The following is a 115,343-nucleotide window of genomic DNA, read 5'->3' as shown; positions in this document are numbered from 1 at the left end:
ACGCTGCACTTCCTGCTGGGGAAAGACAAGGAAAGGTGTTGTATACCTAAAAAAGACAGATTCATCCGCCGTCCTGTGTTCCGGCTCATCCAGTCGCCTGATCACTTGCTCCAGCTGGCGCTCGTCCTTGGCATCCAGTAATGGAGAGACGAGAATGTGCGGAACTTTCAGCTCTGGAAGAGCTACAGTAGTAATGACAAGATCCACCTCTTGGGCTGCCAGATAGTCCTGAACTTCCGCTTTGGAAAGGGTTGTCTCTACATGCACAGACGGAAATTTCCGTTCAACCTTTGTGCGCAGCAGTTGGGACATGCCGATACCCATGTGACACACGATGATGGCCCTTTGAGGATGACTCTCCTTCTGATGAAGCCGCTCCACAGAGGCCTGAAAGTGCAGGGTTAAATACGCTGCTTCCTCTTCGGGGAATGATAACTGGACCATTCTCCCCACCTCTTCCAGCGCAATAATGACCCGGTCGAGCATGTAGGGATACATTTTCTTGATCTCGGCCAGCATTGGATTGGACACGGTCAGACCGTAATGGAGACGGTTCAGGGTCGTATATAAATGGACTTTTAACCCGTTCAGCAACATCTGGTCCTTGTAAAAGTCAATCATATTCAGCTCCGACATCCGCCGGATCAGCTGCTCAACCAATTCAGGCAAAAGCGGGTGGCTGTCTGCCAGATTGCTCTGTTTTCCCCTTCCTTCCTCCTCCTGGTAACGGAACTTCCCACCTAGCAGATGCAGGGTTAAATAGGCCGTTTCCTCTTTGGAAAAAGGTACAGCAAACAACTTTTGCAACTGCTGTAAAAAAGACGTAGCCCATGTGAATTCGGCTTTTTTCTGCAAAAAAGCAATGTCCTGCTCGGAAAGTGAGATGGGCTGTCCAAGCTTGGTTCTTTTGACCATTAAGAGGATGTGCAACATTAGGCCCTCGAAAGCTTCATCAGTGAAACTGAGCTCATGACGTTTTTGAAACACTTTTAACTCATGGTATATAGTTGCAGTCTCATGCGGCTCAAACTGTTTGCGCATCATCTGCCCCGTTAACTCAGGGCGATCTATCAGCTGGTTCAACCGCGCCAAAGCTATCCGCTTGTTTTTCTCGGAGCCTTGAACCGTCAAGCCCACGCGCTGCTTGGTAATCAGGGCAAGATCAAAGCTGTGCAGCCAGCCCTCAATCTTCTCCATATCCTTACGGATCACCGTTTTATTCACATAATATTGTGAAGCCAGATCCTGTATAGTCACAGGCTTGGCATTCATTAAGAGACGATAGGCGAGATGCAGTATCCTTTCCTCATCCGACTCATGTTGGGCTGTACTCTCATCCGCATACAGTCGATGGAACAAATCTGTCCGATCCGGTTCGTCCATTTCCAGAAAAATGCCGCGTCCCGGCCTTCTCACCAAATTGCCATTGGAATGTTTTGTTATATATCCTTCAATTACCTTCAGATCGTTGCGAATCGTCTTTTCAGAGCAGTCCGTCTGATCGGCTAGATCCTGCACTAGCCACAATCGGTCCGGTTCAGTCAATAATTTACGAAAAATCTCTGTTTGCCTTTTGTTCATTCCATTCTCCCATCTTCCAAAATAAAAGGATGTTCAGGGCACCTCAGTCTATATTTTATTGGTTTTAGTTGACTTTAAGTATACTCCAAGTAGTACATTTTAAGCATGGTGGCCGCCAAATTCAAATGATGGAAAGAGGAATCGCTCATGAACAGTGAGAAAACAGCTCTTATTACTGGGGCCAACAAAGGCATCGGGTATGAAGCAGCCAGACAATTGGGGAGCTTGGGTTTTACAATCCTGCTTGGCTCACGGAATGAACAGAGCGGCCGGGAAGCAGTAGCTAAATTGGCTAATGAGGGAATAGAAGCCCGATTGACTTTGTTGGACGTGACGAATCAAGCTACGATTGGGTCTGCAGCGCATCAGATCAAACAAGAATTCGGTTCTCTCGATGTACTAATCAACAATGCCGGCATATCTTTGGGAGGAGCCACTCCTCCAAGTCAGTTCCCTTTGAACGATTTAAGAGAAACGTATGAAACGAACTTTTTCGGTTTGGTCGCAGTGACGCAAGCCTTGCTGCCTTTACTGCAAAAGTCTCCTTCTGGTAGAATCGTTAACCTGTCGAGCGGTCTTGGTTCATTAACCTATAATAGCGATCCTGAGCATGAGCATGCCCAATTTAATTTGCTTGCCTACAATAGCAGCAAAGCAGCGGTTAACATGTTAACCGTCACACTTGCCAAAGAATTCAAAGGCTCACCTCTCAAAATTAATGCGGCTGACCCTGGTTTTACCGCCACCGACTTAAATGGCTTTACAGGACCGGGTTCAGTACAGCAAGCTGCTGCTGTCGTTGTTCATTTAGCCACTTTAAGTGATGATGGACCGACAGGAGGGTTTTTCGCCGCCAACGGAGAAGTACCTTGGTAACTGTCAGAACTAAGGAGTTGAATACTTTGCAGGAAATTCCGGAGACGATTACCTCGATTAGCCAAGCCGCAGAACTAACAGGTTTAACAGAAGATACCATACGTTATTATGAGCGAATTGGCTTGCTGCCTTATGCAGACCGAAAGGCCAACGGACACAGGTTCTACAGTAGAGAACAGATTCAAGGCATTATCTTTTTAACTCGCTTAAAAGCCACGGGGATGACCATAGAGGAAATGAAGCATTATCGAGAACTTTCGGAGCAAGGTAACAGTACCATTCCTGACAGATATTCCTTACTTGAAAAACATAACCAAAAGATTCAACAAGAAATTTCCAGACTCATGGAAACTCAAAAAATTATTGATTATAAGCTCAGCCATTATCATGAGCTTTCTACAAATCCCGATCTTAGCGACACTAGTTGTGACCCTGTAACAAAGGAAGATCTAACGTAAGAAGTCCCTTACGATAAGGTACGACACGTTCTAAACCAACAAGAGGGTTGGCCATGTTATGCCATGGTCAGCCCTCTTTCAATTCGGAATGCTTATTCTTTTAATTTCGCCATAAGGGATATTTATAACTTTTTCTTTGTTTATAGAATGTTTTCCTAAACATGGAATGTAAAATGACCGTTAATATAAGGGGCGTGTTTTAAATGATTGAATATTAAAAAGAGGTGTATTTTTTGGAGAACCAGCACATGTCACAGAATCCGCAGGAAACATCAAGACAGATGTACATTCGCCATGGTCAAAACTATGGGGAAACAAACAGGATGGCCGAAATATCAAAAACCTACGGTTCGTCTATTTTATTTAGACGATGGGGAGCAACGGTATTTGATTTCGTATTCTTTGTGATCGGTTATATTTGCTTGTTTATCTCTGTCATTCAAATAACGGATAGATGGTTTTTGCCTTTGGCGATTGCAACCCGTTGTATCCTGCTTATAGCTTTTTTCTGCTATTATTTGCTTTTGGAAGGTTATACAGGCTATACGCTGGGGAAGTTCGTTTTTCGTATCAAGGTGGTTAACGGGGAAGAAAGGCCTCCTGGTTTTCTTAAATCGCTAATTCGCACTTTGCTTAGATTGATTGAAACCAACCCTTTTCTAATGGGTTCGTTACCTGCTGTTATCAGCGTGTTAGTAACTTCATCAGGACAACGAATTGGTGATTTAGCCGCAGGTACATATGTTGTGAAGGTACGTGATTTAGAGCCGATTAGCAAAAAGACAATGAAACGTTCGTTGTTGATATTTTTCACCATTATAATGTTCCTGGTGGGTTCAATGGTTGATGTCGCTTTCTTATCAATAAAGCATTATCAATCTGCTGAAGCTCCAGTGTCCAGGAAAGAGCAGACCTTTATAAGTAAGGATGGACAGTTCCAGATTTCGGCCCCGCTAGATTGGTCAACAGACCCGGACCGAGAAAAAATAACGGATATTGCGATATTCAATCCGTACATTCAAAAGTCCGTTGCGGTACTGTCCAATTCGAAAAAGGAATTGGGCAATGTAACGCTCCAGCACTACACAAAGAAAATTCAAAACAACATGACCAAAGAGTTTAATCTCTCTACTGTAGGACCTTCATCTAACACAACGATTCATGGATATCCTGCCATTGAGTTTACGATTAAAGGACAGAAAGATGAGAACCATTATGTCACCCATGTAGCGATTATTGAGACCGAAAATGATTATCACCAGGTGCTCGGATATACGCCCGCATCTAAATATAGTCGTTTTAAGAAAGAACTGCACGACATTACCTACAGCTTTCGCGAGGTTCGTCATTAAGACAGCTTGGCTAGCAATGAACACGATAGACTCAAAAAGCAGGTACCTCTTAAGAGCAGCCTGCTTTTTGGTATAGTCTATAATTCCCTAGCTATATAAGCAAACGGTTTCATTTCTATGATAAAATAGGCTGACATGTAGGGCAACAAGCCTTATTATGTTGTTCAGATGCACAATAACCTGAAAACTCTTTCACAAGCGCACACCATTACATCAGTATGTATAGGGAGGAATCGTGAACTGCTCCAGATCTCTGAAAAACAAGCCCAAGACATCGTAGATAAAATGATGAAGGACATTCCATACAATATCAATATTATGAATGAACGAGGCATTATCATTGGCAGCGGTGAGAAAGAGCGAGTCGGAACTGTTCATCAAGGAGCCGTTCAGGCACTCGCAACCGGAAAAATGATTGAAGTATGGCAGGATGGTCATTACGAGAAACAAGGGACCAATGAGCCGATCGTCATTCATCATGAGCGGGTTGGTGTCATTGGCATCACGGGCAATCCAGATGAAGTGCGCCCTTTTTGCAACATCGTTAAAACTACAGTATCCCTCCTGATCGAGCAAAGATTATCCCTGGAGCATCTGGCCCACGAAGCCAACCGCAAAAAATCCATGCTGGAAATGCTGTTAAATCATCAGGGGGCCTACACTCAAAAAATAAAAAAAGAAGCGGCTCAATATCACATTGATCTGCTTCTAAAAACTTCGGCGGTATATGTAAAATATCTCCCTGCTGACCCGGCTCACGTCGCCGAGCTATCCAAAATATTCATGCAGCATCCATCCTTTCGTATGGAGGAAGACAGCTATCTTATCCTAATCCAAAATCAGGAGTCCATAGACAAGCTGCTGGAGCCACTTGTGCGCAGCTATCCTGCTGTGCTGATCGCCATCAGCAGACAAGAGCATAACATTGCGGATTGTTATTTACAGGCCAAGTCAGCTATGAGTGTTCTACTGGCTCTGCGCCCGCCTGTGCAGATGATTTCTTTTGTAGAAGTCGAATTTCTGGTCAAACTGAGCCAATCTAATCTGACGAACACGGTCCATCTGGTTACTAAACTGGAAGACACCGTGGATTTGCTGGATACGCTGCGGAGCTTTATTAACCATAACGGCAGTGTTTCCTTCACCGCAGACGAATTAAATATCCACCGGAACACACTGCAATACCGTCTGAAGCGCATCCATACCTTAACGGGTAAGGATCCCCGGAATCTCCTTCAGCTGTTTGAGCTTACACACGGCTTATTGGCGCTGTACCAATGAACTGCTGGATTCTCTCTCGGCGCTGCTCCCGGATTTTATTCAGCAGTCTCCTTTTACTTAATGAAAAATCCGGGAGTATAGGCGTGTGAACTATTCGTTAAATTGAAGCACCCTTGCGATATTCTCGCACGTACGCTCTACATTTTGCGGCCCTTCGACCAGCAGCTTACCCAGCTCCGAAGCTCCCGGCACGATGCCAAACACCGCATCTATTCCTTCCTGATATAACGTGTCGATCCCCTTTCCAATGTAGCCAGCGATTGCAATGACCTTTTTGCCGGATTGCTTGGCCGCCTGAGCGACCCCATACGGAGTTTTCCCGAATTTGGTCTGAAAATCAATACCGCCTTCCCCCGTAAAAACGATGTCCGCATTCGCCAGCTTCTGCTTTAACCCGGTGTATTCGATCACAATTTCAATGCCTTTTTGTAGTGATGCCTGAGTAAAAGTCAACAAGCCCGCACCCAATCCGCCAGCTGCGCCTGCGCCTGGAAGATCGCGTACATCCTTGCCCAGCTGTCGCTTCACCACATCTGCATAGTGGGCGAGATTGGTATCTAATTGCAGCACCATCTCTGGGGTTGCCCCTTTTTGCGGGCCGAATACATGAGATGCCCCGTACTCTCCGCACAACGGATTCGTCACATCACAGGCTACAATCAATTGCACCTGCTGCAAGCGAGCATCCAGTGATGAAATATCAATACTGGCCAGCTCTCCCAGACTGCCGCCACCGCGAGGGAGAATGTTCCCTTGAGCATCAAGGAATCTGGCGCCGAGTGCTTCCGCCATCCCTGTCCCGCCGTCATTCGTCGCGCTTCCGCCAATACCGATAATAATCTTTCGGATCCCCTGATTTAGACATTCTCGGATTAATTCACCCGTACCGTAAGTTGTTGTCTTTAGCGGGTTTTTGTTATCCTTATTAACCAGATGGATTCCGCTGGCGGATGCCATCTCGATTGCCGCAGTGGTGCCGTCTCCGAGCAAGCCGTATGCAGCAGTTACAGGTTCTCCAAGCGGTCCGGTCACCTCGATATAACGAAGCTGCCCGCCTGTCGCATCCACCAGTGACTGTACCGTTCCTTCACCGCCGTCCGCCATCGGAATGTGGACATAAGTTGCCGTTGGATAGACCTTGCGCAGTCCTTTCTCCATCGCGATACACACTTCTTTTGCTGTCATACTTTCTTTAAAGGAATCCGGCGCTAGCACAAATGTCTTCTCACTCATCTTCTCACCCCATCATAAATATTAAAGTAAAAATCCATACATCAATGTGGCTACAATAGTCATCGTCCCACCCACAATGGCTTCGTAAGGGATAAGTCCCATCCGTTGCCTAATGCTCATTTTCATGCTATCTGCCGTGACGTGAAAATAGTTGCCTTGTGGCAAGGAATCGATAACAGTAGCCCCTGTATGCACCATCACCGCTGCGGCCAACGGGGCCGTTCCCATGTTTAGAATCGCTTCTCCAAATGAGCCTGTCGCCAAAATAACTCCCGTCGAGGTCGACGCTGTCGCAGCCGCCATCAGAATACCTGCAAGCGGTGCCAAAAATGTACCCGAGACTCCCGAGGCTTCAATCAAGCCTACCACCTGTGCAGACAAATTAGACGCTGAGATCAGACCTGCAATCCCGCCTGCACCGATCAAAATCAGCACGGTCGCCGTCATTTTATTTAAGCCGGAGGCCGAATATTTTAAAATGTTGCGTCCTTGCCCCATTGCCAGCATACCCACAATCCCGGCAATCGGTAAAATGTACATTGCGTCGACCTTGAAACTCGACAGCGCTTCAATGCCGGAAATGGACCCAATCGGGTTAATCATCAGCAAAATAACAGCCACCAACGGAGCTACAATCGCCCGTCCCAGCGGCGGGTACTTCGAAGTATCGACATCATTGCCCAGGGTATCCTGGTCGGATACCTTTACACCTTTGGTTTTCAAGAGAGACGCTACCAAAACAGTCACGATTAAACCACATATCGCAGGGACCACACCTGCCAGCATCACGTGGCTTAAATCGAGATTGAATCCGCGCGCCGCTGCAATCGTATTGGGATTCGGAGAGATGATGTTCCCTGCCTTTCCGCCTCCAGATAAGGCCAGTAGGAGCGCCAGCTTGGAAATCCCCATTTTGTTCCCGACCGACAACGCAATAGGAGCCACGATCAGCACTGCGACCGGAATAAATACGCCTACCGCCGTAATAATCATCGTCGCCAAGGCTAAGGCGAGAATCGCCTTACTACCGCCAAACTTCTTCACAATAGCCTGCGCAATTGTTTCCGCCGCCCCGGACTCCATCATCACGCCCGCCAATACACCTGCGGCAAGCACACGAATGACCGTCCCCATCACACTTTGCGTTCCGCTAATCAACACACTGATGGTCTGCTCCAAATTGGCTCCGCCCAATAAAGCACCTACAATGGCTCCCAAAAACAAAGCATAAACCGGATTCAGCTTTCTTAATATCAGAATAATTGCAATAGCCAGCCCTGCCAGAGCTCCTATCCAACTGATCGTTAATCCTTCCATCTGCCTAACCCCCCGGGCAATTTTTGATTACGCTTTCATTATATCGATTGCGGGACGTGAAAAATATTGAAGAACAGACGAAATTGATTGTGCATCTGCACATAAAAAAAGTCCGAATTCCCCTTCAAGAATCTGGACTTACGAACAATTTATATCCTTATTTTTTAATTTGCATGACCAGACACCAATTTAATGAATACGCTTGCAAAATTAAAAAATTAGATTATAATACTTGTATACAAGTATACTTAACTAATTAAGAAGGTGAATTTATGGTCGACTCAAAGGAATTCCTATATCCCTCCAAATGGCTTTTAAAAGCCTCTGCTGGTGATCGTGTAACATGCGAGCTTAGAATGCGTATTATTTCTGGCGTAATTGAAAGCGGTACCATATTATCAGAAAATAAATTAGCTGCAGATTTTGTTGTAAGTCGCTCACCCATTCGTGAAGCGTTAAAAATACTGGCATCCGAAAATATCATCCGATTAGAAAGAATGGGTGCAGTTGTTATTGGTTTATCAGAAAAAGAAATAGAAGAAATTTATGATGTCCGTCTACTCATAGAATCGTTTGTATTTGAACGGCTTGTAAAGATGGACACTAATGATTTGGCAAAGGAACTTAGTAAAATACTGGAAATGATGAAAGTCGCAATCAAATATAGTGATGCTGATGAGTTTTCATATCAAGATGTCTTGTTCCATGAAACGATAATTCGTGCAGTTAATCATTCATACATCCTGATGATCTGGAATAATTTAAGGCCCGTTATGGAAAGCCTCATTCTTTTGTCGATGCGTATGCGTTTTAAGGAAAAGTATGAAGACTTTACACGGATTGTAAAAAATCACGAGCTTTATATTGAAGCGATCAAGGCAAAAGATAGGGACCTCATGATTAAGTCTTTTCATGAAAACTTTGATGATGTTCAAGGTAAAGTAGAAGACCTATGGTTGTCACAACAATTGCTGTCTAAAGGAGTAGTGCAACAAAATGACTAACTATATGTTAGGTATAGATATCGGGACCACAAGTACGAAAGCAGTTTTATTTAGTGAAAAAGGCGAAGTCATCCAACAAGAAAATATTGGGTACCCGCTTTATACACCGGATATAGCGACAGCTGAACAAAACCCAGAAGAGATTTTTCAAGCAGTGCTACAGGCCATTTCGAATATGATGAAACATCACTCACAAAAAAAGCTGTCGTTTGTTTCATTTAGCAGTGCCATGCATAGTGTCATTGCGATGGATGAAAATGACCTGCCACTTACGTCTTGTATCACTTGGGCAGATAATCGAAGTGAAGCATGGGCACATAAAATAAAAGATGAGTTGAATGGCCAAGAAGTCTACAGACGAACAGGAACACCAATTCACCCCATGTCACCATTAACTAAAATAGCTTGGATTGTAAATGATCTTCCTGAAATCGCTGTCAAGGTTAAAAAATATATTGGAATTAAAGAATATATTTTTAAAAAGTTCTTCGATCAATATGTTGTTGATTATTCCCTGGCTTCAGCCATGGGCATGATGAATCTCGAAAACCTAGATTGGGATGAAGAAGCATTAAAAATTGCTGGCATAACACCTTCTCAATTATCTGAGCTCGTACCAACAACCAAGATATTTACCAATTGTAATTCAGATTTAGCAAAAGAGATCGGTATCGATCCACAAACATCATTTGTCATTGGAGCCAGCGATGGAGTCCTTTCTAATCTAGGTGTAAATGCGATACGAAAAGGCGAAGTTGCCGTCACCATTGGGACAAGCGGTGCCATTCGAACCATTATTGACAAGCCGCAAACAGACGAAAAGGGAAGAATATTTTGTTATGCCTTAACAGAAAAGCACTGGGTCATTGGCGGGCCAGTAAACAATGGCGGGATGGTCCTTCGCTGGATCCGTGACGAACTTGCCTCATCAGAAGTAGAAACAGCAAAAAGGCTAGGAATTGATCCATATGATGTATTAACCAAGATTGCTGAACGTGTAAGACCAGGATCTGATGGATTGTTATTCCACCCATATCTCGCTGGTGAACGTGCGCCATTATGGAATCCAGACGTACGTGGCTCATTCTTCGGTTTAACAATGTCACATAAGAAAGAACATATGATTCGCGCAGCCCTAGAAGGAGTCATTTACAATTTGTACACCGTATTTTTAGCATTAACCGAATGCATGGACGGTCCTGTGACCCGGATTCAAGCTACAGGGGGCTTCGCAAGGTCAGATGTTTGGCGGCAAATGATGTCTGATATATTTGCATCTGAAGTCGTCGTTCCAGAAAGCTACGAAAGTTCTTGTCTGGGAGCTTGTATTTTAGGCTTGTATGCCACCGGAGAAATCCAATCATTTGAAGTCGTTTCTGAAATGATTGGCAGTACCAACAAACATGCACCAAAAGAAGAAGCAACAAAAGAATATAGGAAATTGCTTCCCATTTTCATTAACCTATCCAGAGTATTAGAAGACGATTATACACGGATTGCCAATTATCAAAGAGGCTTAATCAAACACTAAAAAGATAAATGCAGGGGGTAATCACAATGCCATTAGTCGTGGTAGCGATTGGAATTTTAGCACTATTAGTTTTAATCATGGGCTTTAAATTAAACACCTTTATTTCATTAATCATTGTATCGTTCGGTGTGGCTTTAGCACTTGGAATGCCATTAGAGGAAATTGTCAAAACCATTGAAGCCGGATTAGGCGGAACACTGGGTCACCTAGCGTTAATCTTTGGACTTGGAGCCATGTTAGGTAAGTTGATCGCTGATTCTGGTGGTGCTCAACGGATTGCCATGACCCTCGTAGACAAATTTGGTGAAAAAAATATCCAATGGGCGGTCGTAGCTGCTTCATTCATTATCGGTATAGCGTTATTTTTTGAAGTAGGATTAGTATTGTTAATTCCAATCGTATTTGCCATTTCAAAAGAATTAAAGGTTTCTATCTTATATCTCGGTATTCCGATGGTTGCAGCTTTATCCGTAACACACGGTTTCTTGCCTCCACATCCAGGACCGACAGTTATTGCTGGTGAATATGGCGCGAACCTTGGTGAGGTTTTACTTTACGGTTTCATTATTGCCATTCCAACAGTTATTTTAGCTGGACCTGTATTTACTAAGCTTGCCAAAAAACTCGTACCTGCATCATTTACAAAAACCGGTAATATCGCCTCTTTAGGTGAACAAAAAGTATTTAAGTCCGAGGAAACTCCTGGATTTGGTATCAGTGTATTTACTGCAATGCTTCCTGTCATTTTAATGTCTATTGCTACGATTATTACTTTGCTTCAAAAAACAATAGGATTTGAAGATAATAGTTTACTAGCAGCGATCCGTTTTATTGGTGATGCATCAACTTCCATGTTGATTTCCTTACTGGTAGCTGTCTATACCATGGGAATAGCAAGAAAAATTCCAATCAAAAATGTAATGGCATCTTGTACAACGGCTATTACTCATATTGGGATGATGCTCTTAATCATTGGAGGAGGCGGAGCCTTCAAACAAGTACTGATTAATGGCGGCGTAGGTGACTATGTAGCGGAATTATTTAATGGAACTACATTATCACCCATCCTGCTTGCATGGATCATCGCTGCAATTTTACGCATTTCCTTAGGTTCTGCAACTGTTGCAGCTTTAACAACCGCTGGTTTAGTTATTCCGATGTTAGGACAATCCGACGTTAATCTTGCTTTAGTTGTGCTTGCCACAGGAGCGGGTAGCTTAATAGCTTCACATGTTAACGATGCTGGTTTCTGGATGTTTAAAGAATATTTTGGTTTAAGTATGAAAGAAACATTTGCAACATGGACATTGCTTGAAACAATCATTTCTGTAGCCGGATTAGGATTTATTTTAGTACTAAGTTTATTCGTATAAACCATGATTTCCGGGCGGTGGATCCCCCACTTATCTTTTCTTAGAATCTTCTAAGTCTATAAGTGAGGATCTACTGCCTATTCATTTCAAATAAAAGGAGCAGGAAGAAATGTTCAATACAATTGGTGTCATTGGTTTAGGGGTAATGGGCAGTAATATCGCTTTAAACATGGCTGATAAAGGTGAGCAAGTGGCTGTCTATAATTATACGAGGGATTTAACCGATAATCTTATTGGAAAAAATGAAGGTCAATCCATCCGTCCCTACTACGAAATTCAAGATTTTGTATACTCCTTAGAAACTCCAAGAAAAATCTTCCTTATGGTAACAGCGGGCAAACCGGTCGATTCGGTGATAGATACATTACTACCCTTTCTTGAAGCAGGCGATGTGATCATGGACGGTGGTAACTCCCATTACAAAGATACGGAACGTAGATATGATGAATTGAAGTCAAAAGGAATCGGTTATTTAGGAATCGGTATTTCCGGCGGTGAAGTTGGGGCTTTAAAAGGACCTTCGATCATGCCTGGTGGAGATAAAGACGTATATGAAAAAGCAGCTCCTATTCTAACAAGAATAGCAGCCCAAGTGGACGAAGACCCTTGCTGTGCTTATCTGGGTCCAAAAGGATCCGGTCACTTTGTAAAAATGGTACATAACGGAATCGAGTATGCAGATATGCAATTAATCGCGGAAACCTATACATTTTTAAGAAAAAAGTTATGTTTATCTGTAAATGAAATTGCTGACATCTTTGAAACATGGAATCAAGGTGAACTAAAAAGTTATTTAATCGAAATCACCGCAGAGATTTTACGGAAAAAGGATGACATAACAGGCTTACCACTGATCGATGTGATTCTTGATAAAACAGGACAAAAAGGCACAGGTAAATGGACAAGCATTCAAGCAATTGATCATGGGATTCCATCATCCATTATTACAGAGTCATTGTTTGCCCGTTACATCTCCTCTTTAAAAGAGGAACGGGTTTATGCAGAAAATATCCTAACAGGCCCAGAGATTGATCAGGGGATTTTAGATAAAGATTTGTGGCTTGAGTACATTAGACAAGCTTTTTATATGGGTAAAATTTGTGCCTACGCACAAGGTTTTATACAATATAAAATGACTTCTGAACTTTACGGATGGGAGTTACCTTTAAAGGATATTGCCCTTATTTTCCGTGGTGGCTGCATCATTCGCGCAGAATTTTTAAATGTAATTAGCGAAACATATCAAGAGCAGCCGAATCTGGCTAATCTATTAATCGGCCCATATTTTGCTGAAAAGGTTAAAGAATATCAAATAGGATTGCGAAAAGTTGTCTGTGAGGGCATTAATTCTGGTACTTCGTTTCCATGTTTAAGTGCTTCACTTACTTATTATGATAGTTACCGGACAGGCATTTCAAATGCTAATCTTTTGCAAGCACAAAGAGATTATTTTGGTGCCCATACTTATGAACGAAGTGATTTAGCAGGATTCTTTCACACAAACTGGCAGTGATCGATAGTCGTAGTAAATCTCCAGAGCCCTAATGCAGTGGTTCTTCCCTTCATTAGGGCTCTCCTTTGGAATACATTTTCTCCACAATGTTCTTGTGTCTATACTATTTCATCTCATTTTTGAACGATTGAACTCGTTGCTTCTGTTGTTCCTTTTGCCTCACCATGTCCTGCACCAAATAGGTTCAGTACCACCACGCCAATAACAATTAAAGCAATGCCTGTGATACTTCCTGTATTGATTTTTTCTTTCCAAATCAATACTGAAATAAGCGTTGTAGCAACAGCTCCTGCACCTGACCAGATGGCATAAGTCATATTTAAAGGAAGCGTCTTAAGGGATAGAGAGATAAAGAAGAAAGAAATCACGAACGCCACAATTGTGAATAGAGTCGGATACAGTCTGGTGAAACCTTCTGAAGCTTTAAGCATTGAAGTTCCAACAAGTTCACCAACAATAGAGATTGCCAAGAAAAGATAAGCCATTATTCATTCTCCTTTATATATGTTTTCAATTCTTCCATCATTTTTTGCCTCATTTCTTCATTGGGAGGAGCAAGCCCAAACATTTCAGCAAACCATAAGCCGTCTATAGCTAATCGGACTATCGTGGAACGAACGGGATCCAATTCGTCGTTTTCAATTTTATTTTGGATATTCTCATACTCGTCCTGAAGTAACTTTAGCATGTGAGGGTTCGTAAACTGTGCTGCTGAGAGAGCGGTATACAGGTCACTTGCATTCCGATCGCCAGAAAATGATGTATTCATATACGCGCGAGTCCATCTTCCTTTGGAATGCATATCGTTTTCCGCTCTCTCATTAAATTCGGAGACAAAGCTGGTCGATAGTTGCTCAACCATTCCCAGAATCAATTCATCCTTATTCGGAAAATGGTAAAGCAATCCTCCCTTGCTTACTCCCGCTTTCTTAGCCACCGCTTCTAACGTTAATTTCTCTACTCCTTCTTCGTGCACAATCATCGAGGCCGCTTTAAGAATTAATTCTCTTTTTAATGCTTTTTTAGTTGTATTCATATTGATCACCCCTCTTTACTATACCGTCCAGACGGTTTTATTTCAAGTGGGTTAAAGTGATGGATTGGGTATGTAAGCCTAATTGAGTTGGATTAGGTTTTGATACGTTAGGTTTAAGCTAAATAAAAAGAAGCCTTGGGCATATAATATTTCAGCCAAGACTTCGTCAAATAAACATCTACCCAGCCCAGACATTTGGCAAAAGTTCGCATCTGTTGGGTTTTAAGTGCCACCTATAGTTTAACTCTGCACATATTGTTTCAGCCATTGGAGCGCGGGACGTTCCGTGCCGTTAGAATTCAGCAGATGTGTGTTCGGCTTCCAAGTTTGTCCCTGGATATACCCCCAGAGCGTAACTCCCTTCACCGCAGAATGCTTCCATAATACCGGAAATTTCTCCTTGTATCTGGCAAGCTGGGTGTTGTCGTCTCCAGTTATATCCAGTTCCGACACATAGATTGGCAATCCTGTTGCCGCCAGCTTGTTCAGTACAGTGTTCATCGTGTTAACTGAAACAGTGTCCATGCTAAACTGGTGGCATTGAATACCAATTCCGTCAATCAGGCCTCTGCTCTTGAGCTGATTAATAATATTGACATATTGGTCGGTTAACGAGGGATCGTTGATAATTCCATATTCATTAATCATCAGCTTGGCATTTGGAAAAGCTTGTCTTGCCTGTTGGAACGACCATATGACCCAATCCCATCCGGTCGACCCGTCACCGCCTATGGCATTGCGGAAGGATGGCTTCTGATGCAGTGGCTCATTCACCACATCTATAAACTCCGCATTCGGATAGCGTTGACCTGCTGCTTTAATCCACTGGGTCACTTCCGCCTTCTGATCAGCAGCTGACAGTCCGCTAATCCAACCTGGCTCCTGAGCACCCCATACCAATGTATGGAACTTGAACGGGAAGCCGTTGTTACGGGCATAATTGTAGGCGGTATCCGCCTGCGACCAGTTCATGTTGTTACGGCTGCCTTCAACTGACCCCCATTTGGTCGAATTCTCTGGCGTCACCTGGTTCCAGTACGTTCCGAAACTTGCAGGGACACTTCCAGCAATGATATTCCCGAGGAATTTGCCACCGTTCGCCATACTGGCACTAGCCGGGTTTATCAGAACTGATGATAACAACACACCCGCCAACGCCAAGCTGCTTACCAACTTGCCCACTTTAAATTTCGACATACAATCTCCTCCTCACAAGTATAGTTTTTAATATTCTCACCCCAAAATAAAACACTTACATTTCCAATTATAAGGATGAGGGATTATTATCCGCTACATGTGAAAGTAAAGATTCTACCCAAAAAACTTTACATCATTGCGGGACAGTTAAAACATCCGGTGCTCCTTTAACACATCGTTTCGATTAAAATCTAGCCTCGTATCATGTGTTTTCCTATATTTATCAGCCCATCCGCGACAAATCCCAAACAACTCTGAAACGACAAAAAAGATTACTGCAAAAAGTGATATGCTCCCCTTACAGTAGCAAGTTTTATTATTTAACCTGTCTACTTTTTTGGAAGCATATCACTTTGGAGACTGCCCATTTAATAGTTTAAGGATTAAGGGCTCTTGCAATTGCGTCTACATAACTTTGGCTAGCACGTTGGCTTACTTCTGCTTGCGGAACCATCCCCTCAAAGTTGTGAAAAGTGCCGGGATACAGATGGAATTCGACGTCCACCCCCGCTTGGGCAAGGCGTGCTACATATTCGATCGTCTCATCTCGGAACAGATCGAGCTGGCCTATGCACGTATAGGTCGGCGGTAGCCCAGCCAAGCATCCCGCTCTCGACGGCACCGCATATGAAGACACCTCGGTGTCTTCAGTACGATCCCCCAAGTACATGTTCCAGGCCGCCAAGTTGTTCTTCCGGTTCCATGGTGCGTTATCGGCCGTAATTTCATGACTTGACGCCGTAATACTGCGGTCATCGATCATCGGATACAGCGGCATTTGGAAAATGAGGGCTGGCCCGCCTTTGTCACGGGCCATTAAAGCAAGTGCTGCGGTCAGACCGCCGCCCCCACTTGCTCCGGCAATTGCAACCCGATCTAAGTCGATGCCCAGCAGTTCAGCTTCGTCGGTCATCCACGTCAAAGCGGCATAACAGTCATCGATGGCAGCTGGGTAGGGATGCTCGGGAGCAAGTCGGTAATCGACCGATACGACGACGCATTTAGCAGCCTGCACGAAGCGTTCGCACAAAGCATCGTCCATATCAGGATGCCCCATCACATAGCCTCCCCCGTGAATCCACAGCATGGCCGGAAGCTTAACGTCAGTTCGCTGGGCAGGTTCGTAGATCTTGACTAATATCTCGCCTGCTACGCTCGGAATCATCCGGCTTGTCGTGCGTACGTGCTTCGACTGCTCAATGGGAGAACTCGACAAATAGCTTCTGCTCAGTTCTAAATTTTCTTCCAGTTGAAAGCCAGGAAATTGTGCGATTACCGACCTTAATTCTGGTAACAAACGATTTTCAAAATCCATGCGAATCACTCCTATGTTGGTTTTTATAATCTTTTATCCGTCTCCGCTTCCCACTGAGCTATTTCCTTCCGAACTCGGGGTGCTACCTCTGTTCCCAGCAGCTCAATGGCTCTCATCACCTCGGCATGCGGCATTGTACTTAACGGAACATACAGCATAAAGCGTGTAACACCTACATGTTTGCGAAGGTGAATGATCTTCTGGGCAACAGTCTCAGGATCGCCAACATACAGCGCACCTTCAAAGCTGCGCGCGGCATCGTAGCTAGAACGATCATAATGCGCCCAGCCCCGCTCCCTGCCTAATCTATTCATACCTGCCATCGTAGAAGGGAAATATGTATCTGCAGCTCGTTCATTATTCTCTCCGACAAATCCTATCGAGTGCGATCCAACCTTAAGCTGCGATTCGTCATGACCAGCGTGCGCTGCTGCTTTCTTATAAAGCTGCACAAGCGGTGCAAAATTCATCGGATTTCCACCAATGATCGCCAGCATCAAGGGCAGTCCTAACAGACCTGCACGGATAGCAGAATCCTGCCTGCCCCCGCTGCCAACCCATATCGGTAAAGGATTCTGAACCGGCCGTGGGTACACACCCAAATTGTTGATCGTTGGCCGATGCCCTCCCTTCCAGGTTACTTTTTCGGACTCCCGTATTTTAAGGAGCAATTCCAAATGTTGTTCAAACAGCTCATCATAGTCTTCCAAGTCATAGCCGAACAGTGGAAAAGATTCAATAAAGGAACCTCGGCCCGCCATAATCTCCGCACGTCCATTCGAAATACCATCCAGCGTAGCAAAATCCTGAAAAACGCGAACGGGATCAGCTGAAGAAAGCACTGTCACTGCACTGGTCAGCCGAATCCGTTTCGTCTGCGCTGCAGCCGCTGACAGCACAACTGCTGGTGAAGATGCCGAATAATCCTGCCGATGATGCTCACCTACCCCAAACACATCAAGTCCCACTTGATCAGCAAGGATAATTTCCTCGACAACTTCGCGTAATCGCTGTGCGTGACTTATCACTTCACCTGTCTGAACGTCAGGCTTTGTTTCTACAAACGAAGTAATACCTATCTCCATGGTCCATCTCTCCTATTCTAATAGCTTTCTTTGTATGCCAATCAAATACCGATAAAATATCATACTGATCGGTAAAATATTTTTCCCAGTAAATATAACTCATCAAAAAGAATAATGTCAATAAATATAGTAAAATCACTTTAATTTATCCTCATACTGATATCTCCTTGGTGCGATAAACCAATCTGCATTTGACAATATAACGGGCTAATTATAAGATAATAACATACTAATTGGTACGCAAATAAAGACCCCTGACAATTATGATCAGAGTCATTGAATTAAGAATAAAATTAAGAGCAATGAGAGGTATTGATTATGGGACGAATCCGCGAATTTGATGAAGATAAAGTATTAGATGCAGCAATGCAAATATTTTGGGAAAAGGGATATGAAGCTACCTCATTGAGTGATTTAACTTCCAGAATGGAAATTCAACGACCTAGTATATATTCCACTTTTGGAGGCAAAAAAGAATTGTTCGAAGCTGCGCTGCGCAAATACATGATGTCCCGTGCTTCTCTGATCCGAGCCAAGCTTCAAAGCAACCCATCTGTAAAAGAAGCATTTCGAACTTTTTTTGAAGGTGTGGTCGATGAGGAATATACAGAAAACCCTAGAAAAGGATGCTTTTGCATCAATACAATGGTTGAACTTGCACCTCATGATGAGAAATTTGAAATTCTTACAAGGGAACATCAAATGTACCTATCGGTTATATTTCAAGAAACCATTGAACGAGGTATACAATCAGGTGAGCTTGAGATCGGGCTCAATGCGAAGGCTGTATCACAGGCGCTAGTCGTATCGTTAATTGGACTGACCGTAATGATAAAGTCTCGTCCAGAACGATCATTTATTGATAACACGATAGAGGTGACACTTACACTGCTTAAGTAATCCGGAGTGAATTCAATTTTAACAAATGGGTGTATTCTCAACGCACATGTCCCTCAGCGCAACAAAGGCTGCCGGATACATTTTCTCTGCAGCCTTTGTTGCGCTCATATTACATACTTCTTCGCATTTGCATGAGTTCAAACGATTCCTTCACTGATCTTAGTTTTGCATATATACACTTAATGATGTATATTAATTCAAAACTAATGAAAAGGGAGTACATCTAATGTCATATTTAATAAGAAACGCTAAGCCTGATGATTTAAGCAGTTTGACCGAGTTAATGTATGAATACATCGTTGGTTTTTATCAAAACCCTAGGCCACCTATCGAAAAAATTCATAATTTGATTCATACCCTTTTTGAGCAGCAAAACGGTATACAATTTGTGGCGGAACAAAATGGACAATTAATCGGCTTTGCTACATTATTCTTTACCTTTAGCACGATGAAAGCAGACAAAATCACAGTTATGAACGACCTATTTGTATTGGAACCCTTTAGAGATACAGAAGTAGAATCACAGCTTTTTTTAGAATGTCAAAAGTACTCACAAAATCATGGGTATGCTCATATGACCTGGATAACTTCTACTGAGAATAAACGCGCACAAATTTTCTTTAAAAAGATGGGTGCTGTCCAAGGGAGAGACTGGGTTCACTTTTCATCGTAACAATACTTTTGATACGGTTCTCCGCGCTAACGGCAATTCAAAGGGCACCCGATTGGGTGCCCTTTGTTCGTAACACATGTTTTCACGCATGCGGATATGGAAACATGCCGATACCCGTGCCTTCATGGCCTCCCTTTGGTGCTTAGAGTAGGCTCGTTTCTACGTCCATTCGGTAAATGCTCCAAGGATGCGTTTAGACAAACGGTTAATTCATTGATATGTAATAGAGCGAACCTGGATATAGAGTATACTATATGAGTATAAGTTCGATACACGATGACATTATATATGTAATGGTATTCAAATACAGCGCAGAAGAGGTTAAAAATGAGTCAGAAGCATTTTACAGATTACGCATTAAGTGAAGAAATTGTGAGAGCGCTGAGTAGCTTGGGCTATGAGACGCCAACAGAGATTCAGACGGAAGTCATTCCAGTTGCGCTTGAGAAGAGGGATCTTGTCGCCAAATCGCAAACAGGTAGCGGCAAAACAGCGGCATATGGTATTCCACTCTGTGAGCTAGTAGATTGGAATGAGAATAAGCCCCAGGCTTTAATCCTGACGCCAACCCGTGAACTCGCGTTACAGGTCACCGAAGATATCACGAATATCGGACGCTTTAAGCGGATAAAAGCAACGCCCCTTTATGGGAAACATCCTTTTCATATACAAAAGGCTGAGTTAAAACAAAGAACGCATGTGGCTGTAGGTACACCAGGACGTGTACTGGATCATATTGAGCGAGGCACGCTATCCTTAAATCGGATTGCCTATCTCGTGATTGATGAAGCTGATGAGATGCTGAATATGGGCTTTATCGAGCAGGTTCAGTCGATTATTCAGGCGCTGCCTAGTGACCGGGTTACGATGTTATTCTCCGCTACTTTTCCTGAGGATGTAGCCAAACTGTCACGTAAGTATATGAACAATCCTGTTGAAATTGAAATTAAAGCGACCGGTATAACGACCGCCACAATTGATCACTCTCTTATTCAGGTAAAGGAGTCAGACAAGCTGGCACTGCTGCAGGATCTGCTCATTGTTGAGAATCCTGACAGCTGCATTATTTTCTGCCGTACGCAGGAGAACGTAGATACATTATTCAGAGCATTGGCCGATCTCGAATATCCATGTGATCGCATACATGGCGGCATGGAGCAAGATGAGCGATTTGAGGTAATGAATGCATTCAGAAGGGGACAGTTCCGTTACTTGATCGCGACAGATGTAGCCGCCCGGGGTATCGATATCACGAATATCACCCATGTCATTAACTACGATGTTCCACTTGAGAAGGAAAGCTATGTTCACCGCACAGGACGTACGGGACGTGCAGGCAAGACGGGTAAGGCGATTACCCTAGTCACTCCTAAGGATAGCAATCGATTAGCCGATATTGAAGCATATATTGGATTTGCGATTCCGCGAGTAAAAGCTCCATCAGAAGAGGCAGTTGATCGCCGTAGAGAAGATTTTGAACAGAAACTACATGCCAGAACTGAACTGAAAAAAGACAAGCGCCAGGAATTAAACCATCAAATTATGAAGCTTAACTTCAATGGCGGCAAGAAAAAGAAACTTAGAGCCGTAGACTTTGTTGGAACAATCGCTAAGATTGACGGGGTGACAGCAGACGATATAGGGATTATTACGATTTTCGATCATGTAACAGACGTTGAAATTCTGAATGGCAAGGGACCGCTTGTGCTTGAAATTATGAAAAATACGACCATAAAAGGCAAGCTGTTAAAGGTGCGCAAGGGGAATAAATAGAAGCTGCACGACACAAAAAGGGCTAGAGGAGGGGAGCAATGATGTACCTTTCCTCTAGCCCTTTATCTATAGGGATTAATACATGTGCTGATCCTTTATGCAGACCAAAACTTTACCGAAGCGTCCCCCTTGTTGAACAGGAATTCTCTTCCCTGCGTACGTCTTTCTTAAATAGGCTTCTGCTTTCTGTAGCGACTGCTCATCTGTTGGCATCCTCTCTTATGAAATTCTGCTACAAAGTTACTCGACAGTTGCTCGACCATACCCAGAATCAATTCATCTTTAGTAGGAAAATGGTACAACAGTCCTCCTTTACTTATTCCTGCCTTCTTAGCAACGGCTTCTAAAGTTAATTTCTCTACTCCTTCTTCGTGTACAATCATGGAAGCCGCTTTAATTTGTGAAACGCTGTGCTTAATAAAAAAGAGCAGCTTAGCCGCTCTTTTCGGTCATCAGTATGCTTTACCCAAACTATGATCGGATTCTTGTCAATTAAAAACCTGTAGTATATTGTTTTGGTGTTGTCGTTTCTTTTTTTAGCTTAGCTGCGGCTTCCAGGGCCCAGTATGGATTCCTTAGCATTCCTCTCCCTACAGCTATGAGATCCGCATCTTCATTTCCAATAACAGCATTGGCCAGTATAGGATCATCCAATCTTCCAACTGCAATGACCGGAATATCAAGCGCCTGTTTGATTTCTTGGGCTAATGGTACTTGATAAGCAGCATGAGTACCGGGTCTTCCCCAAGCAGCAATAGGACCTTCACCACCTGAAGAGATATCAAAAATGTCCACTCCTGCTTTTTGATATTCTCTAGCAAAAGTGATGCTTTCCTTAATTCCGTATCCACCTTCTACATATTCTTTAGCAGATATGCGCATAATCAATGGCATATCTTCCGGTATCTCGGCTTTGGCAGCCTGAATAATTTCTCTGCCAAACTTAGTCAAATCTTTTCCATACTCATCCTCTCTTTTATTCGTGAGAGGAGAGTGAAATTGATGTATCAAGTAACCATGAGCTCCATGAATTTCAACTGTATCTACCCCTGCTTTTACGGCACGCTGTACAGCGCTGCGGAACTTCTCAACCATTTCTTTAACCTCGTTGGTCGAAAGGGCTCTAGGTATTTTGGAATTCTCATCGAATGGAATAGCGGAAGGAGCAACCGGCACTTCAGCATCTTCTGCTTTTCGTCCGGCATGGGCTATTTGAATCCCCACTTTTGCACCATAACTGTGGCAGGCATCAACAATTCTTTTCAAAGCAGGGATCTGCTCATCAGACCACAATCCCAAGTCAAAGTCTGAAATACGTCCATCCGGTTCTACGTCGGTCATTTCAATTATAATCAACCCTGCACCACCAACAGCTCGGCTTACATAATGCAGATAGTGCCAGTCGGTAGCTATTCCATCTTTTTTGTCAACCGAATACTGACACATGGGAGGCATGATAACACGGTTTTTTAACTCCATTCCTTTTAACTTATAGGGGTTAAATAAATCCTTCATCGAAAAACTCCTTTTAGATTGTAAAATATTTTGTGAATGCTCTAACACAAACAGTTTTCCCACCAGTTATTAGCGTATTCGTCTCGGCCTCATAGATGCATGCGCACGCATTTATATTAGCATGGTTATTTTCCTTATGTCAACTTATAGGCATGTAAGATGATTCTCATTTATCCTATTACTTAATACAAAATAGCCCAGAAGGGTATCTCTTCTGGGCAGAAATAACATTATACTTGCACGATAAGTAATTGCGTCCTATAACTTTTTGATTAAGGATTGTAACTCATGCTGGAGATCGTCCTTTAAAAGAGCAGACTGAAAAATTTCATTAAAAGTGATCAGAGCTCTTTGTAATTTGTCCTCACCAAGCTCAGTCAAACGGGTATAAATTCCTCTGCGATCATCTTCACATACATGCCGCTGCAAAGCACCACAGCTTTTAGCCTCCATCCTACCTACCAGCCTTGATATGGCACTTTGGCTCAAGCCGACCATTTCTTGTAATTGCTGCAATCTCAATTCTTTATCGCTTGTTTGAGACAGGAAATAAAGAACATAGAACTCCTTTAAGGATAAACTGTACTTCTCCTGCAAAGCACTTTCTAATTCATTATTGATACTTGTCTGTATGTTGGTAAGAGATAACCAATTATCTAAAGGCTCATTTTTCGTGTTGTTATCCATACAAGTTTCACCTGTTTCTATTCCAAAAATATAATGCCCGGGTAAAAATAAGACATGTAAAGCAATATCTATTTTGTTAAATAAATTGTTAGCAATTTAATTTTAATTTTACCAAGTTAAAATGAATTGGTCAAAAATTTTGGAGTCTAACAGTAGATATATTTAGGGCTTCTATTCGCGATCATTGAAGGATGATATCGAGGCTATGAGAGGGGACAAGAACTACTACTGTTTATCAGTAATTTCCATTACCAATGAAATTTATAAGTAAATATTTAATCTTCTTATGTAGAGAGTATTATAGCGTTAATCCTTGTAGCTCGACCAGTACAATTTATAAACAAAAAATGCTCAGACCACAATGCTTGATCTTGTAGTCTGAGTATCTTTCTATTTGTTATATCTGGAGCTTCCATTAGTAAAGCTTATTTCAACAAACCTACTCAGTGTTGATGGAATAATTTTGCTATTACTTTCCATTCACCATCTACTTTTAGCAGTTGATGATAGTCCGTATACGTAGCACCGTGAGCATTCTCTAAAATTACGCGAGCCATCGCAATGGTATCTGCAACATCAAGGATATCAATTCTAAACTGAAGATTTTGTGCAGGACCTGACTGATCTACAACCTCATATAGGTTTTGGATGGATCCTTCGCTAAGATTACCATCCTTTGTATAGCCATACATAATAGCGTCTTTGTGAAAACTGGATTTCATTAGCTCACTTTTACCTGAAATGTTCCCTTCGATATAACCATTAAGCACATTAACGATTTCTTCGTAATCTTCTAAAGTTGTTCTACTCATATGATCTCTCCTTAAATTAAATTATTAATGCATGCGCATGCATTTAAATTAGCATGTTCATTTGAACCTGTCAAGGTGCTGATTATAGCTATGCCCCTATATTTGACAAAAATATTTTCACATGAAACAATGCATGTGCCATTGCACTCAATAAATTAACCACGAAATTTTTGGTTCTACCATTTACATTCTGCCTATTTCTTTTAACGGCAGGCAAAGGCCGACTGCTGCAAGGTTGGTCTTCTCTTTTTTTCTTATGCATAATTTTTTGCTTGAAGGTGACGTTACGTCACCTGCTATACTTACTGAGAACGACATGCTAGAGCATTCGATTGGATGTGAGTAAAGGATGCACAAAGAGAACAATCTGACGACAGGGCAGCTTGCCAAGCGTACAGGGATAACGGTCAGGACATTGCGATATTACGATCAGATTGGGCTTCTAATTCCAGAAAAGCATCACACCGGATCCATAAGATCCTACAACATGAAAGACCTGGAAAGATTGCAGCAAATTCAGACGTTGAAGTACCTAGGGTTATCGCTTCAAGAAATAAGGGACATCTTAGATGCAGAGTCGCTATCCATAGGGGAGATCAGACATTCGTTGCAAGCACAGCTCGATGTTCTACAAAGGAAAATTGCTCATACAGAGCACGTCGTCCATGCAATACGAGATGCTATGAAAATGTCAGTCAATGGGTCTGATTGGAACCACTTGGCGGATGTTATTCAAACCGTGCAGAGTGAGCAAAATTGGGGGGAGCAGTATCGAACGGCGAACCGCCTGCAAACGCGGATACATCTTTATGACAAGTTCAGCACGAATCCGCAAGGCTGGCATAGTTGGGTTTTTGAACAACTGGAGGTTCATCCAGGAGCCCACATTCTAGAGTTGGGCTGCGGCGACGGAACCTTTTGGATAAGAAATGCTGAACGAATTCCAAGCAGCTGGCGCATCACGCTTACCGATATGTCAAGCGGGATGGTGGAAGAAGCACGTTGTCGTTTAGGAAGCAACAATTCGCAGTTTAAGCTTTTATCTGTTGACGCGCAACAGATCCCATTTCATGATGAACAATTCGATATGGTTATCGCTAACAACATGCTGTATCACGTGCCGGACATCCCCAGAGCGATCCGCGAGATGCACCGTGTCTTAAAGCGAGGAGGTATAGTGTGCACCTCTACGATGAGTATTCAACACTTACAAGAGGTCGAGCACTTGGCGGTTTCGTTCGACCCCGACCTTCATGTGTTGGATCAAGCTATTAAACGGTTCCACCTGGGTAACGGAGGGGACTTGCTGTCTTCTTGCTTCTCCGATCTTCGGTTGCTTCGTTACGACGACCGTCTGTTGGTCAACGAAGCAGAACCCCTGATTGAATATATGATTTCGACTCCGATGAACGCAAGAGAGCGACTTGTCGGAGCGGCTATTGATAAGTTTCGGGACCACGTCAATTGGCTTCTGCAGCAGAACGGGACCCTCAAAATGACTAAAGAGAACGGGATCTTTCTAGGGAGGAAATGAGATGAAGGCACAGCAGCACCACCCAAAAGTACGGATCGTAAAAGAGGAGCTTCTATCGGATAACTGGTACATCTTAAAGAAGGTCACATTCGAGTATGAAAAAGAAAATGGACAATGGGAGACACAATCCCGTGAAGTGTACGACCGTGGCAACGGTGCGACGATCCTGCTCTATAATCGGCACAAACAAACTATTGTACTAACCAGACAGTTCCGAATGCCTACTTATCGGAACGGCAATGAGACTGGAATGCTTATCGAAACCTGTGCAGGACTGCTCGATAAAGAAACACCGGAGGAAAGTATTCTGCGGGAGACGAAGGAGGAGACGGGGTACCGTATCGACCGTGTGCAGAAAATAGGCGAGGCCTATATGTCACCGGGATCGGTTACCGAAATCCTGCACTTCTTTGTAGCGGAGTATAATGAAGATATGACAACGGGTCGGGGTGGAGGCCTTGAGGAAGAACAGGAAAACATTGAAGTGGTGGAACTTCCGTTTGCTCAGGCGCTCGACATGGTCCAAAGCGGCGAGATTCGTGACGCCAAGACGATCATGTTGCTCCAATACGCTCAGATCCAAGGTCTCTTGAAAGTGAAATCGAAACCGCTGCATATCCTTATCGCAGGCCCGTATCGCTCTGGAACGAATGATGATCCTGTATTAATTGAGAAAAATGTCAGCTACATGAATGAAATCGCTCTTCAGGTTTACGAGGCTGGGCACATGCCGGTGCTGGGGGAGTGGTATGCTTTGCCCCTTATCGCAACAGCCGGCTCTACTAATCCGGGAGACGAGATTTTCAACCGAATTTTTCATCCATCTTCCATTCGCTTGCTTGATTACTGTAACGCCGTGCTTCGAATCGGAGGATCATCTCAGGGTGCCGATGAAATGGTAAGGGTTGCGAAAGAGAAAGGATTGTTGATTTACGAAAAGCTGGACGATCTTCCGTTGATAACCACACGTCCGTGATTGGCCGTGTTGATCCTAAACAGTTCCCCATTCGGTACAGCCATCTTGGCCAAGTTTGAAGTTGGCATTTTCCCAGTAACCGCAGTCCAAGCCTTATTTTGAGCAATGTCGATCACTCGCTAGCCAGGCACTATCCATCCGATGACACGCGAGAAGATTCCCTACTTATGTGCTCTTGGCCATCCGACTGGAATCCGCACCAGCATCCAAGCCGAGCATTTTATCCGTAACGAATCTTTCGCGGTTAAATGGAGGATAGCCTGGATCTATTATTAATTAGATTGACGAATCAGACTCCTCATTTATTCTTTTACCAGCCCGCGAATAAAGGCCTCGAAATTGGGCGCAAGCCGAGTAATCTTGTAGTTATTCTCCTTATCCACATAGACAACCTCCGGTTCGCCGTCATTGCCGGATTCCCGGTAATCCAGCATGACCACCTCGGACTCCGAAGGACAATCACAAATGACCACACCAATTTCAGGATATCCTCCATGCTCAATTCTGAAACGGCTGCCTGATTCACCGCACAGCGAATGTCTCTTCTCCCGTCCGATTCCCAGAATGCCTGCAATTCTGATATGCTCTTTCGCCCCGGAGACCGATTCACCTATAGGGAAGCATCTGCTATGAGGAACTCCCCCGTTATGCAGCTTCATCATATGAATATAGAAGGCCGGCAGCCTGAATACCAATTCTTCTTCTAAGGAGGCGATTAGCTCATCAGTGGGCGGATCATCCATAACATATTGTTCTAACGCATGTTCACTGTCATCCCAAAAGTCCGTGAAATCGAAATCCACAACGGTATCAACCTCGGCACTGGACACTTCCACGATCTTCTGAACTTGGCTCCGAGTCAAATCCAGGAACTCCAAGGTATCCTCATCCCCAGGGTCTAACTGATCTGCAGTTTCAAATGCGCGCAAGGTCTCCTCATATTGATCCAGGTAGTAATAGGCAAAACCTATGCGGTAATGCCACAGCGGATCGCCTTTCCCGTCCTCTTCAATGGATAGGAACTGTTCAACCGCCTCTTCGTAACGCTCGAGATTGTTCAGTGCTCTGCCCAAATGACTGATCAACACATAATCCCTGTCCTCCGCAGGAATCTCCATAATGGCATTTACGATTTCTTCGAATTCATCTTCTTCATGCCACGCTTCCAGCTGTGGCAACAGATTGTCCCGCATCAGCTCTGCCTCCTACTTTTCGCCCTTTTTTTAATTCTAACATTCCCGGCATCGCTCTATCCAGCTTGCCAGACACGTACAATGAGTTACTATCATCCATTCCGACTTTGTTCTTGATCGGGCTGGCCTATGCTTCTAATTCATGAGGCTGAACGTTTACGCTTGACACGCTTTATGTACAAGAGTAAATTTAAGGCATTATTTACGGATGTAAACAAAGTATATGGAAAAAGGTTTCATAATTTTCCCCAAGGCTCTCCCTCCCCGATCAATCTTTCGCATTTTTTCAAAACAATAATGAAATGAAACGGAGAATCACGATGATCGCAAAATTCAGAAAAGGTTCGTATAGACTAGCTGCCGCCGCAATAATTCTGGTTCTTGTCTTAAGTGGCGTAATCCTCACTATTACATTAAAGAGCGGTAAGAATACTGAATCAGCTGTAGATCCAAACGTAAGTTCCATGAAGGGAACTTTTTCTTCATGGAAGGTAGAACGTCTTAATGATTGGGCAAAATGGTTTCCTAGTCTGGCAAGGGCAAACGACTTTTCCGGTTTTCGGTTCAAAGTACCCGATTATCTACCTCCTGGTTATCAACTTCAAAATGTCGAGGTTCTTAAGAAATATGTCAATCGTATCGATAATCAAGTTACTATTACTTTTGTATCAAACTTTGGAAAATCGGATGAAAAAAAATTCACGTTGCTCGTCTCCAAGGGGAATTTACTCCAAACATACAGTCGATCGGTGGCGGGGGATGTCAGAAGTAATGCTCCGGCATCTTGGGGGAATGCACAAGTCCGTGCCTACAAACAAGATGAGGTTACGTATGCCGGCATCAAAGGCACATTAGTAACCCAAATTCAAAATTATGAATACCATCAACCGGAAAGGGAAAAAAGCTTCGTTTGGCAGGATGAGGGAGTCTGGTATGCAATGAATTACTATAGCGAAAATCATTCCAGAGAAGGACACCCTGAGTTTTGGACGAATATCTCGCAAGGCGAGCTGGAGAAATTCTTGCTATCCTTTACATTCCCCCAACAAATCCAAAATGTCAGCTACGATGGAAAAGGAAATTCGTTTCCTCTATATGACGAAAAGGATTTGCTGGAAGCAAAAAAAATTCTGGGTTTTAAGGTGAAGTTCCCAATTGGCCTGTCGAATAACCAACTTAAGCTTATTGACTCGATACTGCTCCAGGCAGGAGATCAAAACACGGGTTACGATTTTAGACCAGGCGCAGATTCAATTGAAAATATATACCATGCAGAATACAATTCTAAAATATATGAAATAAATGATGAACTCGCCCTCTATCAGAGCAAAGTTCCCATTGTTAATGCTGCAAAACTATCCGTAATTCGCAAATTAAATATTAACGGCATCGACATTTCCGTTGGTGAGGATAACAATAACGTCTACAATGAATATGGACGAGGCACAACAAACAAGAAGGACACCAGAAGTCAAACCTATTACTTATGGAAGCAGAACGATATTTACTATACCGCCATCTTTTTAGGTTTGGACAAAAATCAGGAAGAAATCGTTAAGACATTGGTGCTTGCGCCCATCCAATAAATTAGGATTATCCAAAAAGATCGATATAACCTCTTTTCAGAGAATTCAAACTGGACTATTCTGCATGTACGGATTCTCTTGTTGCAACAGGCCAGGTCTTTTGGGGAATCACCGACCGAATGCGATCCGTACATGCAGCAGTAAATGCAGATAAGCTTCGCTTATCGATGTATCCTAGCGAATCCGGGTTGTCGCTGCAACAATGTCCCGGTAAGCCCAATGTTCGACTGGGACATCTGACTACTTGGACGAGTTAGTGAAGGATTTCGGATCTCTCTTCCATACACGATTGAACAGAGTGACCGCCTCTGCCCGACTCAGAGTCTGGTCCGGCTGGAAGCTGCCGTTCGGCATGCCATGCATATAGCCTGCTTGCTGCTCCCGTGCAATATCACCTTCCGCCCAGTGTCCGGCCGTATCTGAGAAGGTAGCCGAAGCTGGGCCTGAGTCATTGAATATTTCATGGTTCCTATATCCAAAAACTAACGATGGAGCAGTTCTTTTTCGCCCAGACCAAGCGTCTGCGTTGTGGAAGCATGGATTTCTTGGAAAAGCTCTGGGTTTTCCGATAGTGCCACACCGTAAGAAGGAATCATTTCTTTTATTTTCGGTTCCCAATCTTTCATATGTTGTGGGAAACATCTTTCTAATACTTCCAGCATAACGTTAACAGCAGTAGAAGCACCCGGAGAAGCGCCGAGTAATGCAGCTACTGAGCCGTCAGCGGCACTAACCACTTCCGTACCGAATTGAAGTGTTCCTTTACCGGCCTCCGTATCTTTGATCACCTGCACACGTTGGCCCGCTACCACGATCTCCCAGTCCTCGATTTGGGCGTTTGGAATAAATTCGCGCAATTCTTCCAGGCGCTTTTCATTGGATAACATCACCTGCTGGATCAGGTATTTGGTCAATGCCATCTCTTTTGCGCCTGCCGCCAACATCGTCAAGAGGTTGTTGGGTTTTACAGAACAGATCAAATCGAAATTTGAACCCGTTTTCAAAAACTTTGGTGAAAAGCCGGCAAACGGCCCAAACAGCAGTGCTTTTTCGTTGCCGATATATCTTGTATCCAGATGCGGGACAGACATGGGAGGAGCACCAAGCTTAGCTTTACCGTATACTTTTGCATGATGCTGCGTGACAACTTTTGGGTTATTACATACCATAAATAGTCCACTTACCGGAAATCCTCCGATATGCTTGGACTCAGGAATACCCGTTTTTTGTAGTAAAGGCAGACTGCCGCCCCCACCACCGATAAAGACGAATTTGGTCGTATGGTATTCGATTTTACCGTTTTCAAGATTATGCACTTTGACTTCCCACGAGCCGTCGCTCGTACGTTTAATATTCTTAATATTATGCTTGTATTTGATCTCAACGTCTTTACTTTGTAAATGCTCAAACAACATGCGTGTTAAAGCACCAAAGTTCACATCTGTTCCGGAGTCGACTTTGGTTGCCGCCATCGGTTCATTCGAGGTACGGCCTTCCATGATCAGCGGAATCCATTCCTTCAGCTTTTCAGGGTCGTCAGAAAATTCCATTCCTTGGAACAGAGGAACCTTTGATAGCGCTTTAAATCGCTTTTTCAAAAAAGATACGTCTTTCTCCCCTATGACCAGACTCATATGAGGTATTGGCCTGATGAAGTCCTGCGGATTACGAATCAGATTGCTGGTTACAAGAAAAGACCAAAACTGTCTTGAGAGCTGAAACTGCTCATTAACGTTTACAGCCTTGCTAATATCTATAGATCCGTCAGGCTTCTCGGATGTATAGTTCAGCTCGCACAGTGCAGCATGGCCCGTACCCGCATTATTCCATTCGTTAGAGCTTTCTTCTCCTGCGTTTGCGAGTTTCTCAAACACTTTAATTTCCCATTCCGGTGCTAACTCTTTCAGCAATGATCCCAGAGTCGCACTCATGACTCCGGCACCAATTAAGATAACGTCTGTTTTTTTCTGAATGCTGCTCATAAAAACCTTCCTTATCTCTTATTTTTGCAAAAAAGAGCAGGCCCTCCTGCTTAGGTGATACAAGAAGCAAGGCTCCACTCAGGAACATACCTTTTCTGTCTCCATTATAACTAAATTATAGTCTATTAAAAATAAAACTAACTACCATATAATAATTATAGACTATTTATGTTAAAAAGTGAGAATTCTTTCCGCAAAAATAAGGATTGAACTCAGCTTTTTACAAGATTTACGGCTTGATTTTGTTTATTTTCTGCGTTAGCACTATTTTAACCGAAAATGAGGCCTTCGCATAATCTAAGAAAATAGATATATCCATGATATACAAATAATCAATGGATTATGATCTACATACATCCATATTATGCGAGCAGGCTTATCGGGTGATCCATAGTCGCTCTTATCCTACGTATATTAATCGACAAAGAAGTATCTTCTATGCAGAGCTCGTCAGAAAAAAAGCAGCACATGGCTGCTTCTCATTGATAACGATCTCCATTAGTATCTACACTCAAACCACATATTCAGCCATAATTAGCTCGATATCAAATGGAGTAATCCCTCTTTCCAATGAAAATATTGCATCGGCCTGATTGGCTGTATCTACTAACTCCCCTCTTGCCTTGGCATGGAGGTTGAATAAATCGTACAGATCCGGTTTACGTAAATCTGTCATGGCTTTGCCCATCAAGACCATGCCTTTTTGGTTCCCCTCCACATTATTGTAGTAATGAGGATGTCTGGTCAGAGATAGATCTGTCCAGATGACCGTGCGTTCTACCAGATCCAGAATGACGGGAATCGCAATCTCCGTTTCAGCGGTGACATCGATTTTATTGACAACCGTCGAAGGCTCGAATATTTCGCCGGAACCGGGTTTCTTGCGCATCATCCAGCCCACAAAGCACTCCGGCAAGTTACAGTACGGTTGATTGGTGTAGGAATGAAGGGTTGCCACAATATAACGCCCGCCATAATGGACGATCGAGGGAATGTGCAGATCAATGAATTCGCACGCGCCTTGAGGGGCTGATACGATATCTCCGCTGTGGACGGCTTTATATTTGGAGGAGCGCAAATTCGTATACGAGATATGCTCAATGTACTGCCAGTTATGATCATACAAGACAGCCGACAGATCAATATCTACACGGCCTGTGGGCGTGCCATGAACGGTCCCCTCTTTCCACCAACTGAAGAAACGAATGGTGTCCCCTTCCATCATCGGTACATGGCTTCCGCGAACAATCGTATGCAGGGCTTTGCTAGCCGATCTTTGGGAGAACGGCACATAATAGTCCTGCAATCGTTCATCGACATAAGCCTTTCCCAGAGGCGGGAGCACGGAGAATCGCTCGATAAGCACTCGTTCACACAATTGCACAAGGTCTTGGCATACCGCTTCATCGATCTCCGGGAGCGTATGGGGAACAGCAAAGGCCTTGGCAACGTTTCCTTTTGGGAAAAAGACACGCAGATCACGCGGCTCATGGCGGCGAGCAAAATGATTCTTCACTTGGAGCAATACAGGCGTCGATACATGATTCGCGACTTCACCAAATGCCAGCACGACATACTCCGTGTATTCGGTTGACCGCAATAATTGATCCAATCTTCTGGCAAATTCACCTGGACGCTGCATCAACAGATCGATCAAAGTCCAGACCTGACGATAATGGAATGCAAGCTCCACGCTTCCGTTAAAGGTTGTAAAGGGCTTGTTATTACGTAAAATATCAAAAGCTTCCTCACAACGCATAAACCGATGCTTATATTCAGATGGATGCAGAATTTCGCCTAATCGAATCCAGCGCTCTTTGTATCTCAGCATATCCTCTGTAATGGGCTGGCAACGTTCCAGCAATCCAAGCAGCAACCGTCTCTCACGCCGCTTAAATTTGCGAAAACGCACAGATTCAAAAAGACTGACATCGCCATCCGACCAAGCCACAGCCAAACGAAGCACATCGGTTGCGGTTTTAAAATATCGTCCGATCAGCTCTACATTGGCCTTGTCATGCTTCAATAATGAAGCGATCACGAATCCTGCATTCTCCTTGAACGGAATCTCGGACGGGAGAATCTCATCCATTGCATCCGGATCTGCGAACTCCAAAATCGTATCAATATCTTTTTTGTCTGTCTCGGAGATCGATACCTTGGCCTGTATAAGCCGGCGTATCATGGTATGAAGCTCCGCCTTGCTCCCAAGATCAATCACTCTCAGGTTTACCTCATCCAGCAATGCAGGTCTGTCTGTAGTCCCATACTCAGGCAAATCCAAAGTAAGATAATAATAAATGGCATTCAGATAAAGCTCTGCATCATCCGTCTCCATCACCTGCATCGGGAAAGCGGGATACATCGGATGATATTCCACATGTGCACCTACCAGTACCCTTAAATCAGCAACCAGTTGATCATATAATGCTTCAAACTGCTCTTTCGATAAGGTACGCACGGCGCGCATCAATGGATGTGAGAATGTAAATCCAAGATATTCGATATTTTTCATGGCTGTTGCCAAATAAGTTTTTGGGAGCCTAGCGGGCCCTTTTCCTTCGTCTACAATCAGTTTGATCGCTCTTCGCAGATAGATGGTATTTATCATCATAAAAAGAGTCCAGGAAAGCCATATCCCTAATATCATTGGAAGATTCAGTAGAAGGAAGGAATATGATAGCCTGAACGCCCCCTCGTGATAGAAATACATCAGGAAAGCTGCGACCCTAATTCGCCAAATGAATAGAAGGAAGGATCGCAATAGCCTGAAGATCAAGGTTCAGAATCCGTGACTCCGAACCATTGATGTACCCATCATCCCATACCTGATGAAATACAAACAGGGCATAAGTATTACGACAAATCGCAAAATGAATCAACAACGAGATTGGGGGGCTTACCTGACATAAAGCGATCTATCACCATAAGAGGAATTGAAGCGATACCCTTATTTGATGCTCTTTTGTTGTATTATTGTTCGTTTAATAGTTTCTGTATGGATGCTGTATCCAAAAGCGCAGTAAGCGCCACTAACGGATTCCAATAATCTTTGTAATGTACGATTTTATGGTCCCTTGTTTCGATCACGGAGACATACTTCTGAAGATAGGGCTTGTCGGTAGTCAGGACTTGCGCTTCCTCAATACCGAATTCAACGATCATGATGTTGGGGTTCAACGTGAAGTGAAATGTGGGTTCACTGAACTGTGAGATATCAAACCTTTGAGGAAAGTCTTTAATATACTCATAAATGGCAGCCTTCCCTTCAAGTTTTTGAGTAAAGCCTTTAGGAGCGTAAGGAAACTCGAACAGCGCATTGTCATCAAAAAGTTCAATAAATTGGTTCATGTCTTTCTCTAATAAAGACTTGCAAAACTTACTGAAAATCTCCCGTGAAGCTTCCCGCACCTTTTCGTTATCTGCCGGATTGAATGTCATATTTATCACTCCTTATTCGTTTGTTCGCTATTGAATAAAAATGAATAGTTTTACCCGCTTTCATTTCTGTTTCCAGTAAGAGGCGTGAGCGATTGCGAAGTCATTCAGAGATCTGGGTGGACGTCCGGTTACACGTTCAACGGTGCTCGTAACCTGATCTTCGGTACCGTGAAGCCTGATCGCTTCATCCAGACCTGCGAGAAAATAAGCATAGTCTTCCGTCATGCCCAGTTTCACCATCCCAGCCGCCAGTTCCTCCGTGCTAATATTCACATGCTTGATGGTTCGCCCTGCAATGGCCCCGATGATTTCCCCAGCTTCCGCGTAACTAAGGGACTGAGGACCCGTGATGACATGATCTGTATTATGAGGTTGTTCATCAATCAGCGCTCTCACACCGACCTCAGCAATATCGTCGGCATCAACGAATCCAACCCGCCCCGATCCTGTAGCAGTAATCATCACCCCATCACCATTAATTTGAGCCCCGTGATGACCCTCGGTGAAATTTTGCATAAAATAAGAAGGACGTAGTACCGCCCACTCCGGCACAAGCTGACGAATTGCCTTATGCACGTTGCCAAACACCGGCCCTTCTTCGGGCACGGATGCGCTGCTAAGCAAGACGACCCGGCGCACGCCTACCTTTAAAGCCTTCTCCAGAAACGACACCATGATCTTGGATGGGTCCATGACTGCAAGGGGACCTACCAAATAGATTTTATCCACGTTTTTTAGAGCCGGTTCAAACGTCGTCTCATCGAACCAATCAAAGGTCACATGCTCATTTGTGCTGCCTGGAGCGGGAGTGCCGCGGTAGGCCGTACGAACGGCATATCCTAAATCTGTAAGTCGCTTAGCTATACGGCTTCCCGTTTTACCTCTTCCACCTGTTACTAGAATTTTACCGTTTTTAGGCATATCAATTACTCCCTTTCTTTTTCTAGACTAATAAGTCCAAAATGGTTGTGAACGGTCAGTCATATTGACTCAGTAACCGGAAACAGACCGCGTCAATTCGCCGCTTGCGATGTGTCGCAACACTACGTTTGTTACCACTTCATTTTTCGGATCAAATGGTCCAATAAGATTAAAATTTAATGGAGCATCCATACCGCTCCATTAATGGTCAAGCGCAGTAAGAGTAACAGCTGCAATATCGTCCAAAACTTCCGGATCCGAGGTTAATTTAGCAGCTTGGGTTAACGAATATCTCGCCTGATTCAAATATCGGGCAAGGGCAAGGGGGGTTAGACGTTCACTAAGCTCACCCTGCTTTTGTGCGCGCACTAATGCTTTATAAAAAGCTTGCTCCAAACGTGCCGTATCTTGTTTGAAGAACTCTGCGATGTCCGGATCGTGAGGGACTTGGTCGATGGCACTGTGCATAATGAAGCATTCCTTGCGGCGCTGTTCATCCTTTAGAACGGCTACAACCTCATAAATGATATCGGTAATAGCTTTCTTCGCCGAACCGGGGCGTTCCAAATAGGAAATGACAGCAGCGCTTTTATCATTCATATAATGCTTTACTGCCGAGATAAAAAGATCCCTCTTTGTTCCATACGTGTCATATAGACTTTGGCGAGCTATACCTAACCCATCGAGTAAATTTTGCAGCGAGGTGCCCTCATAACCATAGTGGCCAAATACCTCCATAGCCTTGTGCAGCACAAGCGTCGTATCGAATTCCTTGCTTCTCCCCATGTATTGAACACCTCCTTTCTGACACCTATCTTATCTTTTCCAGATCGTTCAGTCAAGAAAAAAATAAGTCCATTGAAAATCAAAAAAAGAGACTTGTTTCAGTTAAAGAACAAATCTCTTTTTGTTTTGTTTAAACAAATCAGCCGTTTCCACCTTGGAGAATACGTCTTGCTACATTTCTCGCTGCATGAGGTCGGTGTTATAGATTAAGATTATGTCCAAAGACATCACGGATGACGAAAAAAGATAGTAACGGCCGCTTTCGCTTTGCTATTATTTGTGATACGGTTTCACCGCGCTGTCTGTAAAACAAAGCTACACCTCAATGCCTGTATCATGAATCGTTTGTAGGGTCGAATTCCAACGCCATCGTGGAAAGTATCCTTGCAGGTGAACCCCACCATACCATTCATCTATCCCTTTCTTTGCGACCCAGTCCTCTTTTCCATCCATTACGCAATTTCCAAAATCAGTTAAAACAACGTCACAGTTGCGAAATGATACTGATGCACTATTATAAGCGGGGAATACCTTTAACCCGCGGATTTGCAGTAACGGATACGGATCTTGTGACATCTCTTTTAAAATATGCCAGTACTGCAGATCACCCATACCTAAATTATTGAGCTTATTTCCAACATGTTCAAATAATTCATACGGAGAATGTATCCCCGCACATACCATCTCCAGCGTTGTCTGCTCCACGATGCCAAGCCCGTTGTGTGTGGAAGGAAACCGAGATAGATGACATTGGAATGCGTCATGCGCATACGGCAGCACAGACGTGTCTTTATTTAATAATTGCTGAAGCAGCTGCGGATCCTGTGATGCATAGGCTTTCCAAAATGCTCTGCCTAAGTCCAGTTCTTTTGTTCCAATAGATTTCCATGTTCCCGATAAAGTTTCCATTTGCTCCAGAGAGAGTTGTCCCAATCCTCGAAACAGCTCGATCCCCGGATACTCTCCGATGGACAATAAATTCAGTTTCGTTTTCAACAACGGCTGCTCTGAGAACCAATGGAGCAAATAACACAACATCGTCTGATCGAATAAATCATGCTCAAACCATAAAACGACTTCCTCATATTTATTAAAATCTGCCAAGGTTTTCTCTTGCATTTTACTGCTCTGTATATATTCTAAGCGAGGGATTCCCAGCGTTTGCTCTAAGAATTGTGCTCGTACAGAACGATTGTCCAATACAGCAGGATCTAAAAATACAGGACCATGAGGATATACTTCCCTCCACACTAAAATATCACCTTGTACAATGCCTTGTCGTAGCTTCGCAGCCACCGAATCTCCGTTTACAATGTGAAGCACACCTTTTCCTCCTTCATACAGATGGTTACATACAGAGATCAAGTCGGCTACAGGCAGGGCACCCTTCAATTTACGGCGAGCATCAAAGAGGCGCTTCTTCAATACCGGAACCGAAGTCTCCAGAAAATTGGAAATCTCTTGAAGAGAGTACCCCTGAATATAAAATAATTGAACCACAATTCTCATATTGGGCGTTAAGCGTGCTATAGAATCTTGAACCAACTGCTGTAGTTCTCTTTTCTCAATAACATCCGTTAGACTAACTTGAATCTCTGTCGATTGTGTAACATCCCCATAGGGTACAACACGATGATGCTTTCTACGCATAATACGATAACATTGCCGTATCACAATAGCTTTGAACCATCCTGGGAATGCTTCTACTGCTCGTAATTTACTTAAATGCAGGAATGCTTCTGTAAATGATTCCTGAACTGCATCTTCCGCTAATTGAAAATCGTGTAGCTTTTCGTACGCAACCGCATTCGCCATCGCTGTATAGTGTCGAACAATATATTCGAAAGCTTGCCGATCCCCTTGTTTTGCGTTTTCGATAACATGAAGCATGCTCCCGCTCCTTTCTTCTGTATTGTATAGAAGTGCCACCTTAATACTCAAAGGTTACGGAAACAAGTCAAAACAAAGAAATTCACGAATATCATTTTCGCCTCAAGCAATTGCTTTGTCTTCGATCTTCATTAATAAATTCCTTCAAACTCACCAATAACTCCATTCTCTGCTTTACCACTATTTGTGATACGGTTCTCAGCGCTGTCTGTATCGACAAGTTTTAAGGCCATCCTTTGCGGGATGGCCTTAAAATTATAGAACATGCATTGTATATTCTCTTTACTTCTTGTAGCTGTGGCCTTGTACCCACCGCCTGGCTTGTTACTCAACTTGCCTTTAACTTTCCTCCCCTTGTATCGTTCGATTTTCATCAAGCCGCATTTTATAAGACTCCCCCCATGCTTTCATAGACATAATGACCGGTTCCAAAGTCCTTCCGAAATCAGTAAGGGAGTATTCCACTTTTGGCGGAATCTCTTTATATATTTCTCGGTGAATGATGCCATCCCGTTCAAGCTCTCTTAACTGTAATGTGAGCATAAACTGCGTAATTCCCGGATTGAGGCGCCTAAATTCATTGAATCTTTTCGTTCCGTCCAGGAGCTGATAGAGAATGATTCCCTTCCACTTCCCACCAATAACATCCAGCGTTGTTTCAACCGGACATGCTTGCATATCCGGACTCGCTCCATATTTGTTTCTTCGGTCTCCCATCAGCTTATCTCCCTAAAGGTTTGATTTTTAATACTATATCATAAAAATATGCGTACTTACTTAAAGTAATCGAATTGATTTACAATGCAACTGTACAACATTTCCTATTTGAGAGGATGGATACCCATGAATACCAACCAAAAGATGAAAGCAGTCGGTGCTTACCGATACCTCCCAATATCCAATCCGGAAAGCCTTATTGATCTGCATTTGGATAAACCGGAACCTACGGGCCGTGATTTGCTTGTAAATGTAAAGGCAATCTCTGTCAACCCTGCAGACGTAGGTGTTCGCGAAAACCATAACTACGAAGCCGAATCACCGAAAATTCTTGGTTGGGATGCTGCTGGAATCGTAGAACAAGTTGGTCCTGACTGTCAATTGTTTAAACCTGGGGACAAGATCTATTATGCGGGCAGTGTATCTCGACCAGGCAGTAATAGTGAATTTCACTTGGTTGATGAACGAATTGTAGGAAATATGCCGAAAAGTTTGGATTTCGCAGCCGCAGCCGCATTACCGCTTACCTCGATAACTGCATGGGAGGGCCTATTTGATCGTTTAGGAATTAGCCTAAACGCAAATGAAAACAAAAATATACTTATTATCGGTGCAGCAGGAGGGGTAGGATCGATTGCCATTCAACTTGCCAAATTAGCAGGTTTGACTGTCATCGGTACTGCTTCGCGTCCAGAGTCAACTCAATGGGTTAAAAGTCTAGGTGCGGATTTTATAATAAACCACAACAACCCTTTTCAACCTCAGCTCAAAGAATTTGGTATAGACACCGTAGATTATATCTTTTGCTTGAATGATACTGTACAACATCTAGCCAATATGGCGGAGGTCATTACCCCTCAAGGTATAATTTGCTGTATCGTACCTGCAGATAAGGCTACCTGGGCAGGAAGCCTGAAAATGGACTTGCTGTTTTCTAAAAGTGTAACGTTTGTATGGGAGTTCATGTTTACACGGTCCATGTTTCATACCAAAGACATGATTAAACAACACGAATTGCTGAATGACCTGGCGGACTTAATCGATGATGGAAAATTAAAAACTACACTAAACGAACGACTAGAACCCATTAATGCAGCAAACCTACGTTTAGCGCATGAGAAGTTGGAAACTGGACGGTCCATTGGAAAAATTGTTTTAGAAAACTTCTGATACTACGAAAAAGGCACGTTTGGTTCCAAAAAGCGGTAATGTGTATAGGCAAGACTAAGGCCCCTTGCCAATATGGGGCCTTTTTGTGTACAACGATATGGTGCAGGCGAGACCAAATCTCCCCAAACTTTGTAAAAACTTGCCGTCACTTATGGTACGCTTCACCGCGCTAGCTGTAACGGCAAGGTTTAGGGCCATTCCTTTTGAGACCTTACGTAAATCGGGTTGACCATGTGACCTGTCGGGCTTACTGAGTATCTCTTGTCCGTGTCCAAACACCGGATTCGTTCCATTTCCTCCTCGTTCAGCTCAAAGTCGAACGCTGTGGACTCTATACGGAAAACAGCACCGTACTCTTCACTAATGAAGAATATGGTGCTGTTTATATTTCGCAGTTATGCGACTGAAGAGACATTGGTAGTTAACTTCTATTAGATTGCGCAGCAGACAGACGCCTGCGTTTCCAGAACCGTACCCATCCACTTGGCGACTTCCTGATGGGCCGGGTGGATAAGGTATTCATCCATGTCTTCTAAGGAAGCAAACTTGGTGATCAGGATCAAATCGTATGCTGAAGGACCAGGGCGAACATTAACTTCAGCCTGAACATCGAGAAGAACTTGTATTTCCCCTCTCAAGCCTAGCAGAACGGTTTGAACTTGCTCGATATGCTCCAGGCTCCGGTCCTTCAGCTTCAATAACACATGATTTAGTATCATCTTTAGGTCCCCCTCGTTCCTTATCTGATTAGCCTTTGTCTACTTATTCCGATCCTTTAGACAGCAGGATCGCAAGCTGCTTAATCTTATCGTTGCGAATCTGAAAATAAAAATCCAAATAGAGAGGGTCCGGGAGGCCGGTTTTGTCGAAATCCCCGTTAACCTTAAAAACTACCACAGCTTCTTCCTCATGCTGTTTATCCTGTATGGGTTCAAGCGTTATGTTAGCTCCAAAGTGATATTCGGCACTCCATTGTTTTATAGCAGCTTTGCCTGCCCACTCTTTGCCTTCATCGAGAACAAGTGCATCTTGCGAAAAGCAGTCGACATAAGTATCCGGATCGGGTTTATTAGTAGCGGCTATAAAATCTTGTACGACTTGTGGAAGCAGATTAAGATCAGGCTTCATATGATCAACCCCTTTGTAATTTCGTTAAACGGTGCGGATGGTTCCGCCGTCAATGACATACTCACAGCCCGTAATATAAGAGGCTCTACTTGACGCAAGGAAGGCGGCAAGCTCGGCAACCTCCTCAGGTTTGGCCGGCCGGCCGAGAGGAATGCCACCAAGCTCGTCCATTAACTGCTGCCGGGCAGCTGTATAGTCCGTTCCGGCTTGTTCAGCCATTCTCTCGATTAAGCGTTCTGCTGCTTCCGTTTCGGTAAATCCCGGCGCCAATGCATTGATTCTTATCCCCTTTGGGCCGTACTGGGTCGCCAGGTTTTTACTGTAGTTAACGAGCGCAGCTTTGGCAGCCGAATAAGGCATGGTTATGTTGCCGGGAAGCCTACTTTGAATAGAGGATATATGGACAATCACTCCGCTTTGCTGTTTGACCATGTAAGGCAAAAATCCGCGATCAAGGCGGACGGAAGAAAACAGGTTGGCATTAAACGTCGTTTGCCAATCTTCATCTGTTTGAGCTAAAGCCCCTGCTGTACTTGTTGAGGATCCTCCCACATTGTTAATCAAAATATCCAGACCGCCGAATTTTCGAGTCGTTTCCTGAACAATATGATCCACACCTTCCGGAAGGCCCACATCGGCCTGAATGAATCCTATCTCCTTCGGTAATGCTTCAGGCATGGATCTTGCCGCAGCTATAACTTCAGCTCCCGCTGCATGCAAACGCTGGACGATCGCCCAGCCGATTCCCCGGGTTCCGCCAGTCACCAGTGCTCGTTTACCTGCAAATTCTTTGCTCATATCCAATAAGTACGGGCTGTTATCCATTGTTCTGCTGAATCCTCCTTAGTATGTTTTGAATACAAGGCTAGTTTAATCAACAGAACCTGACAGCAGCGTGTCCAGTTATGTTAAATATTTTCCGGACATTTTCGCCGTACGGTTTTTTATCTCCAGCCTGACAGACGCCGGCTCAACAACTTCCAGTAAATCTCCATAGGAAAGAAGATATTGAACAAGCCATTCTCCGGAAGGCATATCTGAAGTGACCCGGAAAGACCCATCTTCCTGTTTCAAAATGTCCTCTTCCTTAAACTCATCTACGATACGATAGGCTCCCGCCGGTTCTATTTGTAATACCAGACGGATTCTCGGCATTTCTTTAACCCTAGATTCTTCACGAGAAGTCACTGTAGACTCCATGCGCTCTTGCTGAAGCTCTAAGAGCTGAGCCCCGTCCCCGTCTGAAAGCTGTACATTCGACATCCTAGTAATCTTAAAGTTTCTTAAAGCATCTTTGTCAAAACTGTAAGCCTCAACGTACCAGGCTCTATCCTTAAATAGCAGTTTCACTGGTGCGGCTCTCCGGCTTTTTTGTTCCCCGGCCGCGCTCAGGTATGTAAACGAAATCACTTTATGCTCCAAAATGGCCTGTTTCAGCAATGTATACAGCTCTTTTTGTTTTTGCCCGCTTCCCCATGGGGAGAAATCGACTTCAATCCAGTTGGTACTATTTTTCCTGAACAAGCTGCTCAGCTTCGAGAAGACTTCGTCGGAATCAGGCAATCGGGCTACGGACAAGCTTTGCAGGGCAAAAAGTATCTCATCCTGCTCCTTGTCGGTAAGCAAAGATTTGTTCAGGACAAACCTGTCGGAAAGGGAAATGCCACCTCCTTTTCCTTGGCTGGTATAGACCGGAATTCCAGCCTGGCTCAAGGTTTCAACGTCTCTATAGATCGTTCTGGTAGAAACCTCAAACCGCTCAGCCAGCTCTGGTGCCGTAACCGTCCCCTTTTCCAGTAAAATATAAATCATTTGAAATAATCTGCTGATTTGCATCCGCTCACCTCTTGGTTTCAGTATAACTAAAAAAACTTGACAAATTTATGTCAAGTTAAAATTTTCCGTATAAATAAAGCCCCTACTTATGATAAGGTTCTTCGCGCTGTCTGTAACGGCAAGTTTGAAGGCCATCCTTTACTGTCTGTCAATGTCTACCTCTAAACCGTTTAATCGCATCCTCGGTCACCGGCTCGAAGAGGTTAAGAAGGTTGCCGTCGGGATCGCGGAACAGCATAGAACGGTTCCCCCACGGCATCGTGGTCGGTTCCTTTACCCAATTATCGACAAATGGCTTCAAGCGCACATATTCGGCCTCGACATCGTCGACGCGGAACTCAATAATGACAGTGCGATTATTGGCCCCCACTACGGAACCGGCGCCGAATAGCTGCGCCGTCTGGGAGTGGCCGATTGCAAGGGTGCATGATGGCGCAACGAGTTCGGCAAATACGGGGGCGGGTCGCTCCGCCGCAACCCCCATGACTTTCTCATAGAACGCGACGAGACGATCCACGTCGTCAGTAATGATGCGTACAGAAGCGAAATTCACAAGATATCATCCTTCCTAATAATAGGTTTGACTGTGTCCCTCAGCCGTTGCAAAACATACTCTTACTCATCTATCTCCTTTACATTTACATGTCCAATTATAAAAAACTGCTACTGACAACGTTATGTCAGTAGCGGTTTAGAATTTTTTGGGCTTCCTGGCGAATCCGATTTCGGAATGATTTGGGTTCCAACACGATTACGCCCGCTCCCCAGCCAAGCACCCATTGCAGCAATTCATCCAGCTGACGAACGCGTAAGACCACATCCAATCCATCTTGATGCTCTTTCATATCCTCTATGTAATGATAGTTCGATTCCTTCACCTTATCTGCAATGTCATGATTAAATCGAAGGAAGACTCGCAATTGGCGATCATCTAAAGGGGTATACTTCCCTTAAGTCAAAATGCGCAGGGAGTTCGAATCGTTCGTCCAGTTCGATAAGTTCAGCTATTCGGGACAACCGGAAATGGCGGATGTCTTGGCGTAGATCACACCGGGCCACAAGCATCCAAGACCCTTCAACGAGTACAAGGCCATAGGTAGCGGCGGTACGTTCGCTATGGCGGCTCCCCGTGGAATTTGTAATTCTTTTCGAATAATGAAATCTGATCTTTCGCCCATCTAGTAGAGCTCGGCGGATCTTATCGAGATTTCCCCTTTCGTTTGACAGAGCTGTCTGTTTGCCAGGAGCGAGCAATCGCAGCGACTTGCGTATACGGGAGGTCTCACTGCGGACACTGTCTGATAGAGTCACCTCGATTTTCCTCCTAGCAACATTAGCTCTATCACGATAATCATCATCAAATCGTTGCTCGATAAATTCTGTTCCTATAAGCAAGGTTACGGCTTCCTCTATTGTAAAACTGATCGGAGGTAGAAAATATCCCTCCATTAAAGAATACCCTGTGCCTGTAGTGCCTATAATCGGCACGCCTGCTTCGCTGAGCGCCTGAATGTCGCGTTAGATGGTCCTCACGCTGGTTTCAAATCGTGCCGCCAAATCCTCGGCACGTACCACTTGTCTGCCTTGCAGCTCCAGTACGATGGCCAACAAACGATCTGTTTTGTTCATTGACTCCCCCCTTGAAACGTAATACTGTACAACAGAAACTTGCCGTTATTTATGATACGGTTCCCCGCGATTAATCTTCACCGCCCGATAAATTTGCTCTACAAGCACCAACCTCATCAGCTGATGAGGCAAGGTCATTCTTCCGAAGCTCAGCTTCTGCTGGGCGCGGCGGAGGACCTCGTCAGAGAGACCGTGGCTGCCGCCGATGACGAAGACGACATGACTTGTACCGTAGGTGCCGAGCTTGTCCAATTCCTCAGCAAGCTCTTCTGAGCTCCACAGCTTGCCGTCGATGGCAAGCACAATGACATGTGCTTCACTTTTCACATGAGCAAGGATACGCTCACCCTCCCGCTCCTTGACCTGTCGCACCTCAGCCTCACTTAGTGTGTCGGGTGCCTTTTCGTCCGCTACCTCGATCATTTGGAACTTGATGTACGGGCCCAGCCGTTTAGCGTATTCCTGAATCCCCATGACCAAATACTTCTCTTTTAGCTTGCCTACACCTATAAGTTGAATAAACAAATTCCATACCCCTATCTATGTCGAATGATAATGTAAAATTGTATTTACCGTGCCTAACATAAAAAGATACCTTTAACATAACTATTGTAGCACCCGATTCACCTCTTACCTATCTATTTCCTCTCCGTTACGAGCCTATTCCCTGTTCAGATCATAGCGAATCATTCATTTATGCTCTTCACAATGAAATGCTTATCAGTTTCGTATTCATCAAGACACTGCATTAGCATCTGTCGATATTCGTTGATTTGTTCAGCTGTCGCCCACTCACGCAGCGATTCGAACAAAGCTGTACATTTCTTGAAATTACGATCATTACCCGACTGATTGGCTAAGTGCATCGCCTGCATAGTAAGCCCCACCGCATCCTGTAATCTATCGTACTTCCGATAGCACAAAGCCAAATGATAGCAGTAGCTATAATAGTAAGATACGTTCTCTGCGTCTTCATAACTCCCGAATTCATCAATCTGCTCTGCAAACGTATGTAAAATATTTTCCACATCTAAATGATACATAAGCGCTGCCTGTAATATGGTATTCAGCCCCGGTAATATTTCCTCTAGATTATCCTGCAAAAAGGCTACGTATTCCTCGACAAGCTCTATACTTCCAGACAAAATATCTACTGCATATAAATTAGTTTTGGCTAAAAACCTGAATTCCTCGACAACCTGATTGTCTTCTTCCTTTAAATCCTCCATCCAACCCAGCTCAGCATACTTATAGATACACTCCCTTGCCTGCTCATACGCGCCCTGGTTCTGGTGAGCCATCCCACCCATCAGATGACTGAGCCCAAAATAATATACCAACGGACGTTCTAAATTGACATGCGGAATGGGTAATTTCATTGCTTTATGATACTGCCATTCTTCATAGATACTCTGTACACATTGGTACAAAATATCCGCCGTCTCAATCACCTTTTTCCAATTTTCAAAAGCCACAGCCATCTCTAACATTTCAACAATGATGTCCGGTTTGAGTGATTTCAGGATAGAAGTTCGCAAAGAGGGTTCCTCCTTTAAAATGACTAGGATAAAAAGCACTCACTCTTAATATATTCCTTTGTGAAACTCCAAATAAGTAGTACAATAAATTAAATATAGTACTTAATCGCAGTTTTTTCAATATATTTTACCGCCTTTATGTCTCTGCTAATTACATCGATACTCTCCTAACCTTTAGGAGAGGTGGTTAATATGACAAAATTACGGAATTCGGTTGGAGAAAGAATTAGAACGATTCGGAAGGCTAAGGGATTAACACAGCAACAACTTGCGGAACTTTCAGGATTAGATGATGCATATATCGGATCGGTAGAGCGTGGCGAAAGAAACTTTTCGATTGATACCTTGGAGAAAGTGCTGACTGCCTTAAACGTGTCTATCAGTGAGTTAATGTTTTCCAAAGAACAAATGACTAAAGACGAAACTATTCGCCAAGAGGCAATAGATGAGTTTGTTGCGTTGACCAGCAGATTGAATGAAGAGCAAATCGGGATTCTCAGACGAGTTAGTAAAGAAGTTTCACGCGCGTTCGAGTAAGCCATTCCACCCTAAAAAAGCTTTGAATAAAATCAAAAAAGAGCACCTCACAGGTGCCCTCCAAACCTTTTATAAAAAATACTCAAGCGTACAACATAAAAAAGCTCACTTCATGCCCCAATTGCTTCAAATAATTGTAGATCTGCGAACGGTGATGGAACACATGGGTCACGGTCTCAATCTGCCATTGAACCTGTAAATGTCCGTGCTCCATATAGAAAGCCTTCGTCGAACGATTCAGATAATCGTCTTCGCTAAGCGAAAGAATGTAAGCCTTGTAGGCCTCAAAGTTTTCCCTGAAAGTCGTAGCCAAGCGCTCGGGATCTTCCACCCCGGACAGGCTGTTTTCAATGTTGCCCACTTCTTCCTCGGTCTTCTCCTGCATAATCGCAAGATCCGAAGCCGGAATGAGCACAAAATGGTGCACTAACTCCAGCAGCGAGCGGAAATTGTCCTGCGGCCGAAAGCTCCAATCCTCTGGACGTATTTTGCGGATCAGTGCTTCCCCCGTCCGTACTCCGGTCTCCAGCTCATTCAGCAGATGATCACGAACTTGCAGCGTTCCACTCATATTCTCATCTCTCCTTTGCCATTCTTCTTCATGCTTTGAGTATAGCGGAAGCCTCAGGGCGTGTATTGTAAAAATCGGACAATCTCCGAAAATCCTTTGCCGCAGTAAGCGGGGAATCGCCATAAAACCTGCGAAAATCACGGATCAGATGCGCTTGATCGAAAAAGTTGTGCTTCAACGCAAGCTCCATCCAATCCAGAGAGCCACCGCTTTGTATACTGTGCAGAACGCTCTGGAAGCGGACGACCTCACTGAACTTTTTGGGGCTGATCCCGATCCATTGCCCAAATTTGCGGTTGAGCTGTCTTTCACTGATCGCTTCGCGCTCTGCAAGCTCCTTCACACTCATACCCCCACTGCTTACAAAAATCCGATGCAGCAGATTTTTCATCAGGTCACAATCGTTCGTCCTACGGCGCAGTAGAAGCTGGATGAGATACTCATCCATTACGCGCACCCGTTCATTAAAGTCTCGTGCCTCAAAAATACGTTCACTTATGATCTCGATATTCTCGGGCCATATATCTTCCAAGCGATAATTACCGCCTGTAAACAAGTGAGTCGGCATGCCGTGAAAATAGTGTGCACCACCCGGAAAAAATCGCACCGCAAAAATACGTGTCTCGGACCCTGCTTGTCTGGTAGACACGAACGGATGCGTAAATGTCCCGCAGTACGAGATATCCTGACGCTTACTCACCAGGTCGTATTCTAATAGAATATCCGTACAACCGTCAGGTAATACCCGATCCACTGCCTCTTCTTTCTCCAGCCAGCTTAATGAAGCTGCATCTCTACCTGATACTGTAACATCCCTTTCAAAAGCTTCTCCAGTAACCGGACCAGACTCCCAATAGCAAGCTACGTAAGCTCTCAGCGCAGCAGACGGCTTTTGTTCGATATAATACGTGGAGGGATCACTTCCATTGACTTGAAGCGGACGAAATAGTGAATGCAGCAAAGGGTCCATCCATCGTTCACTCCTGTCTCAGTACGTGGTGAGAATAAATATAGCTCTATGTATGAGGTATTTTTGCAATAAATTCTGATATACAAAAAGGACGTTTCTGCCCGAAACGCCCGTGCTTGTTTTTTAGACGACCAAAAACTCTGCTTTCTTCTCACATTCCTTGCACTTCACTGGAGGGTCCCAATCCGAAAATTTCGTTTCCTTGAGATCGACGACATCCGGTGCATCCTCGTATTCATCGACGAACATATCAATTGCCAGTTCCACATGCTCTTTACATACCACGTACATTCAGTTGCATCCCTTTCCGTTTGAAGCTCTTCCTGTTGTAGGTGTGTCAAAACCGCCTACTTTTGTTCTACCACACTTGACGCGGAAAGGAAAGAGCCGGTCTTCTATCTCTGACGTTTGGTTTTAAAAATGAGAAAATTACTGACGTTCAGGTCTTCACGAAAATGGGGATATTTCTCTAGCATCTCTGCCGATGGCTTCGGTTCGATCATTCCTTCCAACAACAAGCCTGCCTCAATAATGGTCTGTACGTAACTATTCAGCGTGCGGTGAAAATACAAAAACTTTTCTTCCTGATCATAAGGCATATCCTGCTCCAATGGACCTTCGTTGAAATATTGATCCACTTTCCAATACAGCTTTTTCCCAGTCTCATCCTTCACCCATCCACTATCCGGCGTCTGAAAGCACGGGTGTAATATAGAGAAAATAAAGCTGCCCCCTGGAACCAGCAACCGCCGCATTTCGGCAATCGCCTGCTCATAATCCTCCAAGTCCTGTATGACCATATTGGATACGATCAGATCAAAACTCTGGTCTCCGAACATCTCCAGCTTCTCCAGATTGCCGTGATGGTATGTAATGCCCAACGCTGAAGGCGTTCGCTCTTTGGCTAGCCTCAGCATCTCTGTCGAGTAATCGACAGCCTCTACCAAAGCACCCGCTCTGGCCATTTTACGGCTTAGATAGCCTTCGCCACAGCCGGCATCTAGCACTTTTTTGCCCACGAGGGGTCCCATACAGGCTTGCAATGCCGGATTCAGCAGTACTTCGCGAGATCGATCCCCTTCCTCAGTGTACTTGGCAGTAAAGTTTTCTGCATGCATATTCCAGCGTCGAATGGCCTCTTCCGTGTCCCACTTATTCATATTCATACCCATCTCCCCTCCGTACTCAATAGCCCTTGCGAATCTACTTTCCATGTAGGGCCATAGATTCTACACTCATTTCTGTATTTTTTCAATAATAACGCTTACAATTTTAAAATATCTAATTAACACATGATTTTTACATTAATTATACAGGTATTCCATATTCAAATAGTATGGTAGTGTTTATTAGAAAGCGCTTTCAAAAATAACTTTGTAAAGGGGCCTGCCTGTTATGTTAAAACGAAGACCCGTTTCATTGCTGTCGTTGACGCTTGCCATCACCCTATTGTTATCTACGTTCGCGTCCGTTGCCGCCGCTGCCGAATCTGACGGACAAGCACCACAAGCCACCGCTGCAAGCAATATGCAATCGTATGTTGAAGCCATGCAGCCGGGATGGAATTTAGGAAATTCTCTGGATGCTGTCGGAGCAGATGAGACAGCTTGGGGCAATCCACGCATTACCCAGGCGTTGATCCAGCAAATTGCTGCCCAAGGGTACAAAAGTATCCGTATTCCCGTTACCTGGGATAAACACATAGGAGCCGCACCGAATTATACCGTCGAGTCTGCCTACATGAACCGTGTAGAAGAGGTTGTGCGCTGGGCGCTGGATGCCAATCTGTACGTCATGATCAATGTTCATCATGATTCATGGCTGTGGGCAAGCAGTATGGAGCCCAAACATGATGAAGTGTTAGCTCGCTATAACTCATTATGGACACAAATTGCCAAGCGCTTTAAAGATAAACCGGACAAGCTGATGTTCGAAAGCATTAATGAACCCCGTTTCACCGAGGGCGGAACAACCAATGAAGCGAAAGCGAACCAGATGCTCCAAGAATTGAATGTATCCTTCCACAAAATTGTCCGTGCCTCCGGCGGCAAAAATGCCACTCGCCCCCTTGTTCTGCCCGGATTGGATACGTCACCTGCCCAGAACAAAATCAACGAGCTGTACAACACGATAACCAAGCTCAACGACCCTAACCTGATTGCGACCGTTCACTATTATGGTTATTGGCCTTTCAGTGTAAATATTGCGGGCCATACTACTTTTGATACAGATACCAAAAACGATATTATCCAAACCTTTGATAACGTCTATAACACCTTTGTAGCCAAAGGTATTCCGGTCATTGTCGGTGAATTCGGTCTGCTCGGCTTTGATAAAAATACAGGCGTTATTGAACAAGGCGAAAAGCTGAAATTTTTTGAGTTCCTAACCTATTACATGAAAGAGAAAAAAATAACAGGCATACTCTGGGATAACGGCCAGCATTTCAACCGTACAACGTACAAGTGGTCCGATCCTGAACTCTTTAATGTCATCCGGGCCGGTCTGAAAGGACGTTCCTCCAATGCTGTCAGTGACCTCATTCACTTGAAGAAAGGTGCTGCCGTTCAGGATGCCAAGGTCACTTTGAACCTGAATGGCAATCAGCTGACCACACTCAGTGCCAACAGCAAGCAACTGAAGCAAGGCACCGACTACACGTTGAGCGGTGATACATTAACTTTCAAGGCCAGCTTGCTTACCAGCCTGACCACTTCCGGTAAGTATGGCGAGAATGCAGTAATTAACGCCAAATTTAATAAAGGAGCAGACTGGAACTTCAAAGTGGTGGTATATGACACACCAAAATTAAGCGCTACCGAGGGGACTACGCAAGCCTTTACCATTCCAACCGACTTCCGTGGCAGCCAGCTTGCTACAATGGAAGCTGTGTATACCAATGGGGGCAATGCCGGTCCGCAGGACTGGACACCCTATAAGGAGTTTGGCAATACCTTCGCTCCTGCCTATGATAGCAATGGCATCAAGCTACTGCCTGAATTTTTTAACAGCGTGAAGGATGGTGAAGTCACGCTGAAATTCCATTTCTGGAGCGGCGATGTGGTGACATACAAGATCACCAAGAGCGGAACGCGTGTGACGGGAACGACCTCTTAAGCTAACACGCAACCGATAAACTGAAAAGGCGTTCCCGGAAAATGAGCCGGAGAACGCCTTTTTTTATAGTTATGCCTATAAGTTAAACCCTAGCCTTCCGGCTTATCCGTTAATTTTAACGTTACCGTTTCTTCCTTGCCTGCCCGGTAAAAGGTAACTTTCAGCTCGTCGCCAATCTTCTTGGTATCATATAAGTAGCGGCGCAGATCAAGTGTAGAGTTGATCGGCTCACCATCAAAGGCTGTGATGACATCGTTCAGCTTCAAGCCTGCCTCTTTGGCAGGACCGTGGGCTTCCAAAACCACTGCCCCATCCTTTACGCTATCGGGTAGCTTGAGTTCCTTGCGCTGTGTTTCGTCCAGCGGTGCATACTCATTATTGAGGTCGACCGTGTAGACCCCCAGATAAGGGCGGGTAATTTTGCCGTCCTCAACCAGCTCATTCACCGTTTTCATGACCTCATTGGCGGGAATGGCGAACCCAAGTCCTTCAACGCCGGTATCGGCGATTTTCATCGTATTGATGCCAATCACACGTCCGTCCAGATCGACCAGCGCACCGCCGCTATTCCCCTCATTAATCGCCGCATCGGTCTGGATGACATGCTGCTCCCAGTCGTATACGCCGTCCTGATTAATGGAAATAGGAATGATCCGATTCGTATAGCTCACAATGCCGGAGGTCAGCGTGTCCCCCAAGCCGAGCGGATTGCCAATAGCAATGACGGTCTCGCCTAGACGAAGTTTGCTGGAGTCACCGATATCGGCTACCGTGTTAATACCTTTATCATCAACCGCCAGCACGGCAATATCGCTAATGCGATCCTTTCCAATCAGCTTTGCCTCTTTTCTAACACCATCCACTGTTACAATATCCAGATCATCCGAACCTTCGATGACATGGTTGTTCGTCATAATGAAGGCTTTGCCGGAACTCACCCGGAAAATAACACCCGATCCAAGTGCCGATTGCTCCGTGCTGCTACCATCTTCCCCTTTCAGGTTCACGATGCTGACAACAGCCGGGCGCACCTTGGCTGCCGCCTGCACAATCCGGTCATACGGATCACCCGCTGCTTGCCGCAAGGAATAATGGCTTGCTCCGGTTACCGCTGTAGCGGAGGGCAACCCTGTAATAAAGCTGAACAGCAGTACAGCAAACACGGCACTGACTACACCGCTAATGACAGCAGCCTGCATCGGACTTACTCCGCGGCTTCGGTGCGGCCAACGCCCCCGTCCTCCACGGCGTGCCTTGAATGCCGTTTTTTTCGCCGCACGTGTAGATACCTTTGTTGAATAAAAATCGTCTTCGAACAAGCCCATACTAATCCTCTCCCCTTCGTTGTCATGCACCGACACTCACTAAAAAATTAGGGCTATTCGGGCTTGCGCCAACCTATGCTACAGAGAACCTGCTCCGTTGAACATCTCAAGTGGATTGAATATCCCCCATCATCGGAATCCAGCAACCTATCGTTCCAGCCTACTTATCTATCACCACAAATGGCGCCTACCTAAGCAACCGGATCTCATAAATTAGCATACACGCCGAATCTGACTCCGAATAGAGGAAAAAGGAGGAATGATTTCCAAACCAATGGACTACAATAGTAACAAGTCTTCTATTCTATTACAAAATGATCGTCTCATAGAGACGTTCTGGCCTGTTCCCGTCCGCTTAAAGCAGCCTATACTTTTGGATGAGAGCCTTCCTTCAGAAAGCTATCTGTTGTTAGCTTTATTGTATCACAGCACCCAACAAAACCACAGGCAGAATCAAGCTTATGACACGCCATTTTCAAAATATTTTTCAGGGGGAATATATGATGAATTCACATCGTTCAGCTATGGATGAAGTTCGTATGGCTGCCAAGCTTGCGGATTTAAAAGACGAGCATTACCGCAACACACTGGCGCTAAGTACATTGATTGAACTACTGGTGGATAAAGGCGTTGTGACCCGTGAAGAGGTAGAACGCAAAGCCGCCGAGCTGGACAGCTTTATGACTCACTTACCTTATCCCAAGGTGTAGGACGATCATAATACGTATCGCACAATCGGAACTCACTGTCCTTGTAAAAGCAGCCGCGGTCTTCCATCGCTCCGCGTACGGTCAGCTTCGCAAGCTCCATCATATTGTGGTCGCGGCTCAAATGTGCCAAATACGTTCGCTTTGTCCGCCCTGTCAGCAGCTCGCTAAGAATCGCACCCGCCATCTCATTGGATAAGTGACCGATATCGCTGAGAATACGGCGTTTGATGTTCCACGGATAACGCCCCATACGCAGCATCTCCACATCATGATTAGCCTCCAGCACTAATACGTCAGCGTCTGATATCGCCTGCTTCACTTTGTCGCTGACATAGCCGAGGTCGGTCGCTACACTGAGCTTCTCTGCCCCATCGTAAAAGCTGTACCCTACGGGCTCAGCTGCATCATGGGATATGCCAAAAGACTCCACACGCAATGATTCAAATTCACGCGTCGCGCCTGTCTCCAATATTCTGCGGTTATCGTCCGGAATTTGCCCGACAGCATTGCTGATGGCAAACCACGTCTTCTCATTGGCATACACAGGTAAATTATATTTACGCGCCATGGCGCCTAGTCCTTTAACATGATCGGAATGCTCATGCGTGACCAAAATACCATCCAACTCTTCTCCGCTCAGATCGCGCTCTTTCAGCAATTCATCAATACGCTTCGCGCTGAGACCTGCGTCGATGAGTAATGTCGTGTCTTCATTCCGCACAACGGTAGCGTTGCCGGTCGAACCGCTCGACAGCACGGTAAATGAAATCCCCATATCTGTTCAAGACCCTTCTGTATGTTCTGTCTTTGGACTAATGACATCTCCGTTCATCTGTACATAATAGACGCCTTTCCCGTTATCCAGCATAAACCGCCACACGGGGGCGGCCACCTGGCTATCTGAGTTAAAGGTCTGTCCGTAGTAACCGAGCCGAATATCCTTCACAATCGAGTCACGCGGCAAATAGCTGTCGATCAAGCGTGCCAGCGCCTTGGATGCAGGCAGCATTTTTTTCGCCTCGTCCGAGGGCTGGAGAATCACCTGAATTTTGCGATATCCTGTAATCTTCTGATTGCTGTAAAACAGAGCCAGCTTCACATTAAACAGCGGCCATTTGTCCTGTACCAATGGATGCAGCACAAAAGCGTCCGCTTGTCCGGATACCGGCTCCTCCTGAACATCCAGTGGATCATACTGGTAGTTGTCAATATCCTTGATTTGCGGCTCCAATGCCTCAACCAGCGCATCATGGGTGAATACAAGCTTGCTGTCGACCGGCTTTACCAGCTGCACGCGATCATCCTTTTCCCCACCATGAACATACGTGTAGGAAAGCTTGGGCAGCTGCGGGGTATCTCCTGGAATCGGAGCCAGCACCTGAATGCTCTTTTCTTCCATTAAACGCTGCGTATTTTCATCCAATGAAGTAAAATCCAAATTCGGCCCTGCCGTTTCCTGTGCATCATTCCACAACTGGCGCCCCAGCACTACATTGAGCAGCAAAAATGTACAGATCAGTACGTTTTTGGCACGGCTCCAATCCATTCCCGTTCCCCCTTCCTGTCACCGCTTTGTCTCCTGAGGTGGCTGCGCTTGTGGTGGATTCGATGCTGTCGTTACTGGAACAGCATGAATCTCTACAATAGAACCGTCGCCCAGCGTAACGCGCCACTCGGGAACAAGCTTCAACCCATCATTGGTCAGCTCCGGCTGATATACAGGAGTTAGATCTCTAATGGTTTTTCCTTTGCCTACCGTCTTCAATTGCTTTTTCAAGACGTCGCCGCCTGGAAGCATGACCTTCTTCGAGGACTGCTCCCCACCCTTGAGGTACAGCAGCGAACGATCATAGACCGATGCCGTTTCCTGCTGGATTTGCAGCGAAATCGTACCAAAGCGGAATGATGGTGTATCCAGCACCGGATAAGCCCCGTAATACTGCTGAAACAGCACACTCGTACGATTTTCATCGCTGCCTCTCATTTTCAGCTGATAGGAAGCATCCCAGCCGCCATGTTGATTTACAAAATCAACTGCGGCCAACACATCCCTAATCGGACTGCTTCCGCTCGCTCCTGGAGCACTGGGATCGGTATAGCTCATCCATCGCTGATCCTGCTTGATTTGCAGACTTCGCTTGCTGTCGGTATAAATTTGGGAGCCGTCCTTCTCCTGAATATTACGTGTAATTCCTGGATCAAAAAACAAGTTCCGCTGCATCTGCTCTGTCGTAAACAATCCGACATACACCACGGGCTGTACCGTCTCCAGATCATCTACGGGAATGTAGTACTGATGATCCACCAGCTCGTACAACGGAGCATTTTTGCCAAAATTCACATGCTGCTTTATATCCTCCACCGTCATATCGAACTGGTTCGCCTCATACACTACATCGCCTCTCGCACTGAAAAAGAGAGCGTGCGGCTTGGCATTCTTTTCATCGATATAGATCCAGATACGGTTAATCGTCTCTCCCTGAAACACCGAATCTGGCGTCAGACGCATGACCCGCTCCAGTAATGACACGGGGACGCCGCCCGAAAAAGACAATTCGATGCCCTCATTCTCGCTGCGAATTCGTGCCCAATCCGCTGACTGAATACTCCGACGTTGGAAATTTTCAAAGCTCCGGCTCTCCAGCCGCGTATAAATCAAATCGTAAAAAGCAACACCCGGATAAAAAACAGTGTGTTTTTTGTCCCCTTGGTGAATTAGCATTTTATCGGGGAACACGAGGTTTTCAATCTTTTTCTCCTGCCCCATGCTTTCGGTCTTCACATAGTTTGTTTCTGAAGTGAGTACAGAATCACTGCCCGGAAGGCGGTAGATCAAAAAGTAAGTCTGTATCAGGCTGGAAGCCACCAGAAAAGCAAGCGCCCCTGACTTCAAACGTTCCTTCACTGTGCTTCCCTCCCTTCACCCGACATCGGAAGCGTAAAGGTCGTGCAAGTCCCTTGACCATACTCTGACTCCAGAAAAATCTGGCCTCCATGAGCTTTTACAATTTCCCGGGCAATCGACAGCCCTAATCCCGTACCGCCCATATTGCGCGATCTCGCCTTGTCTACACGATAGAACCGTTCAAAAATCCGGTCCAGATCCTTTTTCGGAATCCCAATTCCGGTATCCTGCACCGAAATCGACAGCATCCCCTCACTGTTGCGGCGTGCTTCAATCCGAATGCTTCCGCCCTCCGGCGTATATTTCAACGCATTGGACATCAGATTGTCCAATACCTGCTCAATTTGATCCCGGTCGATCACGACCTTGCCAATCCCCTGCTCTACGAACATTCCTGAGCGAATGTGCTTTTGCTTCATTTGAAAAGAGAATCGATCCGCCACTTCGTCCAGCATCTCCATCACATCCGCAGGCTGCATCCGCAAAGGCGCCTCATTGGAATCAAGCCGCGATAGATGCAGCAAATCCGTAACCAGCCGGATCATACGCTCCGTCTCGTTGCGAATCACGCCCACGAAGCGTTCCGCAAGCTGCGGCTCACTCATCGCGCCGTCATCCAGCGCTTCGGCATAGCTGCGGATCGTCGTCAGCGGAGTACGCAGCTCATGGGATACATTCGCTACGAATTCCCGCCGTGTCGTCTCCATTTCCTCCTGCTCCGTCACGTCCTGGAGCACAGCAATTGTTCCCGTAATGCCAAATTCCCGCCGATGAATCGGCGTGAACGTCACACGGATCACGATCGGATCATCCTGACCTGCCGGCTCCAGCTGCAGGAGCGTGGAGGCCGAAGAGCCGCTATACAGGGCCTCGGTTTCCTCCGGATCGATTCCCAGCAGCACCGCGATATGTCTACCGGTCATTTCGTTCTCGTTCACGCCCAGCATAGCGCTGGCCCGACGGTTCACCAGAATGACCCGGCCATGATCATCCGTAGCGACTACACCGTCGCTCATATTGGTCAAGATAGAGGAGAGCTTCTCCTTCTCCTCCTCATTTTGGGACAGCGCCTCACGCAGGCGGCCCGTCATATAGTTGAAGGCCACGCTAAGTCTGCCGATCTCATCCTCACCAAACACTGGCATCTGCTGGTCAAACCTGCCCTCTGCGACCTCTGTCGCATGGCGTGTCATCACCTTGATCGGGTGTGTAATCGTGTGGGCCAACACCACGCCCAGCACTGCCGTCAACGCCAGCGCAATCAGCATACCGGATAGAAACACATTGTTAATGCGTTTCATCGTATCGTACAGCTCGGTCATCGAAGCGGCGATGTACACCGCGCCAACGATTTTACCCTGGCTGATGACAGGCTTGGCGACGACCTTTTTACGGACGTTATCCTCGTCCACCATGTATTCTTCGTTATCGCGAATCCCTTGGAGTGCGCGACTGACAACGGTCTGCGTATTTTTACGTCCGACATAATCGGCGTGTGAGCCTTGAGAGGTAATCAATACCTTGCCACTGGCATCCAGCACCTGAATTTCCGCACCGCTGAAATCGAACAGATTGTTCACCCGCGCGCGCAGACTTTCTACGCTGTCTTCTTCCATTTTACCGTCACTGCCGTTCAGATCCTGCTCTGCAAGTACGGACAGCATTTCCGCCCGCGCCTGCAAATCCTGTGTAAAATTACTCGTCAGAGAGTTCTTCATCGAGCTGACAAAATAGACTCCGATCAGCTGCATCGCCACCAAAATAAGCAGCACATAAATAATAATCAGCTTGGCATGGATGGTACGAAAGAAAGACAGCCATCTCATGCCCGCAGGCCACCTTTGCTCCCGCTAACAATATATCCGAGTCCACGCCGAGTCAGGATGGTCTCCGGTTTGCTCGGATTCTCCTCGATTTTCTCACGCAGTCTCCGAATCGTCACATCCACCGTCCGTACGTCCCCGTAGTATTCGAACCCCCACACCGCCTGAAGCAAATGCTCGCGGGTCATAACTTTTCCGGCATTTTTCGCCATGTAGTGCAAAAGCTCATACTCTCGGTGCGTTAGGTCAAGCGCCGTCCCGTTTTTGTAAGCTGTATACATATCCGTATCAAAAAAGAGGTCTCCCACGCGCAGCCCCTGCTTATCCTCCTGTGAACGACTTTCCGGCGTACTTGTCCCGCCGCGCTGCTGTCTGCGCATCTGTGCCTTTACCCGTGCCAGCAATTCCCGTGTGCTGAACGGCTTCGTCACATAATCGTCCGCACCCAGCTCCAGCCCCAGCACCTTATCGATTTCGCCGTCTTTGGCGGTTAGCATAATAATCGGCGTCTGGAGCTGATGTCCGCGTACCTCGCGGCATACGTCCATACCGTCCATGCCCGGCAGCATCAGGTCCAGCAGAATCAGGTCAGGCTGCTGCTTGACCGCAATATCCACTGCGCTGATTCCATCGAACGCGCAAATCACCTGGTAGCCCTCTTTTTCCAAATTAAATTTCAAAATATCAGCGATAGGCTGTTCATCATCCACGACCAGAATCGTCCCCTGCATACAGCGTTCACCTCTTCTCACGGATCGTAATCTATATATTGAACTTTCGTTTGTTAGTATCCATAAGATGCTTATTCTATTCTATCATACACGCACGCCATTCCATTACTTCTTCAGACCCTTTTCTTTTATGCAGAAAAAAACCATGTCTGCACCCATTGTTAAGCATGCAGAAAAACATGGCCTTTCTCCTTGGTCCTCATAAATCATGTACATTCCGATATAAACAACAAATCTATCTTAGATATGTCATTGGATTTTGCGCTGTATTATTTTTACGGATCTCGAAGTGAACATGCGTGCCTGTTGAGCGTCCAGTATTCCCCATAATACCAATGGCCTCACCTTGCTGAACAACCTGTCCCACATGAACCCCAATACTGCTCAAATGTCCGTAGACCGTTTGATAGCCGTTGCGATGATCAATCATAATGACATTGCCGTAGCCATTCTGCTGACCCGCAAATGTGACGACACCTTCATCGGAGGCCTGAATGGTATGATTGCCAACCAAATCAACACCTTCATGCATACGTCCCCAGCGTCCCCCAAAACTGCTCGTCATTATTGCACCCGAAATCGGCCAAGCAAATTGACCCGAGCCTTCTCCCTCGACCTTCGTTCCTCTCAGAACCACCTCGGTAAGAGACGGCTGCAATACCTTTTGACCGAGCCATTCCTCTTGCACGACCTCACCGTTCTCCTTGGTCAAACGGTAGTCCATTTCTTTAAGACCCGCTTGTCCCGGTCTGACGACTTTGGTAACCCCGGCCTTCAATTCATCACTCTGGCGAATCTCAACCTCAGGTTCGATGGCAATCTGCTCGACAACCTTCTCTACCGTTCGCACCGTGACTGGAGCCTTGGGTGCAGTGAGCTTCAGCTCGTCCCCAATTTGCAGATACAGCTCGCGCAGGCCGGGATTGTTTTGCTTAATTTCCCAAGCGGTCATATTGAATTTCGTAGCAATGGACGACAACGAATCGCCTTCCTGCACCGTGTACGTTACAGGTTCCTCGCGCCCCTCAGTCAGCACCTTCACCGCTTCTGCCTCTGTCAGCACCTTGTTGGGGTCTGCTTTCACAGGCTTATATACAATTTTCTCACGGATACTGGCAGACTCTAGCCACGCTTTAGGCGCCTTGGTACTAGCACTGGCATGACTGCTGCCCACCGACGTCTTGCGAACCAGTCCCTTAATACCTGTAGCCTTACTCTCACCCGCAGGTGTGTATTTCTTCTGTACTTGCTTCAACGCTGCCTGTGCAGTCGCTTTTTCCTTGACAATGCCAACCGTCTTTCCGTTGACCTTCACTTCGACTCCTTTGGCATACGCTGTTAGCATACCGTCCAGCTTCTTCAGCGTGGCTGAGCTATCGATATCCGCTTTATATGCCTTTTCAGTGGTGGTTGTTACCGCGCTCGTATTAAGCACCATGTCCACGCCGGGATACTTGTCCTTATACTGTTTGCTCTTTGTAGCATACAGCTGCTTGAGCTGTTGCTCATTCAAGATATTCCCGACCTCGACGCCCTTTACATACACTTTATAATAAGGAACCGTGTTGGCACCAACATACTGATTACCAGCAAAAATAAGACTGCCTGCAATCACTACGCCGCCTGCCGTCCAGCTCAACCATTTTCTCCGTCCGCTCCACCATGTTGCTATTGTTCCTGGCTTGCCAGTAGAATTGCCTTCAACGCTTGAATTCTCATTCTTGTGGTCCGGTGAATACTTCCCCTTAGAAACCTCCATGGTCCTCTCCTTTTCAGCATATCCTATCTCTATTAAATGCGTTCGTTATTGTTCTTTTACACTATAAAAATAGCCATTTTGCACGCTGATCTATGATAATAGTCGCTATTTATCATTGCATAGTTGCGTAAAAGGTTTCAAAAATTTAACCTTTTCACAACACAGTTTACTTTAACATAGCTTTTACAAAGAATTCAACTGCACTCCAATACCTTCCTGAGACGCAAAAAAATCCGCGCTCAGCGCGGATTGCATAGTCTTATTTTGAACATAAGTTTTGCCCATAAAATCATCGTTATTATTTAAGCATACTCATCAGCTTGTTGTACTCCTCTTTCGTCAAATACTTCGCAAGCACCTGCTGAATATCCTGAAGCTCCTGCTCGGTCAGGCCGCCTTCCATCGCGGCTGATATTTTCTGCATCTCCTCTGGCGGCAGCTTATTCATCAGAATCGAAAAAATCTCCTGCTTCTCCGCCGCAGGTAGATTGTTCTTCTTCTCCGTTAAATGATCGGGCGTAATCACCAGATCATGGCCTTCGATACTGGTCGACTGGCCTGTTTCAGGTGCAGCGGCACCCGTACCGCCTTCACCCTCGTTCAATCCCTGTCCCATGACGGGCAGAGCATTGTCCGGTGGGGTTACATGTTCCGAGCTCCCGCCTGTTGCCTTGCTTTTCCCCGTGTCTGTATTTTTTCCTGTATCTGTGCTCCCATTCAGCCAGCCCAATCCCCATATCGGCTGATGATCGAGCTGAATGTTGAATTGCCGCAGCAGCGATTGAACATAGGCATTCACGACCACACCTGTCACAGCCAGCGTCAGAGCACTGACCAGCACCACCGTCATTCCTTTTTTGAGCAGCCATCCAAGCCATCTCATATCCCGTTACCTCCTTCATACGCAGCTTGCCATGTGTACATCTTCATGAAGTGCATATCAATCAGTATTGACGAGATATGACGATTTTTAACCCTTGGAATATGTAAAACTAGCACGATTGAATAGTAGATGTGATCTGGCAGTGGATCAACGAGTACGGCGTACCCAAAAACGGAAAATATCATTGCGAACATAATCCAGTGAATACAGCACCTGTCGGTTCAGCTCATCGTAATGAAGCTGCTTGAGCAGTAATACCGTAGCCTGCGGCTGCTGGAGCAGACGTGCCGCGTGGGCATCATGAGCGTTCGGGACGGTAAGCTCTGAATACGCCCCTACAATTCGTACCCCGGCCTGAAGCTCCAAACTTTGAAATAAGGACCCTGAAAAAGACCCGTCCTCCAAAATAGGACTCGCTAACCTCTCCGGCATCCAGTTAATAGAGTGTGCCACCGCTTCCCCGTCCGCGGTACGCGTACGCTCCAGAACAATCATCGGCTCATGCTCGGAAAGTTCCATTCGGTCGGCAATATCCGGGGGACACGTTGAAATCCTCTGGATGGATTTCAACTGCTCGTCCTCCCGCAGCCCTGCTGAACGAATCATATCCCCGATGCTGTACAAGCGATCCAATGAACTGGGAATGCTGGGAAGCGGACGAGTGGCGAATGTGCCGCTCCCGTGCTTTACCAACAGCTTTCCTTCCGATTCCAGCTGGCGGATCGCTCCACGTAGCGTCGTACGCGACACACGGAATGATTGCGAAAGCGCGGCTTCCGAAGGCAGCCTGTCGCCCGGTCCAATCTGGTTAACCTCTATATATTCCTCTATGAGCAACTTAATGCTCTCTTGTTTGGTCGACACCGTCCAAAGCCCAGCCTTTCTATCATAATGATTGGATTCCAGCGATATAAATCGGATTTGTAAAAGCGATCATAGTGACGCAGTCTTCCATACAGCCATACAACTCGGCTCGTATCCAGCCCTTCTCTGCCGGGTCTTGCAGCGTTATCGTATATTCTCCTGATTGAGCAGGAATGTGAATTTCAGAGCATGTCCCCTGACGACTGGTTAGCAGCAAACGAAGGCTCTGCGGCTCCAGCCGATAATGGGCTGCTCTGGTCTGGTCTGTGTATCCAACTGTATCGTCACCAACAGCGAATCTCCCGCCATCGACTCTACATATTCCCCGATGCTATAACGTCTGTCATCCCCCTTAACCTGTGCCTGCATCGTCAATAACGGCCCCATCGTAACCGATACAGAGCCGTTGCGGATTGCCTCAACTGCCCGGATTGCCAACGTCTCTTGTTCTCCCGCTTCCTCCCGCACACCTAGATACGTGACAGCCGGAAGGGCATCATCCGGTTTGGATACGTGCCAGTCCCGACCGCTTACCGCCGTGATGCGATATCCCTGGTTCAACAAATCCGTCCACATCGCAAATGCCCGCTGGCTGTCACGCTTAATCGACGGCATGAGCGTTGACCATACCTCAATATAATCGACCTCATGCCAGTCCTGAATCGTGTATTCCCAGAAGCATCCCGTACAGATCGGACTTCCAATCCTGAACGGATGGGCAATCCCTGCAATACCTCCCTGCTCATGCACCTTCCGAATCCCCTCGTGGATATCATCCGGCCCCAGAACACGCCAGTCGATAAAACGGTCTACCCCGAGCGTCAGCATATGTCCGTAAAAGGTGGTCCATTCCATTCCATTCCTGGAATGATCGGGACGCCAAATTGCTGTTGAACCCGCTCCTGATCTATAAGTGCTGACTGGGTATTGTGATCTGTCATGGCGATACATTCAAGCCCGAGATTGGCTGCGCTTTGGGCCAGTTCCTCCAGTGTTTGCCTGCCGTCACTGTGAAGCGTATGGGTATGAAGCTCTGCCGGGATCCATTTAACCATGTACGGCGTCCTCCCCCCATACCTGAATGCTGTATGTCAGCATCTCTGTTACAACGGCATGCAGACTGACGGTGATCCTCCACATTCCTGCGGGATTGTCTCCTGCGACAAATCCCGGCGAAGCCGCGGAAGAACCCAGTCGATGCTCCTGCTGCATCTCGGGGCGGTGCGCATTGCCCCGATGGCGAACAGAATCGTCGACAGACAGCGTTAATAAATTTTGTATTGGCGTATACTTCTTCCACGCCTCTTCAGCATGACCCGGTTCGTCGTATCCGTATCGGCTCATGCTCTCTTCAATCATGCTTCGAGCCTGCTCCTGATCCTCCAACAGCTTCGGGGTGTACGAAAATTGAATGCGAATGATTTCTGTCGGCTGTGAAATATGAAAAGAGTACGTAATATGGCTCTGGGTGCAGGAACGATCGACCGTTCCTTCCACATACAGCAGCTTGCTCATACCTGCTCATCCTTGCTTGTCGAGTAGTCCGCAGCATAAGTTACTGACCCTGTCTCGTCTGCTGCCCATAGAATACCTGCTGGGGTATCTCGCGTTAGCTCAAGTGCCCGATCTGTACGAATCCCTGGTTGCTTCGGCAAATAATTCTCGTTCAACATAAAAGCATACAGTCCCGCCACCTTCATACGGTCGGCACCTCCTTCCAGCAGCACTGCTCTAATTTCCGCTATATCATCCAGCGCAGGCTCTCCCGATAGCTTGATCGTTGTGGAGAAGTGCGACTCTGCCCCCTCATAAGCGGCTCTAAAATCCCCGAGTCTCAAATCATGATGGCACGATGAATACCACTGCTCAGAGCCATGAAGGCGAAGCTGGATATCGACACAGGCATCCTCTTCACGTCGATTAAAGCCTGGTCTCGATGCTGAAGAGCGTTCACCGTCGGAACTGTGCAAAGAAAACTTGGAAGTCTGGATAAAGACATAGCTTCGCTGATGAGCAAGGGCAATGGATGACGCAAGCGATGGCATTTCCAGCTCCTGCTGGCGCTCCATTTCCCACCCAGTGACCTGATAGGCAAAAGGAAAACGGCTCATGACTGCCTCACGCGGCTCTTCCTCTGGCTTCCACTGGAAGGCAGGTGTCAGCATAAAACGGTAGCCTGACGTAATATGATCCGTAAAGTTTCCATTAGTCGTAGCCGATTGGAGCACAGGATGCCCGCCCAGATCATAGCTTCCCTGAAAAGCAGTAGTTATGTGATGGGGGCCTTGGAAAACGGCATTCAACACGTTGCCGTCTGCATCCAGCTCAACGCGATACATCCACTCAATATCAGTTGTTCTTCCCCACTTGCTCATTAACAGCGGTGCTGGCGTTCCTTCATCCTCATGGCTGAACATCATCTGATATTCGATGATCGTCCGTTCTTCCTCCTCTGCCACCGAATAAAACAGAACCAGCGGCGTATCCGTGAAACGATTTTCATAGGGGTGGAACAAATTGCGGCCATACAAAAGAGGGGTGTGGCGATAGACAATCGATCTGGCCGAAGAATCAGCCACACAGCGCAGCTCGACCCCGTCGATCCATGCTCTGGACACCAGCGGAGCAGACTCCAATTCCCGGAATTCCGCATACACCTCATAATCGCCTTCCTTTAGATTCCCCAACAGACGAGTGTACACACCCAAGCTGCTGCCATAATACAAAATAACGTCCTGATTATAGACATCGTTCAGGTAGAGGCGCACAAAGGCGGATTCCCGATCTGCCGCAGCCCAGTCGCTGTCCGAGCGGGCCAGCAAATCCAGCTCTGCGAATCCGTCTTCCGGCATGGAAAACGTGAATCGGAACCCGTTCCCCGTGCTGAGCTCGACCTCGGCTTTGTGTAAGGCAATCCGATATCCGCAATCCAGCAGGTCTTTTTCCTGCAATTCCCCGCGAAATCCGGTAATCTGCACTTCTGCTTGGCTGTTCATCCCTGTAACCTCCTTAGTGTATAGCGGTCATCTAGCCCGCATCCGCATCCTTCACCATGGTTCGAATATAAAAGTAGCCCATGAAAGAACACAGTAAAAACATAAACACCGCCATAGCGCTTGCCGTATGCGTTTCCTGATAGCTGGAAAATACCTGCTGCATGGCGACACCCAATACCTGCGGCGAGTTGGCACCGATCAGGAACGGAGCTGTGAAGCTACCCATGATTCCCATAAAGATGAAAGTCACCGCGACCCACATCGTTTTATAGGAAAGGGGTAAAATGAAGCGCGCGAACAGCTGCATCGTGCTGGCTCCTGCATCTCTGGCACTTTCGACGACAGCGTTCGGAATGCTGGCAAGTGCCGAGCTGAGCAGCATGGTTGCGAACGGGATGTTGAACCACAAATTAGCCAGCACCAGTCCTTTGTAGTCATAAATAATCCTGGGAATGGTTTCAATGCCGAGCGGCAGCAAAAGACGTGCAGCCCAACCGTGATTGCCATACATCGTAATGATCGCATAGGTTGCAATTACACCGGGAACAAACATCGGAATAAAATACAATCGGCCTATCCACTTCACAACGACCCCTTTACCGAATCTCAGATAAATAGCCAAAGCATAGCTGATGACCAGAGTAAGGGCCGTCGAGACTAGCGTGACATTAATCGTATATATGATATTTCTGCGCATGGCAGGCTCCGTGAACAGCCGAATATAGTTGGCCAGACCGTAGCCGGTTCCATGCTGATCAATGAGGCTTTCTTTTACCGCATAGAGAATGGGAATAATAACAACGACCAGCAAATATGAGAAAAGATGGGATGACTAGGGCAAGCCCCAACATCCCTCTTTTAGAAGATGAACTCATGATCAGCCGCCTGCGACTTCACTTTGCCAGCGTTTGTAGATTTCCTGCTGAAGCTCGCCGCTGTTGAAGCTGCGGTAGCCTGAAGAAACACTGTTGAATTTCTCTTGCAGTTCTTTTGGCATCAGACTCCACTTGATCCCCGGATAGCCATACATTTTATTGATAACAACCTTCTGCGCTTCCGGTGTCAGCACATAGTTCAGGAATTCTTGCGTTGCTTCCTTCTTGGAGGAAAGGGAAGGAACCATCAGATAAGACGGCCCGCCTGTAAAAGCAGGGTCGATCTGCGTCAGCTTGATCGTGTCAGGCAGCAGGCCTTTTGCCAATTGCTCCAGCGCCATATCGGACCAGGCGGGAATCATATCCACCTCTCCGCTCGCGAGAATATCAAGCGTGCCTTGATTCTTTTTCGGATAGACACCCTTTTGATACATGGAAGGCCCCAGTTCCTTGAGCAGCGAGAAGCCTTGATCCCATTTCTTCATATTAGCCGGATCATTGCTGTTCATGGCCTCTGGCGGGAGGAAATTATAAATGACGGTATTTACAAACGAACTGCCTGACCCACCCGTGGACGGGTCGTTATAAGCAAATTTGCCGGGATGCTGACGAATCCACGTATACAGCTCATCTGCTGTTTTGGGAGGCGTAGCCACCTTCGCGCTATTATAGGCAAGAACTACCGAAGATGCCCGGTATGGAATAGCCTGATTATTTACTTGCTTCAGATAGGTTTCATCCACATTGGCCAGGTTCGGAACCTTCTTGGCATCCATCGTGTCCCACAGTTGTTCACCTACACCTCTAGTGATGTCATCCAGACTGCCCTCATACAGATCGATATCCACATCGGTTTGCCCGCTCTTTTTGGCTGCGATCAGACGATCCAGCGTCGATGCTCCCCCGGTTCCGGCTGGCAAATACACCAGTTTGACCTTGATGCGATCATTTTTAGCTTCAAAATCTTTAATTAAGGTTTCCCACAATTCTTTGACGTTCAAAGATCCGCCAGTGTACAAGGAGATCTCCGTCGTACCCTTAGCTGCCTCTGCTTTCGTGTCCTTAGCCTCTCCTGTCGTGGTTGCGGCCTTGCCGCTGGTTCCACATCCGGCCAGTAACGATAGGCTGAGCACCCCAGCCAAAATCAGACTCATCTTCTTTTTCCCAAACACGTTGTTTCCTCCTTTAGATGGTTGCACAAGTTCGCAACACCGCTAGATGATGCGTTCATGATGCATTAACATTGAAGCGATGCAGAAGGTTGATGGTACACATTCACTGTGCTGCTGGAAAAGTAACAATTCTATTGAAGCTGAATCTGATCTGCTCTCCACTTCGCAGCTCGGCAGCCCGCTCACGCGGCACAAACATTTTCAGATGATCCGTCCCGCTGTCCAGCGACACCTCGGCATAATGCCCGAGAATCATCACCTGTCGGATCGTTCCAGACAGAGAAGGCTTGTCTTCATTCGTCAGAACAATATCCTCTGGTCTTACACCCACCATGGATTCACCTGTGTATTCATGCTCTTGCGGAAAAGGTATTCCGCTCACGGAGACACTGCGACCTCTGCTCACCCCCCTTAATAAATTGATGCGGCCAATAAATCCCGCCACAAACAGCGATTCCGGCTTGTCATAAATCTCCTGCGGCGTCGAAAGCTGCTCAATCCGGCCTGCATTCATGACTACAATCCGGTCGGAGATGGACAGCGCCTCTTCCTGATCGTGGGTGACGAACACCATCGTCATTCCCGTCCGCATCTGGATATCGCGCAGCTCCTCCCGCATCTCCATCCGCAGCTTGGCATCGAGAGCGGAGAAAGGCTCGTCCAGCAGCAATACATCCGGCTTCAGCAGCAGAGCACGGGCGAGCGCTACCCGCTGCTGTTGGCCGCCTGAGAGCTGGCCGGGCGTTTTGCGTTCTGCTGTCTCCAGCCGCACCAGCGCCAGCGCTTCCTTGACCTGGCGGTCGATCTCCGCCTTTTTCACCTTGCGAATTTTCAATCCGAAGGCCAGATTGTCATACACCGTCATATGCGGCCACAGATTATAGCTTTGGAACACCATGGCTGTCGGGCGCTTTTCGGGAGGCAGCTTCAGTACGCTTTTACCTTGAATCTGGATGTCACCGCCGTCCGGGTCAAGAAAGCCGCCAATCGAGCGAAGCACGGTTGTTTTGCCGCAGCCGGATGGCCCAAGCAGGGTCACTAGCTCCCCCTTCATCACGTCAAGTGAAATGCCTTTGACTCCGTCTCCTGTCTTGAATCGTTTGGTTAACTCTTGAATCGATAGTTGAATGGACATTCGTTTAGGCTCCTTTTGACCAATTACGTTATTTCACCTGAAATCCGCCTGCCAGTACATCCGCACTTACAAACCGCTTGGCGGCCAATAGCAGAATAATCGTTGGCAGAGTAAGAATGACCGAGAAAACAGCACCTGTTGTGCTCGGATAATCGGCAATGATGGAATACATGATGACAGGCATCGTTTTATAGTCCGGTGTTCCGACCAGCAGTGTTCCCTGTGCCTCATCCAGTGAAGCGAGAAAGGTAAAGATGGAGGCGACTACAATGCCGGGCAGTGCCATAGGAAAGCTGATTTTCCAGAACACCCGAAATGGCCCGGCTCCAGCATCCCTGGCTGACTCTTCCTGTGCGCGATGTACACTGCGGAACGCAGAGGAAGGAATCCAGGTCATATACATGAGCGTGTTCACCATGTGGATGAGAATAATGCCTGCAAAGGTGTTCATCAACCCGAATTGGTAGAACAGCACGGCGATGGACACATACAAGCCCATTTTCGGAAAAGCATGCGTGAGCAGGAATGAGAATAGAAACCACTTACTGAGCGGAAAGGAAATCCGTGCAAAGGCATAAGCAGCAGGAACACATACAATAATCGAACAGACCGTAACGGTAATAGCAATCAGGAAGGATAGGGAAATCGAGCTGAGTACGTCATCCTGGGTAAGTACAAACTTCCACCATTCCAGTGACAGGCTCTGCGGGAGCGGTGCAGGATATTGCCATTTTCCCGAAACCGCCAACAGGAGCAGATTGGTCAGAGGCCCCAGAAAAAAAATGACGAAAATGACAAGCACGATGAATTCCACAATTTTGCGTGTGCCGAGTGAGCGAAGATACCAGTTCATAATTCATCCCTCTCAAGACGTCTAGACGTCCGAATCTCTTTTCAATATGGATTATAGAGAGGGTTTGTTATCACAAATCGACAAGGGGGATAAGATTATGTAAAGAGGAAGATTTCCGTTTAACACTTCAACAATAAAAAAAGAGAGAGCTGTTAACAGCCCTCTCTCCCTGAACGTATATGAATAGCTCTATCATTAAGTCTTACAAATAAATCGGAAGCACCTGGTTCGTTTGATCACGGTTACGACCCACAGAGAAGATGGCGATTGGAATACCTGTCAACTCAGATACGCGTTGTACATAATTGCGGGTATTCTCAGGCAGTTCCTCCAGTGTTTTCACACCAGTAATGTCTTCGCTCCAGCCCGGCATTTCTTCGTATACCGCTTCACATTCCGCCAGCATTTTTAAGCTTGCCGGATAATGCGTAATGATCTCACCACGGTATTTGTAGCCTGTGCAGATTTTGACTGTTTTCAAGCCAGTCAGTACATCCAGTGAGTTCAGGGACAGACCCGTAAGTCCGCTGACACGGCGGGCATGGCGCACAACGACGCTGTCAAACCAGCCTACGCGGCGAGCACGACCTGTAACTGTACCGTACTCATGACCTGTTTCACGGATATAATCGCCGATTTCATCGTTCAGCTCGGTTGGAAACGGTCCGTCGCCTACGCGAGTTGTGTACGATTTAGCTACACCGATTACCTGTTGAATTTTGGATGGTCCGACACCGGAACCGATACATACGCCGCCAGCCGATGGGTTGGAGGATGTTACGTACGGATACGTACCTTGGTCGATATCGAGCATAACGCCTTGCGCACCCTCGAACAGTACCTTACGATTTGCGTCAATCGCATCATTCAACACAACAGACGTATCGCCTACATAAGGACGGATAAATTCTGCATACTCCAGATATTGTTTCAGTATTTCTTCTACATCCAGCGGCTCACCGCCGTATACCTGTTGGATTACTTGATTCTTTTCCTTCGTAAGAAGGCGCAGCTTCGTTTCGAATTCCTCCGCATCCAGCAAATCAGCAATACGGATACCATTACGTGCAGCTTTATCCATATAAGCAGGGCCGATCCCTTTACGCGTCGTACCAATTTTGTTAGGACCTTTGCGGTCTTCTTCCAGTACGTCCAGCGTCATATGGTAAGGCATAATCACATGTGCGCGGTCACTGATGACCAGATTTTTCGTAGAAAAGCCATTATCATGAATGTAAGTAATTTCTTCAATAAGAGCGGCTGGATTCACTACCATGCCGTTGCCAATAACACACTTTTTATCTTCATAAAAAACGCCGGATGGAATCAGGCTCAGCTTGTACTTTTTACCGTCAATGAGAATCGTATGACCAGCATTGTTTCCGCCTTGGTAACGGGCCACTACTTCAGCGCTTTCCGCCAGATAGTCCGTGATTTTACCTTTGCCTTCGTCTCCCCATTGTGTTCCCACAACGACTACAGTTGACATGTTTCATTCCTCCGTGGAGTGCCCACAGACACTCTGATTTTGAGCTGACACACTACGCATATCTGGCTCTAATTGCCTCAGCAGCCAGGTATGGAGCGTTCTCGGACAGCAGGAAAAAACGTCCGTCGCAGACATTCCACAGGTCGGAATGCCCCGGGCGTAATGATCTCCCCACTGCGTTGAAGCAGCACTATAAGTGTACCAGTACCATTTTTCAAAGTCAAATAAAAAACGAACAATATATCACATGGAAATAGTATTGTTCGTAATTGGGAGTTTCAATCCTATATGAAAACATATAAACAGTCTATAAAAAAGCTCTTTCGACATCGTGAAACACGAGTCGAAAGAGCCTTATACTAATAATATGAATACGTTAGCCGGCGAACGCATCCGAATGCGCACGCTCGTAATTGGCGAATTTATTATAGTTTTTGAGAAACACCAGCTCTACCGTTCCGACCGGGCCGTTACGTTGCTTGGCTATGATAATCTCAATAATATTTTTCTTTTCCGTTTCCTGATTATAGTAATCGTCCCGGTACAGAAACGCGACGATGTCCGCATCCTGCTCGATAGAACCCGATTCCCGCAAGTCACTCATCATCGGTCGCTTGTCTTGACGCTGCTCCACACCCCGGCTCAGCTGGGAAAGGGCAATAACAGGCACTTCAAGCTCACGGGCAATTTGCTTCAATGTCCGTGAAATTTCGGATACCTCCTGCTGCCGATTCTCGCCTGCTTTGCCGCGTCCGTGAATAAGCTGCAAGTAGTCGATCACGATCATGCCCAGTCCCTTTTCCGTCTTGAGACGGCGGCACTTGGCACGGATATCAGCGACAGTGACACCAGGCGTATCGTCGATATAGATTTCTGCCTCAGACAAGGCTGCAATCCCCATCGTCAGCTTGGCCCAATCTTCGTCGCCTTTAAATTCACCTGTCCGCATGACGTTCGCGTCCAAATTAGCCTCGGCACAGATCATCCGCTGCACGAGCTGGGCTGCCGACATCTCCAGACTAAAGATGGCTACCGTCTCTTTCGCCCGCACTGCAACGTTTTGTGCAATATTCAGGGCGAACGCCGTTTTACCCACGGATGGACGGGCAGCCACAATGATCAAGTCATTGCGCTGGAAACCCGCCGTCATCTTGTCCAGGTCAACAAATCCGGATGGAATTCCGGTTGTATTGCCCTTGTTCTGATGCAGCATTTCGACACGGTCGAACACTTCCATCACGACATCGCGGATGGCGATAAAACCACTGCCTGAGCGCCCGTTGGATATTTCCATGATCTTGCGCTCGGCATCGCTCAGCATACCGGCGACATCCTCGCCGTTGCTGTAGCCTTCACTCACAATTTGCGTAGCTGTGCGAATCAGGCGACGAAGCATCGCCTTTTCTTCAATAATCTGGGCATAGTAATCCACGTTAGCCGCTGTTGGCACTCCGTGAGCCAGCTTGGCCAGATAACTGACTCCGCCGATATCCTCCAGCTGACCTTTGTCCTGAATCTTCGAGGTCAGCGTAACCAAGTCAATCGGCTGCCCGGATTCACCCAGCTCAATCATTGCTTCGTAAATCATCTGATGAGCCTTATCGTAAAAATCCTCGGTCTGCACCCGCTCCATCGCGGTAATCAGTGCTTCGGACTGGAGCAAAATGGACCCGATAACCGCCTGTTCAGCCTCCAGATTTTGAGGAGGAATCCGATCAAAAAATTCGCCGCCCATAATTATTCTTCAGTCACCTGGACCTTCAGCGTAGCTTTGACCTCAGGATGAAGCTTGACGGTCATTTGAGTCACGCCCAACGTACGAATCGGTTCTTCCAGCTCGATTTTGCGTTTATCCAGCTTGATTCCAGTTTTAGAAACAGCCTCTGCGATTTGCTTGCTTGTAATCGCACCGAACAGCCGTCCACCTTCTCCAGCCTTCGCTTTGAGCTGAATCGTTGTCTCTTCCAGCTTTTTGCCGAGTACTTGCGCCTCTTCCTTTTCCTCTTGCTTACGTTTTTCCTCAGCAGCGTTCTGATTCTCCAGCGTCTTCATATTTCCTTCCGTTGCTGGACGGGCAATACCCCGCGGCAGCAGAAAATTCGCTGCATAACCGTCGGACACTTCCTTAACCTGCCCTTTCTTGCCTTGGCCCTTCATATCTTTAATGAATATCACTTTCATTCAAATAACCCCTCTTCCCCATCAATTTCGGCCAGCACGTCGACCACTCTGCGTTTGGCTTCCTCTACCGAGCAATCCAATTGGACTGCTGCATTCGTCAGATGTCCTCCGCCGCCTAGCCGTTCCATGACGACCTGTACGTTCATGCGCCCGAGCGAACGGGCGCTGATCCCCACCAGGCCGTCAGGACGTTCACTGACCACAAAAGAGGCCAGTACATCCGTCATATTGAGTAATGAATCCGCCACCTGAGCAATCAGAAGCTGCGGAATTTTTTGTCCGGGCTCTGTCACCGCAAGCGCGATGTGCCCATATATCATTTTAGCATGCTTAATAATTTCCGCCTTAGCAATATATTCATCCAGGTCCTCTTTTAACATGCGCTGGATCATGACTGTATCTGCCCCGCTCCGCCGCAAAAAACCGGCCGCCTCAAACGTACGTGAGCCTGTATGGAGGGAAAAATGCTTGGTATCTACCGTAATCCCGGCCAGCAGCGATGTCGCCTCCAGCGGTGTCAATTGGACCTTCTCATGGATATATTGCAGCAGCTCAGTCACCAGCTCACAGGCCGACGACGCATACGGCTCCAAATAGATCAGAACCGAATCGTTAATAAATTCCTCGCCTCGACGGTGGTGATCTACCACGACCACCCTGCTTGCCGTCTGCACGAGACGTGGCTCAATCGTCATCGAGGCCTTGTGCGTATCCACCACGACCAGCAGGCTATGCTCGGTCATGGCCTGAAGCGACTGCTCCGGCGTCATCAGTGCCTGCGACAACTTCTCGTCCTTGTTAACCTGCTCCATCATTCGGTCGATGGACGGATTGGATTTATCCAGCACGATATGCGCTTCAACATTGTAGAGCGCTGCGGCCTTCCACACGCCGATGGCCGCTCCCAATGCATCCATGTCCGGTATTTTGTGCCCCATGATCAGCACGCGATCGCTCTCCTGCATTAGATCACGCAACGCGTGGGCAATGACTCGGGCGCGCACCCTTGTACGCTTCTCGACAGCGTTGGACTTGCCTCCGTAAAAGGACAGGCGCTGTCCGGCTTTCACTGCTGCCTGATCGCCCCCACGTCCGAGCGCCATGTCCAGACTGGACTGAGCCAGCTCGCCCAGCTCCTTGATGCTCTCCGCACCAAAGGACAAACCGATGCTCAGTGTCATGGGGACTTTCAAATCCGCTGTCATTTCCCTCACCGTATCCAGAATGACGAATCGGCTCTGCTCCAGCTCTTGAAGCGCTTTGTGATTCAACATAATGAGATAACGCTCGGATGACAAACGGCGCAAATAAATATTGTAATGATTCGCCCAGGACGTAATCTCGCTCGTCACCTTCGCAATAAGCGCAGTGCGCTGCTGATCGTCCATCCCCTGAGCGGCCTCGTCCATATTGTCGAGCATGACGATACCGAGCGCCAGCCGCTCGTTTTCATACTGCTTGCGCAGCACCGCCAGCTCCGTTACTTCATACAAGTATATCAGTCGCTCATCCGGCACGATCAGAAACTGATAGTAGCGCTCATCATGCTGTAACTCCACCTTCAGCTCGCGAGTCGGCTCCTTTGTTTCCTTTTTGGCACTTAAAGCTCCCGCCAGTTGAGGAAATAGGTCTTGTAGAGGCTCGCCTATCAGCGACTGCTCCTCGAACATTTCCCCGGCAAACCGATTGTGCCATTCTACCGTTCGATTTTCACTGTATAAAATGATCCCAAACGGCAGTGTGCTGATCGCTTCTCCCTCTACCCGCTTGATTCGAAAGGAAAGACCGCTGATATATTGATTCAACTCCCGACGAAAATCCAATTCCGTCTTCAGCATCAGCCCGCCAAGCAAGAATGACAGCAGCAGGCCTATCACACCCAGTTCCCAATTGTACATGGAAATACATATGACAAGCACCAGCAGCAGCAAAAACGCCCAGACAGTTTGATAGCCGTGCCAGCGTTTTTGTAGAAATTTAGGCATGACTGTTCACCCTATTTCTTTGATCTTGTAATAGCTTCACGCAGCGGAAAGGCCAAATCAATAATACCTATAATGCGGAGCGGCTGGAACACCAGTACGACGAGCGACAGCAGCAGCGCAATCACCGGGCTCATTTTACGGCTATGCGTCCAGAAATAAATAAATCCAATCGTCTGGATAATAAAGCACGCGTGGATCAGCGGCAGCATACTAATGGAAACCATTTGAATCCAGCTGCTATCCGAGGAACCTGCTATCCATTCAATCACAATCGCCAGCAGATAGTACCAGATAAGCGCGCGCGGCAGCCTCCACTCTCGGGCTGGCTTCATTTTGCGTACCGGCACATCAAGACTACTCAATGCCGGACGTACCAAAGCGTGTGTGATTACAGCCAGAACGAAAGAGGTCACGATCAGCACATATGGAACTTTACCGATAAGCATCGTACCGAGTCGCTGCGTATCGTCTGCAGTCCAATTTGCGCCCGAAAGCATCGGATTGGCACTTAAAATCTGCTGTACAATACTTGCCGTTATCGCAGCCTGATCACGAAGATACTGCGAAAGATCGAAACCGAATGAATACGTAGCGAAGAGCAGTACAACCAACAACTCGGCTAAAATAACGCCCATTCCTGTCATCAAAGCCTGAAAAGAAGACCCTCCCTTTTTATATATCCGTCCCATCAGTATCGCAGGAATCAGAAAATAAATCGCAGGGAGCAATGAATACACATCTAATAGCGCTAAAATCAGCAGCGCCGGTATGACGTGAATCAGAAATCCTTTGAAATGCAGCGATGAAAACAATACAGCGCCAGGCACAATTAGCAAAAATACGGTAATGATTTTCAGTGGTGTCAATAAAGTCAGCAGCAGAAGCAAATAAATGACGCTCCATGCTGCAGTTGCCAAGCGGAATTTCAACGTTTTCACCTCTTACGCATATGTTCTTCCAGTGCAGAAATATCCTGATACCAATCCTCCAGCTGGTGTCCTTCTTTTCTGTGTCTTCTTAGCTTGTCGATGAGTAGATCATCCAATTCACGGTAAGACACTCCAAGACGCCTTCCCAAAATATAACTGCTCATCATTAAGCTCGCCAGACAATCGCCAATACGGGCTGTACTGCCTTCCCACATCGCTTTAAACAGACGGGAAACTTGGTCAAGAACTTCTGTTTTGAGCCATTCAATAACCTTGGCCCTTTTCACAACATCCATTTCTTTAGGCATATGATGAAGAGTCACACCCCTCTGAAAAAGCTTTATTCTCCATTATAGCATATCCTATTCTGAAAATAACTGTTACCCCATAGGGTAAATCGTTATTTTCAAAGCAGCTATGAGCTTATTTTAAGAAGAAGTATTAAACGATTCTCTGGACACAAACTTTTCACAATACTCTATAATCTGGCTGCGGCGCACGATACCGATAAACCGGTCCATATCATCTACAACGGGTACAAAGTTCTGTACTTTAGCCAAATTAATTAAATCCTCCATATTCGCATCAATGGACACCGGCTTCATCGAAACCCGTAACGGAACATCCTTGAGCATAAACTTAGAAGCGTTTTCAAAGGTGATTTTCCCCTCAGACTCTTTCATATGCCATAACAGATCACCTTCTGTAACTGTACCCGTATATCTACCTTCCTTATCCAAAATGGGAACCGCTGTGAAACGGTGATATTCCATCCGCTCCAACGTTTGCCGCAACGTAGCATCCGCCGTTACACAAGCGACTTCCTGTTTGGGAAGCAAGAAAAAAGCGATATTCATGAGAACGAATCCCCCTCAAAATCAAATGTAAATCAATTGATTACTCACTGAATGTCCTGCTTGTCGGGAAGCTTCAGCGTGTGCGGAGTTGTACCGGGATCCAGCCAATTCGCAATCATAAGTCTGGCATATTCCAGTTCTTGTTCATTGGCCCGATCGTAATACACGCCCTTCTTCTTGAACCCTTCCCCCGTAATCGTAAAACTTGAGATTTGTGGTTCACTCTGCGTAATAGCCTGCTTGCCAAGCCCTGTGATAAAAGCAGGCTCCATATCGGTCTTGAAATTGGCTCCCATAATATCGAGCAGCTCCGGAATTTTGGAAATTCCGTTGATATTCAGTAGCTTATCCGCCATAGCGTTCAGAAAAATTTGCTGCCGTTTTGTACGGTTGAAGTCGCTATCTTCCCGATATCTAACATAATACATGGCTTCTTCACCATTATAAAGCGGCTTGCCCGCCTCAATACGAAACTTGATATGCAGCGGATCTTTGTTTTCAATCGGCTTGTCGATGGGAAGTACAACCCCGCCCACGGCATCCACGGCATCCTGAATACCCTGAAAATTAATCGTAGCGTAATAATCGGCCTTATGCTCCAGCAGCTTCTCTACCGTAGCCATGGACATATCCTCGCCTCCGAACGCATAAGCATGCCCTAATTTATCAAAATCATCCTCACCATCACGATTCGGATCATGTCCGGCAATCTGTACATACATATCCCTTGGGATGGAAATCAAAAGCACACGCGATTCCGCAGGCCGCACCGCCGCGTAAATAACCGTATCCGAGCGACCACGCGCCTTTTCGTTTGGCCTTTGATCAGTGCCTAGCAGCAGCATTGAAAACGGCTCTTTTTGGTAAGCTACTGTTTCTTGTTGCTTCTGTTCTCCAGACTGACGCGGCTGATAGGAATTTTCCAATTTTCTTTCCAACGTCGGAGATACAAACCAGTCAAAAGCCACCAGTGTTAGCTGTTTGCGGAACAGATATCCGCCCGCTGCGATCAGAAATAAAACAATACATGAAATATATAGGGCGGTAAACCTTTTTTTCTTTTGAGACTTGCCGCTGGTCCTTCTCTTATGTCTTCTCTCCATAACAGGTTCCTTCCTTCTTTCCTGCACAAATCCCATCTCTTCATTAAACCGAATAAATCCCTTATGAAGCGGAAACTTCCCCTCAAAGCATAAAAGGTCTGCTGCCTTGTTGTCAAAAGTGCCATGGCACAAACCCTTCAAATTCATAGCAAAAAGGCTTCGCCCTCACGGTCAAAGCCTCAAATTCATATTTATTGTCTGTTTCCTATGTAGCTTTCAGATTCGTTCCTTGCCTTAGTGCAGCGACAGTTTCACAGTGAAAAACCATAATCGAACAGCTTCCGCGTCTGCTTAAATCGCTCTTCCTTGCTCGGCGCACCGAGTACCACAGCAATTAACCGTCTACCATGCTGTTCAGCGGTACCCGTGAAGCAATATCCGGCATCACTCGTATATCCGGCTTTCAGGCCATCCGTTCCGGCGTAAGAGTACGGTCCAGCCAGGGAAGGCAGCATCCAGTTCGTATTACTAATGTAGAGTCCCTTATCCTTTAACTCCATTTGCGTACGACTGGACGTTCTTAGAATCTCCGGATGTGACGCAATCAGATAAGAAGCCAGCTTTGCCGTGTCGCTTGCTGTCATTTTCGTTTCTCCACGAATATCCTCGGGATGATTCGGTCCCAATTCACTCTGCCCTGCTCCAGACGCATTGCTAAAGCGGCTGTCGGACGATAATCCAATTTGGGCAGCTTTCTCGTTCATACGCTTCACAAAAGCCGCTTCATTGCCTGCCGAGCGCTCTGCCAGAGCCACAGCGGCGTCATTGGCTGAATACACAACCATACTCTGGAACAGTTCGGATACCGTCATTCTTTCGCCATACCGTAGAGATAGATTTATACCCCCCACCGTACTCGCGTAACGGCTAATTCGCACCTCATCATTCCAGCCTAACCGTCCGGTCCGAATATCCTCCAGCACCAACAGCTCAGTCATGAGCTTGGACATATTTGCGGAGGGCATAGGCGTATTGCCGTTCACATCCATCAGCAATTCCCCAGTATGCATGTCCATCAGTACCGCAGCCTCTGCATCCACATCCGGCTTCCCAACCAACAGCCGGGGTCCAAGTGTAATAAAAATCAATATTATAAGTACCGGGATAATAATAGCCCAACGTAACCAGTGTTTTTTCATCATCGTAATAACCCCCATACTTATTAGACGATGAAAAATTCATTTTGTCTGCAATTTTTCGAAAAAAAGATACAATTTTTTTACCTTTTTTATTTTATAGCAAAATATCCGCCCATCCCTGCTTTCAGGATAGCGGATATTGGGGCTTCTTTATAATAACGCGTTAGGCAAAATGACAGGCTACAAAATGCTGGTCGCCCGCATCCCGATATACCGGAGCCTCTGTTTTACAACGTGCTTCCGCCATGGGACAGCGTGTATGGAACTTGCAGCCAGACGGCGGATTGGCCGGAGAAGGAATGTCCCCTTTCAGCACAATTCGCTGTCTCTTGATCGTCGGATCAGGAATCGGAACTGCCGATAGCAGCGCCTTCGTATACGGATGAAGCGGATTGCGGAACAGCTCCTCCTTGGAAGCCAGCTCTACCATCGAGCCCAAATACATTACACCAATGCGGCTGCACAGATGCTCAACCACACTCAGATCATGCGAGATGAACAGATACGTCAATTGACGTTCCTGCTGCAAATCACTTAACAAGTTAATAATCTGGGCCTGAATGGACACATCCAGCGCAGATACGGGTTCGTCTGCTACAATAAAATCAGGATTTAAGATCAAAGCCCGTGCAATCCCGATCCGCTGGCGCTGACCGCCGGAGAACTCATGCGGATACCGATCATAGTGATACGAGGACAGTCCACAAATGTCCAGCGTTTCGTTAACCTTCTTCCGCAACTCTCCACGGTCAATCAGCCCGTGATCCAGCAATGCCTCTCCGATGGCTTCGCCAACCTTAATTCGCGGGTTCAACGAGCTAAAAGGGTCCTGAAATACGATTTGCAGCTTGGGTCGAAGCGCTCGGATGCGCTCCTTGCTTAACGTGTGCAAGTCCTCTCCTTTATATCGTACCGATCCATCTGTTTTATCCATCAGCCTGAGAATGGTCCGTCCAATCGTACTTTTTCCGCAGCCTGATTCCCCGACCAGACCGAAGGACTCTCCTTTGTGAATGCTAAATGATACATCATCGACCGCCTTCACATGTCCGACAGTACGCTGAAAAATTCCGCCTGTGATGGGAAAATATTTTTTCAGCCCTTCCACCTGAATTAAAGGCTCGCTCATATTCGTTGCCCTCCTTCTTTCTCATATAGCCAGCAGGCAACTTTATGACCATTCTCCTTTTCGTTCAAGGGAGGAGCCTGATCCTTGCAAATTTGCATACAATGCGCACACCGATCGTGAAAATGGCAATTTTCTTCCAGATCAATCGGATTGGGAACCTGACCGGGGATGGAGTACAGTCGATCCATTTTCTGATTAATGACAGGCTTCGCCTTTAATAGCCCTTGAGTATACGGATGCTGCGGGTTTTTGAACAGCTCAATGACAGGCGCTTCTTCAATAACGTTGCCAGCATACATGACGACCACATAATCAGCCATCTCTGCCACAACACCCAAATCATGCGTAATCAACATAATGGATGTTTTCAGCTTATCCTTCAAATCCCGCATCAAATCGAGAATTTGTGCCTGAATGGTAACATCCAGAGCCGTTGTCGGCTCATCTGCAATCAGCAGCTTCGGATTACAGCTTAATGCGATAGCAATCATGATCCGCTGGCGCATACCGCCACTCAATTCATGGGGATAGGAATGAAATATTTCCTCCGACCGAGAAATACCTACCAAGCTGATCAGTTCAATCGCTCGCGCACGTGCTTCCTTTTTACTCATTAATGTATGCATGAGCAGCGGTTCCGTAATTTGTTCTCCGATCGTAAGCACCGGATTCAGAGAAGACATCGGCTCCTGAAAAATGATCGAAATGTCATTGCCTCGAATCTGCTGCATTTGACCTTTATTAAGTGTTAAGAGATTTTTGCCCTCAAACCAGATTTCACCGTCTGAAGTGTGGGGAGAATCAATCAACCGCATCATCGTCATCGCCGTTACACTTTTACCACAGCCAGATTCCCCTACCACACAGAGCGTTTCACCCTCACGAATTTTAAAACTGACGTCATTGACCGCTTTGACAGTTCCGCTAGAGGTATGAAAGTGGGTTTTCAGGTTACGAAATTCAATCAAAGCATTTTCCATAAACGTTCGTCTCCTACTTCTTCATTTTAGGGTCCAGTGCATCACGCAAACCGTCGCCAATCAGGTTAATGGCTACAACTGTAATGAGAATACACATTCCCGGTGGAACCCATATCCAAGGCCGTTTGCGGAAGTCGATTAGGTTATTGGCAGCAGAAATCATATTTCCCCACGAAGGTGTGGGCGGGACCACGCCAATTCCCAGGTAACTGAGCGCAGACTCTGTAATAATCGCACCCGCCACCCCGAGCGTAGCCGTAACAATAATGGTAGGAATGGTGTTCGGCAGCAAATGGCGGAATATTTTACGGCGATCCCTCAAGCCGAGAGCTTCTGTAGCCTGCATGAACTCCTGTTCACGCAGTGTAAGAATTTGCCCTCTGACCAGACGGGACAAGCTCGTCCAGCTTAAAGCCCCGATAATGAGCATCAGAAAATAAATCCGGTTCGACGGATCGACCTTCAAATCGGATAAAACCGCACCTAAAATAATGAGCAGCGGCAATGTAGGCAATGCCATAAAAATATCGGCAATCCGCATAATTATCGTATCCACGCTTTTACGGTAAAATCCTGCCAACGCCCCTAACGTCGCACCAATTGCGACCGAAATAAACGTGGCAACCAGCCCGACCGTCAAAGAAATACGGCCAGCCAGCATTGTACGCAGTAAAATATCACGCCCCAGCTTATCTGTACCAAGCCAATGCTGAGCATTAGGGGCCAGATTTTTGCTGGATAGCTGGTAATCATTCAAACTATACGGTGAAATCCTCGGTCCAAATATACAAATAACAACCATTAGGAATAATATAACGAGTCCAGCCAAAGCCAGACGGTTTTGGTTAAAACGGCGCACGGCGATTCTCCATGGAGACGCTTCAGGACGGATCGCCGCCTTTTGATTGGTTTCAATCGTGACTGTTTTCGCGGACAATAGTATCCCTCCTATTTCAAGCGAATTCTTGGATCTGCCATGCCATACAATACGTCAGAAAGTAGATTGCCAACGAGCGTAAGGACTGCCAGGAAAATGGTGAAGCCCAGCATAAACGGGTAGTCCCGCATGCTGATTGACTCCAGGTACACCTGCCCCACCCCCGGCCACACAAATACCTTCTCCAGAATCATTGCCCCGCCAAATAAGGCCGGGAGCTCGAAGCCGAGCAGTGTGATTGCCGGAATGAGTGCGTTGCGCAGAGCGTGCTTGAAAATAACCGTCCGTTCCTTCAAGCCTTTGGCGCGTGCAGTACGGATGTAGTCCTGACGGATAACCTCCAGCATACCTGTGCGGAAATACCGGGTTAGGCTGCCTGTACTCAACATCGTAAGTACGAGTGTTGGCAGGAACATATGCTTGAGAATATCCACCATGTAAGCCCACGTGCCTGGCTCCATTCCTGCTGTGGTCATGCCGCCAACCGGAAGAATCCCCCATTCGAGTGCAAATATTTTGATCACTAAAAGGCCTATAAAGAATGAGGGCAGTGACATACATAAGAAAATGAATAACGTGACAAACTTATCAAACAACGAATATTGAAACTTGGCTGAAAATACCCCGGCAATAACAGCAATCAGCCAGCTAAAAATAAGACTAAAAAAAGCGATAATAAACGAGTTCCACACATAATTGCCGATAACCTTCGTTACCGGCTGCTTATGCTGCAATGAATCTCCCATATTTCCCTTCAGCATATTGCCAGCCCATATAAAATAGCGTTGGTACTCCGGCTTATCCAGCCCGTAGATATGTCGTAGCTGCTGCGCCTTCTCGGCGGTCATATTCGGGTTCTGCTTGGCTGTAATATAATCACCCGGCACCATGGCTGAAATCGCAAATACGATAATGGATATGCCAATAAGTGTGGGGATGAGCTGCAGCAGTCTACGAATAATGTACTGCTTCATAATCATTCCTCCAGACGAATAAAGTGATATGCCCAGCCCGTGAGAGCTGAGCATATGATTGGCAACCCTTATTGAGCGATTTGAGCATTATGCAAAGTGAATTCAAAATCCTTGTATGGTGAGATATCAAAGCCGGTCAAACGTCCATTAATCGGTACCATATCTCTGCGTTGGTACATAAAGATGACTGGCAAATCCTTATTCAACTCCTGATAGAGCTGTTTGTAAATCCCTTTTCGCTTTTCTTGATTCAATTCATGCTTGCCGGCAAGCGTCAACTCATCGACCTTTTTGTTAGAGTAGCCGATATCATTTTGTGCACCATTTGTAATAAAAGTCGTTGAATCCGGATCAGGCGTCAATCCCCAGGCCGCAAAGAACATATCGAACTTGCCTGTATCCTTTTTATCCATAATTGCATTAAAATCCAGCGTTTCGGAAGTCAGCTTAATACCCAGTTCTTTATAATTGTTCGTCATAATCGGCAGCAACGCCTCTACAACGGGATTATCAGCGGTCGCAGAGAAGTTAATGGCCAGCTTCTCTCCGTCCTTCTCACGGATACCGTCTGCGCCAACCTTCCATCCTGCCTCATCCAGTAAGGCCTTCGCCTTAGCCATATCAAATTCATACTTGTTAATACCTTCATCCGTGTAAGACCAGGATTCTGTAGACTGCGGAATGTTAATCACATTCGCATATGGACCATATACGCCCTGTACAATCTCCTTGCGGTTCAAGCCAATAGTTAGAGCTTGGCGTACTTTAGGGTCCTGAAATTTCTTTTCTTTGTGGTTAAACGCAATATATCCATAGCCGTTCGTCGGCATAATATGCACATCCAGGAAGCCCAGGGACTTCAATTCCTCTACGTTATCTTCGGTAACCGTAACGTTATCCATATCTGTTTCACCCGTTTGCAGCATAGACAGATTCGTTTCTTCCGTCGTTGTTTTGAAAATAACCGATTTCACCTTCGGTGCGCCTTTGAAGTAGTTTGGATTCGCTTCGAATACGACCTGTTGCCCCGGAGAAAAGCTCTTCAACACATACTGCCCGGAGCCGAGTGGCTTATTATTAAGCGCCTTGATGCTATCCAGATTACCCTTTTTGTACCCTTTTCCGTAATAGGCTTCTGGCATTAGGTATTGCTCACCCAAAAAATCCTTTGTATAGGCTGTTGCTTCTGTAACCGTTACTTCTACCGTGTTATCATCAATGATTTTGATACCGGAGATATCATTTGCTTTACCATCGTGATATTCTTTACCGCCTTTAATTTTGAACGACAGAACGTCAGTTTCACCGTCGTAATTCGGATCATGCAGCACCTTGAGAACAAAGGCGTAATCCTTCACCGTTACCGGCGTGCCGTCGCTATACTTCACACCCGGTTTCAGATGGAATGTATATTTTAGACCATCCTGTGATACATCAACTTTGTCAGCCAAGCTATTTTCATATGTACCATCTGCTTTCACCTGTAAAAAGGAATCAAACACTGTTCTGACTACATATAAATCGTAACTTGTTTGCCAGAAAAGCGGGTTAAATACCCCTTTAGGTGATGTCATGCCTACCACAATATTATCTTTCCGATTGGTTGCTCCCGGCGGGTTTTGTGTCAGATCAGTCGCTTTAATGACACCCTCCGTCACTTGTGTACTGGCTTCATTACCCTCTGTTTTTTTGTCTGCATTGCCCTGCTGTGGCTGTGCCTCATTAGCACCTCCGCTGCATCCTGCAAACAGAACACCAACAATCGTAAGCACCATAAGCAAAGAAACCCATTTCTTCGTCTTTACCATTCTGTTAATCCCCCTTAGTCGGTTCTTTATTTAACAGCTTGCCTCATTCCTGCGGTGATTCATTAAAGCTTAAGGTTTGAAAATGAAGTCGTCACACCCTCCTTACCGTCACCTACAATAGCGTAAAACGTGTTTTAGACCTTTGGTCAATTTTTTTGTTCACTGGCAAACATTACATTTTTATTAAGGTTTATCTTACGTGTAAAATAATATCACGTCAATATCTTTTTTTATGTAATATAAAAAGTTTAAATATCTATTTATGTAAAGTTTATGAATTTAACTTGTGGGAAATTGAAAAACACAGAATTAGATGTAATATAAAATAACACTTCGGAGTACCGAAATGTCTGCTCTGGCGAGTTGGAGGACTTGTAATCTTACAAGTCAATAAAAGATGAATTTACGTTCTATGGTTAAACATGGATTGTATTATTAGTAAGTTACAATAGATGGCACTTGTTGTCAATATAAAAAGTCACAAAAAAAGAGATGTTCCCGATTTCGGGAGCATCTCTTTTTTTCTTCCAACCGCTACTATTCAGTAGTGTAAGGAAGCAATGCGATTTGACGGGAACGTTTGATCGCGATTGTCAACATACGTTGATATTTCGCACTTGTTCCAGTCACACGACGAGGAAGAATTTTTCCGCGTTCGCTGATGAATTTTTTAAGCAGGTCTGTATCTTTATAGTCAATGTGAGTAATTTTGTTCACAGTGAAGAAACATACTTTACGACGTTTGTTGCGACCACCACGACGAGCTGGTCTTTTGTTATCGTCTCCGCCTTCTCTTTGTCTGAAGCCCATTCTTTGTCAGTCCTTTCCCAATTAAAATGGTAAATCATCATCCGAAATATCGATCGGTTTTCCGTCATCGGAAAAAGGATCCTGATTGTTTCGCGAGTTATTATTCCCGCGTCCACTATTGCTGTTACCGCCCCCGAAAGGAGACTCTTCACGCATACCTCCACCACTATTGCCGCCACCGTTGCCGCTATCGCGGTTAGATTCCAAGAAACGCACATTATCAGCAACAATTTCAGTCACGTATACACGTTTTCCTTCATTGTTCTCATAGTTACGCACTTGAACACGGCCTTCAACAGCCGTCAGACGACCTTTGCGAAGATAGTTAGCGCACGTCTCAGCAAGCTGACGCCAGGTTACGATCGGCAAGAAATCCGCTTCCCGTTCGCCGCCTTGACTTGTAAACGGACGGTCTACAGCCAGGGTGAACTGGGTTACTGCTACACCGGACGGTGTATAGCGCAGCTCCGGATCTTTGGTCAACCGACCGATCAGAATGACACGGTTCAACAATCCAATCCTCTCCTTTGAGCGTTGTTCATTACATAGTCACGTACAATAATTAAGCTACGTCGTTCGTAATGAGATAACGAATTACTTCGTCAGAAATTTTCATGATACGCTCAAGCTCAGTAACAACAGCAGGTTCTGCTGTGAAGTTTACCAGAACGAAAGAACCATCACGGAATTTCTTGATCTCATACGCAAGACAGCGTTTAGTTACATCGTGATTCGTAATTTCACCACCGCCGTTAGAGATGATACCTTGGAATTTGTCGACTGCCGCTTGAACAGCTTCTTGTTCAATGTCAGGACGAATAATGTACATCACTTCATATTTGCGCATTCTTTACACCTCCTTATGGACATAAGGCCCTCAATCTTCGTTGAGAGCAAGGAACGAGCCTAAACTCGCACTAAAACAGTTTACCAAATCGAGCGCCTGAATGCAACCTGCAATTCAGTGCAAGCAATACAAGTCGGCTGATGCACTTCTATATCACTTCCGCATGTTTCTGCTCACGACAGCGCACAATAACCGTTGCAGTCCAAATTTATTTATCTAAAGGAGGTACAAATTTCATGGGTGAAAAGACTGAGTTCGTACCAGGCGACAAGGTCCCCAATGACGGCGTATATATGGAGGTCGGAGAAAAAAGCTTTCATACCGAAATTCAAAACCCGCAGCAAATAACCTTGGAAAGAGGCGACTCTTTTCCGAAAACCACCAACCATAACCGCAAGTGGAAGAAAAAAACGAAAGCCCGCGTTCATTAATGTATATTTCCTCGGAATCTGGGCCATATTATGATTAGGCGGTACAACAGAGAGGTGTGGTTCCGTTGGACGACGTAGCCGGACAAACTGTTAGGAGATCCATTCAGGGCATTAGAAGCGTTAGGTTTGTGTAAAAGGACACTGTCTTTTCAACACTGGTATTGCTTGTCAGTACACCGAGTTTCATGATGTGATTGGACAGATCGTATCCTGTTAAAAATGTACCGCCTACGATGGAGGACCTTTGGGGTCCTCCTTTGTTGTATTATCGGACTTTTTGCATATACTGGTAAAATGCAGATTAATCCAGCTCCTTCTGCTAGAATATATCCAAGTACAAAGACCTACTATTACGGAGGGTTTAAGATGAGCTATTCTCGCATACTAAAATGGGTATCAGGTATATTCGAATTGGTGCTTGCCATACCGATTGTGGGAGGAGCCATTGTCATCTGGACGGGCTACTCTGCTCTGGGGTTCATGCTTGTCCTGCATGCAGTCACACTCATCCTGTCTTTACGTTATCAGGAAGCGATCTACGGCTCTGCATGGGGAATACTCACCTCTTTGCTGGCTTGGATCCCCGTAGTGGGCTGGGTTCTACATTTGATCGCAGCGATCCTTCTGATGATCTCTGGCTCGAAAAGAACAAAACGCTATCATTATCCGCCAAACCAACTATAACCACAAGAAATACTCCTGACGGTACTGATCTCTTCTGCTGTCAGGAGTATTTTTTTTGAGTGTAACGATACCACTGAGACATGCATCTTGCATACATATAATCTACTCTAAACCTTACGCTATTTTGAATTAGTTTCTCCTATTATAAAATACACTGTATACGAAGCAATCAAGCGCACAAGCATATTAAACGAAGAAAAAGCTCCCGCCTACGAAGAAACGAGCGCTTAGATTATCATTATATTGGATTACCCCCGAATTAAAAATATTGTCCGAATTGTTTTCGCACCAGATTCCGGACCCTCGCAAAAGGCCTTGGGGATACGATCCGCTTCGTTGTGTTAAATCGTAAAGCGTTTTTCATTTGAATCCTTCCGTTCCGAAAACAAACTGAGATTTCGGAGTCGAGTCCGTGTTAGAAATGCGGTTTCATTTACGCACTTTCTTTATTAAATACACAACCAGATATCCTAGTGCTACTACCCCTGTGCTTATAAAGCAAACTATTAAACCATTTACTTCTACTTTTCCAGAAAGTATATATATAGTGAAGAGTCCAGTGAAAAAGGCAATGATCAAGTTTGTTACAAAGTTTTTCAAATTGACAACTCCCCTAAGAAATGTTAAAGAAATAATATATATGGAATTATATGTAACATATTTGCAATTATATCATATTATTAGGAGGTAAGTGAAAAATGAAGAGATTTGTATCGGCTTTTAGACATCAATCATGCTAATGCTTGTTATCAGCAGTTAAGCAGTACTAGCAACAAAACCAAATGAAAATACAGTAAGAATTAACATTTGATCAAGCAAAGCATATCCCAGATGATGCAACGGTTACTATAACGGATAGTAACCGTTTAAAAGTAGCACCTTCTAATTTCTCTACAGCGATCCTCCATGAAGTGCCGCAGCTCGTCCTCTGTTAGTGGCATGACCGGTATCGACGTCCTGGCGCATTAGAGGCAGATTTGCGACCGGATTACGGTCTATACATCCTCGGCGTACAACACGTTAAAGAACGTCTTTAGGACGCGCATACGTACGTTCACAGACGCCGGAGAAAGCTATTACGCTCCTTATGCGTAGTCCGCCTTGAACGGATGACCTGCATAAAACTCCTTGTCATTGGCGCACCACAAGACATACTCACACAGCATAGCCGCCGTCACGTCATCAACTGAAATATCTCCGTACCTTTCTGCGATCCACTCTTAAAATACCCCATGTTCTGTATGTGTCCTTCAATCGCCCGTTCCTTTTACTTATTAGCGTGTTTCACCTCAACAACAATGTCCAACGATTCCTCAAGCGTGTATGACGATAACCCCACGCCTGCAATCGGTTTACGCGTACTAATCGTCTTGCGGCCTGTGCATTTATCCATACTAAAAAACCTCTTACGCGTATTTAGCGTAAGAGGTTAACGTAATCATTTAAGTATATCGGAATCATCTAGTTCAATTTCGTGTAAAACCGTGTAGTTTTTAGGTCCACATATCGTACTGAAAACGCCGTAGTAGCGCATGTTTACGTATAGTGGCGGAAAGAGTGGGATTCGAACCCACGCACGCCTCGCGACGCCTAACTGATTTCGAGTCAGCCCCCTTGGACCTCTTGGGTACCTTTCCGCAGCAAGGATTATTATATCATCATTGCAACCATGACGCAAGCTGATTCTTGTCCAGCATGATTCACTTTCTCGGGCTCAAATGGTTTCCGAATTCTGTTCGTCAGTACTGGACTTTGAGCGCAGCACCTTCTTCATATTCTTTTCGAACTTGGCACGCGGGATCAGCACACTGTGCTGGCAACCGACACACTTGATCCGAATATCCATCCCCATACGGATAATTTCCATTTCATTCGTTCCACAGGGATGAGGCTTCTTCATCTGCACAATGTCCCCTAGTTCAAACGACTTACGCTCCACTCTTCTCTCCCCCTTTTCCTTCTTCGTAATCTTCTTTTTCGAGGGTTACCGCTGTCTCTAGCGCGGCCTGACGATGTTCCTCATCCTCCAGAGCCTTCTTGATGTTATTCTGGATATCCCGTTCGACTATAGCCGCTGTATTCGGCATACATTCCGCCACAACACGTACAATATACTCTGCTGTAGTCATGGACTGCACCCCTAGCACATCCGGTATATTGAGTATCTGTGCATTAGACTCCTCAATCCCCTGGATTGCTTGCTTTACCAAGCCAACGGCTTCCTCCAGACTACGCTCTACCTTCATCGGTACGTCGACTACCGCCAATGCGTTGGACATGGAGAAGTTCGTAACCGTTGTAATGGAGCCGTTCGGTAAAATGTGAACCTCTCCTTTCCAACTCACCAGCCTGGTTGTACGCAGCCCAATCATTTCTACCGTCCCTTTGAAGGTTCCTGTCTGAATGACGTCTCCTACGGCAAACTGATCCTCCAAAATAATAAAAAATCCGGTAATTACATCCTTAACCAAGCTCTGTGCTCCAAAACCAACAGCCAATCCAAGCACTCCGGCGCCAGCAATCAGAGGTCCAAGATTAATACCCATTTGAGACAATACCAGCATAATCAAAATGAAATTGAAGACAATGTTCGTTACATTTTTAAGAAGTTCCCCAACAGTCGTTAACCGTCTCTCATTCAATCGGAACCTGCTGTTATCTCCCTTTTGCTGCATTGACTTATCTATAATTTTATTAATAACCCGAATAAAGATACGGGTAATGATGAAAATAATAGCGATTTTCAAAATTACAAACAAAAAGGTCGACCACATCTCACCATCTGTGAAAAATTTCCATGCAGTATCCTTCAAGTGGATAGCCCCGTTCACTACCTCTTCTGTGCCTGAGTCGCCCTCCAACCAATGCATAAAGGTCATGCTGTATTCCTCCTTAAACAAGGGAACTTCCCTTCCTGCTTCCCGCATTCTATTTCCTACTATATAAGCACATCAACTGATGTTATTCCTACGACAATGAATAATCTACTTTCCCAAGTATAAAAACACAAACTTATCCATATACTAGCTACTATCTAAAGAATAAATGCTACCCCCATAACGATATGTAAAGCGAGCGCAACCTGCACACTCCATTACAGAGCGAAAGGAAGATACCATGTCTCATCCATCTGACTTCATTCCGGGGCAAGAACCCCTTAGCCTAAAAATATCACACACCGACCCTGGAATCCAATCAGCCATCATCCATCGTTTGCTGTTCCATCTGCATCAGGCACCGAGTCTACAGAATATCGTCATCATTTGCATCGGCACCGACCGTTCTACAGGAGATTGTCTCGGACCGCTCGTAGGCACCCATTTATCACGCTATAAAAGCCCCCTATTCAACCTGTATGGTACATTAGAGGAACCTGTGCATGCTATGAATCTGCAAACGACGCTAAACGGCATCTATACGCGGTATGAACAGCCTTACATCATCGGCATCGATGCATGCCTTGGACAAACCTCCAGTGTGGGGTGCATCCAGGTCGCAGAGGGTCCGCTAAAGCCTGGAGCGGGCGTAAATAAAGAATTACCGCCGGTCGGCGATATCCATTTGACAGGTATCGTTAACGTCGGCGGCTTCATGGAATACTTTGTGTTGCAAAATACAAGGTTAAATCTGGTAATGAAATTATCAGATATCATTGCTAGCAGCTTATACTCCGCGATTAAGGAGTGGCATTACCGTTCTGTCCTGCTTGCTGCGCAAGAGTAATGGCTTCTTTCTCTTCAGGCGATAAGGAATAGGATGATTGCCCAGCTTCGAGGGGCTTGGCGTACACATAAGAGCCATCCCGGTTATAAATACCGGTTAACACTATACCATCCTGATTGTCATCTACAATAGCCAAAGAGAAGCTCAGATCGCTTCCTCTTTCGCCAAAAGCATTATAACGTTTGATACCTACAGTTCCCTTCATTCCAGTCAGCTTGCTACGTAGAGATTTCATGCTTGCACGATGGGCTTCCTGCTCATCCTCAATCGTATCCATCTGTACCTTCAAATCAATCAGCAGCGTTTCTAAATTCTCGACACCGCTGCCTGCCATCATGGTCTCATACTTTCGCCGCATTTTCTTCAATTTTGCACCCTGCACAATAATAACAATCAACAGGAAGAGCAAAATGAGCACAATCCCTGCAACGATTCCGGCAAGCTGTTCCATGATTAGTCCATTCAATTCAGCCATATGCTTGCTTCTACTCCTCTACCTCGAAAATCATGTACCTGCTTATCTTATATTTTATACGTTTGAGAACAGCGAAACAAATAACAGAAGGCTATTATTTTACCCATCAATACCATTCTGATTCTTATAGCTCCAGACAAAGCAAAGACATATCTCACTTCCATTTTGCTCAAGGAGACATGTCTATATTGGTACAGACTACTGCAGTAGCTCCAGTAATCTTTCCAAATCCTGTTGGCTGTAATAATTTAATTCGATTTTGCCTTTATCCTTATTGTGCTTAATTTTAACAGTCGTTTTAAAACGCTCACGCAAGGACTCTTCCATATGGTCAATATAGGGGTCCTTTTTTCGCATCTTGGCTTTGGCCTTCGTTTCCCCAGGTTTGTGATCCAGTTGTTGTACAGCTTCCTCTAGTTCGCGAACACTCCACTGCTGCTCAATACATTGCAGTGCTAGCTGCTTCACTATACTTGGATCTTTGAGTCCGACAATGGCTCTGGCGTGTCCCATAGACAATGTTCCACGTGAAACATGATCTTTGACTTCCTCCGGTAATGCGAGCAAACGAAGAAAATTGGCAATATGAGAGCGTGATTTTCCAACCTTCATGGACAACTCTTCCTGTGTTAAGGAAAATTGATCCATTAACCCCTGATAAGCTACTGCCACTTCCATCGCATTCAAATTTTCACGCTGCAAGTTTTCAATCAAGGCAATCTCCATTACCTGCTGATCCGTAAAATTGCGAACAACCACAGGTATAGTTGGATTTCCACAAAATTGGGATGCCCGAAAACGTCTTTCTCCCGCTATAATTTCGTATCCTCTCAATACACTGCGTACAATAATAGGTTGGATAACACCGTGCTGACGAATGGATTCCGCTAACTCTTTAATGGATTCATCATCAAACGTCTTTCGAGGCTGGTACGGGTTCGCACGCAATTGGCTAAGCGGAATGTCAACAACCTTATCCTCTTCATTGACCGTAAGGGAGGGAATGAGTGCATCCAGTCCTTTTCCCAACCGTTTACTCATAAGATACCACTTCCTTTGCCAACTCAATATATACCTCTGCCCCACGAGAGCGGGGATCATACGTAATAATGGACTGGCCATGCGATGGGGCTTCGCTAAGTCTTACATTGCGTGGAATAATCGTCTGATAGACCTTGCTTTGAAAATACTTTTTCACTTCTTCAATCACTTGAATCCCCAAATTCGTACGGGCATCAAACATGGTCAACAATACACCCTCAATTTGCAATGAGGTGTTCAGATGCTTCTGTACTAACCGTACAGTATTCAATAGCTGGCTTAATCCTTCCAATGCGTAATATTCACACTGGATCGGAATAATGACCGAATCGGAGGCCGTTAATGAATTGAGTGTCAAAATACCCAACGATGGAGGGCAATCAATTAATATATAATCGTAATTATGCTTCACGAGCTGGAGTGATCTTTTTAATCTCAGCTCACGAGATATAGTCGGTACCAGTTCGATCTCCGCACCTGCCAACTGAATGGTTGCTGGAATAATATCCAGTCCCTCAATCTGTGTACTGACAATCGCCTCACTAGGATCAACCTCATTAATGAGTACATCATAAATGCAATTTGCCACATCCGCCTTATTGATACCCACACCGCTGGTTGTATTACCTTGCGGGTCGATATCCACGAGCAATACCCTTTTGCCGAGGGAAGCAAGTCCGGCGCCCAAATTCACGGAAGTAGTTGTTTTGCCCACTCCGCCCTTTTGATTGGCTACGGCTATTATTTTTGACACTTCATTCACCTCATAATTTAATCGGAATTCTGCTACATTCCATGATGCAAAATGCTCTATGGAGACGTTACTTAATCCTTAACTTACGGATACCGGCAATTTTATAGAATGAATACGAGTATGCTGCGGTTTTATTGGGCGTTAGACAGAAAAAGCGGCAATTGCTGCCGCCTATACGCTGCATCCCTTACTTACGTTTGGGAATTTGAATGACAATCTCATAGTGATCCTCGTGATCGGATTCCTTGGTTTTGATATCCAAGCCAGAGCCAGATACCATATCAATGGATTGACGAATCGTATTCAGCGCAAGCCGGACATCCTTGGTAAAGGAAATCCGCTTGGATTTCTTAATTGTTGACACTTGTTTATAAAAGGCCACTCGTGCCTCTGTCTGCTTTACATTGAGTTCCTTAGAAATGACTTCATCTAAAACCTTATACTGTAGTTCTTCGGTCTCTAATGACAATAACGCACGAGCATGACGCTCGGACACCTTCCGTTCCATTAGAGCCTCTTTCACTCTCTCTGGCAGATGAAGCAGTCGTATCTTGTTAGCAATGGTAGATTGGCTTTTACCCAGTCGCTGAGCAAGGCTTTCCTGAGTGAGCTGATGGAGATCAATCAGCTTCTGGTAAGCCACTGCTTCTTCAATCGCAGTTAGCCCTTCCCGTTGAAGATTCTCGATCAACGCGATGGATGCAGCTTGTGAATCATTAAACTCACGAACAATGGCTGGAATCGTGTCCATTCCCAGTTTGGTAACAGCTCTCCAACGACGTTCCCCTGCTATAATTTCATATTGTCCATTACGGAAACGGACGACAATCGGTTGAATTACACCATGCGTTTTAATGGTTTGGCATAGCTCATCAATCTTTTCGTCGTCAAATATGGTGCGGGGCTGATAAGGACTGCTGACAATATCCCGAACGGGAATTTGTTTTATTTCGTCCCCAGTAGATCGCTCCGTCAAACCAAATAGCTTGGAAAATTGTTCTTTCATTCCGTATAATACCACCTAATTTCATAATAGCACCATACTTACAGCGCTTCGTGAAAAACAGTTCCTTACGCGGATCGTAGCCCCCTTTTATATGAGACAGCCCCGTAAGTGGGTACACTCCACGTACTTTCCTGACCTTGTTGCCCCACTCCCCTATATGTATATCTGGATAAATGAGTACGGGGAGTAGTCAACTTACATTAAAACGATTATCTCTATTCTATCACTTTTCTAACCATAATCCTATCGTCTCTACCAGCTTTTCGGAAGGATCAGATAATAAATTATCATCCCCCTACCAGCTACCTATTCAGCCATAAAAAAAGTGAATGTTTCACGTGAAACACTCACTCTTTTTCAAACATTTACACTAACGGAGTTCTCAAGGGAGTACCCGGCTTGCGCGGATATTTCCTTGGTGTAGCCGCCCTTTTTTCAATAATAATCATATGTCTGGCTGCATCCTCAACAGGTAGATGAAAAGCTTGAACATGCTTAATTTTACCTTTTAGCTCTTTCAAGCTGTAGGAGGCTTCCTTAATTTCTTCCGTTGGATCACTGCCCTTCATCGCAGCAAAGTGACCTCCTTCACGGACAAAAGGCAAACAAAATTCATTCAGTACCGCAAGACGGGCAACAGCTCTGGCGGTAACCAGATCGTAACTATCGCGGTAGCCTGCTTTACGTCCTAACTCCTCTGCCCTGCTGTGAATCAGTTCAACATTTTCCAGCCCCAGCTGCTCTACCACATGTGCTAAGAACTGTATGCGTTTGTTCAACGAGTCCACAATGGTCAATTGAATATGTGGAAAGCATATTTTCAAAGGAATGCCAGGGAAACCTGCGCCTGACCCAATGTCAGCCAGGCTTCCCACATCCTTTAACGGAACATAGAAGGCGAGTGAAAGAGAATCGTAAAAATGCTTGGTATACACCGCATCACGCTCTGTAATCCCCGTCAGGTTCATTTTTTCATTCCACTCCACCAGCACACGGTAATACGTTTCAAACTGCTCTAGCTGACTGTCATTGATCACAATGCTATGCTCGGCCAGTCGCTGCTTAAATTGCTGTTGTATAGCGTCCATTATGATCCCCTTGCTGCCGTTACGCGGTTATAATGCTCCAGATAGACCAGCAGAATGGAAATATCCGCAGGAGTCACGCCCGAGATACGGGATGCCTGACCAATGGACATCGGACGGATTTTTTCAAGCTTCTGCTTCGCTTCAATAGCCAAACCTTGAACCTCATGGTATGCAATATCCTCTGGAAGCTTCTTTTTCTCCATCTTTTGCAGACGTTCTACATGCATCAATTGCTTCTCAATGTAGCCCGCATACTTAATTTGGATTTCTACCTGCTCCTGCTCTTCCTCAGTGAGAGCGATAGGTGAAGGTGAAATTTGCGCTACTTGTGCATAGCTAATCTCTGGTCGACGCAGCACCGTTAACAAATTACTACCATCTTGTATCGGTGCGGAACCGCCTTGCTCCAGCATTTCGTTTACATCAACTGGACGAACCTTCGCCAAGCGAAGACGCTCAATCTCTTGTTCTACCTTTTGCTTTTTGTCCAAAAAGCGCTCGTACCGTTCATCCGTAATCAGGCCAATCTCATGCCCAATCGGCGTCAACCGCAGATCTGCGTTATCATGGCGCAACAACAGACGGTATTCTGCACGGGACGTCAGCAGACGGTAAGGCTCATTTGTACCTTTGGTCACCAGATCGTCGATCAGAACCCCAATGTAGCCTTGAGAGCGGTCCAATACAACGGGCTCTTTGCCCTGCACCTTGCGAGCTGCGTTAATCCCTGCCATAATGCCTTGGCCCGCAGCTTCCTCGTAACCGGAGGTACCGTTAATCTGACCTGCCGTGAACAAGCCGGGAACCTTTTTCGTTTCCAAAGTAGGCCACAATTGCGTAGGCACCATCGCATCATACTCAATAGCATAGCCGTTACGCATCATCTCTACCTTTTCCATCCCCGGAATGGTGCGCAGTACAGCTAATTGTACATCCTCCGGCAAGCTGGTCGACAAGCCTTGAACATAGTATTCAGATGTGTTTTTACCTTCAGGCTCCAAAAAGATTTGGTGCTTCGGCTTATCACTGAAACGCACCACTTTATCTTCAATGGATGGACAATAACGCGGTCCCGTTCCTTCGATCAGACCGGAGAACATTGGCGCACGATGCAGATTATCATTAATAATCTGATGTGTTTCTACTGAAGTATACGTCAGCCAGCAAGGAAGCTGCTCATTGTCCGAAGACTTCGTTTCGTAAGAAAAAAACTTCGGTTGGTCATCCCCCGGCTGAATTTCCGTTTTGCTAAAATCAATCGTATCCTTATGGACCCGTGGCGGTGTTCCTGTCTTGAATCGAACGAGATCAAAGCCCAGCTCTTTCAAATGCTCAGCCAATCTCACTGAAGGCTGCTGATTGTTCGGACCACTCTCATACATCAGCTCACCCATAATGATTTTTCCACGCAAATAGGTCCCTGTAGTCAGGACAACTGCTTTACTTCGATACTCTGTGCCCGTCTTCGTAATCACGCCTACGCAATGGCCGTCTTCAATAATCAGTTCTTCCACCATACCTTGACGCAGGGTCAGATTGGGCTCCTTCTCCATCGTTTCTTTCATCGTATGCTGATAAGAAAACTTGTCCGCCTGTGCACGCAATGCGTGAACCGCAGGTCCTTTACCTGTATTCAGCATGCGCATTTGGATAAATGTCTTGTCGATGTTGCGACCCATTTCACCGCCCAAAGCATCGATTTCCCGCACCACATGACCTTTTGCAGGACCGCCAATAGACGGGTTGCAGGGCATAAACGCGACCATATCCAGGTTAATTGTAATCATCAACGTACGACAGCCCATCCGGGCTGCTGCCAAGGCGGATTCTACGCCCGCATGGCCTGCGCCTACGACAATTACGTCATAGTCGCCTCCTTGATATCCCATACCTCTCTTACCTCCTTATACACTCCGGTCTTCCGCCGAATATGCTCTTGTATATCTATAACGATAGCAGGGCTTATACCAGCCATGCTTGAATGTCCTATTTGCCCAGACAAAATTGTGAAAATATTTGATCGATTAACGCATCATGCGCAGTATCGCCCACAATTTCACCCAAATGCTCCCACGCCAGCCTTACATCAATCTGAATCATGTCGATCGGTACAAATTGATCGGCAGCTTCATAGGCGTCTACCAGTGATTGGCGAGCCTTCTTCAACAAAGCAATATGCCTTACATTGCTGACATATGTCATATCGGCTGATTCCAGCTTGCCACTGAAGAATAAATTGGATATGGCCTGCTCCAGTCGGTCTGCCCCCTCGTTCTCCTTGACGGACATCGGTACGATGAGCTCCTCAGGTACATAGCGCAGCAGCAAATCCCGGTCTACTTGAGCCGGTAAGTCCATTTTATTCATAATGACAATCGCTTGTCTACCGCGGATTTGTTCCATTAATGCCATTTCATCCTCATGTAGCGGTTCGTTGGCATTAATCACAACGAGCAACAGATCCGCTTCACTGACTGCCGTTCTCGAACGCTCTACTCCAATCCGTTCCACCACATCCATCGTTTCACGAATCCCGGCCGTGTCCAGCAGCTTGAGCGGGATGTTATTAACCGTCACATATTCCTCAATAACATCTCGGGTGGTACCCGGAATATCGGTCACAATCGCCCGTTCACCCTGAGCCAGTGTATTCAACAGCGAGGATTTGCCCACATTCGGTCTTCCGACAATTGCTGTGGTCAGACCCTCACGCAAAATTTTACCCTGCTCCGCCGTATGCAGCAGCCGATCAATCTCCGCCATGACCTGACTGCTCTTATCCTTAATTAGCTCAGACGTAAAAGACTCCACGTCATGCTCAGGATAATCAATGTTTACTTCAATATGAGCGAGCGTCTCTACCAGAATATTACGCAAACGACGAATATTCTGCGACAGATGTCCATCCACCTGCTTCAGAGCTACCGAAAAAGCTTTATCTGACTTCGAACGAATGAGGTCGATGACCCCCTCTGCCTGACTCAGGTCAATACGACCATTCAAAAAGGCGCGCTTCGTGAATTCGCCTGGCTCGGCCAAACGAATATTTTGCAGCAGTAATAAATCCATAACCCGTTTGACGGCTACTACTCCGCCATGCGTGCTGATCTCTACTACATCTTCAGTTGTAAAAGAGCGTGGCGCCCGCATCACCGTAACCAGAACTTCCTCCACCTTTTCCTGGTTGTGGGGATCTATAATATGTCCATAGTGTACCGTGTGAGATGGAGCCTTGCTTAGAGGCGTTTTGCTGCGGAACAAAGCCTCCACTTCCGTGACAGCTTCCGGGCCGCTGACCCGTATGACCGCAATGCCGCCCTCGCCGACAGCCGTTGCAATGGCAGCTATGGTATCGCTCAGCATATCGTTTCTACCTCCTATTAAGTAGAAACGGCTTTGCCGTCCTGGAGTAAGGACGGCATCCGTTTCAGCTAAAAGTATAAGAAAAAAAGCAATGGCTTCTGCATCATGCAGAGAGCCATTGCGTCGGATTATTTTTTGGCAATGACGACGCGCCGATTCGGCTCGTCCCCCTTGCTGTATGTTCTAACCTGCGCATGCTGTTGAAGCTTAGCATGAATCAGCTTTCGCTCCTGTGACGGCATTGGCTCCAACACGACTTCCTTGCCGTAACGAATAGCCTGGTTTGCCAACCGATCTGCCAAATCCTCCAGCGTTTTCTGCCGACGTGCGCGAAATTGCTCGGCATCCAGAACAATTCGGATGAATTTGTCAGAATGACGATTGGCAACAATATTCGTCAGATACTGCAATGCGTCCAATGTCTGTCCCCGACGACCAATCAGCATACCGAGCGACGGACCGGAGATATCCAGTATACTTTCATCCTTGCAGTGGTGGACATCTACTTCAACGTCCAATCCCATTCCTGCTGCTGTTTCGCGGATAAAACGCGTCGCCTCCTCATAGGGATCAACTTGTCCCGTAGAGGTTTCCGAGCTGATATGTGCTTCCCGTGCAACAGGCTCAGCTTCTGAAATAGCCTGTCCTACACTAGAAGGCGCTTGAGCCGATACATGAGGTTCAGCCGCGTGTATGGTTTCGGGAGACGGTTCAGACAGCAGCGTAAGCTCCACCTTGGCCTTCTTGACCCCGAGCCATCCCAGGAATCCTTTTGATGGCTGTTCCAACACGTTTACGGTTACCCGTTCACGGCTTACTCCCAGTTGGGAGAGTCCTTGTTTTACAGCATCTTCAACGGTTTTTCCTGATGTCACGACCTTGGTCATCTCGACTTTTTAGCCCCCTTCGTGTTTCTGTTATTCTTTTTCTTGCTATTGGAGGAACCCGTTTTTGTAAGACTGGCTGTTTTCACATTCGCCAGGGCAGCTTCTTTATCATTATTGCGATAAAGGAAATAGTTTTGAATAATTGTGTAGATATTACTGTAGAACCAATACAACGGCAAAGCGGATGGGAAATTATACGACATGAACAGAATCAGCACCGGATAAACGTACAGCAAAAACTGCATAGGTCCCTGCTGCGGCGTAGGATTCATTTTCATCATCATCCAGGTTTGGACAAATGTCGTAATTGCTGCCAGAATCGGCAGGATGAAGAAGTGATCCGGTTTACCTAACTGGAGCCACAAAAAGTCATGATCCCGTAATGCCGAATTATAGTAAATGGCATTATAAAGCGCGATAAAAATCGGCATTTGTACGACCAAAGGCAGACAGCCCGCCATCGGGTTGACCTTGTTTTCCTGAAACAATCTCATTGTCTCTTGCTGGACTTTCTCAGGTGTATCCTTGTATTTCGCTTGAATTTCTTTTAATTGCGGCTGAATAGCCTGCATAGCTTTGGAACTGCGTACTTGCTTGAGTGTAAGCGGCAAAATAATGGTGCGCACGATAATCACCAGTATCAGTACGGCCAGGCCATACTCTCCAGAGAACCATTGGGCAAATGTATCCAGCGCATACGAAAACCAGTAAACGACATATCTTTGCCACCACGATCCGTTGGCCAAGTCTGCCGTCGTGTAAGAATTGTGAACTGTCGGGGCACACCCGGACAGCACGGCAACAAGTGCCAATACGGCAATTAGGAGGAACCATTTCCCCCGTTGAGTCTTCAAACGCGACACTTCATAACCCCTTTCTTAACCAATCCATTCCAACGTAAATCATACCATATCCTGTAGGACAAAGATACTGACTATCGGCGTGAAGACTTGAGCAGCGAGGCTTTGCGCAGAACGTGCAACACGCTTTTCTCCAGCTCTTGATACGACATCGTAACCGCACCCTTACGGACGATAAAAATCAGATCAATCTGCTCCACCAATTCATGCTCATGATGACGCACAATTTCCTTGACGATTCTGCGCATCCGGTTACGGACAACTGCGTTGCCGATCTTCTTGCTGGCCGAAATTCCGACACGGAACTGCTCTACCTCTCTACGGCGGAACCAGTACACCACAAACTGATGGTTGGCAAAAGATTTGCCATGGCGGTATACACGCCCAAAGTCCGCCCGGTTTCGAAGACGCAATTTTTTTCGCACGGCGCTTCTCCTTGCTCATCTCTTTTACACACTTCGGTAAGCCAATCCTTACCTCTTATATAGTAAGAAGTATGGACAACATTCCGTCATGGTAATCTCGCTTATTTTACATCCATTTTCAAAAGCTTCATCTAATATAGCGCAGGATTCGGCACTTCACTCTCTTTTTCATTGCATTTATACAAATTAGAGGAAGCGATCCGGTCCGTTAATACCTCAATTATGAAAAAAAAGACCACCGTAGTGGTCTTTATGCACGCATTACGCACTCAATACTTTTCTACCTTTTTGGCGACGAGCCGCCAAAACTTTACGGCCATTCTTTGTGCTCATTCTTTTACGGAAGCCGTGAACCTTTTTACGTTTGCTGACATTCGGTCTGAAAGTCGGTCTCATTGTGCTGCACCTCCTTACAAGGAATACGTTTTATATGGAATATACCTAACGTAGCAATCTCCACAAAAAACACCTTTGTACATTTAACCACAAATAGCCGTCAAAGTCAATGTGATTGTGAATCCTCTCCCTCTTTTTCGTGTTCAGGAATCCAATCCCTCTCATTAACTCACTACTTCACTCTCGTTTGCCCTGGTTTAGCAGCAATTTTCTTGCTTCTTCTTCCTCCCACCAGCAGTTCATCTGCATTTTCCCCCGCCAAAACTACTCGTATCTACCTTCTATTCATTCTGTCACTTCAATTCGGTCTTTTTCAGATTGCCGTCGCCAGTTCATTTAAAAATAATGTCGGAAACGTTACCGGAAATTTTCAACAGAAAAATAAGCCATTGTAACCAAAAGGCAACGGCTGTTATACACAGATTCACAAAAAGAACGGAATTGTGATTTAAATGGTCATAACCTGTGCATAACATTTTAGAGCAAAAAAGAGTTATTGTCGAAAACTGAACAAATTATAAACAATATCTTGTGTTGTGAATAAAAATTGTACACAACAGATTGAATTTGTGGATAAATAACCACGAGTCATTGAAATACAAGGCTTCTTTTGCTATGATGATATTACTTTTGAATGTGAATATGTTGTTTTACCCTCCATATTATCAACACCCTGTGGATAAAGTTGTGAACAAGTTCAATTTATCCATCTTTTTGTTTTTGTGCGGATTCGGGATTCTGGGGATATATTCTACATTTTTCATTTGATTTCGACATATTGCAGTCCCGTTTTGGCCTGCGGGATTAAGAGAACGGATCGTGCCGCACATTCCCTCCTGAGAAATATCGCCTTTCTTCTGCCCAACAGCAGTGGAATTTTCCATCAGTTATTTTTCGGGGTCATTTTGTGCTGCGTTCTCTCACCACACTGCCGCATGATTTAGGCGGCGGTATGTCTTTTTATGGCCTTCAACAATATTTTTGGGATTTTAGGCGTTTTGCCGAAACGCCGGGAGCAGCTCTCAGTTAATCGGCAAAATGTCAGGATTTAAAAGGAGTGACGTCTGTGGACAGCCATATCTCTGAACTATGGCAGCAAATTCTATCCATTATACAAACCAAGCTGAGTAAGCCGAGTTACGACACTTGGTTTAAGGCTACCAAGGCAGCGAAACTGAATGACCACTCCATTGTGATTTCTGCCCCGACAACTTTTGCCGTGGAATGGCTTGAAAGCCGCTATACCAAGCTAGTCGGAGCAACGGTTTATGAAATTTTGGGTAAGCAACTGGAGGTCAAGTTCGTCATTGAGGAGAACAAACCTCCCGAGTTCGATCTTCAGCAGCAACCTCAGCAGCAGCCGGTCGTACATGAAGAAGCCGTGTCCCATATGCTAAATCCCAAATATACATTCGATACATTCGTCATCGGATCGGGGAACCGTTTTGCTCACGCAGCATCGCTGGCCGTCGCCGAGGCGCCGGCCAAAGCGTACAATCCGCTGTTTCTTTACGGCGGTGTGGGTTTGGGCAAAACGCATCTGATGCACGCCATCGGGCACTATATTTTGGAGCACAATCCGACCAGCAAGGTCGTATATTTATCGTCGGAGAAGTTTACGAACGAATTCATTAATGCCATCCGGGACAACCGCGGGGAGAGCTTCCGAAACAAATATCGCAACATTGATATTTTGCTCATTGACGATATTCAATTCATTGCGGGCAAGGAATCGACGCAGGAGGAATTTTTCCATACGTTCAATGCACTTCATGAGGAACGCAAGCAGATTATCATCTCCAGTGACCGACCTCCTAAGGAGATTCCAACGCTGGAGGAACGACTGCGCTCCCGCTTCGAGTGGGGACTCATTACGGATATTCAGCCTCCGGATCTCGAGACCAGAATCGCTATTCTTCGGAAAAAAGCCCGTGCGGAAAACCTGGACATTCCCAACGAGGCCATGATGTATATCGCCAACCAGATTGATACAAACATCCGTGAGCTGGAGGGGGCGCTGATTCGTGTTGTCGCCTATTCTTCCTTAACCAATCAGGATGTATCAAGTCATCTTGCGGCTGAGGCGTTGAAGGATATCATCCCGTCCAGCCGCCCCAAAATGATCACCATTCAGGATATACAGCATCAAGTCGGGGAATTTTACAATCTGCGCCTGGAGGATTTTAAAGCGCGTAAGCGGACAAAGGCTGTGGCCTTTCCACGACAGATTGCCATGTACCTGTCGCGTGAGTTAACCGACTATTCTCTGCCTAAAATTGGTGAAGCCTTCGGTGGACGTGATCATACGACGGTCATTCATGCGCACGAAAAAATCTCCAAATCCATTCAAGTGGATCAGGAGTTGTTCAAAGTTATCAACAACCTAATAGAGAAAATCAAAAATCCAACCTGAACAAGTTCAGAGCCTATACACAATTTATACACATGTGGATAGGCTTGATTTTATTAGGTTTACACCTACTTATCCACATATTCAGTGCGCCTATTACTATTACTACTATATTTTAAAGATATACATCACCTAAATAAGGCCCGCGTCAACGCGTGCTTGAAGGAATAAAACCCGTAGGAGGAACTTATGAAGATCAGCATTCTGAAAAACGTTTTAAACGAGGCGATACAGCATGTATCCAAAGCTATATCGAGTCGGACTACGATTCCAATTCTTAGTGGTATTAAGCTGGATGTGAATCATCAGGGAGTAACGCTGACGGCCAGTGATACAGACATCTCTATTCAATCTTTTATTCCAATGGAGGATGGAGACCAAACTGTCGTTCAGGTTGAACAACCCGGAAGTGTTGTCCTGCCAGCCAAATTCTTTGTCGAAATTATCAAAAAGCTGCCGTCTCAAGAGATCCGTATGGAGGTGAAGGATCAGTTCCAAACCTTCATCTCATCCGGTGCGACTGAAATTCAAATCGTGGGTTTGGACCCTGAGGAATTCCCGGTGCTTCCCAACATTGAAGAAAATCAGGTTATCTCTGTGCCAGGTGATTTGCTCAAAAATATGATCAAACAGACGGTTTTCTCCATTTCCACCCACGAAACAACACCGATTTTGACCGGGGTATTATGGAATTTGGCTGAGGGAGAATTAAAGTTTGTAGCAACAGACCGCCACCGCCTGGCCACCCGCAGCGCTCGTTTGGAATCATCTGAAGGCTTGCGTTTTAGCAATGTGGTCATTGCAGGCAAAACGCTGAATGAGCTGAGTAGAATTATTCCGGATCAAAATATGCTTGTGGATATCGTCGTAGCGGACAATCAGGTGCTGTTCAAAGTGGACCGGGTACTCTTTTATTCCCGCATCCTGGATGGAACCTACCCTGATACTTCTAGGATTATTCCGACCTCCTACAAAACAGAACTGATTGTGGATACAAAAAGTTTGAGCGAGTCTATCGACCGTGCTTATTTGCTGTCCCGTGAGGAAAAAACGAATATTGTAAAAATGCAGTCGCTGGAAAATGGCGGTTTGGAAATTTCCTCTAGCTCCTCTGAGCTTGGTAAAGTACGTGAGGAAGTAACTGTCTCCAAATTTGAGGGAGAGCCACTCAAAATCTCATTCAACTCCAAATATATGCTCGACGTGCTGAAGGTGATTGATAGTGAGCAGCTGACGATCGCTTTTACTGGCATCATGAGCCCGATTATTTTAAAACCGGCAGATTCCAGCAATGCGCTGTACATTATCCTGCCGTATCGCACAACCAACTAACATTTAGTGTTATCCACCCGAGAACAAGCGAAAGGATGAACAAGCCTTGAAACGGATATCGATACAGACCGAGTACATTAAGCTCGATCAATTTTTAAAACTGGCTGACTGTGTATCTACAGGTGGAATGGCCAAAGCCCTCTTACAGGAGGGACAAGTTCGCGTTAACGGTGAGCCGGAAGAACGACGGGGAAGAAAGCTGTACCCTGGCGATACTGTAGAAGTAGAGGACAACGGAAGTTTCGAGGTTACGGCAGGAGCATAATCGCCTAGTCGGCAAGGACTCCTTTTAGGTACGGAGTAGCAAGGGGGACCCTATGTGTTTGTGAACAACATTGCTTTGCAGCAGTACCGGAACTATGAACAGCTGGAGCTGAATGAATTTGGGCCCGTTAATTTGCTGATTGGACAGAATGCCCAGGGCAAAACGAACCTCGTAGAGGCGATTTTTGTGCTGGCTTTGACCAAAAGTCACCGAACGTCGCGCGATAAGGAGTTAATCTCTTTTGGGGCTGCTTCTACTCATCTGGCTGCAGATGTGGATAAAAAATACGGGAAAATCAGACTGGATCTGTCGTTATCCACACAAGGCAAAAAAGCGAAGATCAATGGATTGGAGCAGCGAAAGCTGAGTGATTTTATCGGTTCGTTAAACGTGGTCATGTTTGCGCCCGAGGATCTGGAAATCGTCAAAGGAACACCGGGGGTTCGCCGCCGGTTTCTTGACATGGAAATTGGACAGGTAGCGCCGGGCTATCTGTATCATTTGCAGCAATATCAAAAGGTGCTGGTTCAGCGGAACAACCTGCTTAAGCAGGCTTGGGGGAAAGATATGGCCTCGGTGCAGCTGATGCTGGAGGTATGGAACGAGCAACTTGTTGAGCATGGTGTTAAAATTGTTAAAAAGCGGAAACAATTTATAACAAAGCTGCAAAGGTGGGCTCAGGCCATTCATGAAGGGATCGCGGGGGGGACTGAAGAGCTAAAATTAACCTATGTTCCCTCCTTCAGCGAACCAGAGGAAGAAGATGAAGCTGTCTTATTGGAGCGATTTATGATAAAGTTATCCCAAATGAGGGAACAGGAAATCCGCCGTGGCATGACTTTGGCGGGACCCCATCGTGATGATTTGGCCTTTGCCATTAATGGCAGAGAAGTGCATACGTATGGCTCTCAGGGGCAGCAGCGGACGACGGCCCTGTCCTTGAAGCTGGCCGAAATTGAATTAATCCATGAGGAAATCGGTGAATATCCAGTCCTGCTACTGGATGATGTTTTGTCTGAGCTAGATCCCTATCGTCAGACTCAGCTGATCGAAACATTCCAGAGCAAGGTACAGACCTTTATCACCGCAACCGGGATTGAGAGTTTGAACGCAGAACGACTCAAGGATGCGAATATTTATCACGTCCACGACGGGCATGTGGAATACTAAGGAGTGAGTAACCGATATGTATATTCATCTGGGTGGCGAAAAAATCATCCGCTCGTCAGAGCTTGTGGCTATTTTCGATATCTCGATTGAAAAATCCTCCAAAATCTCCAAGCAATACGTGAACCACGCCCAGCAGCAAAAGCATGTCGAGATGATTGGCGAAGAGGAAGCCAAGTCCATTGTAGTGACTCAGAATACGGTGTATTATTCCCCCATCTCCTCAACAACACTCAAAAAGCGGGCAAACCAATTTGTTGCCAATGCTTAACCATAGAAATCTATAGAAGTAGGTGAAAGGCATGTCTATGAATCAACCGTCTTATGATGCGGGCGAGATTCAGGTCCTAGAGGGCCTGGAAGCGGTTCGGAAACGTCCCGGGATGTATATTGGCTCCACGAGTGCCAAAGGTCTCCATCATTTGGTCTGGGAAGTTGTGGACAACAGCATTGACGAAGCGCTGGCGGGTTATTGTGACAGCATCCAAGTTGTCGTTCACGAGGATAATAGCGTCACCGTTACAGACAACGGTCGCGGTATTCCAGTAAGTGAGCACGCCAAAATGAAAAAATCAGCGCTGGAAGTCGTTATGACTGTACTTCATGCAGGTGGTAAATTCGGAGGCGGAGGGTACAAGGTCTCCGGTGGTCTGCACGGGGTTGGTGTATCCGTAGTGAACGCTCTCTCCAGCAAAATGGTCGTTCGTGTCAAACGGGACGGACATGTGTATGAACAGGAATATCATCGTGGTGCGCCGCAGTATGATGTGAGAGTTATCGGTGACACAGACGAGACGGGGACCCAAACGACATTTTACCCCGACGAGCAAATTTTCACAGAAACAACCGTATATGACTATGATACGCTTCAAACGCGGATTCGTGAGCTGGCTTTTCTGAACAAAGGAATTGCGATCAGCCTGACTGATGAGCGGACAGGTGCCAGTGATACATTCCACTACGAGGGCGGAATCAGTGAATACGTACAATTTTTGAATCAACAAAGAGAAGCACTTCATGAGCAGCCGATTTATGTCGAAGGCTCACGCGATATGATTCAGGTCGAAGTTGCGCTGCAATATAACGACAGCTATACCGAGAATATTTATTCTTTCGCCAACAATATCAACACGCATGAGGGCGGAACACATGAATCTGGCTTCAAGAGTGCATTAACCCGGATTATTAACGATTATGCACGCAAAAACGGCATGATTAAGGATAGCAATGCCAACCTGACCGGTGATGATGTGCGTGAAGGGCTGACGGCGATTATCTCCGTCAAAATCCCGGAACCGCAATTTGAGGGTCAGACCAAAACAAAGCTCGGTAACAGTGAGGTACGAGGGATTGTCGAATCCCTGTTCGCTGAGAAACTTCAGGAGTTTCTGGAGGAAAATCCATCTGTTTCTCGCCGCGTAGTTGATAAATCCCTACAAGCAGCCCGTGCCCGTGAAGCAGCCCGCAAAGCACGGGAACTGACGCGCCGTAAAAGTGCGCTGGAAATCAGCTCTCTTCCCGGCAAGCTAGCGGACTGCTCCTCCAAGGATGCTTCGATTAGTGAGCTGTACATCGTCGAAGGTGATTCAGCGGGCGGATCGGCCAAACAGGGCCGTGATCGTCACTTTCAGGCTATTTTGCCGATTCGCGGTAAAATCCTGAACGTGGAGAAAGCGCGCCTGGATCGTATTTTGTCCAGTGATGAAATCCGCTCGATGGTAACTGCAATGGGTACAGGGATCGGAGACGATTTTGATATTGCCAAAGCGCGTTACCACAAAGTCATTATCATGACGGATGCCGATGTCGATGGTGCTCACATTCGCACGCTGCTGCTGACGTTCTTCTACCGGTATATGCGCAAAATCATTGATGCAGGCTATATTTATATCGCTCAGCCACCACTATTCAAGGTAGAGCGTAACAAAGTTGTACGGTATGCGAACTCCGAGGCGGAACGCGATGAGATCATCAGGGAATTTGGAGAAAATGCGAAGTACAATGTACAGCGCTATAAAGGTTTGGGCGAGATGAACGCGACACAGCTATGGGAAACTACAATGGACCCTGAGAGCCGTACCATGCTACAGGTAACCATTAATGACGCGATGCTGGCAGATACACTGTTCAACACCCTAATGGGAGATAATGTAGAACCCCGCCGCGACTTTATCCAAGAACATGCTAAGTATGTGAAAAATCTCGATTTTTAATGTGTGATATTCTCATCTAAGCCAATGTACTATTTGCTTGTTATGATTTGAGTTCAACACCAAGGGGCGCCCAAACGGCGTCCCTTTTCCTGTTTATTAACCAGCCTGGGTGAATTTGAATACTTAACGCCAATGCTCTAGGCCTTTCTCTTAGAGCGTGCAGGCTTGCCCGTGGATGATGAATAACGGCCGTAGCCTACAGCATATCTGAATATTTTATGATAAAGGCTTTTGTTTGGAAGGAAAGAAAAGACTTTAATGGCTGGTCTCGTATTAACCTCCAAAATCCACGGATAGATCTGCTGATCCAGTCCCACATCCAATCCAATTTCCTTTAGCCGAGGGTATCTTTTTTGCAGCTGCCAGGCTACTCGTTCGCCCATTTTCGATAATTTTTGCTCGAGACGAACTGCTTCCTTTACATCCAGATAGGGTGCTACAAGTTCATTGAAAAAGCGTGCTGTGCCACCGCTGTGGTGATTGGTGACGACTTTGTCAGGAGCAGCTACACGTCCTATAATAAGCGTTGTTTCCCACTGGTGTCTCAAGTTCATCTGGGTTAATACCCGCAGATCAAAGGGACGTCCTTCATGCTGAAGAAGGGGAATCCCGCGTTGGATCAGATATGGACGCTTCCGTATACGGGCAGAAACCACCTTGTGCAGATCCTCCAGACTTTCAAAAGTAAGGGTATCTACTTCATAACGTAGGACATACCAGGTTCTTTCCCCGATGATTCCTTCTTCTGTCGGCGGAAGCGGCTCTGTTAGTTTTTCTGCGCGCATAACCCCCTTTCCATAAGTACCGTTATCCGGCTTAATATAGACAGTTCCATACACCGCTAACATTTCGTTCAAGTGCTCGAATGTGTACAAACGTGTCTCCGGTATATAAGCGGCCAACGTCGGATTGGGGAGAATGGCATTTGTTTTGGTCCACTTACTGGCTACTCGCTGAATAGACAAGTATTCTCATCCCTTTCTTTTCGTAATATGAGTCACATACATGGAATTGACAACACTTTAACAAAACAAGGGAAACTAAAGGACAAGCGCGGAAAACAATGATATAATAGAGAAATACGGCGTTTTTCGGAATCTTGCTATATTAGCCCTGACCGTATACGTATTGTATGTGGAAAAGGCCCTTAGTGTGGGGGCTAATCCCCAGCTCAGGGGAATTTGTTATAATCAGGGCTTGTTAGTGGTGTGGGGGTTAGCTATCTGCTTCTGGAAGAAGGGGCAGACGAGGGATTTACGCTGTAAAGAGGATAGAGGCGTTTAATTGTGCTCTTTTTGTGAAAGTAATATAATTATACAGATGAGGGTTTCAGCCAAAATCCTGCACAGAGAGCAGAGTATATAGGCATTGTCTTATTAGGCTTTTCACATAGAGAGCAATGTATTGAAGGACGAGAAGGAGGACCAGCATGGCCGATCAAAATAACCCGCAGATCATTAACAGGGATATCGGAGTGGAAATGCGCGAATCCTTTATGGATTATGCCATGAGTATTATTGTTAGCCGTGCCTTGCCTGATGTGCGGGACGGACTAAAGCCGGTACACCGTCGTATTTTGTACGCGATGTCCGAGCTGGGCATGTCGCCAGACAAACCTTACAAAAAATCGGCAAGAATCGTTGGCGAAGTTATCGGTAAATATCATCCTCATGGTGATACGGCTGTATACGATACGATGGTGCGGATGGCGCAGGATTTTTCCTTGCGTTATATGCTGGTGGACGGACACGGCAACTTTGGCTCCGTTGATGGAGATATGGCGGCTGCGATGCGTTACACCGAAGCACGATTATCGAAGATTGCAATGGAAATGCTGCGAGATTTGAACAAAGAGACCGTTGATTTCATGCCGAACTACGACGGTGAAGAAAGTGAGCCCGTCGTGTTGCCTGCACGTTATCCTAACTTGCTGGTCAACGGTGTCGGCGGGATTGCAGTCGGAATGGCTACCAATATTCCTCCGCATAACTTGGGAGAGGTTATCAACGGTGTACAAGCAATGATCGAAAACCCTGACATTACACCGATGGAACTTATGGATTATATTCAAGGGCCGGATTTTCCGACAGCAGGCTATATCTTAGGACGCTCGGGCATTCGTCAGGCGTACCAAACGGGCCGCGGATCTGTGACCATGCGTGCAAAGACCACCATTGAGGAAATTGGCAATAAAGCACGGATTATCGTGCATGAACTGCCTTACCAAGTGAATAAGGCTCGTCTGGTCGAGAAGATTGCTGAATTGGTTCGTGACAAGCGTATTGAGGGCATTACGGATCTTCGGGATGAGTCGGACCGTACAGGTATGCGTATTGTTATTGAATTGCGTAGGGATGTGAACCCGAACGTTGTTCTGAATAATTTGTTTAAACATACGGCCATGCAGTCCAATTTTGGTATTAATATGCTTGCCATTGTAAACAACGAGCCGAAGATTTTGAATCTGAAAGATGTCTTGTATTATTATCTTAAACATCAGGTTGAAGTTATTCGTCGTCGGACAGAATTCGACCTGAAAAAAGCCGAAGCTAGAGCACACATTTTGGAAGGCTTGCGGATTGCTCTTGACCATCTGGACGAAGTTATTGCCTTGATCCGTTCCTCTCAAACTGCAGATGCAGCTCGTGAAGGACTGATTGAGCGTTTCTCACTCACTCTCGAGCAGGCCCAGGCTATTCTCGATATGCGTCTGCAACGCTTAACCGGTTTGGAACGTGAGAAGATCGAGAATGAATATAACGAGTTAATACAAAAGATTGCCGAATATCGCGAAATTTTAGCCAACGAGCATTTGGTGCTTAACATCATTAGCGAAGAGCTGAATGAGCTTAAAGACCGTTTTGCTGATGAGCGTCGTACTGAAATTACAGTAGGTGAAGAGAGCATTTTGGATGAGGATCTTATTCCTCGTGAAGATGTTATTATTACTGTAACCCATACCGGATATATTAAACGCCTTCCCGTTACTACCTATCGCAGTCAAAAACGCGGTGGTCGTGGTGTGGTGGGTATGGATACCAAGGACGAGGATTTTGTAGAGCATCTGTTTATTACGAATTCACATCACCACTTGTTATTCTTCACCGATAAGGGCAAGGTTTATCGGATTAAGGCTTATGAGATTCCTGATCTCAGTCGGACAGCCCGGGGAACACCGATTATTAATCTGATTCAGATTGAACAGGGCGAGTCGATCAATGCGGTTATCCCAATTGAGGAATTCGTTGAGGATAGTTATCTGTTCTTTGCGACCCAACAAGGGATTATCAAGAAGACGCCGCTCGACGACTATGCTAATATTCGCAAAGGTGGCTTGATTGCCATTAACTTGCGTGAAGATGATGCCCTGATCGAAGTAAAACTGACGGACGGACAGCAGGAAATGATCATCGGTACGGCAGAAGGGATGTCTATTCGTTTCCATGAGAGCGATGTACGGTCTATGGGCCGTAGTGCTACCGGGGTTAAAGGAATCAGTCTCGATGAGAGTGATGCTGTAATAGGTATGGATGTTGTAGATACCGACCTGGATATCCTGATTGTAACGGCCAAAGGCTACGGCAAACGTACCCCTGTAGCGGATTATCGTATCCAAAGCCGCGGAGGTAAGGGAATTAAGACGATCAATGTTACGGATAAAAATGGTCCGGTTGTCGGCCTCAAAGTTGTAAAAACCGAAGAGGATCTGATGATCATTACAGCCAGTGGTACCCTGATTCGGACCAGTATGGACGAAATCTCCACGATGGGCCGCAACACACAAGGGGTAAGGTTGATTAACATCCGCGAGGATGATTCGGTCGCTACTGTATGTCGTGCGAACAAGAATGAGGAGCAGGATGAACTGCTTGAAGAGCTATTAGAGGACGGGGAAGCCAGCGAAGGTGCATCTCCATCAGGTGCTGAACCTGTTCTTGATATGGACACAGAAGATACAGAAGGCAGTGATTCAGAGCCTTCTGAGAACGAATAAGAAGCCATCCATACTACACAAGTGGTTGCTTGATTTTTTAAATGATGGGGAAGACTCTTTGACTATTTTGGTCAGGGAGTCTTTTTCTTTTTCGGACCAATGAATTCAGACGGATAAAACTTTAAATGGCATAAAATGAATGTACAGGATCATTTCCAAGTAATATAATGACATCATAAACTGGCAGCTGGAGCAGCTGTTGTGAGAACAGAGAGGTTGACCATGACAACTGTACCCGTATCCGAATTAAAAGCAGGACTTAGATTACAAAGCGATGTATTTACTGAAATGGGCAGCTTACTGTTGCCGAAAGGGCGCATTCTACTGCCCCGTGACTTGGAGATTTTACAGGCGTTCCTGATCCAGCAAGTAGAGGTAGGAGCGGATGATAATACGACTGCCGTTGGCGAACATGCTACTGTTCAATCTGCAACAGCTGAATCACAAGCACTCTTATTAGATGAGCGAGATGAGTTTGCACAATTCCAGGATGAGTATGACAAAATGGTGATGCTTGTTAAGAGTGCATTCCAATCCGTACTCGTCTCTAATCTATCTATATTTGAGCTGCGAGGACAGCTGGAGTCCTTACTGGTGCACATACAGCGCTATAACGTAATGACATTCATTCCGCGACCCATGATCGAAGTTGATTATATTTTTCACAATGCTGTTTTGACCTCACTTACTTCATATTCCATTGCGCAGTGGATTGGTTTGCCTCAAAAGGACTGGATGCAGGTTGCCTTCGCCGGTTTGCTTCATGATATTGGAAATGCCAAGATGGACCCAGCCATCCTCTACAAGCCTTCCGCATTAACTGGGGAGGAGCAAGAAGAGATTCGTCGTCATACTTCACTAGGATATCAGCTGCTCAAAAATGTGAAGGCCATTAACGAAGGTGTACGCCTGGCTGCTCTTCAGCATCATGAAAAAGTGGATGGTACCGGATATCCGTTGCGTCTCAAAGGGGAACAAATCCACATTTACGCTAAAATTGTCGGAGTGGCTGATGTATTTCATGCCATGACGCTGGAGAAGACGTATCGATCTGCCCAATCACCATATCTGGTTCTGGAGCAAATCAAATCAGAATCGTTTGGTAAGCTGGACCCAAGTGTAGTACAGGTTTTTATTCACAAGCTCACCCAATTTAACAACGGGACCAAAGTACGCCTTAATGATAATCGTATAGGGGAAATTATATTTGCTGATCGGGATCAGCCGACTCGTCCGTTGGTTCAAGTAAATGGGGAAATTATTAACTTGATGCTTCAAAGAGAGCTTTATATCGAGTGTATTGAGACTTAATTTTTTTTCTTAAAAAAGGTTGCAAATTATATTAAAAGTATGGTATATTAATTCTTGTCGCTTCAAGTGTTGTCGAAAAAGAGTGGAAACACTTTTGAAAAAAAAGTGTTGACATAACTCTAGGAAACATGATACACTATAAAAGTTGCTGAGGGGATGAAACCTGAAGCAGACATGAAGTGTTTGATCTTTGAAAACTGAACAACGAGTGAGTAATGATTTTGTTCGCAAAATCAACAATGAGATATTTTATCTCGTCAGTTTCAACATGAGCTAATCGCTCTT

Annotated in this window: 111 protein-coding genes, 1 tRNA gene and 4 pseudogenes (1 of these 116 running past the window's edge); 30 read left to right on the top strand and 86 right to left on the bottom strand. The window is 45.9% G+C overall.

The window, feature by feature from the left end; translation table 11 throughout:
- Positions 1 to 1,581: the 5' portion of a BglG family transcription antiterminator gene (locus LCF57_RS20070; RefSeq protein ID WP_226002274.1), read on the bottom strand. Its footprint begins 372 nt before the window's first position; 1,581 of the gene's 1,953 nt are visible here — the first part of the coding sequence; it begins with the start codon at positions 1,579 to 1,581; its stop codon lies beyond the left edge, outside the window.
- A 147-nt stretch (positions 1,582 to 1,728) separates the two neighbouring features.
- On the opposite strand from LCF57_RS20070, the gene LCF57_RS20065 reads away from it, so the two are divergent.
- The 4 genes from LCF57_RS20065 to LCF57_RS20050 all read left to right on the top strand — a co-directional run bounded on the left by LCF57_RS20065 (position 1,729) and on the right by LCF57_RS20050 (position 5,548).
- Positions 1,729 to 2,457: an SDR family oxidoreductase gene (locus LCF57_RS20065; protein WP_226002273.1), complete on the top strand. Its 729-nt coding sequence runs from the start codon at positions 1,729 to 1,731 to the stop codon at positions 2,455 to 2,457.
- Between the two features lie 26 nt (positions 2,458 to 2,483).
- Positions 2,484 to 2,915 (top strand): MerR family transcriptional regulator, encoded by a 432-nt coding sequence (locus LCF57_RS20060; protein WP_226002272.1) that lies wholly within the window; start codon positions 2,484 to 2,486, stop codon positions 2,913 to 2,915.
- 248 nt (positions 2,916 to 3,163) lie between these two features.
- Positions 3,164 to 4,267: an RDD family protein gene (locus tag LCF57_RS20055; protein WP_226002271.1), complete on the top strand. Its 1,104-nt coding sequence runs from the start codon at positions 3,164 to 3,166 to the stop codon at positions 4,265 to 4,267.
- 285 nt (positions 4,268 to 4,552) lie between these two features.
- Positions 4,553 to 5,548, top strand: a complete 996-nt coding sequence (locus LCF57_RS20050) for a CdaR family transcriptional regulator (RefSeq protein ID WP_413232211.1) — start codon at positions 4,553 to 4,555, stop codon at positions 5,546 to 5,548.
- A 90-nt stretch (positions 5,549 to 5,638) separates the two neighbouring features.
- Here the strand turns inward: LCF57_RS20050 and LCF57_RS20045 are convergent, their stop codons facing one another.
- Together LCF57_RS20045 and LCF57_RS20040 are read right to left on the bottom strand one after the other, a co-directional pair.
- Positions 5,639 to 6,781 (bottom strand): glycerate kinase, encoded by a 1,143-nt coding sequence (locus LCF57_RS20045; protein WP_226002270.1) that lies wholly within the window; start codon positions 6,779 to 6,781, stop codon positions 5,639 to 5,641.
- 21 nt (positions 6,782 to 6,802) lie between these two features.
- Entirely contained in the window at positions 6,803 to 8,098 is a 1,296-nt protein-coding gene (locus LCF57_RS20040) for a GntP family permease (protein ID WP_226002269.1), read from the bottom strand.
- 272 nt (positions 8,099 to 8,370) lie between these two features.
- On the opposite strand from LCF57_RS20040, the gene LCF57_RS20035 reads away from it, so the two are divergent.
- The 4 genes from LCF57_RS20035 to gnd all read left to right on the top strand — a co-directional run bounded on the left by LCF57_RS20035 (position 8,371) and on the right by gnd (position 13,519).
- On the top strand, positions 8,371 to 9,102 hold the full coding sequence (locus LCF57_RS20035; RefSeq protein ID WP_226002268.1) for a GntR family transcriptional regulator: 732 nt from the start codon (positions 8,371 to 8,373) through the stop codon (positions 9,100 to 9,102).
- Entirely contained in the window at positions 9,095 to 10,633 is a 1,539-nt protein-coding gene (gntK, locus tag LCF57_RS20030) for a gluconokinase (RefSeq protein WP_226002267.1), read from the top strand. The genes LCF57_RS20035 and gntK overlap by 8 nt, the downstream gene beginning before the upstream one ends.
- Before the next feature lie 26 nt (positions 10,634 to 10,659).
- Positions 10,660 to 12,006: a GntP family permease gene (locus LCF57_RS20025; protein WP_226002266.1), complete on the top strand. Its 1,347-nt coding sequence runs from the start codon at positions 10,660 to 10,662 to the stop codon at positions 12,004 to 12,006.
- 109 nt (positions 12,007 to 12,115) lie between these two features.
- Complete coding sequence (gene gnd, locus LCF57_RS20020) at positions 12,116 to 13,519, top strand: decarboxylating NADP(+)-dependent phosphogluconate dehydrogenase (protein ID WP_226002265.1); 1,404 nt, start codon at positions 12,116 to 12,118, stop codon at positions 13,517 to 13,519.
- Between the two features lie 113 nt (positions 13,520 to 13,632).
- Here the strand turns inward: gnd and LCF57_RS20015 are convergent, their stop codons facing one another.
- The 5 genes from LCF57_RS20015 to LCF57_RS19995 all read right to left on the bottom strand — a co-directional run bounded on the left by LCF57_RS20015 (position 13,633) and on the right by LCF57_RS19995 (position 18,152).
- Entirely contained in the window at positions 13,633 to 14,004 is a 372-nt protein-coding gene (locus LCF57_RS20015; protein WP_226002264.1) for a DMT family transporter, read from the bottom strand.
- Positions 14,004 to 14,555, bottom strand: coding sequence for a TetR/AcrR family transcriptional regulator (locus tag LCF57_RS20010; RefSeq protein ID WP_226002263.1), 552 nt, complete (start codon positions 14,553 to 14,555; stop codon positions 14,004 to 14,006). The genes LCF57_RS20015 and LCF57_RS20010 overlap by 1 nt, the downstream gene beginning before the upstream one ends.
- Positions 14,556 to 14,795: 240 nt before the next feature.
- Positions 14,796 to 15,752 (bottom strand): endo-1,4-beta-xylanase, encoded by a 957-nt coding sequence (locus LCF57_RS20005; RefSeq protein ID WP_226002262.1) that lies wholly within the window; start codon positions 15,750 to 15,752, stop codon positions 14,796 to 14,798.
- 376 nt (positions 15,753 to 16,128) lie between these two features.
- Positions 16,129 to 17,067: an alpha/beta hydrolase gene (locus LCF57_RS20000; RefSeq protein WP_226002261.1), complete on the bottom strand. Its 939-nt coding sequence runs from the start codon at positions 17,065 to 17,067 to the stop codon at positions 16,129 to 16,131.
- Positions 17,068 to 17,090: 23 nt separating this feature from the next.
- A complete protein-coding gene (locus LCF57_RS19995; protein WP_226002260.1) occupies positions 17,091 to 18,152 on the bottom strand; it encodes an LLM class flavin-dependent oxidoreductase in 1,062 nt (353 codons plus the stop codon).
- Between the two features lie 318 nt (positions 18,153 to 18,470).
- Between LCF57_RS19995 and LCF57_RS19990 the strand changes: the two genes are divergently transcribed.
- The 3 genes from LCF57_RS19990 to LCF57_RS19980 all read left to right on the top strand — a co-directional run bounded on the left by LCF57_RS19990 (position 18,471) and on the right by LCF57_RS19980 (position 21,498).
- The gene (locus LCF57_RS19990) at positions 18,471 to 19,052 is read left to right on the top strand and encodes a TetR/AcrR family transcriptional regulator (protein ID WP_226002259.1); all 582 of its coding nucleotides are present in this window, start codon (positions 18,471 to 18,473) and stop codon (positions 19,050 to 19,052) included.
- Positions 19,053 to 19,278: 226 nt separating this feature from the next.
- Positions 19,279 to 19,725 (top strand): GNAT family N-acetyltransferase, encoded by a 447-nt coding sequence (locus tag LCF57_RS19985; protein ID WP_226002258.1) that lies wholly within the window; start codon positions 19,279 to 19,281, stop codon positions 19,723 to 19,725.
- Between the two features lie 327 nt (positions 19,726 to 20,052).
- Complete coding sequence (locus LCF57_RS19980) at positions 20,053 to 21,498, top strand: DEAD/DEAH box helicase (RefSeq protein ID WP_226002257.1); 1,446 nt, start codon at positions 20,053 to 20,055, stop codon at positions 21,496 to 21,498.
- A 191-nt stretch (positions 21,499 to 21,689) separates the two neighbouring features.
- Here the strand turns inward: LCF57_RS19980 and LCF57_RS19975 are convergent.
- The 4 genes and pseudogenes from LCF57_RS19975 to LCF57_RS19960 all read right to left on the bottom strand — a co-directional run.
- A pseudogene (locus tag LCF57_RS19975) lies at positions 21,690 to 21,881 on the bottom strand (TetR/AcrR family transcriptional regulator); the annotation flags it as partial.
- A 109-nt stretch (positions 21,882 to 21,990) separates the two neighbouring features.
- On the bottom strand, positions 21,991 to 23,013 hold the full coding sequence (locus LCF57_RS19970; protein ID WP_226002592.1) for an NADH:flavin oxidoreductase/NADH oxidase: 1,023 nt from the start codon (positions 23,011 to 23,013) through the stop codon (positions 21,991 to 21,993).
- A gap of 258 nt (positions 23,014 to 23,271) precedes the next feature.
- Positions 23,272 to 23,700: a MarR family winged helix-turn-helix transcriptional regulator gene (locus LCF57_RS19965; protein WP_226002256.1), complete on the bottom strand. Its 429-nt coding sequence runs from the start codon at positions 23,698 to 23,700 to the stop codon at positions 23,272 to 23,274.
- Positions 23,701 to 24,143: 443 nt separating this feature from the next.
- A complete protein-coding gene (locus tag LCF57_RS19960) occupies positions 24,144 to 24,512 on the bottom strand; it encodes a nuclear transport factor 2 family protein (RefSeq protein ID WP_226002255.1) in 369 nt (122 codons plus the stop codon).
- A gap of 349 nt (positions 24,513 to 24,861) precedes the next feature.
- On the opposite strand from LCF57_RS19960, the pseudogene LCF57_RS19955 reads away from it, so the two are divergent.
- The 3 genes and pseudogenes from LCF57_RS19955 to nudK all read left to right on the top strand — a co-directional run.
- A pseudogene (locus LCF57_RS19955) lies at positions 24,862 to 25,170 on the top strand (MerR family transcriptional regulator); the annotation flags it as partial.
- Positions 25,171 to 25,200: 30 nt separating this feature from the next.
- Positions 25,201 to 26,046 (top strand): class I SAM-dependent methyltransferase, encoded by an 846-nt coding sequence (locus LCF57_RS19950; RefSeq protein WP_226002591.1) that lies wholly within the window; start codon positions 25,201 to 25,203, stop codon positions 26,044 to 26,046.
- Position 26,047: 1 nt separating this feature from the next.
- Positions 26,048 to 27,022 carry a GDP-mannose pyrophosphatase NudK gene (gene nudK, locus LCF57_RS19945; RefSeq protein WP_226002254.1) on the top strand — a complete coding sequence of 325 codons (975 nt, stop codon included), beginning with the start codon at positions 26,048 to 26,050 and terminating at the stop codon, positions 27,020 to 27,022.
- Here nudK and LCF57_RS28300 read toward each other — a convergent pair.
- Together LCF57_RS28300 and LCF57_RS19935 are read right to left on the bottom strand one after the other, a co-directional pair.
- Complete coding sequence (locus tag LCF57_RS28300) at positions 26,977 to 27,090, bottom strand: hypothetical protein (protein ID WP_413232210.1); 114 nt, start codon at positions 27,088 to 27,090, stop codon at positions 26,977 to 26,979. The genes nudK and LCF57_RS28300 overlap by 46 nt on opposite strands.
- Positions 27,091 to 27,324: 234 nt before the next feature.
- Positions 27,325 to 28,215 carry an SMI1/KNR4 family protein gene (locus tag LCF57_RS19935; protein WP_226002253.1) on the bottom strand — a complete coding sequence of 297 codons (891 nt, stop codon included), beginning with the start codon at positions 28,213 to 28,215 and terminating at the stop codon, positions 27,325 to 27,327.
- A 320-nt stretch (positions 28,216 to 28,535) separates the two neighbouring features.
- On the opposite strand from LCF57_RS19935, the gene LCF57_RS19930 reads away from it, so the two are divergent.
- Positions 28,536 to 29,801, top strand: coding sequence for a peptidase M56 (locus tag LCF57_RS19930; RefSeq protein ID WP_226002252.1), 1,266 nt, complete (start codon positions 28,536 to 28,538; stop codon positions 29,799 to 29,801).
- Positions 29,802 to 30,041: 240 nt separating this feature from the next.
- Here LCF57_RS19930 and LCF57_RS19925 read toward each other — a convergent pair whose 3' ends face one another.
- The 9 genes from LCF57_RS19925 to LCF57_RS19885 all read right to left on the bottom strand — a co-directional run bounded on the left by LCF57_RS19925 (position 30,042) and on the right by LCF57_RS19885 (position 39,538).
- The gene (locus LCF57_RS19925) at positions 30,042 to 30,260 is read right to left on the bottom strand and encodes an S-layer homology domain-containing protein (protein WP_226002590.1); all 219 of its coding nucleotides are present in this window, start codon (positions 30,258 to 30,260) and stop codon (positions 30,042 to 30,044) included.
- Positions 30,261 to 30,283: 23 nt separating this feature from the next.
- Complete coding sequence (locus LCF57_RS19920; RefSeq protein ID WP_226002251.1) at positions 30,284 to 31,783, bottom strand: malate:quinone oxidoreductase; 1,500 nt, start codon at positions 31,781 to 31,783, stop codon at positions 30,284 to 30,286.
- Between the two features lie 511 nt (positions 31,784 to 32,294).
- The gene (locus LCF57_RS19915; protein WP_226002250.1) at positions 32,295 to 34,397 is read right to left on the bottom strand and encodes a cytoplasmic protein; all 2,103 of its coding nucleotides are present in this window, start codon (positions 34,395 to 34,397) and stop codon (positions 32,295 to 32,297) included.
- A gap of 359 nt (positions 34,398 to 34,756) precedes the next feature.
- Entirely contained in the window at positions 34,757 to 35,224 is a 468-nt protein-coding gene (locus LCF57_RS19910) for a nuclear transport factor 2 family protein (RefSeq protein ID WP_226002249.1), read from the bottom strand.
- Positions 35,225 to 35,284: 60 nt separating this feature from the next.
- Positions 35,285 to 36,145, bottom strand: coding sequence for an NAD-dependent epimerase/dehydratase family protein (locus LCF57_RS19905; RefSeq protein WP_226002248.1), 861 nt, complete (start codon positions 36,143 to 36,145; stop codon positions 35,285 to 35,287).
- A 201-nt stretch (positions 36,146 to 36,346) separates the two neighbouring features.
- On the bottom strand, positions 36,347 to 36,931 hold the full coding sequence (locus LCF57_RS19900; protein ID WP_226002247.1) for a TetR/AcrR family transcriptional regulator: 585 nt from the start codon (positions 36,929 to 36,931) through the stop codon (positions 36,347 to 36,349).
- 315 nt (positions 36,932 to 37,246) lie between these two features.
- Positions 37,247 to 38,821, bottom strand: coding sequence for a sigma-70 family RNA polymerase sigma factor (locus tag LCF57_RS19895; RefSeq protein ID WP_226002246.1), 1,575 nt, complete (start codon positions 38,819 to 38,821; stop codon positions 37,247 to 37,249).
- A gap of 131 nt (positions 38,822 to 38,952) precedes the next feature.
- Entirely contained in the window at positions 38,953 to 39,195 is a 243-nt protein-coding gene (locus tag LCF57_RS19890) for a hypothetical protein (protein WP_226002245.1), read from the bottom strand.
- Positions 39,161 to 39,538 (bottom strand): winged helix-turn-helix transcriptional regulator, encoded by a 378-nt coding sequence (locus LCF57_RS19885; protein WP_226002244.1) that lies wholly within the window; start codon positions 39,536 to 39,538, stop codon positions 39,161 to 39,163. Before LCF57_RS19885 ends, LCF57_RS19890 begins: the two co-directional genes overlap by 35 nt.
- Positions 39,539 to 39,664: 126 nt before the next feature.
- Here LCF57_RS19885 and LCF57_RS19880 point away from each other — a divergent pair, with 126 nt between their 5' ends.
- On the top strand, positions 39,665 to 40,708 hold the full coding sequence (locus LCF57_RS19880) for a zinc-binding alcohol dehydrogenase family protein (protein ID WP_226002243.1): 1,044 nt from the start codon (positions 39,665 to 39,667) through the stop codon (positions 40,706 to 40,708).
- A gap of 431 nt (positions 40,709 to 41,139) precedes the next feature.
- Here the strand turns inward: LCF57_RS19880 and LCF57_RS19875 are convergent, their stop codons facing one another.
- The 8 genes and pseudogenes from LCF57_RS19875 to LCF57_RS19840 form a co-directional block, all read right to left on the bottom strand.
- Positions 41,140 to 41,427 carry a Dabb family protein gene (locus LCF57_RS19875; protein WP_226002242.1) on the bottom strand — a complete coding sequence of 96 codons (288 nt, stop codon included), beginning with the start codon at positions 41,425 to 41,427 and terminating at the stop codon, positions 41,140 to 41,142.
- Positions 41,428 to 41,470: 43 nt separating this feature from the next.
- Entirely contained in the window at positions 41,471 to 41,836 is a 366-nt protein-coding gene (locus tag LCF57_RS19870) for a nuclear transport factor 2 family protein (RefSeq protein WP_226002241.1), read from the bottom strand.
- Between the two features lie 24 nt (positions 41,837 to 41,860).
- Positions 41,861 to 42,661, bottom strand: a complete 801-nt coding sequence (locus LCF57_RS19865; protein ID WP_226002240.1) for an SDR family oxidoreductase — start codon at positions 42,659 to 42,661, stop codon at positions 41,861 to 41,863.
- A gap of 78 nt (positions 42,662 to 42,739) precedes the next feature.
- A complete protein-coding gene (locus LCF57_RS19860; protein ID WP_226002239.1) occupies positions 42,740 to 43,672 on the bottom strand; it encodes a helix-turn-helix transcriptional regulator in 933 nt (310 codons plus the stop codon).
- 148 nt (positions 43,673 to 43,820) lie between these two features.
- Positions 43,821 to 44,225, bottom strand: a complete 405-nt coding sequence (locus LCF57_RS19855; RefSeq protein ID WP_226002238.1) for a VOC family protein — start codon at positions 44,223 to 44,225, stop codon at positions 43,821 to 43,823.
- A gap of 127 nt (positions 44,226 to 44,352) precedes the next feature.
- A pseudogene (locus LCF57_RS19850) lies at positions 44,353 to 45,301 on the bottom strand (helix-turn-helix transcriptional regulator).
- Positions 45,302 to 45,346: 45 nt separating this feature from the next.
- Positions 45,347 to 45,826, bottom strand: coding sequence for a 23S rRNA (pseudouridine(1915)-N(3))-methyltransferase RlmH (gene rlmH / locus LCF57_RS19845; RefSeq protein WP_013312768.1), 480 nt, complete (start codon positions 45,824 to 45,826; stop codon positions 45,347 to 45,349).
- Between the two features lie 161 nt (positions 45,827 to 45,987).
- Positions 45,988 to 46,839: a DNA-binding protein gene (locus LCF57_RS19840; protein WP_226002237.1), complete on the bottom strand. Its 852-nt coding sequence runs from the start codon at positions 46,837 to 46,839 to the stop codon at positions 45,988 to 45,990.
- A gap of 192 nt (positions 46,840 to 47,031) precedes the next feature.
- Here LCF57_RS19840 and LCF57_RS19835 point away from each other — a divergent pair, with 192 nt between their 5' ends.
- Positions 47,032 to 47,376 (top strand): helix-turn-helix domain-containing protein, encoded by a 345-nt coding sequence (locus tag LCF57_RS19835; RefSeq protein ID WP_226002236.1) that lies wholly within the window; start codon positions 47,032 to 47,034, stop codon positions 47,374 to 47,376.
- 82 nt (positions 47,377 to 47,458) lie between these two features.
- Here the strand turns inward: LCF57_RS19835 and LCF57_RS19830 are convergent, their stop codons facing one another.
- From LCF57_RS19830 to LCF57_RS19815, 4 genes are all read right to left on the bottom strand, one after another.
- On the bottom strand, positions 47,459 to 47,947 hold the full coding sequence (locus LCF57_RS19830; protein ID WP_226002235.1) for a DinB family protein: 489 nt from the start codon (positions 47,945 to 47,947) through the stop codon (positions 47,459 to 47,461).
- Positions 47,948 to 47,975: 28 nt separating this feature from the next.
- Complete coding sequence (locus LCF57_RS19825) at positions 47,976 to 48,917, bottom strand: helix-turn-helix domain-containing protein (RefSeq protein ID WP_226002234.1); 942 nt, start codon at positions 48,915 to 48,917, stop codon at positions 47,976 to 47,978.
- A 123-nt stretch (positions 48,918 to 49,040) separates the two neighbouring features.
- On the bottom strand, positions 49,041 to 49,208 hold the full coding sequence (locus tag LCF57_RS19820; protein WP_013373879.1) for a CxxH/CxxC protein: 168 nt from the start codon (positions 49,206 to 49,208) through the stop codon (positions 49,041 to 49,043).
- Positions 49,209 to 49,312: 104 nt separating this feature from the next.
- Positions 49,313 to 50,077 (bottom strand): class I SAM-dependent methyltransferase, encoded by a 765-nt coding sequence (locus LCF57_RS19815; RefSeq protein ID WP_226002589.1) that lies wholly within the window; start codon positions 50,075 to 50,077, stop codon positions 49,313 to 49,315.
- A 235-nt stretch (positions 50,078 to 50,312) separates the two neighbouring features.
- Here LCF57_RS19815 and LCF57_RS19810 point away from each other — a divergent pair, with 235 nt between their 5' ends.
- The gene (locus tag LCF57_RS19810; protein WP_226002233.1) at positions 50,313 to 52,034 is read left to right on the top strand and encodes a cellulase family glycosylhydrolase; all 1,722 of its coding nucleotides are present in this window, start codon (positions 50,313 to 50,315) and stop codon (positions 52,032 to 52,034) included.
- 89 nt (positions 52,035 to 52,123) lie between these two features.
- On the opposite strand, the gene LCF57_RS19805 is transcribed toward LCF57_RS19810, so the two are convergent.
- Positions 52,124 to 53,359 (bottom strand): S1C family serine protease, encoded by a 1,236-nt coding sequence (locus LCF57_RS19805; protein ID WP_226002232.1) that lies wholly within the window; start codon positions 53,357 to 53,359, stop codon positions 52,124 to 52,126.
- Between the two features lie 503 nt (positions 53,360 to 53,862).
- On the opposite strand from LCF57_RS19805, the gene LCF57_RS19800 reads away from it, so the two are divergent.
- Positions 53,863 to 54,069: a hypothetical protein gene (locus LCF57_RS19800; RefSeq protein WP_007433188.1), complete on the top strand. Its 207-nt coding sequence runs from the start codon at positions 53,863 to 53,865 to the stop codon at positions 54,067 to 54,069.
- On the opposite strand, the gene LCF57_RS19795 is transcribed toward LCF57_RS19800, so the two are convergent.
- The 34 genes and pseudogenes from LCF57_RS19795 to rpsF all read right to left on the bottom strand — a co-directional run bounded on the left by LCF57_RS19795 (position 54,038) and on the right by rpsF (position 87,233).
- Complete coding sequence (locus tag LCF57_RS19795) at positions 54,038 to 54,844, bottom strand: MBL fold metallo-hydrolase (protein WP_025717214.1); 807 nt, start codon at positions 54,842 to 54,844, stop codon at positions 54,038 to 54,040. The genes LCF57_RS19800 and LCF57_RS19795 overlap by 32 nt on opposite strands.
- Positions 54,845 to 54,850: 6 nt before the next feature.
- Positions 54,851 to 55,615: a two-component system regulatory protein YycI gene (yycI, locus tag LCF57_RS19790; RefSeq protein WP_226002231.1), complete on the bottom strand. Its 765-nt coding sequence runs from the start codon at positions 55,613 to 55,615 to the stop codon at positions 54,851 to 54,853.
- Between the two features lie 18 nt (positions 55,616 to 55,633).
- Positions 55,634 to 56,974, bottom strand: a complete 1,341-nt coding sequence (locus LCF57_RS19785; RefSeq protein WP_226002230.1) for a YycH family regulatory protein — start codon at positions 56,972 to 56,974, stop codon at positions 55,634 to 55,636.
- The gene (walK, locus tag LCF57_RS19780) at positions 56,971 to 58,725 is read right to left on the bottom strand and encodes a cell wall metabolism sensor histidine kinase WalK (protein WP_413232218.1); all 1,755 of its coding nucleotides are present in this window, start codon (positions 58,723 to 58,725) and stop codon (positions 56,971 to 56,973) included. Before walK ends, LCF57_RS19785 begins: the two co-directional genes overlap by 4 nt.
- A 71-nt stretch (positions 58,726 to 58,796) precedes the next feature.
- A complete protein-coding gene (gene yycF / locus LCF57_RS19775) occupies positions 58,797 to 59,528 on the bottom strand; it encodes a response regulator YycF (RefSeq protein ID WP_226002228.1) in 732 nt (243 codons plus the stop codon).
- Positions 59,529 to 59,763: 235 nt separating this feature from the next.
- A complete protein-coding gene (locus LCF57_RS19770) occupies positions 59,764 to 61,287 on the bottom strand; it encodes a M23 family metallopeptidase (protein ID WP_226002227.1) in 1,524 nt (507 codons plus the stop codon).
- A 298-nt stretch (positions 61,288 to 61,585) separates the two neighbouring features.
- The gene (locus tag LCF57_RS19765; protein ID WP_226002226.1) at positions 61,586 to 62,170 is read right to left on the bottom strand and encodes a hypothetical protein; all 585 of its coding nucleotides are present in this window, start codon (positions 62,168 to 62,170) and stop codon (positions 61,586 to 61,588) included.
- 147 nt (positions 62,171 to 62,317) lie between these two features.
- Positions 62,318 to 63,034 carry a GntR family transcriptional regulator gene (locus tag LCF57_RS19760; protein WP_226002225.1) on the bottom strand — a complete coding sequence of 239 codons (717 nt, stop codon included), beginning with the start codon at positions 63,032 to 63,034 and terminating at the stop codon, positions 62,318 to 62,320.
- 22 nt (positions 63,035 to 63,056) lie between these two features.
- Complete coding sequence (locus tag LCF57_RS19755) at positions 63,057 to 63,251, bottom strand: hypothetical protein (RefSeq protein ID WP_226002224.1); 195 nt, start codon at positions 63,249 to 63,251, stop codon at positions 63,057 to 63,059.
- A complete protein-coding gene (locus tag LCF57_RS19750; RefSeq protein ID WP_226002223.1) occupies positions 63,242 to 63,889 on the bottom strand; it encodes a CehA/McbA family metallohydrolase in 648 nt (215 codons plus the stop codon). Before LCF57_RS19750 ends, LCF57_RS19755 begins: the two co-directional genes overlap by 10 nt.
- Positions 63,856 to 64,089, bottom strand: a complete 234-nt coding sequence (locus LCF57_RS19745) for a PHP domain-containing protein (protein WP_226002222.1) — start codon at positions 64,087 to 64,089, stop codon at positions 63,856 to 63,858. Before LCF57_RS19745 ends, LCF57_RS19750 begins: the two co-directional genes overlap by 34 nt.
- A complete protein-coding gene (locus LCF57_RS19740) occupies positions 64,082 to 64,549 on the bottom strand; it encodes a hypothetical protein (protein WP_226002221.1) in 468 nt (155 codons plus the stop codon). The genes LCF57_RS19745 and LCF57_RS19740 overlap by 8 nt, the downstream gene beginning before the upstream one ends.
- Positions 64,546 to 66,030 (bottom strand): hypothetical protein, encoded by a 1,485-nt coding sequence (locus LCF57_RS19735; protein WP_226002220.1) that lies wholly within the window; start codon positions 66,028 to 66,030, stop codon positions 64,546 to 64,548. The genes LCF57_RS19740 and LCF57_RS19735 overlap by 4 nt, the downstream gene beginning before the upstream one ends.
- Positions 66,031 to 66,061: 31 nt before the next feature.
- A pseudogene (locus LCF57_RS19730) lies at positions 66,062 to 66,905 on the bottom strand (ABC transporter permease).
- 2 nt (positions 66,906 to 66,907) lie between these two features.
- Positions 66,908 to 68,077, bottom strand: a complete 1,170-nt coding sequence (locus tag LCF57_RS19725; RefSeq protein WP_226002219.1) for an extracellular solute-binding protein — start codon at positions 68,075 to 68,077, stop codon at positions 66,908 to 66,910.
- Between the two features lie 103 nt (positions 68,078 to 68,180).
- On the bottom strand, positions 68,181 to 69,212 hold the full coding sequence (locus LCF57_RS19720; RefSeq protein ID WP_226002218.1) for an ABC transporter ATP-binding protein: 1,032 nt from the start codon (positions 69,210 to 69,212) through the stop codon (positions 68,181 to 68,183).
- Between the two features lie 28 nt (positions 69,213 to 69,240).
- The gene (locus LCF57_RS19715) at positions 69,241 to 70,065 is read right to left on the bottom strand and encodes an ABC transporter permease (RefSeq protein ID WP_226002217.1); all 825 of its coding nucleotides are present in this window, start codon (positions 70,063 to 70,065) and stop codon (positions 69,241 to 69,243) included.
- Positions 70,066 to 70,267: 202 nt separating this feature from the next.
- Positions 70,268 to 71,554: an adenylosuccinate synthase gene (locus LCF57_RS19710; protein WP_226002216.1), complete on the bottom strand. Its 1,287-nt coding sequence runs from the start codon at positions 71,552 to 71,554 to the stop codon at positions 70,268 to 70,270.
- Between the two features lie 376 nt (positions 71,555 to 71,930).
- On the bottom strand, positions 71,931 to 73,289 hold the full coding sequence (gene dnaB / locus LCF57_RS19705) for a replicative DNA helicase (protein WP_007433205.1): 1,359 nt from the start codon (positions 73,287 to 73,289) through the stop codon (positions 71,931 to 71,933).
- Between the two features lie 2 nt (positions 73,290 to 73,291).
- Positions 73,292 to 73,735 (bottom strand): 50S ribosomal protein L9, encoded by a 444-nt coding sequence (rplI, locus tag LCF57_RS19700; RefSeq protein ID WP_025715999.1) that lies wholly within the window; start codon positions 73,733 to 73,735, stop codon positions 73,292 to 73,294.
- Positions 73,732 to 75,720, bottom strand: a complete 1,989-nt coding sequence (locus LCF57_RS19695) for a DHH family phosphoesterase (RefSeq protein ID WP_226002215.1) — start codon at positions 75,718 to 75,720, stop codon at positions 73,732 to 73,734. Before LCF57_RS19695 ends, rplI begins: the two co-directional genes overlap by 4 nt.
- A gap of 11 nt (positions 75,721 to 75,731) precedes the next feature.
- Positions 75,732 to 76,649, bottom strand: coding sequence for a YybS family protein (locus LCF57_RS19690; RefSeq protein WP_264083719.1), 918 nt, complete (start codon positions 76,647 to 76,649; stop codon positions 75,732 to 75,734).
- A 5-nt stretch (positions 76,650 to 76,654) separates the two neighbouring features.
- Positions 76,655 to 76,957, bottom strand: a complete 303-nt coding sequence (locus tag LCF57_RS19685) for a MazG-like family protein (RefSeq protein ID WP_007433209.1) — start codon at positions 76,955 to 76,957, stop codon at positions 76,655 to 76,657.
- Between the two features lie 120 nt (positions 76,958 to 77,077).
- Positions 77,078 to 77,506, bottom strand: a complete 429-nt coding sequence (locus LCF57_RS19680) for a CBS domain-containing protein (protein ID WP_025716003.1) — start codon at positions 77,504 to 77,506, stop codon at positions 77,078 to 77,080.
- Between the two features lie 44 nt (positions 77,507 to 77,550).
- A complete protein-coding gene (locus tag LCF57_RS19675; RefSeq protein ID WP_226002213.1) occupies positions 77,551 to 78,609 on the bottom strand; it encodes an LCP family protein in 1,059 nt (352 codons plus the stop codon).
- A 251-nt stretch (positions 78,610 to 78,860) separates the two neighbouring features.
- On the bottom strand, positions 78,861 to 79,751 hold the full coding sequence (locus LCF57_RS19670) for a D-alanyl-D-alanine carboxypeptidase family protein (RefSeq protein WP_226002212.1): 891 nt from the start codon (positions 79,749 to 79,751) through the stop codon (positions 78,861 to 78,863).
- 160 nt (positions 79,752 to 79,911) lie between these two features.
- Complete coding sequence (locus LCF57_RS19665) at positions 79,912 to 80,877, bottom strand: ABC transporter ATP-binding protein (protein ID WP_226002211.1); 966 nt, start codon at positions 80,875 to 80,877, stop codon at positions 79,912 to 79,914.
- Positions 80,874 to 81,857 (bottom strand): ABC transporter ATP-binding protein, encoded by a 984-nt coding sequence (locus LCF57_RS19660; RefSeq protein ID WP_226002210.1) that lies wholly within the window; start codon positions 81,855 to 81,857, stop codon positions 80,874 to 80,876. The genes LCF57_RS19665 and LCF57_RS19660 overlap by 4 nt, the downstream gene beginning before the upstream one ends.
- Before the next feature lie 13 nt (positions 81,858 to 81,870).
- On the bottom strand, positions 81,871 to 82,794 hold the full coding sequence (gene opp4C / locus LCF57_RS19655; RefSeq protein WP_226002209.1) for an oligopeptide ABC transporter permease: 924 nt from the start codon (positions 82,792 to 82,794) through the stop codon (positions 81,871 to 81,873).
- Between the two features lie 11 nt (positions 82,795 to 82,805).
- Entirely contained in the window at positions 82,806 to 83,768 is a 963-nt protein-coding gene (locus LCF57_RS19650; RefSeq protein WP_226002208.1) for an ABC transporter permease, read from the bottom strand.
- A gap of 68 nt (positions 83,769 to 83,836) precedes the next feature.
- The gene (locus LCF57_RS19645) at positions 83,837 to 85,576 is read right to left on the bottom strand and encodes an ABC transporter substrate-binding protein (RefSeq protein WP_226002207.1); all 1,740 of its coding nucleotides are present in this window, start codon (positions 85,574 to 85,576) and stop codon (positions 83,837 to 83,839) included.
- A 537-nt stretch (positions 85,577 to 86,113) separates the two neighbouring features.
- Complete coding sequence (rpsR, locus tag LCF57_RS19640; RefSeq protein WP_007433228.1) at positions 86,114 to 86,386, bottom strand: 30S ribosomal protein S18; 273 nt, start codon at positions 86,384 to 86,386, stop codon at positions 86,114 to 86,116.
- A 21-nt stretch (positions 86,387 to 86,407) separates the two neighbouring features.
- Positions 86,408 to 86,899, bottom strand: coding sequence for a single-stranded DNA-binding protein (gene ssb / locus LCF57_RS19635; protein WP_010346813.1), 492 nt, complete (start codon positions 86,897 to 86,899; stop codon positions 86,408 to 86,410).
- A 49-nt stretch (positions 86,900 to 86,948) separates the two neighbouring features.
- Positions 86,949 to 87,233 (bottom strand): 30S ribosomal protein S6, encoded by a 285-nt coding sequence (rpsF, locus tag LCF57_RS19630; protein ID WP_226002206.1) that lies wholly within the window; start codon positions 87,231 to 87,233, stop codon positions 86,949 to 86,951.
- Between the two features lie 236 nt (positions 87,234 to 87,469).
- On the opposite strand from rpsF, the gene LCF57_RS19625 reads away from it, so the two are divergent.
- Complete coding sequence (locus tag LCF57_RS19625; RefSeq protein ID WP_013373906.1) at positions 87,470 to 87,664, top strand: YjzC family protein; 195 nt, start codon at positions 87,470 to 87,472, stop codon at positions 87,662 to 87,664.
- Between the two features lie 366 nt (positions 87,665 to 88,030).
- Positions 88,031 to 88,348: a hypothetical protein gene (locus LCF57_RS19620; protein WP_226002205.1), complete on the top strand. Its 318-nt coding sequence runs from the start codon at positions 88,031 to 88,033 to the stop codon at positions 88,346 to 88,348.
- 1,267 nt (positions 88,349 to 89,615) lie between these two features.
- Here the strand turns inward: LCF57_RS19620 and LCF57_RS27700 are convergent.
- The 4 genes from LCF57_RS27700 to LCF57_RS19605 all read right to left on the bottom strand — a co-directional run bounded on the left by LCF57_RS27700 (position 89,616) and on the right by LCF57_RS19605 (position 91,227).
- Positions 89,616 to 89,741: a hypothetical protein gene (locus LCF57_RS27700; RefSeq protein WP_264083718.1), complete on the bottom strand. Its 126-nt coding sequence runs from the start codon at positions 89,739 to 89,741 to the stop codon at positions 89,616 to 89,618.
- Between the two features lie 153 nt (positions 89,742 to 89,894).
- A tRNA-Ser gene (locus LCF57_RS19615) sits at positions 89,895 to 89,985 on the bottom strand.
- Positions 89,986 to 90,062: 77 nt separating this feature from the next.
- On the bottom strand, positions 90,063 to 90,287 hold the full coding sequence (locus LCF57_RS19610) for a DUF951 domain-containing protein (protein ID WP_226002204.1): 225 nt from the start codon (positions 90,285 to 90,287) through the stop codon (positions 90,063 to 90,065).
- Positions 90,277 to 91,227 (bottom strand): mechanosensitive ion channel family protein, encoded by a 951-nt coding sequence (locus LCF57_RS19605; protein WP_226002203.1) that lies wholly within the window; start codon positions 91,225 to 91,227, stop codon positions 90,277 to 90,279. Before LCF57_RS19605 ends, LCF57_RS19610 begins: the two co-directional genes overlap by 11 nt.
- A gap of 238 nt (positions 91,228 to 91,465) precedes the next feature.
- On the opposite strand from LCF57_RS19605, the gene yyaC reads away from it, so the two are divergent.
- Positions 91,466 to 92,071 (top strand): spore protease YyaC, encoded by a 606-nt coding sequence (gene yyaC / locus LCF57_RS19600; RefSeq protein ID WP_226002202.1) that lies wholly within the window; start codon positions 91,466 to 91,468, stop codon positions 92,069 to 92,071.
- Here yyaC and LCF57_RS19595 read toward each other — a convergent pair.
- The 11 genes from LCF57_RS19595 to rpmH all read right to left on the bottom strand — a co-directional run bounded on the left by LCF57_RS19595 (position 92,025) and on the right by rpmH (position 102,366).
- A complete protein-coding gene (locus LCF57_RS19595; protein ID WP_025716013.1) occupies positions 92,025 to 92,546 on the bottom strand; it encodes a DUF4446 family protein in 522 nt (173 codons plus the stop codon). The two genes, yyaC and LCF57_RS19595, sit on opposite strands and share 47 nt — an antisense overlap.
- A gap of 198 nt (positions 92,547 to 92,744) precedes the next feature.
- Positions 92,745 to 93,587 carry a ParB/RepB/Spo0J family partition protein gene (locus LCF57_RS19590; protein ID WP_226002201.1) on the bottom strand — a complete coding sequence of 281 codons (843 nt, stop codon included), beginning with the start codon at positions 93,585 to 93,587 and terminating at the stop codon, positions 92,745 to 92,747.
- Positions 93,580 to 94,341, bottom strand: a complete 762-nt coding sequence (locus LCF57_RS19585; protein WP_007433242.1) for a ParA family protein — start codon at positions 94,339 to 94,341, stop codon at positions 93,580 to 93,582. Before LCF57_RS19585 ends, LCF57_RS19590 begins: the two co-directional genes overlap by 8 nt.
- Before the next feature lie 187 nt (positions 94,342 to 94,528).
- Positions 94,529 to 95,347 carry a nucleoid occlusion protein gene (noc, locus tag LCF57_RS19580; protein ID WP_226002200.1) on the bottom strand — a complete coding sequence of 273 codons (819 nt, stop codon included), beginning with the start codon at positions 95,345 to 95,347 and terminating at the stop codon, positions 94,529 to 94,531.
- A 365-nt stretch (positions 95,348 to 95,712) separates the two neighbouring features.
- Positions 95,713 to 96,435 (bottom strand): 16S rRNA (guanine(527)-N(7))-methyltransferase RsmG, encoded by a 723-nt coding sequence (gene rsmG / locus LCF57_RS19575; RefSeq protein ID WP_226002199.1) that lies wholly within the window; start codon positions 96,433 to 96,435, stop codon positions 95,713 to 95,715.
- Complete coding sequence (mnmG, locus tag LCF57_RS19570) at positions 96,435 to 98,324, bottom strand: tRNA uridine-5-carboxymethylaminomethyl(34) synthesis enzyme MnmG (RefSeq protein ID WP_025716017.1); 1,890 nt, start codon at positions 98,322 to 98,324, stop codon at positions 96,435 to 96,437. Before mnmG ends, rsmG begins: the two co-directional genes overlap by 1 nt.
- 97 nt (positions 98,325 to 98,421) lie before the next feature.
- Entirely contained in the window at positions 98,422 to 99,798 is a 1,377-nt protein-coding gene (gene mnmE, locus LCF57_RS19565; protein WP_226002198.1) for a tRNA uridine-5-carboxymethylaminomethyl(34) synthesis GTPase MnmE, read from the bottom strand.
- Between the two features lie 128 nt (positions 99,799 to 99,926).
- Positions 99,927 to 100,685, bottom strand: a complete 759-nt coding sequence (jag, locus tag LCF57_RS19560) for an RNA-binding cell elongation regulator Jag/EloR (protein WP_226002197.1) — start codon at positions 100,683 to 100,685, stop codon at positions 99,927 to 99,929.
- On the bottom strand, positions 100,682 to 101,548 hold the full coding sequence (locus LCF57_RS19555) for a YidC/Oxa1 family membrane protein insertase (protein ID WP_226002196.1): 867 nt from the start codon (positions 101,546 to 101,548) through the stop codon (positions 100,682 to 100,684). The genes jag and LCF57_RS19555 overlap by 4 nt, the downstream gene beginning before the upstream one ends.
- A gap of 71 nt (positions 101,549 to 101,619) precedes the next feature.
- Positions 101,620 to 101,970 carry a ribonuclease P protein component gene (rnpA, locus tag LCF57_RS19550; RefSeq protein ID WP_010346798.1) on the bottom strand — a complete coding sequence of 117 codons (351 nt, stop codon included), beginning with the start codon at positions 101,968 to 101,970 and terminating at the stop codon, positions 101,620 to 101,622.
- Between the two features lie 261 nt (positions 101,971 to 102,231).
- Positions 102,232 to 102,366 (bottom strand): 50S ribosomal protein L34, encoded by a 135-nt coding sequence (gene rpmH / locus LCF57_RS19545; protein ID WP_007433250.1) that lies wholly within the window; start codon positions 102,364 to 102,366, stop codon positions 102,232 to 102,234.
- Between the two features lie 1,066 nt (positions 102,367 to 103,432).
- On the opposite strand from rpmH, the gene dnaA reads away from it, so the two are divergent.
- The 6 genes from dnaA (at position 103,433) to gyrB (ending at position 109,753) form a co-directional block, all read left to right on the top strand.
- Positions 103,433 to 104,779 (top strand): chromosomal replication initiator protein DnaA, encoded by a 1,347-nt coding sequence (gene dnaA, locus LCF57_RS19540; RefSeq protein ID WP_025716021.1) that lies wholly within the window; start codon positions 103,433 to 103,435, stop codon positions 104,777 to 104,779.
- 186 nt (positions 104,780 to 104,965) lie between these two features.
- Entirely contained in the window at positions 104,966 to 106,108 is a 1,143-nt protein-coding gene (gene dnaN, locus LCF57_RS19535) for a DNA polymerase III subunit beta (RefSeq protein ID WP_152380012.1), read from the top strand.
- Between the two features lie 46 nt (positions 106,109 to 106,154).
- A complete protein-coding gene (gene yaaA, locus LCF57_RS19530) occupies positions 106,155 to 106,373 on the top strand; it encodes a S4 domain-containing protein YaaA (protein ID WP_007433253.1) in 219 nt (72 codons plus the stop codon).
- Positions 106,374 to 106,427: 54 nt separating this feature from the next.
- Complete coding sequence (recF, locus tag LCF57_RS19525) at positions 106,428 to 107,543, top strand: DNA replication/repair protein RecF (RefSeq protein ID WP_226002195.1); 1,116 nt, start codon at positions 106,428 to 106,430, stop codon at positions 107,541 to 107,543.
- A 16-nt stretch (positions 107,544 to 107,559) separates the two neighbouring features.
- Positions 107,560 to 107,811 carry an extracellular matrix regulator RemB gene (gene remB / locus LCF57_RS19520; protein WP_007433255.1) on the top strand — a complete coding sequence of 84 codons (252 nt, stop codon included), beginning with the start codon at positions 107,560 to 107,562 and terminating at the stop codon, positions 107,809 to 107,811.
- A gap of 31 nt (positions 107,812 to 107,842) precedes the next feature.
- The gene (gyrB, locus tag LCF57_RS19515) at positions 107,843 to 109,753 is read left to right on the top strand and encodes a DNA topoisomerase (ATP-hydrolyzing) subunit B (RefSeq protein ID WP_226002194.1); all 1,911 of its coding nucleotides are present in this window, start codon (positions 107,843 to 107,845) and stop codon (positions 109,751 to 109,753) included.
- A gap of 137 nt (positions 109,754 to 109,890) precedes the next feature.
- Here gyrB and LCF57_RS19510 read toward each other — a convergent pair whose 3' ends face one another.
- Positions 109,891 to 110,718: a YheC/YheD family protein gene (locus LCF57_RS19510; RefSeq protein ID WP_226002193.1), complete on the bottom strand. Its 828-nt coding sequence runs from the start codon at positions 110,716 to 110,718 to the stop codon at positions 109,891 to 109,893.
- Between the two features lie 464 nt (positions 110,719 to 111,182).
- Between LCF57_RS19510 and gyrA the strand changes: the two genes are divergently transcribed.
- Together gyrA and LCF57_RS19500 are read left to right on the top strand one after the other, a co-directional pair.
- Entirely contained in the window at positions 111,183 to 113,747 is a 2,565-nt protein-coding gene (gene gyrA, locus LCF57_RS19505; RefSeq protein WP_226002192.1) for a DNA gyrase subunit A, read from the top strand.
- Between the two features lie 222 nt (positions 113,748 to 113,969).
- Positions 113,970 to 115,058 carry an HD-GYP domain-containing protein gene (locus tag LCF57_RS19500; protein WP_226002191.1) on the top strand — a complete coding sequence of 363 codons (1,089 nt, stop codon included), beginning with the start codon at positions 113,970 to 113,972 and terminating at the stop codon, positions 115,056 to 115,058.
- The last annotated feature ends 285 nt before the right edge of the window (positions 115,059 to 115,343 follow it).

It is taken from the genome of Paenibacillus sp. BJ-4 (genome assembly GCF_020404765.1).
Classification (GTDB): domain Bacteria; phylum Bacillota; class Bacilli; order Paenibacillales; family Paenibacillaceae; genus Paenibacillus.
Note: the sequence above shows the minus strand (reverse complement) of the source record. Positions and strands in the feature narration are given on the sequence as shown.

Coding starts and splice junctions, on each gene's coding strand:
- LCF57_RS20065 (WP_226002273.1), top strand. CDS start 1,729: ATGAACAGTGAGAAAACAGCTCTTATTACTGGGGCCAACAAAGGCATC.
- LCF57_RS20055 (WP_226002271.1), top strand. CDS start 3,164: ATGTCACAGAATCCGCAGGAAACATCAAGACAGATGTACATTCGCCAT.
- LCF57_RS20050 (WP_413232211.1), top strand. CDS start 4,553: ATGATGAAGGACATTCCATACAATATCAATATTATGAATGAACGAGGC.
- LCF57_RS20045 (WP_226002270.1), bottom strand. CDS start 6,781: ATGAGTGAGAAGACATTTGTGCTAGCGCCGGATTCCTTTAAAGAAAGT.
- LCF57_RS20040 (WP_226002269.1), bottom strand. CDS start 8,098: ATGGAAGGATTAACGATCAGTTGGATAGGAGCTCTGGCAGGGCTGGCT.
- LCF57_RS20035 (WP_226002268.1), top strand. CDS start 8,371: ATGGTCGACTCAAAGGAATTCCTATATCCCTCCAAATGGCTTTTAAAA.
- gntK (WP_226002267.1), top strand. CDS start 9,095: ATGACTAACTATATGTTAGGTATAGATATCGGGACCACAAGTACGAAA.
- LCF57_RS20025 (WP_226002266.1), top strand. CDS start 10,660: ATGCCATTAGTCGTGGTAGCGATTGGAATTTTAGCACTATTAGTTTTA.
- gnd (WP_226002265.1), top strand. CDS start 12,116: ATGTTCAATACAATTGGTGTCATTGGTTTAGGGGTAATGGGCAGTAAT.
- LCF57_RS20015 (WP_226002264.1), bottom strand. CDS start 14,004: ATGGCTTATCTTTTCTTGGCAATCTCTATTGTTGGTGAACTTGTTGGA.
- LCF57_RS20010 (WP_226002263.1), bottom strand. CDS start 14,555: ATGAATACAACTAAAAAAGCATTAAAAAGAGAATTAATTCTTAAAGCG.
- LCF57_RS20005 (WP_226002262.1), bottom strand. CDS start 15,752: ATGTCGAAATTTAAAGTGGGCAAGTTGGTAAGCAGCTTGGCGTTGGCG.
- LCF57_RS20000 (WP_226002261.1), bottom strand. CDS start 17,067: ATGGATTTTGAAAATCGTTTGTTACCAGAATTAAGGTCGGTAATCGCA.
- LCF57_RS19995 (WP_226002260.1), bottom strand. CDS start 18,152: ATGGAGATAGGTATTACTTCGTTTGTAGAAACAAAGCCTGACGTTCAG.
- LCF57_RS19990 (WP_226002259.1), top strand. CDS start 18,471: ATGGGACGAATCCGCGAATTTGATGAAGATAAAGTATTAGATGCAGCA.
- LCF57_RS19985 (WP_226002258.1), top strand. CDS start 19,279: ATGTCATATTTAATAAGAAACGCTAAGCCTGATGATTTAAGCAGTTTG.
- LCF57_RS19980 (WP_226002257.1), top strand. CDS start 20,053: ATGAGTCAGAAGCATTTTACAGATTACGCATTAAGTGAAGAAATTGTG.
- LCF57_RS19970 (WP_226002592.1), bottom strand. CDS start 23,013: ATGAAGGATTTATTTAACCCCTATAAGTTAAAAGGAATGGAGTTAAAA.
- LCF57_RS19965 (WP_226002256.1), bottom strand. CDS start 23,700: ATGGATAACAACACGAAAAATGAGCCTTTAGATAATTGGTTATCTCTT.
- LCF57_RS19960 (WP_226002255.1), bottom strand. CDS start 24,512: ATGAGTAGAACAACTTTAGAAGATTACGAAGAAATCGTTAATGTGCTT.
- LCF57_RS19950 (WP_226002591.1), top strand. CDS start 25,201: ATGTCAGTCAATGGGTCTGATTGGAACCACTTGGCGGATGTTATTCAA.
- nudK (WP_226002254.1), top strand. CDS start 26,048: ATGAAGGCACAGCAGCACCACCCAAAAGTACGGATCGTAAAAGAGGAG.
- LCF57_RS28300 (WP_413232210.1), bottom strand. CDS start 27,090: ATGCCAACTTCAAACTTGGCCAAGATGGCTGTACCGAATGGGGAACTG.
- LCF57_RS19935 (WP_226002253.1), bottom strand. CDS start 28,215: ATGCGGGACAATCTGTTGCCACAGCTGGAAGCGTGGCATGAAGAAGAT.
- LCF57_RS19930 (WP_226002252.1), top strand. CDS start 28,536: ATGATCGCAAAATTCAGAAAAGGTTCGTATAGACTAGCTGCCGCCGCA.
- LCF57_RS19920 (WP_226002251.1), bottom strand. CDS start 31,783: ATGAGCAGCATTCAGAAAAAAACAGACGTTATCTTAATTGGTGCCGGA.
- LCF57_RS19915 (WP_226002250.1), bottom strand. CDS start 34,397: ATGATGATAAATACCATCTATCTGCGAAGAGCGATCAAACTGATTGTA.
- LCF57_RS19910 (WP_226002249.1), bottom strand. CDS start 35,224: ATGACATTCAATCCGGCAGATAACGAAAAGGTGCGGGAAGCTTCACGG.
- LCF57_RS19905 (WP_226002248.1), bottom strand. CDS start 36,145: ATGCCTAAAAACGGTAAAATTCTAGTAACAGGTGGAAGAGGTAAAACG.
- LCF57_RS19900 (WP_226002247.1), bottom strand. CDS start 36,931: ATGGGGAGAAGCAAGGAATTCGATACGACGCTTGTGCTGCACAAGGCT.
- LCF57_RS19895 (WP_226002246.1), bottom strand. CDS start 38,821: ATGCTTCATGTTATCGAAAACGCAAAACAAGGGGATCGGCAAGCTTTC.
- LCF57_RS19890 (WP_226002245.1), bottom strand. CDS start 39,195: ATGAAAATCGAACGATACAAGGGGAGGAAAGTTAAAGGCAAGTTGAGT.
- LCF57_RS19885 (WP_226002244.1), bottom strand. CDS start 39,538: ATGGGAGACCGAAGAAACAAATATGGAGCGAGTCCGGATATGCAAGCA.
- LCF57_RS19880 (WP_226002243.1), top strand. CDS start 39,665: ATGAATACCAACCAAAAGATGAAAGCAGTCGGTGCTTACCGATACCTC.
- LCF57_RS19875 (WP_226002242.1), bottom strand. CDS start 41,427: ATGATACTAAATCATGTGTTATTGAAGCTGAAGGACCGGAGCCTGGAG.
- LCF57_RS19870 (WP_226002241.1), bottom strand. CDS start 41,836: ATGAAGCCTGATCTTAATCTGCTTCCACAAGTCGTACAAGATTTTATA.
- LCF57_RS19865 (WP_226002240.1), bottom strand. CDS start 42,661: ATGGATAACAGCCCGTACTTATTGGATATGAGCAAAGAATTTGCAGGT.
- LCF57_RS19860 (WP_226002239.1), bottom strand. CDS start 43,672: ATGCAAATCAGCAGATTATTTCAAATGATTTATATTTTACTGGAAAAG.
- LCF57_RS19835 (WP_226002236.1), top strand. CDS start 47,032: ATGACAAAATTACGGAATTCGGTTGGAGAAAGAATTAGAACGATTCGG.
- LCF57_RS19830 (WP_226002235.1), bottom strand. CDS start 47,947: ATGAGTGGAACGCTGCAAGTTCGTGATCATCTGCTGAATGAGCTGGAG.
- LCF57_RS19825 (WP_226002234.1), bottom strand. CDS start 48,917: ATGGACCCTTTGCTGCATTCACTATTTCGTCCGCTTCAAGTCAATGGA.
- LCF57_RS19820 (WP_013373879.1), bottom strand. CDS start 49,208: ATGTACGTGGTATGTAAAGAGCATGTGGAACTGGCAATTGATATGTTC.
- LCF57_RS19815 (WP_226002589.1), bottom strand. CDS start 50,077: ATGAATAAGTGGGACACGGAAGAGGCCATTCGACGCTGGAATATGCAT.
- LCF57_RS19810 (WP_226002233.1), top strand. CDS start 50,313: ATGTTAAAACGAAGACCCGTTTCATTGCTGTCGTTGACGCTTGCCATC.
- LCF57_RS19805 (WP_226002232.1), bottom strand. CDS start 53,359: ATGGGCTTGTTCGAAGACGATTTTTATTCAACAAAGGTATCTACACGT.
- LCF57_RS19800 (WP_007433188.1), top strand. CDS start 53,863: ATGAATTCACATCGTTCAGCTATGGATGAAGTTCGTATGGCTGCCAAG.
- LCF57_RS19795 (WP_025717214.1), bottom strand. CDS start 54,844: ATGGGGATTTCATTTACCGTGCTGTCGAGCGGTTCGACCGGCAACGCT.
- yycI (WP_226002231.1), bottom strand. CDS start 55,615: ATGGATTGGAGCCGTGCCAAAAACGTACTGATCTGTACATTTTTGCTG.
- walK (WP_413232218.1), bottom strand. CDS start 58,725: ATGCAGCTGATCGGAGTCTATTTTGTCAGCTCGATGAAGAACTCTCTG.
- yycF (WP_226002228.1), bottom strand. CDS start 59,528: ATGCAGGGGACGATTCTGGTCGTGGATGATGAACAGCCTATCGCTGAT.
- LCF57_RS19770 (WP_226002227.1), bottom strand. CDS start 61,287: ATGGAGGTTTCTAAGGGGAAGTATTCACCGGACCACAAGAATGAGAAT.
- LCF57_RS19765 (WP_226002226.1), bottom strand. CDS start 62,170: ATGAGATGGCTTGGATGGCTGCTCAAAAAAGGAATGACGGTGGTGCTG.
- LCF57_RS19750 (WP_226002223.1), bottom strand. CDS start 63,889: ATGGAATGGACCACCTTTTACGGACATATGCTGACGCTCGGGGTAGAC.
- LCF57_RS19745 (WP_226002222.1), bottom strand. CDS start 64,089: ATGGTTAAATGGATCCCGGCAGAGCTTCATACCCATACGCTTCACAGT.
- LCF57_RS19740 (WP_226002221.1), bottom strand. CDS start 64,549: ATGAGCAAGCTGCTGTATGTGGAAGGAACGGTCGATCGTTCCTGCACC.
- LCF57_RS19735 (WP_226002220.1), bottom strand. CDS start 66,030: ATGAACAGCCAAGCAGAAGTGCAGATTACCGGATTTCGCGGGGAATTG.
- LCF57_RS19720 (WP_226002218.1), bottom strand. CDS start 69,212: ATGTCCATTCAACTATCGATTCAAGAGTTAACCAAACGATTCAAGACA.
- LCF57_RS19715 (WP_226002217.1), bottom strand. CDS start 70,065: ATGAACTGGTATCTTCGCTCACTCGGCACACGCAAAATTGTGGAATTC.
- LCF57_RS19710 (WP_226002216.1), bottom strand. CDS start 71,554: ATGTCAACTGTAGTCGTTGTGGGAACACAATGGGGAGACGAAGGCAAA.
- dnaB (WP_007433205.1), bottom strand. CDS start 73,289: ATGGGCGGCGAATTTTTTGATCGGATTCCTCCTCAAAATCTGGAGGCT.
- rplI (WP_025715999.1), bottom strand. CDS start 73,735: ATGAAAGTGATATTCATTAAAGATATGAAGGGCCAAGGCAAGAAAGGG.
- LCF57_RS19695 (WP_226002215.1), bottom strand. CDS start 75,720: ATGCCTAAATTTCTACAAAAACGCTGGCACGGCTATCAAACTGTCTGG.
- LCF57_RS19685 (WP_007433209.1), bottom strand. CDS start 76,957: ATGCCTAAAGAAATGGATGTTGTGAAAAGGGCCAAGGTTATTGAATGG.
- LCF57_RS19680 (WP_025716003.1), bottom strand. CDS start 77,506: ATGAATATCGCTTTTTTCTTGCTTCCCAAACAGGAAGTCGCTTGTGTA.
- LCF57_RS19675 (WP_226002213.1), bottom strand. CDS start 78,609: ATGGAGAGAAGACATAAGAGAAGGACCAGCGGCAAGTCTCAAAAGAAA.
- LCF57_RS19670 (WP_226002212.1), bottom strand. CDS start 79,751: ATGATGAAAAAACACTGGTTACGTTGGGCTATTATTATCCCGGTACTT.
- LCF57_RS19665 (WP_226002211.1), bottom strand. CDS start 80,877: ATGAGCGAGCCTTTAATTCAGGTGGAAGGGCTGAAAAAATATTTTCCC.
- LCF57_RS19660 (WP_226002210.1), bottom strand. CDS start 81,857: ATGGAAAATGCTTTGATTGAATTTCGTAACCTGAAAACCCACTTTCAT.
- LCF57_RS19650 (WP_226002208.1), bottom strand. CDS start 83,768: ATGAAGCAGTACATTATTCGTAGACTGCTGCAGCTCATCCCCACACTT.
- LCF57_RS19645 (WP_226002207.1), bottom strand. CDS start 85,576: ATGGTAAAGACGAAGAAATGGGTTTCTTTGCTTATGGTGCTTACGATT.
- rpsR (WP_007433228.1), bottom strand. CDS start 86,386: ATGGGCTTCAGACAAAGAGAAGGCGGAGACGATAACAAAAGACCAGCT.
- rpsF (WP_226002206.1), bottom strand. CDS start 87,233: ATGCGCAAATATGAAGTGATGTACATTATTCGTCCTGACATTGAACAA.
- LCF57_RS19625 (WP_013373906.1), top strand. CDS start 87,470: ATGGGTGAAAAGACTGAGTTCGTACCAGGCGACAAGGTCCCCAATGAC.
- LCF57_RS19620 (WP_226002205.1), top strand. CDS start 88,031: ATGAGCTATTCTCGCATACTAAAATGGGTATCAGGTATATTCGAATTG.
- LCF57_RS27700 (WP_264083718.1), bottom strand. CDS start 89,741: ATGGATAAATGCACAGGCCGCAAGACGATTAGTACGCGTAAACCGATT.
- LCF57_RS19605 (WP_226002203.1), bottom strand. CDS start 91,227: ATGACCTTTATGCATTGGTTGGAGGGCGACTCAGGCACAGAAGAGGTA.
- yyaC (WP_226002202.1), top strand. CDS start 91,466: ATGTCTCATCCATCTGACTTCATTCCGGGGCAAGAACCCCTTAGCCTA.
- LCF57_RS19595 (WP_025716013.1), bottom strand. CDS start 92,546: ATGGCTGAATTGAATGGACTAATCATGGAACAGCTTGCCGGAATCGTT.
- LCF57_RS19590 (WP_226002201.1), bottom strand. CDS start 93,587: ATGAGTAAACGGTTGGGAAAAGGACTGGATGCACTCATTCCCTCCCTT.
- noc (WP_226002200.1), bottom strand. CDS start 95,347: ATGAAAGAACAATTTTCCAAGCTATTTGGTTTGACGGAGCGATCTACT.
- rsmG (WP_226002199.1), bottom strand. CDS start 96,435: ATGGACGCTATACAACAGCAATTTAAGCAGCGACTGGCCGAGCATAGC.
- mnmG (WP_025716017.1), bottom strand. CDS start 98,324: ATGGGATATCAAGGAGGCGACTATGACGTAATTGTCGTAGGCGCAGGC.
- mnmE (WP_226002198.1), bottom strand. CDS start 99,798: ATGCTGAGCGATACCATAGCTGCCATTGCAACGGCTGTCGGCGAGGGC.
- jag (WP_226002197.1), bottom strand. CDS start 100,685: ATGACCAAGGTCGTGACATCAGGAAAAACCGTTGAAGATGCTGTAAAA.
- rpmH (WP_007433250.1), bottom strand. CDS start 102,366: ATGAGACCGACTTTCAGACCGAATGTCAGCAAACGTAAAAAGGTTCAC.
- dnaN (WP_152380012.1), top strand. CDS start 104,966: ATGAAGATCAGCATTCTGAAAAACGTTTTAAACGAGGCGATACAGCAT.
- remB (WP_007433255.1), top strand. CDS start 107,560: ATGTATATTCATCTGGGTGGCGAAAAAATCATCCGCTCGTCAGAGCTT.
- gyrB (WP_226002194.1), top strand. CDS start 107,843: ATGTCTATGAATCAACCGTCTTATGATGCGGGCGAGATTCAGGTCCTA.
- gyrA (WP_226002192.1), top strand. CDS start 111,183: ATGGCCGATCAAAATAACCCGCAGATCATTAACAGGGATATCGGAGTG.
- LCF57_RS19500 (WP_226002191.1), top strand. CDS start 113,970: ATGACAACTGTACCCGTATCCGAATTAAAAGCAGGACTTAGATTACAA.